Source organism: Pseudomonas sp. KnCO4, from assembly GCF_045344305.1.
In the GTDB taxonomy this organism is placed as follows: domain Bacteria; phylum Pseudomonadota; class Gammaproteobacteria; order Pseudomonadales; family Pseudomonadaceae; genus Aquipseudomonas; species Aquipseudomonas anuradhapurensis.
Genome location: NZ_CP174199.1, coordinates 1 through 112083, shown reverse-complemented (window position 1 = coordinate 112083; position 112083 = coordinate 1). Strand labels below are relative to the sequence as shown.

Here is a 112083-nt window from a genome sequence, read left to right as displayed (position 1 = left end):
AAAAAGGCGAATTGACCTATAAGCAGGCCCAGGTGCGGTATGGCATCCAGGGTCGGTCGACGGTTCTGGTATGGTTGCGTAAGCACGGTCGGCAGGATTGGAGCCAGGGGGCCTCGATCCGCGACGAGAGGAGCTGCGCGATGTCTGACCCCAAAACGCTTACTCCAGAGCAGCGGATCAAAGAGCTTGAGCAGCAGCTTGAGCTGATGAGCCAGAAGGCCCAGTTCTTTGAAACGGTCGTTGATGTTCTGAAAAATGACTATGGTGTCTCGGTCGTAAAAAAGCGATCCGGCAAGTCCTCTCGCAAGGTCAAGTCGCAGGACTGAGCATTGCCAGGGCTTGTCAGTTTCTAGGCATCAGTCGACAGGCTTACTACAAGCGCAACCGAGCTGCTGATGGCAAAGAGCGCCAGGCAGATCGGGTGGTTGAGTTTGTTCAGCAAGTCCGGATGCGCCAGCCTCGTCTGGGTACACGCAAGCTGCACTATCTGCTGCATTGCCAGCCTGACAAACGATTCCAGGTCGGCCGAGATAGGCTGTTCCAGGTCTTGGGAGAGCGCCGTTTGCTGGTGCTGCCCAAGCGGGCATACCACAAGACAACACAGAGCTTTCATCGCTTCTACCGCCACCCCAACTTACTCAAGCCCGGCCCAAGCCAAGTCGTTCCGACAAGGCCGGAGCACGTCTGGGTTGCCGACATTACTTACCTGCCCGCACGTAACGGCCCGCTGTACCTGAGCCTGGTAACGGATGCGTACTCCAGGAAAATTGTTGGCCACCACGTTCATGAAAGCCTGCATGCCGAGTCAGTGGCGCAAGCTTTCAAGCAGGCACTACGAAAGCGACGTCGTCGCCAGCCATTAGTCCACCATTCGGATCGAGGCATCCAATATTGCTCGGCGCTATACCAGTCACTGCACCAACGGCACGATGTTCAGTGCTCCATGACTGATGGGTATGACTGCTACCAGAACGCGCTGGCCGAGCGAATCAACGGAATTCTCAAGATGGAACTGCTGTTGAGCAGCCCTGAAGATCTTGAGCAAGCGAGGCAGATGGTTGACGAGGCAGTGCAGATCTACAACACAGAACGGCCCCATATGGCCCTGAAAAACAAAACGCCCGATGCGGTGCATCGAGCGTTTTGAGGCCTGTCGGCCTACCTGAGCAGGTGTAAACCTATTTCAGGACTAGACACGGCAATCATTCATTTCCAGCGTGTTTCAAATAAATGGCAGCCATGCGAAGCTGGCGACAGCTACGCAAAACGACTAAAGCTTTGAGTGAGCACTGAAAATTCTTCAAACGCTCGCGCTTCATCTCTTGGCCCGCTGGGCCAATGTATCAGGGGGCCGTCGCCATGCTGACCCTGCTCAACCTGCTCTCGGCCGTGACACTTCTGGTCTGGGGCACCCACATCGTACGTACCGGCATCCTTCGGGTATTCGGCTCGAGCCTGCGGCGCATCATCGGCCATAACATGAACAAGCGGCCGTTGGCGTTCGTCGCCGGTATTCTGGTCACCGCCATGGTGCAAAGCAGTAACGCCACCGCCATGCTGGTCACCTCGTTCGTCGGCCAGGGCCTGATGGCCATGACCCCGGCCCTGGCGATCATGCTCGGAGCCGACGTGGGGACCGCGCTGATGGCCAGGGTGCTGACCCTGGACCTGTCGTGGCTATCGCCGCTGCTGATCTTCCTCGGCGTGATCTTCTTCCTCTCGCGCAAGCAGACGCGGGCCGGCCAGCTAGGCAGGGTAGGCATCGGGCTCGGCCTGATCATCCTGGCACTTGAGCTGATCGTACAGGCCGCTACGCCGATTACCCACGCCCAGGGTGTGAAAGTGCTATTCGCCTCGCTGACCGGCGACATCATGCTGGATGCCTTGGTCGGTGCGCTGTTCGCCATGATTTCCTATTCCAGCCTGGCCGCCGTGCTGCTCACGGCAACGCTGGCAGGCGCCGAAGTGATCAGCCTGCCGGTGGCCATCGGCCTGGTGGTCGGCGCCAACATCGGCAGCGGCCTGCTGGCCTTCATCAGCACCAGCATGCAGAACGCCGCCGGCCGTCGGGTGGCCCTGGGCAGCCTGTTGTACAAGCTGATTGGCCTGTTGCTGATCATCCCTGTGCTGCACCCGCTGGTGGCCTGGATGGACTCACTGAGCTTCAGCGCGCAGGAGCTGGTCATCGGCTTTCACCTGCTCTACAACACCCTGCGCTGCCTGATCATGCTGCCCACGGTGAGACCGATGGGCCGGTTGTGCAACAACTTGCTACCCGACCGGGAAAACGGCAATGGCCAGGTACGCCCGCGCCACCTCGATCCTTCGGCACTGGAAACCCCCAGCCTGGCCCTGGCCAACGCTGCCCGCGAAACCCTGCGCCTCGGCGACATCGTCGACAGCCTGCTCGAAGCCATGCTCGGTGCCCTGCGCGGCACCCAGACAGCCTTGCCGCAGCAGGTTCGCGCCTTGGGCGAAGACGCCGACGCCTTGTACAACGCGATCAAGCTGTACCTGGCGCAAATGTCGCGTGAAGACCTCAGTGAGCAGGACAACCGCCGCTGGGCGGAAATCATCGAGCTGGCGATCAACCTCAAGCTGGCCTGTGACCTGATCGAACGCATGCTGCGCAAGGTCCAGCAACAGAAAACCAGCCAGCGCCGGGAATTTTCCCAGGTGGGCCTGGAAGAGCTGACCGGGCTGCAGGAACAACTGCTGGCCAACCTGCGCCTGGGCCTGTCGGTGTTCCTCAGTGCCGACCCGGAAAGCGCCCGCTTGCTGTTGCGCGAAAAGCGCCGATTCCGCGCCCAGGAACGGCGCCTGGCCCACGCCCACGTCAGCCGCTTGCAGCGCAAGGTAGTGCAAAGTATCGAGACCAGTTCGCTACACTTGGAGCTGATCGCCGACATGAAGCGGTTGAACTCTTTGTTCTGTAGCAGTGCCTATGTGGTACTAGGCGGCTCGGACACGGGCGGGCTGATGCTCGACAGCGTGCCGGACGAAGCCCGCCTGCCGTGATTTCCGCCTACCTGAGGACCCAAGCTCGCCCATGCGTTGCCTGATGTTCGTTTGCCTGCTGATCTGCAGCCTGCCCACATTCGCCCTCGACCGCTCGCGGGTTGAAGGCTACCTGTTGCCCAATGGCCTGCAGGTCATCCTGAAAAACGGCTACGAACGTGACCATGTGGCGATCCGCCTGGTAGTGGGCGTAGGCCTGGACGACTTCAATTGCGAGCAGAAGGAACTGCCACACCTGCTTGAACACTTGCTGTTCAGCGGCATCGATGAAACCGGCGAAGGTGGCCTGGAAGAGCGCCTGCAGGCGCTGGGCGGCGAATGGAACGCTTATACCAGCAGCGCCGACACCACGTTCGTCATCGAAGCGCCAGCGCGTAACCAGCGCAAGGTCCTCGACCTGCTGCTGGCGGTTATCCGCGACACCCAGATCGATGCCAAAACGCTGGCCACCGCCAAGCGCATCATCGAGCGCGAGGATGGCGGCCACTATGGCCACCTGCAGCGCTGGCTCGACCGCCAAGACATCGGCCACCCCGCCAGCGACCAGCTGGCCACCGAACTGGGCCTGAAGTGCCCGGAGCGCTCCAACCTCGACGACATGACCCTGGAGCAGGTGCAAACCTTGCGTGACCACTGGTACGCGGCCAACAACATGACCCTGATCATGGTCGGCGGCCTCGACCGCCTGCTGCCGGCCTACCTGGAACGTACCTTCGGCGAACTGCCTGCCACCGAGCCGGAAGAGCGTCGCACCCTGGAAAGCATCAGCCAGCAGGCCGAGCAGCGCCGCGACCTGACCCGTGGCTGGCTGGGGGACAACGTCAAGCTGCACTGGCTGTTCGTCGAGCCGGTGCTGGACAACGATCACCAGGCCACCCTTGACCTGCTGTCGCATTACCTGGAATGGGCGCTGTATGACCAGCTGCGCCTGCGCAACGGGCTGTCCTACGGCCCTTCGGCGCAACGTGAAAGCTTTGGTGATACCGGCCTGCTCAGCCTCAATGCCGACCTTGAACGCGAAGACATCGACCAGGCGGTCAAGGTGATGCAAGCGTTGTTCGACCACCTGCGCAAGGAAGGTCTCGACCCGGACACCTTTGCCCGCATCAAGGACGCCAGTGTTGCCAAGGAAAGCTGGAGCACCCAGGGTAACAGTGCCTTGGCCGATTATTACTGGGGTGCCCTGAACGACTACAACGACGGGCGCTTCACCGAGCCTGCGCGCAAGCTGCGCCAGGTAAGCCTGGAGCAGGCCAATGAAGCGCTCAAGGCATTGCTCAAGAAGGATGGTTACGTACGCGTCGAGAAGCCGTTGCTTGGCTATGATGACCTGTATGGCCTGGCGGCCTTGCTGTTGGGGCTGATCCTTGCGGCAGGGCTGTTGCGCTGGCGTCGGCATGGCCCGGAAAAACCGGGCGGCGCTACACGCTAGCGTGTAATCGGCGGTATCCTTTTGCCATTACCGGCCGCTTCGCGAGCACGCCCGCCCCACAAGAAGCGCTTTATCGCTGAACCTTGTGGGAGCGGGCATGCCCGCGAAGCGGCCGGCACAGTCACCTCATCTTCTCTGTTGTAGAGCCAATGCCCCACATACCCCGCATCGTCCAGCGCATCATTGATCTGCTCAAACGCTACCCCGGCATCATCGCGCTTGGCGGTTTCCTTTCAGGCATCGGCAGTTTCATCCTGGTTGACCGTCAGGCCAGCCTGGCCAGCTGGGTGGCCGTGCTGATGCTGGTCAGCTGGGTCTGGCTGATGCTGGAAAACACCCTCACCGGCCTGTTCGCGCGGATCTTCAACCGCGAAATTCCGCAACCGCTGTTGCGCTATGCGACGCAGATGATTCACCAGGAATCGCTGTTCTTCGTGCTGCCATTCTTCTTCGTCACCACCACCTGGAACAGCAGCCAATTGGTGTTCACCGGCCTGCTCGGCGCCGCCGGCTTGGTCTCGATCATCGACCCGCTCTACTACAAGTGGCTGGCACCCCGGCGTTGGCTGTTCCTGGCGCTGCATACGCTGACCCTGTTCGCCGCATTGCTCACTGCGCTGCCGATCATCCTGCACCTGACCACCGCGCAAAGCTTCAAGCTGGCCCTGATCATCGCCATGGCACTGTCTTTCCCCAGCCTGGCCAGCAGCTTCCCGATCAACAACTGGCGGCGAGCCGTCGCCCTGGTGCTGGTTACCCTATCGGTCGGCGGCGGCGGCTGGCTGCTGCGCTCATGGGTGCCACCGGCGACCCTGTGGATGGCCGACGTCGCGGTCAGCACCGAGGTGCAGAACCGCCAACCAGGCGCTTCGCTGAAAGAAATCGCGGCCAGCCGCATCAGCAGCGACGGGCTGTATGCCTATACCGCGATCAATGCGCCACGCGGCCTGAACGAGCGGATCTACCACGTTTGGCAAAAGGATGGCCAGGAGGTCGACCGCATCGCCCTGGACATCCATGGCGGCCGCAAGGAAGGCTACCGCGCCTGGACGCACAAACAGAACTTCCCGCCGAACCCGGTGGGCAAGTGGCAGGTAAGGGTGCTGACCGAAGATGGGCAGGTGATTGGTGTTCTGCGCTTCAAAGTGGTCGACGACACGCCAGCGCAATGATGAGAGGGCGACGTTGTGCGCCCGCTGTAGGGGTGGCCTTGCGTCGCGATGGGCCGCAAAGCGGCCCCCGTGCGCCACACAGCACATAATCACCAAACAGCCCATGCCCGCTGCGCTATGATCAGCCCCTGAGCCTCACTGCCGAGTCAGGAGCATGGAGCCCGATGACCCCACCCAGCGCCACCCTGGACACCAGTAGCCAACCGGCTTGCCTGCGCATTACCGGCGACTGGACGCTGGCGCATTACGCCAGCCTCAAGCGTGACAGCGAGCGCCTGCGTGCACAGTACGCCACCGATACCGTTGCCGATCTCAGCCAACTGGGGCGCCTGGATACCGCCGGGGCCTCGCTGCTGGCCGAGCTGCTCGGTGCCGAGCGCCTGTCGCACTGCACCGAGCAACTGCCCGAAGCCAGCCGCGCACTGCTGAAGAACGTGTATTGCTCTGTGCAGGACTACTGCATTCCGGTCAAGGAGCCCGAGCGCAACGTGCTGCTGTTGCTGCTGGAACGCATTGGTTGCGCAGTCGGCACCTTGTGGCAAGACAGCCTGCAGTTGCTCGGCTTCGTTGGCGTGATTCTCGAAACCCTCATGCGCCGCGCCCTGCAACCGCATCGCTGGCGCTTTACCCCGGTCGTCGCGCACATCGAACAGACCGGCCTGGATGCCGCGCCCATCGTCGCCTTGCTGACCTTCCTGGTGGGCGCGGTGGTAGCCTTCCTCGGCGCCACGGTGCTGGCTGATTTCGGCGCGACCATCTTCACCGTCGACCTGGTGGCCTTCTCGTTCCTGCGCGAGTTCGCCGTACTGCTGACCGCCATCCTCATGGCCGGCCGCACCGCCAGTGCGTTCACCGCACAGATCGGCTCGATGAAGGCCAACGAGGAGATCGACGCCATCCGCACCCTGGGCCTGAACCCCATGGAACTGCTGGTGGTGCCGCGGGTACTGGCCCTGCTGATTTCGCTGCCCTTGCTCACCTTTGTCGCGATGATCTGCGGCATCGTCGGCGGCGCGGTGGTATGTGCGCTGTCGCTGGACATTTCGCCAGCCATGTTCCTGTCGCTGCTGCAAAGCGACATCGGCGTACAACATTTCCTGGTGGGCCTGGCCAAGGCGCCGTTCTTCGCCTTCCTGATTGCCGCCATTGGCTGCCTGGAAGGCTTCAAGGTCAGCGGCAGCGCCGAATCGGTAGGGGCGCATACCACCTCGGCAGTGGTGCAGTCGATATTCGTGGTCATCGTGCTGGACGCGGTGGCCGCCCTGTTCTTCATGGAGATGGGCTGGTGAGTAGCCGGGAACGCGTGATCGAGGCGCGGGGCATCTGCAACCGCTTTGGCCGCCAGAGCGTGCATGAAAACCTCGACCTTGACCTGTACCGCGGCGAGATCCTCGCCGTGGTCGGCGGCTCAGGCAGCGGCAAATCGGTGTTGCTGCGCAGTATCATCGGCCTGCGACGGCCCAATGAGGGGCAGATCAAGGTGTTCGGCCAGGATCTGGCCGGCCTGCGCGAAGAGCAGCGCTCACTGGTCGAGCGGCGCTTCGGCGTGCTGTTCCAGAAGGGCGCGTTGTTTTCCTCGCTGACGGTGACCGAGAACGTGGCCTTGCCGCTGATCGAGCATGCCGGGCTGTCCCGCGCCGATGCCGAGCATCTGGCCGGGGTGAAGCTGGCCCTGGCCGGCTTGCCGATCTCAGCCGCTGACAAGTACCCGGCCTCGCTGTCCGGCGGCATGATCAAGCGCGCGGCACTGGCCCGTGCCCTGGCGCTGGACCCTGACATCCTGTTCCTCGACGAGCCCACCGCCGGCCTGGACCCGATTGGCGCCGCCGCCTTCGACCAACTGATCCTGACCCTGCGTGACGCGCTGGGCCTGTCGGTATTCCTTATCACCCACGACCTCGACACCTTGTACACCATCACCGACCGCATCGCCGTGCTGTCGCAGAAGAAGGTCCTGGTCGCCGGCCCACTGGCCGAGGTCGAACAGGCCAGCGACGCCTGGATTCAAGAATATTTTCATGGCCCACGCGGGCGCGCAGCCGAACAGGCCGCCGTCCGTGCCGGGCAGGAGCGCTGAACAATGGAAACCCGAGCCCATCACGTCCTTATCGGCCTGGTCACCGTCCTGGTGGTGGCCGGCGCCATGCTGTTCGGCCTGTGGCTGACCAAATCCAGTGTCGACGACGCCTTCAAGGATTACGAGGTGGTGTTCAACGAAGCCGTCTCCGGCCTGTCGCGCGGCAGCCCGGTGCAGTACAACGGGATCAAGGTGGGTGACGTGTCGACCCTGCGCCTGGACCCGAAAGACCCCCGCCGGGTACTGGCACGGGTGCGCCTGAGCGCGGACACCCCGGTGAAGGAAGACACCCAGGCCAAGCTGACCCTCGCCGGCGTGACCGGCAACTCGTTCATCCAGCTCAGCGGCGGCACTCCGCAAAGCCCTGAACTGAAAGGCAAGGACGGCAAGCTACCGGTGATCATCGCTTCGCCCTCGCCGATCTCGCGGCTGCTCAATGACAGCAGCGACCTGGTGACCAACATCAACCTGCTGCTGCACAACGCCAACGAGATGTTCTCCGACGACAACATTGGCCACCTCAGCAACACCCTGGCCAACCTCGACAAGACCACTGGCGCCTTCGCCGGCCAGCACGGCAGCATCACCCAGGCCATCGAGCAACTGGTGGAGGTGGGCAAGCAAGCCAGCGCCACCCTGGCTGAAACCCAGGCGCTGATGCGTAATGCCAATGGCCTGCTGGGCAGCGAGGGCAAACAGGCGATCGGCAGCGCCGAGCAGGCCATGCAGTCGTTGGCCGAAAGCACCGCAACCATCAACCGCCTGCTCGAGGACAACCGCGAAGCGATTGGCGACGGCGCCCAGGGCCTGAACCAACTCAGCCCGGCGATTCGCGAACTGCGCGAAACGCTCAACGCACTCAAGGGTATTTCCCGGCAGCTGGAGGCCGACCCCAGCGGCTACCTGCTAGGCCGCGACAACAACAAGGAGTTCCAGCCATGAAACCGTCGCTGCGCCTGCTGGCCCTGGCGGCTACGCTGAGCCTGGCCAATGCCTGCTCGATCCTGCCGCAGAGCGAGCCCGTCGACCTCTACCGCCTGCCGGTCAACCAACCCAGCCGCACGGTGCCAGCGCTGGACTGGTCACTGCGCCTGAACAAGCCGCTGGCCAGCGAGGTGCTGGCCGGTCCGCGGATTGCCGTGATTCCCCAGGGCAATGTGATCAGCAGCTACAAGGGTGCGCGCTGGAGCGACGCGGTGCCGGTGCTGCTGCGCAATCGCCTGCTGGATGGCTTTCAGCGTTACGGCCAGGTCCAGCGGCTGAGCGCCGACGACAGCAATCTGCAGGCCGACTTCGAACTGGCCGGCGAGCTGCAGGCGTTCCAGAGCGAATACCGCGCGGACGGGGTGGTGGAAGTGGTGATTCGCTATGACGCACGGCTGGTACAGGGGCGCACACAGCGAATCCTGGCCAGTAAACGCTTCGAAATCCGCAAACCATTGGCCGAACGGCAGGTGTCAGCGGTAGTCGCAGGCTTTGGCCAGGCTTGTGACCAGCTGACAGCGCAAGTGGTGGGCTGGACCATTGCCCAGGCAGGTAGCGTTCCCGCGCCCTGAAAGCCTGGCCGCGTTGTGTAGGAGCGGCCTTGCGTCGCGATGACGCGCGCAGCGACCCAGGCCAGCGTCAACGCAGAAATCGCCGGGGCCGCTCCGCGCCCCATCGCGACGCAAGGCCGCTCCTACAACAGCCCGTCGCGCAGCTAACTCAGGCGAAGAACCAGTAGCAGACGAAGATCGCCGCAATCACACCGCTCAACTCCGCCAGCAATGCGCAACCAACCGCATGGCGCACCCGCTGGATACCCACGGCACCGAAGTACACCGCCAGCACATAGAAGGTGGTTTCGGTGCTGCCCTGGATGGTCGCTGCCACCAGGGCGGGGAAGCTGTCGACGCCCTGGGTCTGCATGGTCTCGATCAGCATCGCCCGCGCGGCACTGCCGGAGAACGGCTTGACCAGCGCCGTGGGCAGGCCCTCGACGAAGCGGGTGTCCAGGCCCATCCAGGTCACCAGGTGGCGAATACCGTCGAGAGCCATCTCCAGGGCGCCAGACGCGCGCAGCACGCCCACCGCCACCAACATCGCCACCAGATAAGGCAGCAGGCCCTTGGCTACATCGAAACCTTCCTTGGCGCCTTCGATAAAGGCTTCATACACCTGCACCCGCCTCAGGGCACCAATCACCAGGAACAGGATGATCACGCCAAACAGGGTGAGATTGCCCAGGATCGACGACAGGCTGGCCAGCGCAGCCGCCGACAGGGTGCCGAGGAACGCCATGAAGCCGCCCAGCAGCAAGGCACCGGGGATCAGGTAGGCGAGCACCACCGGATCCCACAGGCGCAAGCGCTGCATCACCGCCACCGACAGCAGGCCGACCACGGTCGAGACACTGGTAGCCAGCAGGATGGGCAGGAACACCATGGTCGGGTCCGCTGCGCCCTGCTGCGCCCGGTACATGAAGATGGTCACCGGCAACAAGGTCAGCGACGAGGCGTTGAGCACCAGGAACAGAATTTGCGCATTGCTCGCCGTGGTGCTGCTGGGGTTCAGCTCCTGCAGTGCGCGCATGGCCTTCAGGCCGATCGGCGTGGCGGCATTGTCCAGGCCCAGGCCGTTGGCGGCAAAGTTCATGGTAATCAGGCCCAGGGCAGGGTGGCCGGGCGGGACCTCGGGCATCAGGCGGGCGAATAGCGGGCCAAGCACCTTGGCCAGCCACTCGACAATGCCAGCCTTCTCGGCAATCTTGAGAAAGCCCAGCCAAAGGGTCAGCGTGCCGAACAACAGCACCATGACCTCGACCGACAGCTTGGCCATGGCAAAGATGCTCTCCACCATGGCGGCGAAGATACCGGCGTTGCCGCCAACCAGCCATTGCGCCAGGGCGGAGACGGCCGCCACCAGGAAAAAACCAAGCCAAAGGCCGTTGAGCATCCGTGTATTCCCCCTGAAAAATGCCCGAATGATAGCGTATCGGGCCCCTCGCGACCGCTCCTACCGGAAGCCGTGAACACCCCGTAAAACAAAAAGCCCCGACAAGTCGGGGCTTCTGGTCAAAGGTGAGTGAGGCTTAGCGCTTGGCAGCTTCGCCAACCACCGCGGCTTCCTGTTTGTCGGCCATCAGCGAGGCGTAGTACTTCTCGCCCTTGGCAGCGTCGTACATGCCTTCCCAACGGGCGATGACCAGGGCTGCCAGGGCGTTGCCCACCACGTTCAAGGCGGTACGGGCCATGTCCATGATGCGGTCGACACCGGCGATGAAGGCCAGGCCTTCCAGCGGGATGCCCACACTGCCCAAGGTAGCCAGCAGGACCACGAAGGACACGCCTGGTACGCCAGCGATACCTTTGGAAGTGACCATCAGGGTCAGGACCAGCAGCAACTGCTGGCTCCACGACAGGTCGATACCGTACAGCTGGGCGATGAAGATGGCCGCGATGCTCTGGTACAGGGTCGAACCGTCAAGGTTGAAAGAGTAGCCGGTCGGTACCACGAACGAGCAGATCGACTTCGGCGCACCGTACTTCTCCATTTTCTCGATCACGCGCGGCAGCACGGTCTCCGAGCTGGAGGTGGAGTAGGCGAGGATCAGCTCATCTTTCATGATGCGCATGATCTTGATCACCGAGAAGCCGAACAGGCGAGCGACCAGGCCCAGCACCATGAAGGCGAAGAAGGCGATGGCGAAGTACACCAGCAGCACCAGCTTGGCCAGCGGCAGCAGCGAGCTGAAGCCGAAGTTGGCAACGGTCACGGCGATCAGGGCGAACACGCCGATCGGGGCGTAGTTCATGATCATGTGGGTGACCTTGAACATGGTCTCGGAAACCGCCTGGAAGGTACGTACCAGCGGGTCACGCAGCTCTGCCTGCAGGCTCGACAGGCCCAGGCCGAACATCACCGAGAAGAAGATGATCGGCAGCATTTCGCCACGCATCAGCGCTGCGAAGATGTTCGACGGGATCAGGTTGAGCAGGGTCTCGATGAAGGCATGCTCATGCTGCACTTCGGCTGCAGTAGCCTGGTACTTGGAGATGTCCACGGTACCCAGGGTACTCATGTCGATACCGGCGCCCGGGTGGAACAGGTTTGCCAGCACCAGACCCACGACAATGGCGACGGTGGTCACCACTTCGAAGTAGATGATGGTCTTCAGGCCGATGCTGCCGAGTTTTTTCGCGTCGCCAACCCCGGCGATACCCACGATCAGCGACGAAATCACGATCGGGACGACGATCATCTTGATCAGGCGAATGAAGATGTCACCAGCTGGCTGGAGGACGTTGCTGATCCACCATGCCTTTTCTGCACTGAAATGATTCAGTAGCGCGCCGATTGCAACACCCAGGATCAGACCGATGACGATCTGCCAGGCGAGGCTCAGTTTTGCCTTCTTCATGTCTTTACCCTTTGTTCTAGTGGTCATGGGCACCCGGCGGAACGCTTGTAACAGAGCCATTGCCCTGTTGATGGGCAACGGATGGTGCGTCCGACGAGTTCATGTAAGGACACCGCAGGCGAACGACAGAACGCTCGGCCGGCGAAAAAGGCCGCAACTATTGCGATGGCAAAGGGGGAAATCTAATGCCGGAAGCGCATACCCCATGCCGTTCCGGCATAGGTTTTTTGGCCCCCAGGATGAGTTCGCAAGTGCTTGATTTATAACGTTCGGAATCCCGAACAAGACCAAAGCGCCAATTTTCGGCAGATTTGGCGGAGTGGAAAGGGCTCTGAGGATGGCTTGTTCGACTATCCGAATGGCGCAAATGCCGCTTGATTGACGAGTCGGCTGTGGGAAAAAAAAATGATGTACGGTCGAAACAAAATGTGTCTCGGGAGGGAATTCGCGCAGGGGGGTAGAAGCTTGCTGTATGGCTCCTCGGAAGCCAGGTCTGGCCAGGTGCCCTTGTGGCACCGCCGACCTGATGCTTCCGATTCCGCCTTTCCTGACCCGGCCCAATACTGGAGGCACTCCCTGTACCCCTAGGCCACTCCGATCCTGTAGCAATCAGAACGGCCCGGCCCCTTGGTCATGTGCTGCCCCTCCTCGGGGCGGCGCATCATAGAAGGCCGAACTATAGAAAGGTTCGGCTTCTATTACGTGACAGTGCGTGACTCTTCACCCGTACCGCGCAGGCGCTCAGTACCAGTTCGGGTCACGCTTGAGCTGCTCTTGCAGCATCGCCTTCATGCCGTCGTCCGGCTTACCCAACCAGCGATACTGCGCGTGGCGGGTCGGCGATTTGTCCTTGGGCAAGCCTTCGGGTACCTCCACGAGCATCCCGTAGGCATCGTCCTTGTCCCAGCTGAACGCCACGATCAGGCGTTTGTAGGTGCAGTTGTCCTGTCGTTCACACAACGGCCCAACCAGATACTTGTCGCCATCTTCGGTAACGGCCGACATCTGCTGCTGGGAACTGCCGGTCAGATTGACCACCCAATCGGGCAGGCGTTCCTCGCCTTTGATTGCGTCCTGCCAGGTTTCCCGATATTCAGGGTCCGAGCCGAGCAGTTGGTCGACCCGGACCTGGCCGTCATTGGCCGCCATCGCCACCGCACTGCCGCCCATCAACAGGGCGCCAGCCAGGGCTGTCCAATGCTTCCTGCCCATCTTCAACCTCGTCCACGTCCAAAGAAGAAGGAGGCTACGAACAGCACCAGGAAGACAATGAACAGAATCTTCGCGATACCTGTTGCAGCGCCTGCGATACCACCGAAGCCCAATACCGCGGCGACAATGGCGATGATGAGGAAAGTGATAGCCCAGCTCAGCATGATGGTTCTCCTTTCTTTATCGAAATCGATCTGGCCGTCGGGTCAGAAGACCCAGCGATCCTGCGGCACGACAGTTTCCACAGTGGCCGGCGAAGGCTTGGCCTGGCCGTCTGAAATCGGCCCGGTGGCCTTGACCAGGGTGTTGGCACGAGTCGCCTGGATCTGGGTCAACAGGGCGGTCTGCGCCGCCACTTGCTCGGCCAGGCGCGCAGTCTGCCAGCTGTAGTAGAACAGGCCAGCGGCCAAGGTCAGCAGCAGCGCCATGGCGAGTGAAAGCATCTGGCGCAGAGGCAGTGCGGCGTCTTGCGAGCGGTTGACGGGTTGACGGTTCATGCCGGCTCCTCCTGCTGTAATTTTTGTTCAATCCTGAACAGGTTATTGCAGCCTGCATGCCAGTCTGGGAAGCTCGATTAAATCGTTATATTTCAATGAGTTATATATACAGGCCAACCCAGCGTAGCTCGTATCCTGCACGATGCCCGCCTGGCCGTCGTGCGAATTGCACGATCGTTCAGCCCTCGACCTTGGTCGCCACCTTGAGCAGGTCGGCATCCACGCCCCGCACACCGACGATTTGCCGGGCGATCTCGACGGCAATGGTTTTCTGTTCACTGCTGACCACCTCGCCTGACAACCGTACCAGGCCTTCTTCACTGGCCACTTTCAGGTTCAGGCCGTCAAGGTTGCGACTGAAGCGGTAGCTGTTCTGGATTTTATCGATGATCCAGCTGTCGCTCGGTTGCGGCCCGGTCGGCACGCCCGCCGGGGTTTCCCTGCCCTTGGCCATGGCAGCGGAATCAAGGCTGACCAGGTTGTTCACCAGTTGCACGCCATCGGTGGTACGCGCCACCACGCCTGCAAGTTCCTTGGCTTCGGCACTGTCGACCTTGCCGCGCAGGGTCACCACGCCCTCGCTGCTTTGTACATCTATAGGGGCGTTCTCGGTGGTGCGGCTCCACAGCAGCCGGGCGCGGATAACTGCCGCCAGGGTGGCGTCTTCCAGACGCTGGGCGTAGGCGCGTAATTCCAGCGGGCGCTCCACCAGCTGGGCGTTGACCCGCAGCTGGTTGTCCACCCTGTCGATGCCGCGGGTGGCCAGGGCTACCTGCTCGGCCAACTGGCGCTCGACGTCGTTCTCCACTTCACCGGAAAGCCGCGCCTGCTTGCCGTTTACTTCGACGTCGATCCGGAACAGGTCGAGCATGCGGTTGAGCGACAGGGCTGTTTGCAGCGCACCTTCAAGGCGCGCGTCCTGTACCGGGTCGGCGAATGCCGGGGTGAACACCGGCAGCAAGGCGGCCGCCAACAAGGCAGTACGCAGGTGAAAGGTCATGGCGGTGCCTCCTTCTGTAGGCAAATACTGAAAATCGTCGCAACCAATGTGCCATTGGGCATCTCTAAGCAAATCATCGGAATAGCGCGGCCTCTGGGCTTTGATTGGCTATTGGCTAGCATGCAAAGGACAGATTCCTTCAGAATTGACCATGCAACTTGCCCGATTTTTCCCACACTAATTTGAACACCTACCCCTAAGGAGCGCAGGAACATGGAATCAGCTCAGGACACTCAAGGCCGCATTCTGCTGGTGGATGACGAGTCCGCGATCCTGCGCACTTTCCGCTACTGCCTGGAGGACGAGGGCTATAGCGTGGCCACGGCCAACAGCGCGGCGCAGGCCGAAACCCTGTTGCAGCGCCAGGTATTCGACCTGTGTTTCCTCGATTTGCGCCTGGGCGAAGACAACGGGCTCGACGTGCTGGCACAAATGCGTATCCAGGCCCCCTGGATGCGAGTGGTGATCGTGACTGCGCACTCGGCGATCGACACGGCAGTGGATGCGATCCAGGCCGGCGCGGCCGATTACCTGGTCAAGCCGTGCAGCCCCGACCAGCTGCGCCTGGCCACTGCCAAGCAGCTGGAAGTGCGCCAATTGTCTGCACGCCTGGAAGCCCTCGAAGGCGAAGTGCGCAAGCCCAAGGACGGCCTGGACTCGCACAGCCCGGCGATGATGGCGGTGCTGGAAACCGCCCGCCAGGTTGCCACCACCGACGCCAATATCCTCATCCTTGGTGAGTCCGGTACCGGTAAAGGCGAACTGGCCCGGGCCATCCATGGCTGGAGCAAGCGGGCGCGCAAAGCCTGCGTGACCATCAACTGCCCGTCGCTGAACGCCGAACTGATGGAAAGCGAGCTGTTCGGCCACACCCGCGGCGCCTTTACCGGCGCCAGCGAAAGCACCTTGGGGCGGGTCAACCAGGCCGACGGCGGCACGCTGTTCCTCGACGAAATCGGTGATTTCCCACTGACCTTGCAGCCAAAGCTGCTGCGCTTCATTCAGGACAAGGAGTACGAGCGCGTCGGCGACCCAGTCACCCGCCGTGCCGATGTGCGTATCCTCGCCGCCACCAACCTCAACCTCGAAGAAATGGTGCGCGAAAGCCGCTTCCGTGAAGACTTGCTGTACCGCCTGAACGTCATCACCCTGCACCTGCCGCCGCTGCGCGAGCGCAGTGAAGATATCCTGACCCTGGCCGACCGCTTCCTCGCCCGCTTCGTCAAGGAATACTCCCGACCCGCGCGCGGGTTCAGTGACGAAGCCCGAACAGCGCTGCTCAACTACCGCTGGCCCGGCAACATCCGTGAATTGCGTAACGTGGTGGAACGGGCCAGCATCATCTGCCCGCAGGAGCGCGTGGAAGTCAGCCACCTGGGCATGGGCGAGCAGCCCGCAGGCAACACCCCGCGCGTTGGCGCGGCCCTGAGCCTGGATGAGCTGGAGCGCGCCCATATCGGCGCAGTGCTGGCTGCCAGCGACACCCTGGACCAAGCCGCCAAGACCCTGGGCATCGATGCCTCCACCCTGTACCGCAAGCGCAAGCAGTACAACCTATGAAGTGGCCACCCATGAAGCTGCGCACGCGGCTGTTCCTCAGCATTTCGGCGCTGGTTACCGTGGCGCTGCTTGGCCTGTTGCTGGGGTTGGTCAGTGTTCTGCAGATGGCCGCAGTGCAACAGCGATTGGTGCGCGATACCACCCATGTCCTGGAGGTTGGGCTGAAACTGCGGCAGAACCTCGGCGAACAGATGACCCTGATTCTTGACGAGGACACCACCCCGGAAAGCCTGCGGCTGCTGCAGGAAGATTTCCAGACCCTGCTCAATCAGGCTCTGGAACAGGGCGGCGAGCGTCCCAGCTTCAGCAAGGCCAGCAGCAATTACCAGGCATTTCTCCAGGCCTACCGGGAGAGCGCCGCGCCCGCCCGCAGCATGGGTGCAGAGCAGCCGCTGGGCGCCGCCTTCAATCAGGTTCGCAGCGACCTGATCGATTCCCACAAACAGGCTTTGGAGCATATTACCCGCAGCGAGGAACGCACCCGCGACCACGCCTTGCTGATCAGCGGCGCGCTTGGCCTGATGGGCCTGGTAGTGCTGGTGCTGGGCTTCGTCACTGCACACAACATCGCGCGGCGCTTTGGCCAGCCGATCGAAGCACTGGCCAAAGCGGCCGACCAGCTTGGCGAAGGCAATTTCGATGTCACCCTGCCGGTGACCCAGGCCGCCGAGCTCAACCAGCTGACCCGCCGCTTCGGCCTGATGGCCGAAGCCCTGCGCAAGCACCAGGCCACCAATGTCGATGAACTGCTGGCCGGCCAGCAACGCCTGCAGGCCGTACTCGACAGCATCGACGACGGCTTGCTGATCATTGACCGCCAAGGCCGCCTGGAACACCTCAACCCTGTGGCCCAGCGCCAGCTGGGCTGGTCCGACAGCCGCGTGGGAAGCAGCCTGGCCGACGCCTTGCAGCGCCCGGAACTGGAACAACAGATTCGCCAGGTGCTGCGCGGCGGCAACCTCGACCGCCCACCGGACGACCTGAACATCGAGGTCGATGAAGAAACCCGCCTGCTCACCTACAGCCTGACCCCGGTCAGCCACCCACAAGGGCCGATCCTCGGTGCGGTGATGGTGTTGCATGATGTGACCGAGCAACGCGCTTTCGAGCGCGTGCGCAGCGAGTTCGTGCTGCGCGCTTCTCACGAGCTGCGCACCCCGGTAACCGGCATGCACATGGCCTTCGGGCTGCTGCGCGAGCGCCTCAAGTTCCCACCAGAGGCTCGCGAGCAGGACCTGCTGGAAACCATCGGCGAAGAAATGCAGCGCCTTACCCAGTTGATCAATGACTTGCTCAACTTCAGTCGCTACCAGAGCGGGCTGCAGAAGCTCGAGCTGGCCCCGTGCGCCATCGACGAGCTGCTGGAGCGCGCGCAAATGCGCTTTGCCGAACAGGCAGCGCATAAGCAGATCGAGCTGATCCGAGAGCTGGAATCGCCGTTGCCACGCATCCAGGCCGACGTCGCCCAACTCGACCGGGTCCTGGACAACCTGTTGCACAACGCCATCCGCCATACCGCCAGCGGCGGGCGGATTCGCCTGCATGCACGGCGCCATGCGGAACGGGTGATCATCAGCGTCGAGGATAACGGCGAGGGCATCGCCTATGGGCAGCAGGGGCGCATCTTCGAACCGTTCGTGCAGGTAGGGCGCAAGAAGGGCGGGGCTGGCTTGGGGCTGGCGCTGTGCAAGGAGATCGTACAGCTGCATGGCGGGCGCATGGGGGTTTTCTCCCGGCCAGGGCAGGGCACCCAGTTCTACATGGCGCTGCCGGCCTGACGCCCGCGGGTCACCAACTCGGCAAACTGGCGGGCATTCAACGGCCGGGCAAATAACCAGCCCTGGCCATAATGAACCCCTTCGCTACTAAGCAGTAGCGCCTGGTCCTCGCTCTCGATGCCTTCGGCAATCACCCGCAGATGCAGGTCATGGGCCATGCGGATGATATGCGGGGCGACCCCACTGCTGGCGGCGTCATGCCCCAAGGCATCGATGAACGCCTTGTCGATCTTCAGGCAATCCACCGGCAGGGTCTGCAGATAAGCCAGGCTGCAATAACCCGTGCCGAAATCATCGATCAACACCTGATGGCCCACCGCCCGCAGCGCCTGCAGGTTATCGCGCGCCACCACCACATCGATCAGGCCACGCTCGGTCACTTCGAAGGCAATCTGCCTGGCCGCCACTTTGTGCAAGGCCAGCAGGCGTGCCGCCACCCGGCCAATCCGCGGCACCATCACATCGCAAGCCGCGAGGTTCACCGAAATGTACAAGTCGGGGTGCGAGCGCAGCAGCTGGCCCAATTGCTCCAGCACTCGCTGCAGGACAAAGTCGGTGATCTGGCGAATCTGCCCGGTGTTTTCCGCCAGCGGAATGAACAGCTCCGGGCTGGTCAGCGTCCCGTCCGGGCGGCGCCAGCGCACCAGGGCCTCGGCCCCTACGCAGCGCCGGCTGTCGAGTTCGAAGATCGGCTGATAGAGCACCTGCAGCTCACCGCGACGCAAGGCGTTCTGCAATTCCGAACTCATCGAGCGCTTTTGCAGGATCAATTGCAGCACCACCCAGCCGATGAAGCAGGCGGCCAGCACGCTGCCGGGGAACAGTAGCCACAGCATGCCGTTCATCCTCAGCGGCAGTTTCGCCCGCGGGGCGATCAGCACCAGCTGGTAATCCGGTGACTTGGTCGGCATGCGGTAGATCAAGCGGTCGCTGAGTTCAAGCAACGACTTCTGGCCGGTCGACCAGGCCGAGGGTGGCGGCCAGACCTGCGGAGGGCCCAGGACCGGAATGGCCCGGGCGCCATTGTCCAATACCACCACCAGGCTACCGCCTGGGGGCAGGTCGACCACATCGGTCAGGTGGCCACGGGAGGTGGACACCACGAACTTGCCTCGCCCCAGCATCAGCGCGGCCAGGTTCTCATTCGGCTCGGTCGTGGTGTTCAGCCAATAACTGTAGGTCGGTCCCTGAATGTCAGGGGCACGCAAGCGTTCAAAGGCCCGCTCGTCACCACGGCTGGAGCAGGCGACGCTCCCATCCACGTACGCCGCCTCATAAATGAACCGCGAACTCAGGCTTACCTGCTGCAATGTCGTGAGCATTGCCGGGCTGCAACCACGCAAGGGCTGGGCCTGCAACAGGTCGACCCCTTCACGCAACTGGCCGAACACCTGCTCCAGGCGCTCCAGAAAGCGTTCACCCTGGGCATTCATCTGTTCGCTCTCGCTTTGCTTCATCTGCTGCAAGGCAATGCCGAGGCTGGCGGATAGCAACAGTGCGGCACTGGCCAATGCTGCCATGGTGGCCAGCAACCAGGGATGGAAAAAAATTTGGCGCAGCAACACGATGAGCGCTGACATCGACGGCATCCAGTTGATTACTAAGGTATAGCAACTGGATCGTGAATCACCTTTGCCGTCTGGCGCCTGGATTGAACCTCTGCCGACCGCTGCGACAGGCTTAGCGCATGCGGTTGAGTACCTGCAGCATCGCCGCCGTCTGGGCATCCGGCATGCCGTCGAAACGCTGTGGGCGGAAGCGCATCTGGAAGGCGGCGATCACATGGCGGGTGGCGACATCCAGCACTCCGGTTTGCTCGATCGCATAGCCAAACCGCGCCAACTCCTGCTGATACCAGCCGACACTGGGTGGGTTGACGCTGAAATAGGCCTGCTGGCGCGCCACTGCATTGGCATCCGGCCAGATCCCCAGCCCGGCATCGGCCAGCCGCTTCCAGGGGAACAGTGGCCCCGGATCCAGCTTGCGCAGCGGCGCGATGTCGCTGTGGCCGATGATATGGCGAGGCTCGATGTGGTTACGTTTCACGATGTCCTTGAGCAGCGCGATCAGCGACTGGATCTGCGCTTCGCTGTAAGGGTGCCAGACCCGGCCGTTCGGCGTATCGGTAAAGCCGGGGTTGACGATTTCGATACCAATGGAAGAAGAATTCAGCCAGGTTCGCCCCTGCCACTGGCTGTCACCGGCATGCCAGGCGCGACGGCTCTCATCCACCAGCTGGTACACCGTGCCCGGGCCATCGCCAATCAGGTAGTGGCTGCTGACCTCGCCATGGGTCAGCAACGCCAGGGACCGATCCAGCGAAGCATTGGTGTAATGGAGGACAACGAACTGGATACGGTTGTCCTGGTTGGCCGAAGGATGACTACGGTCGATGCGCAGGCCCGTCGAGCAACCGGCGACAGACAACAGCAAGAAGGAAATCAGCGTTCTTTTAAGCGTGGAAAGCACGTCAGTGGCCTCAGCGTGTGAGCGCTACAGTATAACGTGCTCCCCGGTACCGTGCGTGCCGCGATTCAGCAGCAACCCATTAGGCCTGCTCGACGCGATTGCGGCCCAGGTCCTTGGCCCGGTACAGCGCCGCATCGGCGCGCTTGAGCACCTGGTCGCCACGCTCGCCGGAACGGAACGCACTCAAGCCGATGGACGTGGTGATCACCACCCGCTCGCCCTTGAAGTGGAACGGGCACGCCTCGACCGCGGCGCGCAGTGCCTCGGCCACCTCGGCAGCCGCTGCCAGCGAGGTCTGCGGCAGCAACAGGACAAACTCTTCGCCACCAAACCGGGCGATGAACCCGCGACCGTTCAAGCGTTTACGCAACTGGTCGGCGACGATTTTCAATACCTTGTCCCCTGCCAGGTGCCCGTAGCTGTCGTTGATGCGTTTGAAATGGTCAAGGTCGAGGATCGCCATCGTCAGGTGGCCACCCTTATCCTGCCACTCGATCATTTCGCGCTCGACCCGCTCGCTCCATGCCGCACGGTTGGGCAGGCCGGTAAGCGGGTCGAGCAAGGCTTTCTGCCGCTGTTCTTCCAGGTGCTCGCGATAGCCGAGCGCCTCTTGCTCCATGTTCGCCACCCGCTCCGACAACCCTTGCAGGCGGCCTGCCAGCTCCTGCTCGCGGCGATCGCGCTCATGCTTGTGCTGGTCCATGGTTACCAGCAAGCCTTCCAGGCGGTTGTCCAGGATGTGCTTGAGGCTGTCCACATCGGCAGCACCTTGCACGCTGCTTTGCAGCCCGTCGACGTGCTCGCGCAGCTGGTTATCCAGCTCGCGGGCAGCAGAACTGTTATCGGCATGGCCAACACTGGCCTCGTGCAGGTGGCTCTGGAAACCTTCCAGGCGCTCATTGAGCTGCTGCAGGTAGGTTTCGAATTCATGCTGGCCGCTGTCGGTGATCGCCAGCATCAGCACGGCCAGGTCATCCAGCACCGGGATCAGCTCATACCAGTTCAAGCCGCGGGCAACCCGTTCACGCATCTCCAGCGCCTGGGCCTTGTGCCGCTCGGGCAGGCTGAGATCATCGAGCAGGCCGAGCAGGGTCTGCTCGATATGCGCAGCCACCTGGCTGTAGGGCGGCTCGACCGCATCCGGCAGGGCATAGGTGCCGTCTTCGCCCGGGGTTTCCTCAGGTATTTGTGGCGGCTCTGCTTCAGCCAGCGGCTCGCCACCGGAGGCTGGCGGTAGGGGTTCGTCGTGCGCAGCTGGCGGCGGCAACGGGGCTGGCGATAGTTCGGCCGTTTCGATCAACGCCGGGCCAGGCACTTCCAGCTCGGCCTCCGCGGCCACGGGTACTTCGTCAACAATGGCTTGAGGAGCTGGTAGCGGCTGCAACGCATCCACATCGTCGGCCTGCACGGCATCAAACGCCTGGGGCTGCGTCGTTTCAGCAGGCAGCGCCACCGCTACAGGCGTCGGCACGCCTGGGGTGTCTTCTTCACGGCTGCCGAACAGGCGCTGCAACAAACCCGGCCGGGCCTCTTCCCCACGCTTGCCCAAGGCTGACAGCGCGCGGCCCTGCAAGCCGCTCAGTTCACCCAGCAGCGGCGGCAGATCGCGTGACTGGGCGACGCCGCCTTCGAGCTTCTTCGCCAGTTTTTTCAACGGCCGCGAGACTTCGTTCGGCAGCGGCAGGCCTTGCAGTTGGCCAACCAGGGCGGTCAACGCGTCGCCGACCTGGTTCATGCGGGTTTCCCGGCGCTGCTCGGAATCCAGCACCGCTTTCTCCAGGCGCGGAATCAGGCCGGCGAGGCCAGCGTCCATGTTGTCGCTGCGGATGACCTCGCGCATTTCCTTCATGCACTGGTCCACCACCTTGTCACTGCCTTCGGCAGCCAGCGTGCTGCGGACCAGGCCGCGGCGCAGCAAGTCGAGACGGGCCTCCCAACGGCGCTCGAGCCGTTCCTGCTGCTCGATGCTCTTAAGGTATTTTTCTTTCCAGCGCTCAGCGTCTTCAGTCATGCCCGGGTCCGCAAACGGTGATGGCAATTAGCTTGGGACCGGCAGCGTATCCACAGTCAATGCATCAGGCAATCGAATCTCGACGGCAACAGGAAGGTGATCAGAAATTGGCTGAGCCAGCACCTCGACACGCTCCAGCGTGAGGCTTGGGCTGAGCAGGATGTGGTCCAGGCAACGCTGTGGCCGCCAGCTCGGGAAGGTGGCCTCGACTTGCGGGGCAATCAGGCCCAGGTCGCGCAGCGGCGAGTGCTCCAGCAGGTCGGTAGCATGGGTGTTCATGTCGCCCATCAACACCTGGTGACGGTAGCCGCCAATCAGCTCGCGAATGTAGCCCAGCTGCAGCGCACGGGTCTTGGCGCCAAGGGCCAGGTGCATCATGACCACGATCAGGGCATCGTCACCCTCGCCGAAACGCACCAGGATCGCTCCGCGCCCAGCCGGGCCGGGTAACGGATGATCTTCCAGCACGTGTGGCTTGATGCGGCTGAGCACCCCATTGCTGTGCTGGGCAAAACGCCCGAGGTTGCGGTTGAGCTGCTGGTACCAGTAGGGGAAAGCACCCAGGTGGGCAAGGTGTTCGACCTGGTTGACGTAGCCCGAACGCAGGCTGCCACCATCGGCCTCCTGCAAGGCCACCAAGTCGAAGTCACCCAGCAGTTTGCCGATCTTCTGCAGGTTGCCGGCACGCCCGTTGTGCGGCAGCAGGTGCTGCCAGCTGCGGGTGAGGTAATGCCGATAACGCTCGGTGCTGATACCCACCTGAATGTTGAAACTGAGCAGCCGCAGGCGACCATCCTCAGGCAGGCCAGGGGCCTGCAGGTGATGCTCGTTGACCTGCGGCTGGTGCAGGCCAATGCCACGCGTGGACCTGAAGCGGGGCATGGGGCTGCGCCGCCTACTTAGCGGCGCGCTCCTTGTCGATCAGCTGGTCGGCAACATTCAGCACACCTTCCGGCCCGCCAGCGGTACCCAGGTCGAAGCGGTACTTGCCGTTGACCACCATGCTTGGTACGCCGGTGATTTCGTACTTCTTCGCCAGTTCCTTGGCCTGGTTGACCTGGCCCTTGATGGCGAACGAGTCGTAGGTGGCAAGGAACTTGTCCTTGTCCACGCCTTGGGTGGCGAGGAATTCGGCCATGTCATTCTTGTCGGTCAGGCGCTTGTGCTGGTTCTGAATGGCATCGAACACCGCCGCGTGTACCTTGTGCTCGACGCCCATGGCCTCGAGGGTCAGGAACATCTGGCCGTGTGCATCCCATGGGCCACCGAACATGGCCGGTACGCGCTTGAAGTTGACGTCCTTGGGCAGCTTTTCAACCCAAGGGTTGATGGTAGGCTCGAAGTGGTAGCAGTGTGGGCAGCCGTACCAGAACAGCTCGACGACTTCGATCTTGCCAGGCACGGAAACCGGAACAGGGTTGCTCAGCTCGATGTATTCCTTGCCAGCCACTGGCTCCGCGGCCTGGACGGCAGTCATACCGAATACGCTGGCGGCGACCAGCGCAGCGCTGAGAATCAGTTTACGCATGCTTTACTCCTGAGCAGTCTTGGGTCGCCCCGACGCGACCTGCACTGTGACAGGCCGGGAAGGGCTCGAGTTCTGTAGTGTAACGGCTGCGGACTGAAAAAAGGGCGGTCCGGCCGCCCTTTCATCATTGGCATACAACATTAACTGAAAGTTAATGCGTCGCCTGTAATGGCCCTATCGCCGGCAAGCCAGCTCCCAGCTCGACCGCATCGACCTCAGGCGATGGAGTACCTGTGGCAGCAGGCTTGCCAGCGACAGGGCCATTGCCGGCTGTTGAAGGCCTCAGTGCAGCCCCTGGATGTAGCTGGCCAACGCCTCGATATCGTGGTTGCTCAGCTTGCCGGCAATGGTGCGCATGGTCATGGCATCGCCATCATTGGTGCGGTTGCCTTCGCGGAAATCGGTGAGCTGCTTGGTCACATACTGTGCGTGCTGGCCGCCCAGGTGCGGGAAACCGGCCAAGGCGATGCCGGCGCCATTGGGTGAGTGGCAACCGGTGCAGGCTGGCATGCCTTTCTCCAGGTCGCCGCCGTTGAACAGCGCACGGCCACGCTCGACGAGCTTGGGATCGGCAGCGCCGACGCTGCCTTTCTGGCTGGAGAAGTAGGCGGCGATATCAGCCAGGTCCTGGTCATTGAAATTGGCCAGCATACCGGTCATTTCCAGCACGGTGCGCTTGCCCGACTTGATATCGTGCAACTGCTTTTCGAGGTAGCGCTGGCCTTGGCCGGCCAGTTTCGGGAAGTTCGGTGCCAGGCTGTTGCCGTCGGGGTTGTGGCAGGCGCCACAGACGGCGGTCTTGGCCTGGCCGGCGGCGGCATCGCCTTTGATAGGTTGCGCAGCAGTGGCCGCACCTGCGACACCCAGGGTCAACAGCAGACTCACGACTAGTTTGTTCATCAGCTAATCCAACACGGCTAAGGGTGAAATGTTATGTATCGGGACTGCCACTCATCCAAAGGATGACCAAACGGTAGTCCTCGGCACTGCAGTCCATGCACAATCCACGCGGCGGCATAGCCTTGAAACCCTGGGTCACGTGCTTCACCAGTACCTCCATGCCTTGCGCCAGCCTTGGCTCCCATGCTGCCCGATCACCCTGCCTGGGTGCCTGTGGCAACTGCCCGGTGTGACAGGCCGCACACGTGCGGTTGTACAACACCTCGGGATCCTGTGTAGCCTGTGCGCTGAAAAACGGCAGGAACATACCGACAGCAAGCAGCCATTTCGCCATGCGGAACGACCTTCAGGGTTGGGGGCCGCGCTGCGTTCTGTTGCGCGAGCTATTGTTCGACACCCCATGCTCGTTCCCCTTTGCCGGGAGAATGAGCACACAAAAACTGGGGCATTATATACTTCCGCCATCCAAACGGAAACGACACCGCTTGCCAGGCTCGGGCCTACAGAGTCAGGCAACACCCACATCGGATATCCCATGCAAGTCAAGAACCCCATCCTCGGCCTCTGCCAGAAAGCCACATTCGCCCTCAGCGCTGCCAAGGTCGAACAATGCCCGGACGACCTGGGTTACGAGGTGGCTTTCGCCGGCCGCTCCAACGCCGGCAAATCCAGCGCCCTCAACACCCTGACTCATGCCAGCCTGGCGCGTACCTCGAAAACCCCCGGGCGCACCCAGCTGTTGAATTTCTTCAGTCTGGACGATGAACGGCGTTTGGTCGACCTGCCGGGCTACGGTTATGCAAAAGTGCCGATTCCGCTGAAGCAACATTGGCAGAAACACCTGGAAGCCTACCTCGGCAGCCGGGAATGCCTGCGTGGCGTCATCCTGATGATGGACGTACGCCACCCGATGACCGACTTCGACAAGATGATGCTCGACTGGGCCAAGGCCAGCAGCATGCCAATGCACATCCTGCTGACCAAGGCCGACAAGCTGACCCACGGCGCAGGCAAGAACACCCTGCTCAAGGTGCAATCGGAAATCCGCAAGGGCTGGGGCGATGGCGTGACCATCCAGCTGTTCTCGGCACCCAAGCGCCTGGGCGTGGAAGAGGCCTACCGGGTGCTGGCGGGCTGGATGGAGCTGGAAGACAAGCCAGTGGCCTGAAGGCCTGCGCGTCTTTGTGTAGGCGCGACACAAGGCCGCGCCTACACAAAGACCGCATCGCCAAGGAATTCCGGGCAAAAAAAACCCCGGACTTCGTATGGGGAGGGGGAAGTTCGGGGTCCAAGTCCGGACCGCTAGGGCGGGGTCCAGATATCTGCCAACACTTAACACAACATAGGAGCATCGAAAGGCTTCACCAGCCATTCAGATACTCTGAGTTCCGCTTCACCGGTTTAGTTCCGAAGCCCTGGAAACTATTTGCGATAGTTTCATGAAGCGTCAGTACCCATGGCACTGGGCGGTGCCAGGATCCGCGTCCCTACGTCGCAGATCCTACACAGCTTTACCTGCTCGATCAGTGAGCTTCGTCCCAATTCGCGCCAATTCCTGCTTCAACCAGCAACGGCACATCCAGCTGCGCCGCCTGGCTCATGTGCTGGCGAATTTCATCTTTGACCTGGTCTACCAGGTCTTCGCGTACCTCCAGCACCAGTTCGTCGTGGACCTGGAGGATGACCCGGGCATCCAGCCCGCTTTCGCTCAGCCAGTTATCCACATTGACCATGGCACGCTTGATGATGTCGGCGGCGGTGCCCTGCATCGGCGCGTTGATCGCGGTGCGCTCGGCGCCTTTGCGCAAGGCCGGGTTCTTGGCATTGATGTCCGGCAGGTACAGGCGCCGGCCAAACAGGGTTTCGACAAAGCCTTGCGCGGCAGCCTGGGCACGGGTGCGCTCCATGTAGGCCAATACGCCAGGGTAGCGAGTGAAATAGCGGTCGATATAGTCCTGCGACTGCTTGCGATCGACACCGATCTGCTTGGCCAGGCCAAACGCGCTCATGCCATAGATCAGGCCGAAGTTGATGGCCTTGGCGCTGCGGCGCTGGTCGTTGGTGACGTCTTCCAGGGCCACGCCGAACACTTCCGCCGCTGTGGCACGGTGCACGTCCAGGTTGTTGCGGAAGGCATGCAGCAAGCCTTCGTCCTTGGCCAGGTGGGCCATGATGCGCAGCTCGATCTGCGAGTAGTCGGCCGCCAGCAACTTGTAGCCCGGGCTGGCGACGAAGGCCTGGCGGATGCGCCGCCCTTCGGCCGTACGAATCGGGATGTTCTGCAGGTTCGGGTCGCTCGAGGACAACCGGCCAGTAGCCGCCACCGCCTGCTGATAGGAGGTGTGGATACGCCCGGTGCGTGGGTTGATCTGCCCTGGCAGCTTGTCCGTGTAGGTGCTCTTGAGCTTGCTCAGGCTGCGGTACTGCATCAATACCTCGGGCAGCGGATAGCCTTGCTCGGCCAGTTCGTCGAGCACCGCTTCTGCAGTGGATGGCTGGCCCTTGGTGGTCTTGCTCAGCACTGGCATGCCCAGCTTGTCATAGAGGATCGCGCCCAACTGCTTGGGCGAGCCGAGGTTGAATTCCTCACCCGCCAGCTCATAGGCGCGCTGCTCCAGCTCGGCCATCTTCACCCCCAGCTCGCCGCTCTGCACCCGCAGCAACGCAGCGTCGACCAGCGCCCCCTGGCGCTCGATCTTGGCCAGCACCGGCACCAGCGGCATCTCGATGTCCATCAGTACCGGCTGCACGCTCGGTGTCTGCGCCAGGCGCGCCTGCAACGCGTGGTGCAGGCGCAGGGTGATGTCGGCATCTTCGGCGGCGTAGGGGCCGGCCTTGTCCAGGTGGATCTGGTTGAAGGTCAGCTGCTTGGCGCCCTTGCCGGCGATGTCCTCGAAGGCAATGGTGGTGTGGTCGAGGTACTTCTGCGCCAGGCTATCCATGTCATGCCGGGTGGCCGTGGAGTTCAACACATACGACTCGAGCATGGTGTCATAGGCTACGCCGCGCATTTCGATGGCCGGCGTGCCATTGGCGAGGATGTTGATATCGTATTTGGCGTTCTGCCCGACCTTGGCCTTGGCCGGGTCTTCGAGCAACGGCTTGAGTGCCTGCAGCACGCTGTCACGGTCCAACTGCGCTGGCGCACCCTCATAATCATGGGCCAGCGGCACGTAGGCCGCTTCATGCGGCTCGACGGCGAACGACAGGCCAACCAGCTGCGCCTGCTGGGCATCCAGGCTGGTGGTCTCGGTGTCGAACGCGAACAGCGGTGCCTGGCGCAGCTTCTCCAGCCAGACTTGGAAACGGGCCGGGTCAAGAATGGTTTCGTACCGGGGCTCGACCTTGGCCACAGGTTCGGCGATCGGCGCGATGTCATCACCGGCCTTCGCCGCGTCGCGCTGCACTTCGGCGACCCAGCTCTTGAACTCCATTTCAGTGTACAACGCCAGCAGCGCTTCGCGATCCGGCTCCCCGCATACCAGGGCGTCGACCTCGATTTCCAGCGGCACATCAACCTTGATGGTGGCCAGCTCATACGACAGGAACGCCGCGTCGCGGTGCTCTTCGAGCTTGGCCGGCAGGGTCTTGGCGCCGCGAATGGGCAGCGTCGGGACCTTGTCCAGGTTGGCATAGAGGTCGCTGAGGCCGCCGCCGATGCCGGTCAGCAGGCCCACTGCAGTTTTTTCGCCGACACCCGGCACGCCAGGGATGTTGTCGACCTTGTCGCCCATCAGGGCCAGGAAGTCGATGATATGTTCCGGGCCGACGCCAAATTTCTCGTGCACGCCAGCAACGTCCAGCACGCTTCCGGTCATGGTGTTGACCAAGGTAATGTGCCCGTCCACCAGCTGCGCCATGTCCTTGTCACCGGTCGAGATGATCACCGGCCGGCCAAGGGCGGCACTGCTGCGCGCCAGGGTGCCGATCACGTCGTCGGCCTCGACACCCTCGACGCACAGCAGCGGGTAGCCCAGCGCCTTGACGCTGGCGTGCAGCGGCTCGATCTGCAGGCGCAGGTCGTCCGGCATGCTCGGGCGGTTGGCCTTGTACTCGGCAAACATGGCATCGCGGAAGGTGCCGCCCTTGGCGTCGAACACCACCGCAAAGAGGCTGTCGGGGTATTGCTTGCGCAGGCTCTTGAGCATGTTCAGCACCCCCTTCACCGCGCCGGTCGGCATGCCCTTGGAGGTGGTCAACGGCGGCAGCGCATGGAAGGCGCGGTACAGGTAGGAGGAACCGTCCACCAGGACGAGGGGCGCTTGGCTCATGAGCAGAATCAACCTTTTCGACGGGTCCGGCGCTAGAATAGCCAGAATCATTGACGACAAAGGGACAAGGTTATCATGCGTACACTCAATCGCCTGTTACTGCTCGGTCTGTTGGCAACCATGCCTGTCGTCACCCTGGCGGCGGACGACGCCCCCTCGGCCGATCCCGAGGTGACCATTCGCACGGAAGGCGACAAAACCATCCAGGAATACCGGCAGAACGGATTCCTGTATGCGATCAAGATCACGCCGAAACACGGCAAGCCTTATTTCCTGGTACGCGCCGATGGCTCTGATGGCAATTTCATTCGATCCGACCAGCCGGACATGCTGATTCCGTCCTGGAAGATCTTCGAGTGGTAATCTGACGCGCACCGTTCACATCAACCTGGCACTTCCCGGCGGAAGTGCCCGTATGGGCAACTTTTCATCATGTCAGTCTTCACCCCCGTGACCCGGCCTGAGCTGGAAACCTTTCTGGCACCGTACGAGCTGGGCCGTCTGCTCGACTTCCAGGGCATTGCCGCCGGCACCGAGAACAGCAATTTCTTCGTCAGCCTCGAACAGGGGGAGTTCGTCCTGACGCTGATCGAGCGCGGGCCCAGCGAGGACATGCCGTTCTTCATCGAGCTGCTCGACACCCTGCACGCCGCCGACATGCCAGTGCCCTATGCAATACGGGACCGCGACGGCAACGGCCTGCGTGAACTGTGTGGCAAGCCGGCATTGCTGCAGCCACGGCTGTCGGGCAAGCACATCAAGGCGCCGAACGCCCAGCACTGTGCCCAAGTTGGCGAATTGCTGGCGCACATTCACTTGGCCACCCGCGAGCACATCATCGAGCGCCGTACCGACCGCGGCCTGGACTGGATGCTGGCTTCCGGTGCCGAGCTGCTGCCGCGCCTGACCACCGAGCAAGCCGCGCTGCTGCAACCAGCGCTGGATGAAATCCGCGCGCACAAGGCGCAGATCCTGGCCCTGCCACGGGCCAATCTGCACGCCGACCTGTTCCGCGACAACGTGATGTTCGAAGGTACCCACCTGACCGGTGTAATCGACTTCTACAATGCGTGTTCCGGGCCGATGCTGTATGACATCGCCATTACCGTGAATGACTGGTGCCTGGATGAGCACGGCGCTGTGGATGTACCGCGTGCCCAGGCGTTGCTGGCCGCTTACGCGGCGTTGCGACCATTTACCGCTGCCGAGGCCGAGCTGTGGCCGGAAATGTTGCGGGTAGGGTGCGTCCGCTTCTGGCTATCGCGCCTGATCGCCGCAGAGTCGTTTGCCGGAATGGACGTGATGATCCACGACCCGAGCGAGTTCGAAGTGCGCCTGGCGCAGCGCCAGCAGGTGGCCTTGCACCTGCCGTTCGCCCTCTAGACCGCGTCTGCTTCTTCGCGGGCAAGCCCGCGAAGAAGCCGGAACAGGCTTACAGCTGTTCCAGGCACCCGGCCAGGTCGCCACCCAGCTTTTCCAGCAAGCGCTCATAGCCCCGGCCATCCACCGGGTCGCTACCGCCCAGGGCGTCCAGCTCGGCCAGCCGCACCGGCAGGCCGGCAGTCAGCGTCTCGGCCAGGCGCGGCCGCAACGGCGGCTCGCTGAATACACAGGTCTTGCCCACTTCCTGCAGGCGCTTGCGCATGGCGGCCACATGCTGCGCGCCGGGCTGCACCTCGGCTGCCACGGTGAACACGCCGGTATGTTTCAGGCCGTACTCGGCTTCGAAATAATCGAACGCTTCGTGGAACACGAAGTACGGCTTGCCGGCAATACCGGCCACCCGCGCCTTGATCCGCCCGTCCAATGCGTCCAGGCGTTCCTCGAAGGCCTTCAGGTTGCTCTGGTAGCGCGCCGCATTGGCCGGGTCGACCTGGGCCAGGTCGGCGGCCATCTTCGCGGCGATTACCCGTGCATTGACCGATGATAGCCACAGGTGCGCGTCCAGGCTGCCTGGACGGTGATCGTGGTCATGGTCGTCATGGTCTTCCTCTTCATGGGACTGGCTGTCCTCGCCAAAGTGGCGCAATTTCAGGCCTGGCAGCGACTGCACGGCGACCGTCGGCTTGCTGCGATTGCCCAGTACCCGCGGCAGAAAGTTTTCCATGTCCGGGCCGATCCAGTACAGCAGATCGGCGTCCGCCACCCGCCGTACATCGGACGGTCGCAACGCATAATGGTGCGGTGATGCGCCCGGCGGCAGCAAGACCTCGGGGCTGCCGACACCATCCTGCACGGCAGCGGCAATCTGCTGCAGGGGTTTGATAGTGGTCAGCACGCGTACGTCGGCTTGGGCGGAAAATGCGATAAAAGCGACAAACAGAGCTAGGAATCGGGACACGGTGAGTACTCGAGTCGTCAGAAACAGGTAACATAATAACGTCTCCACAAAGAACCGTCGCTGCCCATGTCCATCACCCCGCTGGCCAACCGTCCTCACGACCATTCCCACTGCGTACATAGCGCACTGGCTGAAGCCGACGCCTTGTGCACGCGCCAGGGCCTGCGCCTGACCGCGCTGCGCCGCCGGGTACTGGAACTGGTGTGGCAAAGCCACAAACCGCTGGGTGCCTACGACATCCTCGCCGTGCTCAGCGAGCAGGATGGCCGCCGCGCTGCGCCACCCACGGTGTATCGCGCGCTGGATTTCCTGCTGGAGAACGGCCTGGTACACCGCATCGCCTCGCTCAACGCCTTCATTGGCTGCAGCCACCCAGAGCATGTGCATCAGGGCCAGTTCCTGATCTGCAAGGCCTGCCATGTAGCCATCGAACTGGAACAGGACAGCATCAGCCAAGCCATCATCAACAGCGCCAAGGGCGTAGGCTTCACGGTCGAGAGCCAGACCGTGGAGGTGGTCGGCCTGTGCAGCAACTGCCGGAGCGCGGCATGAGCGATGCACTGATCCGCCTGGAGCAGGTCGGTGTCACCTTCGGCGGCGAGGCGGTGCTCGACAGCATTGACCTGGCGGTTGCACCCGGCCAGATCGTTACCCTGATCGGCCCGAACGGCGCGGGCAAGACCACCCTGGTGCGCGCCGTGCTCGGCCTGCTCAAGCCGCACCACGGCAAGGTATGGCGCAAGCCGAAGCTGCGCATTGGCTACATGCCGCAAAAGATCCAGGTAGATGCCACGCTGCCGCTGTCGGTGCTGCGCTTCCTGCGCCTGGTGCCCGGAGTAGACCGCGCGGCAGCCTTGTCGGCACTGCAGGAAGTGGGCGCCGAGCAGGTTATCGACAGCCCGATCCAGACCATTTCCGGTGGCGAGATGCAACGCGTGCTGCTGGCCCGTGCCCTGCTGCGCGAACCCCAGCTACTGGTGCTCGACGAACCGGTGCAGGGCGTCGACGTGGTCGGCCAGGCCGAGCTGTACAACCTCATTACCCGCCTGCGCGACCGCCACGGCTGTGGCGTGCTGATGGTTTCCCACGACCTGCACCTGGTCATGAGCGCCACCGACCAGGTGGTGTGCCTGAACCGCCACGTATGCTGCTCAGGCCACCCCGAGCAAGTCAGCGGCGACCCGGCATTTGTCGAGCTGTTCGGCCAGGCCGCCGCACCCAGCCTGGCCATCTATCATCACCATCACGACCACAGCCACGACCTGCACGGCTCGGTGGTCGCCCCTGGTACCCATGTTCACGGAGCGCACTGCAAGCATGGCTGATTTTCTTCTTTACGCCCTGCTTGCCGGTTTATCCCTGGCGCTGGTGGCCGGCCCGCTGGGCTCCTTCGTGGTGTGGCGGCGCATGGCCTATTTTGGCGACACCCTGTCCCACGCCGCCCTGCTCGGTGTAGCCCTCGGCTTTGCCCTGGACGTCAGCCCGGCGCTGGCAGTAACCGTAGGCTGCCTGCTGCTGGCGATCCTGCTGGTCACCTTGCAGCAGCGCCAACCGCTGGCCTCCGACACCCTGCTCGGCATCCTCGCCCCCAGCACCTTGTCGCTGGGCCTTGTGGTGCTGAGTTTCATGCATGACGTGCGTATCGACCTGATGGCCTACCTGTTCGGCGACCTGCTGGCCATCAGCACCACCGACCTGGCCTGGATCCTCGGCGGCAGCGTGCTGGTCCTGCTGCTGCTCGGCATGCTGTGGCGGCCGCTGTTGGCCATTACCGTGCACGAAGAACTGGCCATGGTCGAAGGCCTGCCCGTAGCCGGCCTGCGCATGGCACTGATGCTGCTGATCGCGGTGGTGATTGCCGTGGCCATGAAGATCGTCGGCGTGCTGCTGATCACCTCGCTGCTGATCATCCCCGCCGCTGCGGCACAGCGCCACGCCCGCTCTCCCGAGCAGATGGCCCTGGGCGCCAGCCTGCTAGGCGTGACTGCGGTATGCGGCGGCCTGGCCATGTCCTGGTTCAAGGACACCCCCGCCGGCCCGTCGATCGTGGTGTGCGCGGCGGTGCTATTCTTGCTGAGCCTGGCCCTGCCCAAACGCTGAAAAAACAGGGCGCGTGAAGGCGCGCCCTGCAACCTTTTCGCACGTAAAGGGTCTGTAAGACTTGTTTTCGAGCGTGCGCACCTGGGTGTAGACTTGCTCGCTTTTTGCGCAAATAGAGAGTCGCAGGAATGAAGCCGTTCGCCTCCCGTTATCTGCTTGTTGCCGCGTTTTCCCTGTTCCTGGCTGCCTGTTCCAGCGCGCCGGTCGAACAGGCCGCCGTACCTGCCCAAGCCGATGCCTGGCAGCAGTTGCAACAGAACATCGCCAGCAACGAGCTGGCAACCGCCGAAGACCAGCTGGCCGCTCTGCAGGCCCAGTCGCCGGCTGACGCGCGCCTGGAGCAATACCAGCGCCAGTTGGCCGAGGCCTACCTGCAGCGCAGCCAGGTGTTCCTGCAACAAGGCGATGTAAATGCTGCGGCTACCGCCCTGGCTCGCGCCCGTGCGTTGATGCCGCAGGCCCCGGCAGTGACCGGTGGCGATGCCGTGACCCAGGCCCGCAAAGCCGAGCTGGAGAAAGCCGAGGCAGCGTTGAAAGCCGCCGAAGCCAAGCCCAAGGCGCGCATCATCGACCCGACGGCGCCCAGCACCGTGGTGGCCTTGAAAACTACCGACAGCCGCGCCATGCGCCGCCAACTGGATGACATTGCCGCCGACGTGGTCAGCTATCAGTGCGAGGTGGTGTTCCAGGTGCCGCGTACCGAGGATGGGCCTTGGCTGAAAACCCTGCTGGAGAAGCGCGTACGCAAGATCGACAGCGGGTTCGAGCTGAAGCAGAAGCATGAGATCCAGCGCGCGCTGCCGGCGCAGGTCGTGCTGGTGCCACGCCAGCGCTGAAAAGCGGGGGGGCGCTTCGCCCCCTTTCGCGACACGAGGCCGCTCCTACAGGGCAATGCGATCCTCTGTAGAAGCGGCCTTGTGTCGCAATGGGCTGCACAGCAGCCCCTCAGGCCGGTACCGCCTCCGCAGCCGCCTCTCGCTCCCACACCCGATGCCCTTCAACCGCTTTGACGAAGGCATCCACCGCGCTCTGGTCATCCCCCAGCAGCAAGCCCTTGTCTTCCTTGAGGCCCAGGCTGCCAGACAACTCTCTGGTGAGCACCATGGCCTTCAGATGCTTGTAACCCTCGAGCAGGAAATGCTTGGCCAGCCCGCTGGCCGCCAGCGCGTCGGTCGAGGCCTTGCCACTCGGCACGACAATCCCGTCGAACATGATCGATGGCATGCCCTCCATGGAAGCAGCAACCGGCAACTGCGTGCCATCCGCCGCTTTCACCGGCGCTGAAGTCGGCCCCAACAGCAGCGGCCGGGCACTGTGCGCCTCCAGCGCCTTCACCAGCCGGTCGACACTGCCGGCGTCCACGCCATCCGCCACCAGCACTGCGACCTTGCGCCCCTTGATACCGACCACACCCGGGTGATTCAGCTGGCTCAGGGCAGGCGACTGGGCCAACTGGCTGCCCTTCACCTGCACGGTACCCGCCGTTGGTGCGGGCAGGCCGAGGTTTGCCGCCACCGCCGCCGCCAGCTTGAGGTCGATGTTGGCCAGGATTTCGTTCACTTCCCGCGCCCGGATCGCCTCACGCTCGACCTTGCCCAGTTCGAAGCTGTAGGCCTTGATGATGTGCTGCTGCTCGGTCGGGCTCATGCTCTGGAAGAACAGCCGCGCCTGGGAAAAATGGTCGCCGAACGATTCGCTGCGCTGGCGGATCTTGTATGCATCGATGCGCTCCTGGTAGCTCTCGAAACCGCCATCCTGCGCCGCCGGCGGGGTTTCTTTCGGCCAGCCGCCATCGATGGAGTTCGGCTCGTAGGAGGCGCGCCCTTTGTGTACCACATGCTGATGCAGGGCATCGCGTTGGTTGTTGTGGTTGGGGGCGACCGGGCGGTTGATCGGGATCTGGTGGAAGTTCGGTCCGCCCAGGCGGCTAAGCTGGGTGTCGGTGTAGGAGAACAGCCGGCCCTGAAGCAGCGGGTCATTGCTGAAGTCGATGCCAGGCACGATATGGCCTGGGCAGAACGCCACCTGTTCCACTTCGGCAAAGAAGTTGTCCGGGTTGCGGTTCAGCACCATCTTGCCCAGCGGCGTAACCGGGACCAGCTCTTCCGGGATGATCTTGGTCGGGTCCAGCAAGTCGAAGTCGAACTTGTGCTCGTCGGCTTCCGGCACGATCTGCACACCCAGCTCCCACTCCGGGTAATCACCCGTCTCGATGGCTTCCCACAGGTCACGGCGCTGGAAGTCGGGGTCTTTCCCGGCCAGCTTCTGCGCTTCGTCCCACAGTAACGAATGCACGCCCTGACGCGGTTTCCAGTGGAACTTGACGAAGCTGGCCACGCCCTGGTCGTTGACCAGGCGGAAGGTGTGCACGCCGAACCCTTCCATCATCCGCAGGCTGCGCGGGATCGCGCGGTCCGACATTGCCCACATCACCATATGGGCCGACTCCGGTACCAGCGAGACAAAATCCCAGAAAGTGTCGTGGGCAGAGGCACCGGTAGGGATCTCGTTGTGCGGCTCCGGCTTCACAGCGTGGACGAAATCCGGGAACTTGATCGCATCCTGGATGAAGAACACCGGCATGTTGTTGCCTACCAAGTCAAAATTGCCTTCATCGGTGTAGAACTTGACTGCAAAACCGCGCACGTCACGCACCGTGTCGGCCGACCCGCGCGGGCCTTGTACCGTGGAAAAGCGCACGAAAACGGGGGTGATTTTTGCCGGATCGCGCAAAAAACCTGCCTTGGTCAGCGCTGCGTGGTCGCCATAGCTCTGGAAATAGCCATGCGCCCCAGTGCCCCGGGCATGCACGATGCGCTCCGGAATACGCTCGTGGTCGAAGTGGGTGATCTTCTCGCGCATGATGAAGTCTTCAAGCAGCGAGGGGCCACGGTCGCCGGCCTTGAGGGTGTTCTGGTTGTCGGCGATGCGCACGCCCTGGTTGGTACGCAGCGCCTGGCCGGTGGCGTCGCTGCGCACGTCTTCCAGGCTTTGCAGCTTGGCATTGGTATTGGCACGGTCAGGCGTGTCGGTGCCGGCGAGCTGGCTGTGTCTTGGCGAATCCGTCTTCTTGCTGGGCATCGTGGCTCTCCTCATCCGTCTTCAGGCCGCCCTTCAGGGCATGTTCAAGTAGTGACTGAAGGCCGCTTGGTTGCGTTCAATTGACTTTACCGGTTGTCGCGATATGCCCGAAGGATTGGTGCAATGCGAAATAAATGCTAAGAACAGCTATTGGAAAAGGCTAAAATGCGCGACCCCAGCCAACCGCTGACCCCAATTTCCATGCGCCCCACAAGGTTCGCTACGTGATCGAGTTCCAACAGGTACACAAGACCTACCGCGTTGCCGGTAGGGAAATTCCCGCACTGAATCCGACCACCCTGACCATCGAGAATGGCCAGGTGTTCGGCCTGATCGGCCATTCCGGCGCCGGCAAGAGCACCATGCTGCGCCTGATCAACCGCCTGGAAGAACCTTCCGGCGGCAAGATCATCGTCGACGGCGAAGATGTCACCGCGTTCAACGCCAGCCAGTTGCGCGGCTTCCGCCAGCAGGTCGGGATGATTTTCCAGCACTTCAACCTGCTGGCTTCCAAGACCGTCGCCGACAACGTCGGCCTGCCGCTGACCCTGGCCGGCGAACTGTCGCGCAGCGAGATCGACAAGCGTGTCACCGAGCTGCTGGCCCGGGTCGGCCTTTCCGACCACGCCAGGAAATATCCGGCGCAGTTGTCCGGCGGCCAGAAGCAGCGCGTCGGCATCGCCCGCGCCTTGTCCACCAACCCGAAGATCCTGCTGTGCGACGAGGCCACCAGCGCCCTTGATCCACAAACCACGGCCTCGGTCCTGCAATTGCTGGCCGAGATCAACCGTGAGCTGAAGCTGACCATCGTGCTGATCACCCACGAGATGGACGTGATCCGCCGGGTCTGCGACCGCGTGGCGGTGATGGATGCCGGCCAGATCGTCGAGCAGGGCCCGGTGGCCGAGGTGTTCCTGCACCCGCAGCACCCCACCACCAAGCGCTTTGTCCAGGAAGACGAGCAGGTCGATGAGAACGAGCAACGCGACGACTTCGCCCACGTGCCGGGGCGCATCGTGCGCCTGACCTTCCAGGGCGACGCCACCTATGCGCCGCTGCTGGGCACCGTGGCCCGCGAGACGGGTGTGGACTACAGCATCCTTGCCGGCCGTATCGACCGCATCAAGGACATTCCCTATGGCCAGCTGACCCTCGCCCTGATGGGTGGCGACATGGAGGCGGCGTTCGCCCGCTTCACCGCAGCTGACGTACATATGGAGGTACTGCGTTGATGGATATCCTGAACTACTTCGCCAACGTCGACTGGGTCGAGATCTGGCAGGCGACCAATGACACTCTGGTCATGATGTTCACCTCGCTGGTGTTCATCGTGCTGCTGGGGCTGCCCTTGGGCGTGGTGCTGTTCCTGTTCAGCCCGCGGCAGATGTTCGAGCACACCAAGTTCTATGCGGTGCTGGCGACTCTCGTGAACATCGTGCGCTCGGTGCCGTTCATCATCCTGCTGATCGTGATGATCCCGCTCACGGTGCTGATCACCGGCACCTCGCTGGGTGTCGCAGGCGCCATACCGCCGTTGGTGGTGGGCACCACGCCGTTCTTCGCGCGCCTGGTGGAAACCGCTCTGCGCGAGGTCGACCGCGGTATCATCGAGGCCACCCAGTCGATGGGCGCCACCACCCGCCAGATCATCTTCAAGGCCATGCTGCCAGAGGCCATGCCGGGCATCATTGCCGCCATCACCGTGACTGCCATCACCCTGGTGTCCTACACCGCCATGGCTGGCGTGGTCGGTGCCGGTGGCTTGGGCGACCTGTCGATCCGCTTCGGCTACCAACGCTTCCAGACCGACGTGATGATCGTCACGGTGGTGCTGCTGGTGATCCTGGTCCAGGTGCTGCAAATGATCGGCGACAAACTGGTCGTGCATTTTTCCCGTAAATAACCCCAATGGGGTCGGCGCGGTCGACCCGTTCGGGGGCCGTCGCGGCCCTCACAAGGAGTGCTCAATGAAGAAGCTGCTTGCTGTTGTCGCCGCTGTCGCGGCCTTCTCGGCCCACGCCGAGTCCCTGACCGTCGCCGCCACCCCGGTGCCACACGCCGAAATCCTCAACTTCGTCAAACCTGCGCTGGCGAAGGAGGGCGTGGAGCTGAAGGTCAAGGAATTCACCGACTACATCCAACCGAACGTGCAAGTGGCGGAAAAGCGCCTGGATGCCAACTTCTTCCAGCACCAGCCGTACCTGGATGAGTTCAACAAGGCCAAGGGCACCCAGCTGGTAAGCGTGACTGGCGTGCACATCGAGCCACTGGGCGTGTACTCGGCCAAGATCAAGAAGCTGGACCAGCTGTCCTCCGGCGCCACCGTGGTCATCCCCAACGACGCTACCAACGGTGGCCGCGCCCTGCTGTTGCTGGACAAGGCCGGCGTGATCAAGCTCAAGGACAACAACAACATCCTGTCCACCGTGAAGGATGTTGCCGAGAACCCGAAAGGCCTGAAATTCCGTGAGCTGGAAGCAGCCACCATCCCCCGCGTGCTGACCCAGGTCGATGCTGCCCTGATCAACACCAACTATGCGCTGGAAGCCAAGCTGAACCCGGAAAAAGACGCGCTGGTGATCGAAGGCAGCGATTCGCCATACGTGAACATCCTGGTCGCCCGCCCGGACAACAAGGACTCGGAAGCGATGAAGAAGCTGGCCGCGGCGCTGCACTCGCCTGAGGTCAAGCAGTTCATCAACGAGAAGTACAAGGGCGCTGTGGTTCCGGCGTTCTGATCCGAACTATCGCGCTGGATTCTTCGCGGGCACGCCCGCTCCCACAGGTACATCGCTAGCCCCAGGCCTTGTGATATCTCTGTGGGAGCGGGCGTGCCCGCGAAGCTTTTCAGGGGACCCACTCAGTCCCGCTTCACCAGCCCCGGCAACTGCGCTACCAGCTTCTGGTTGTTGAACGGCGCCCGAATGAACCCGCGCTGGCGCCCGTCCGGCCCCACAACCGCCAGGTTGCCGCTGTGGTCCACGGTATAGCCCGGCTTGCTGGTATCCGCCGGAATGAACGGAATGCTCAAGGCATTGGCCAGCTTCTGGGTATCCTCGATCGACCCCGCCACGCCGACGAAGTCCTTGTCGAAATAACCCAGGTACTGTTTCAGCTGGGTCGGTGTGTCACGGTTCGGGTCCACGCTCACCAGCACCACCTGCAGCCGATCGACCGCCTCCTTGGGCAGCTCGCTCTTGACCTGGCGCAGCTGTGCCAGGGTGGTCGGGCAGATATCCGGGCAATACGTGTAGCCAAAGAACAGCAGCGACCATTTGCCTTTCAGGTCATCCAGGCGCACCGGCTGGCCATCCTGGTTGGTCATGGTGACGTCGGCCACGGCACGGCTCTGCGGTAGCAGGATGATGCCAGCATCGATCAGCTCGGCCGGATTGGGTTGGCTGCGGCCATTGAGCACCTTGTTGACGGTCAGGCCCATGATCAGCGCGACCAGGGCAACGAGGATGAAGACGGTTTTCTGGGTTCGGGTCATAGGTTCAACGACAGGTAATGGTCAACGAGCAACGCGATGAACAGCGCGAACAGGTAGCCGATAGAGTACTTGAAGGTGCCGATCGCCGCGTGCGGCCGGCTGCCACGGTACAACACCCAGGCCCATTGCAGGAAGCGCGCACCCAGCAGGACGGCACAGGCCAGGTACAGCGGGCCACTCATGTGGATGACATAGGGCAGCAGGGTGATCGCCAGCAGCACCAGGGTGTACAACAGGATATGCAGCTTGGTGTAGCGCTCGCCGTGGGTCACCGGCAGCATCGGGATGTCGGCCTTGGCGTATTCCGCTTTGCGGTGAATGGCCAGGGCCCAGAAATGCGGTGGCGTCCAGGCAAAGATGATCAGCACCAGCAACAGCGGTTCGGCACTGACGTGCCCGGTTACCGCGACCCAGCCAAGCAGCGGCGGGGCGGCCCCGGCCAGGCCGCCGATGACGATGTTCTGTGGCGTGGCACGCTTGAGAAAGCCGGTGTAGATCACTGCATAACCTACCAGCGAAGCCAGGGTCAGCCAGGCCGTGAGGGGATTGGTGAACACCAGCAACAAGGCCATCCCCGCCAGCGCCAGGCCCAAGGCAAACAGCAGCGCCGGCAGCGGCTCGACGCGCCCTTGGGCCAGAGGGCGCTTGTGGGTGCGCGCCATCAGCGCATCGATACGCCGGTCCACGACGTGATTGACCACCGCCGCCCCGCCCGCGCACAAGCCGATGCCCAGGTTGCCGAACACCAGCACCTGCCAGGCCACCCCGGCACGGGTGGCGAGCAACATGCCCACCAGCGAGGTGATCAGCATCAGCACCACCACCTTGGGCTTGGTCAGTTCCAGGTAGTCGCGCCAGCCGGCACGTTGTCCCTGTGCTTTCAGAAGCGTCGCCACAGTGCATTCCTCGGGTGTGGGGCGACGCCCGCGCCGGCCATCGGCGTCAGGCGCCAGCCATGGCTGATATGAATTTGGTCAGCCACCCGGATGCGGTAGTTCAGGAAAACCATGGTCAGCAGCAGCAGCGCCCCGCCTGCGTTGTGAGCCACGGCGACGGCCAGTGGCAGGTGCAGCACCACATTGGCCAGGCCCAGGCTCACCTGTAGCGCCAACGCCAGCAACACCAGGCGCGCCAGGCCATTGAGCTGGTTGCGGTGGAGCTTCCAGCTGAGCAGCAACAGCACAAGCGTCACTGCCAGCGCTCCCAGGCGGTGGCTGATGTGGATAGCGGTACGAGCATCGCTGTCGAGCTGGCCGCCCAGATAATTCGGGCCGACCTGCTGAGTCAGGTGGAAACCATTGCTGAAGTCGGCTGCCGGCCACCACTCACCGTGACAGGTCGGCAGGTCGATGCAGGCCACGGCGGCGTAATTGGAGCTGACCCAACCGCCAAGGGCGACCTGGCCAATCACTACCAGCAACGCCAGCGCAGCGACCCGGCGAAGACTCAGCGGCAATTTTGGCAAAGGCGCAAACGCCCGGGATAGACGCAGGGATAACAGGAACAGCAAGCTCAGCGTGGTGAAGCCGCCCAACAGGTGGGCAGTTACCACTTGCGGCCAGAGTTGCAGGGTAACGGTCCACATGCCGAAAGCGGCCTGGGCCAGCACCACGCCCAGCAACAGCAAGGGCAGACGATAAGGCTGGCCATCGCGGGCATGACGGCGCACCGCCTGGAACGCGAGCAGGGCGATTACCAGCGCCAGCGTACCGGCGAAGTAGCGATGTACCATCTCGGCCCAACCCTTGGCAGCTTCCACCGGGTGATCGGGGAAATGCAGCTCGGCATGGGCCAGCTGCGCTTCGCTCTTGGGCACGCTGATGAAGCCATAGCAGCCTGGCCAGTCGGGGCAACCGAGGCCGGCGTGAGTCAGGCGGGTATAGGCACCGAGCAGGACGACCAGCAGCGCCAGCAAGGTGGCGAACACAGCAAGGCGGAATCCGGGTCTGGCCATGGCAGGCTCCTAGCCAATATTGGACAGCTTGAGCAGGTGGCGCAGGTCGTCCAGCACATGCTTGCCGTTGACCTTGGCGTCGTAGCGCAGCACCAGGTTGCCGTGCGGGTCGATGATCCACAGTTGCGGGCCGGCCTCGCCGACCTTCTGCAGGTAGCGTTGCGCATCCAGTGGGTAACGCTGCAACTGCGGGTACTCGCGGCCAAGCAGCGCCTGGTAGTCGGCGCTCAGCGGCTGCGCGCTGGCCAGCGCATGGCTGGCACGGCTGGCATCGCGGCCCAGGCCCACCTGGATCTGCCGGGCCAGGTACACCAGGCGCTGGCAATCGTCGGCACAGGCTGCGGGGGCACTCACCAACAGCTGCCAGCGCTCGTCCTGGCCCGCCACGCCAAGATCGGCACGGCTCTCACCGTTGCCAATCATCACGCCGTGGTAGCTGCGACCCTCCGGTACCCAGAACTTGAGCTTGTACATGCTGGTGGCGAGGATCATCGGCCCGAGCACCACCAGAAGGATCAGGATCAGCTGCAAACGCCCACGGGCTCTGGGTTTGCTGCGTTCAGGCACGTCCAGTGGAGTGGCGGTGGCCATGGCGTTTCTCCTTGTTGTGGTGCCAGCCGAAGTAGAGGTAGAGCAGCACCAGCGCAGCCGCGAGGGCGAACCACTGCACGGCGTACCCCAGGTGTTTTTCCGGGCCCATGGCGACAACTGGCCAGTCCAGGCGATAGGCTGCCGGGCCGGGTTCCAGGCGCAGTTCATGGGCGAAGCCCTCGCGGTCGAGTTGCTGCCATAGCTGTGCGGCATCGACAGCGGTCAGCAAGTGCGGCCATTGGCCCTCTGCCGGGTCGGGGTGCAACTGGAACGTGCTGCCGGGCGCGACATACACCGCAGCATCCAGCGCCAGCGCCTGGGCTGGCGTATCGAAGAGCACCGGCACGCGGCGATCCGGCCATGGCAACCAGCCGCGGTTGACCAGCAGCCACAGGCCGCTGGCCTGGTCATGGAAGGGTTGCAACAACTCGACACCAGCGCGGCCATCGCGCAGGCGGTTGTCGAGCAAAAGGCTGTGTTCGCCATCGAAGCGGCCATACAGGTGCACGCGGCGGAAGGCGTTGTCCTGGTTCGCGTTCAGCTGGGCCATGGCCAGGGGCGCCTCGGCCCGGCGCTCGGCATAAGTTGCCAGCAGCAGGCGCTTTTCCGTGGCGCGACCGAGCTGCCAGCAACCCAGCGCGATCAGCCCCGGCAGTAGCGCAAGCACTACCAGGGTGGGTACCCAGCCCGGGCGAAACGGCCTCATCGGTGCCTCGCCAGGTCGCTCACTATACTTGTCCACATCACCGCATCCCCCCCGGAGTATCGCCATGCTCAAGGCCGCGATTGTCCTGATGCTGTTGGCCACGATTGCCAGCCTGTTCAGTGGGCTGGTGTTTCTGGTCAAGGACGACGAAAACTCGACCCGCTTGTTGAAGGCGCTGACCGTGCGGGTGACCCTGGCAGCCCTGACCATCGGCCTGGTCGCCTGGGGCTTCATCAGTGGCCAGCTGGTTTCTCACGCCCCCTTCTGATCCTACGAGACGCCTTGTTGGAGCGGCCTTGCGTCGCGATGGGCCGCGTAGCGGCCCCAAAGGCAGCCAATGCGGCCTGTCAGAGGTATCGGCGGTCGCAGGATTGGGGCCGCTACGCGGCCCATCGCGACGCAAGGCCGCTCCTACAGGGACCGCACCGTCTTTCAAAGCACGTACACAAAGATGAACAGCCCCACCCAGACCACGTCGACGAAGTGCCAGTACCAGCTGGCGGCCTCGAAACCAAAGTGTTTGTCCGGGTTGAAGTGCCCGCGCAGGATGCGCAGGAACATCACGATCAGGATGATCGTGCCAAGTGTCACGTGGGCCCCGTGGAAACCGGTCAGCATGAAGAACGTCGCGCCATAGATCCCCGAGCCCAGCGTCAGCCCCAGCTTGGTGTAGGCCTCGTGGTACTCGTAGGCCTGCAGCGCAATGAAGCTGGCCCCCAGGACGATGGTCAGCGCCATCCACAATTTCAGCGCACCGCGGTGGTCACGGCGCAGCGCATGGTGGGCAATGGTGATGGTCACGCTGGAGCTCACCAGCAGGATGGTGTTGATCAGCGGCAGGTGCCACGGGTCGATCACCTCCTTGGGCGGCGGGAACAGTTTCGGGTCCGGCGTGTGCAGCAGCGGCCAGGTGAACTCGAAGGACGGCCATAGCATGTGCGCCACCCCTTTGGCCCCTTCACCCCCCAACCACGGCCCGGCCAGCACGCGCACGTAGAACAGCGCACCGAAGAACGCCAGGAAGAACATCACCTCGGAAAAGATGAACCAGCTCATGCCCCAGCGGAACGAACGGTCCAGCTGTGGGCTGTACAGCCCCGCGCGGCTCTCCCGCACCACCGAGCCGAACCAGCCAAACAGCATGTAGGCCAGGAACAATGCACCAACGAAGAAGATCAGCGGCCCGTGCGACTCGGGGTGGCCGGCCTTCATGTCGTTGAACCAGGTACCCAGGCCGAACACCGTGATGAACATGCCGATGGTGGCGATGATCGGCCATTTGCTCTGCGCCGGGACGTAGTAGTGCTGGTGACTTGCCATTGCTGTTCTCCTTCCCTTAACGGGCGCCCTGGACGTCCTGGGCCGCAACGTGCGCGACCGGCGGGTGGCGAGCGGTGATGTCGAACAAGGTGTAGGCCAATGTCAGGTGCTTCACGCTGGCCGGCAGGTCGCGGTCGACGATGAAGCGCACTGGCATCTCGATGCGTTCGCCGGGTTGCAGCACCTGCTGGGTAAAGCAGAAGCACTCGGTCTTGTGGAAGTACGCTGCGGCCTCGGCCGGGGTGATGCTAGGGATGGCCTGGGCACTCATTGGCCGGTCGGTCGGGTTGTGGGCGACGAAAATCATCTGGTTCACCGCGCCCGGGTTGACCTCCAGCTGATCAGCCGTGGAGTAGAAGTCCCAGACCATGTCGCTGGCATTGGTCGACATGAACTGCACCCGCACCGAACGCGTCGGGTCGGCAAGCTGGCTGCCTTCATACTGCCCGCCGGTCTTGCCATTGATGCCGAAGGCCTTGCACATCACGTCGTAGATCGGCACCAGGGCGAAGCCGAAGGCGAACATCACCACCGTCAGCATCAGCAGGCGCAGCACCAGGCGTCTGAGCGAAAGGCCGTTCATGGCAGCGTTCCTATTTCACTTCCGGTGGTGTCTGGAAGGTGTGGTAGGGCGCAGGCGAGGGGATCGACCATTCCAGGCCCTCGGCGCCATCCCAAGGCTTGGCCGGCGCTGGCGCACCACCGCGGATGCACTTGATGACGATGAACAGGAAGAACACCTGCGTGGCACCGAACATGAAGGCACCGATCGAGGACACCATGTTGAAGTCGGCGAACTGCAGGTTGTAGTCGGGAATCCGCCGCGGCATGCCGGCCAAGCCGACGAAGTGCATGGGGAAGAACGCCATGTTCATGCCCACGAAAGACAGCCAGAAGTGCAGCTTGCCGAGGGTTTCGTCGTACATGTGGCCGGTCCATTTCGGCAGCCAGTAGTAGGCCGAGGCGAAGATCCCGAAGATGGCCCCGGGCACCAGCACGTAGTGGAAGTGCGCCACCACGAAGTAGGTGTCGTGGTATTGGAAGTCGGCCGGCGCGATGGCCAGCATCAAGCCACTGAAGCCGCCGATGGTGAACAGGATGACGAAGGCGATGGCGAACAGCATCGGGGTCTCGAAGGTGAGCGAGCCCTCCCACATGGTGCTGACCCAGTTGAACACCTTTACCCCGGTGGGTACGGCGATCAGCATGGTGGCGTACATGAAGAACAGCTCGCCGACCACCGGGATACCGACCACGAACATGTGGTGGGCCCAGACGATGAACGACAGGAAGGCGATCGCGCCGGTGGCGTACACCATGGAGGTGTAGCCGAACAGCGGCTTGCGCGAGAACGCCGGGATGATCGAACTGACCGCGCCGAAGGCCGGCAGGATCATGATGTACACCTCGGGGTGACCGAAGAACCAGAACACGTGCTGGAACAGCACCGGGTCACCGCCACCGGCGGCACTGAAGAAGCTGGTGCCGAAATGAATGTCCATCAGCATCATGGTCACTACGCCGGCCAGCACCGGCATCACTGCAATCAGCAGGAACGCGGTGATCAGCCAGGTCCAGACGAACAGTGGCATCTTCATCAGGGTCATGCCCGGGGCACGCAGGTTGAGGATGGTGGCGATCACGTTGATCGCGCCCATGATTGAGCTGATACCCATCAGGTGGATGGCGAAGATGAAGAAGGTGACGCTGGCCGGAGCGTAGGTGGTGGACAGCGGGGCATAGAAGGTCCAGCCGAAATTCGGCCCGCCGCCCGGGCTGAACAAGGTCGAGACCAGCAGCAGGAAGGCCGCCGGCAGCAGCCAGAAGCTGAAGTTGTTCATCCGCGGCAGGGCCATGTCGGGTGCGCCGATCATCAGCGGGATCATCCAGTTGGCCAGGCCGACGAAGGCCGGCATCACCGCGCCGAACACCATGATCAGGCCGTGCATGGTGGTCATCTGGTTGAAGAACGCCGGCTCCACGATCTGCAACCCGGGCTGGAACAGCTCGGCGCGGATCACCATGGCGAACGAGCCACCGAGCAGGAACATGATGAAGCTGAACCACAGGTACATCGTGCCGATGTCCTTGTGGTTGGTGGTCAGCACCCAGCGCATCAGGCCCTTGGCCGGGCCGTGTGCATGCTCATGGCCGTGGGCGTGGTCGTCGATCACTGCACTCATGTCCTGCCTCCTGCAATCCGCTGATTGCCGCGAGTAACCCGGTTCATTGCGCTTCTGCCTGCTTCAGCGCCAGCACATCCTTCGGCGTGACCATGTCGCCCTTGTTGTTGCCCCAGGCGTTGCGCTCGTAGGTGACCACGGCGGCGATATCGACTTCCGACAGCTGCTTGCCGAACGCCGCCATGGCAGTACCCGGCTTGCCATGGAAGACGATGCCCAGGTGGGCTTCCTTGGGCCCGGTAGCGACTTTCGAGCCCTTGAGCGCCGGGAACATCGGCGGCAGGCCCTGGCCTTCGGCCTGGTGACAGGCTACGCAGGTGGTGTGGTAGATCTTGTCGCCGCGCTCCACCAGCTCCTGCAGGGTCCATTCCTTGCTGGTCAGTTCCTTGAGCTTGGCCGCTTCGGCCTTGCGCTCGCCGAGCCAGGTGTCGTAATCGGCCTTGGACTTGACCTCGACCACCACCGGCATGAAGCCGTGGTCCTTGCCGCACAGTTCGGTGCACTGGCCACGGTAGATGCCGGGCTTGTCGATGCGAGTCCAGGCTTCGTTGACGAAACCTGGGATGGCATCACGCTTGACCGCGAACGCCGGCACCCACCAGGAGTGAATGACGTCGGCAGCGGTAACCAGGAAGCGCACCTTGGCACCGACCGGCAGCACCAGCGGCTGGTCGACTTCGAGCAGGTAGTGCTCGTCCTTGGGTGCCTGGTTATGGATCTGGTCGGCAGGGGTGGCCAGGTTGCTGAAGAACTCGACGTCCTGGCCAAGGTATTTGTAGTGCCACTTCCACTGGTAGCCGGTAACCTGGATGTCGATGTCCGGCTCACTGGCATCGTAGATGTTGATCAGAGTCTTGGTGGCCGGTATGGCCATCGCCACCAGAATCAGGAAAGGGACTACGGTCCAGAGGATTTCCACCCAGGTATGCTCGTGGAAATGCGCAGCCTGCTGGCCGGTGGAGCGGCGGTGGATGACCATCGACCAGAACATCGCGCCAAACACGACCACGCCGATGATCACGCAGATCCAGAAGATGGTCATGTGCAGGTCGAAGACGGCGTTGGAGACTTCCGTCGCCCCTGGGTGCATGTTCACGGTCCAGGCGGCGTTAGCCTGACCAAAAACCGACCACAACAGGAGGCCCATCCAGACATGTGGATGTCGCATCATTGCGGGTTCCCCTTCTCGTTCTTGTTGTCCCGGAGGCGTGGCCTGCGGCAAGAGGGAACGGCGGTCAAGACTGCCTGGCTTCGACGACCGAGCCCCTGCTAAAAGCAGTTGGGCCTCATCAACGAATCACGTTCACCGGGAGTATAGACAGCGACCAATGGCACGCAACGACACCCGTGAAATGAACTTCATGAAATGCCCGATCACCTCGGAAAACCGCGCACTTGACGGGGCATGGCGCGATAATGGCATTTCGATATGCCGGAGCATGCACAGCGTCGCGCCACTTATAACAAATGCGTCTTAGGTATTCTGTATACCGAGCTAATTTAGTGTCTTCCGTTTGAAACGTAACGTCCCTGGAGTTGTCATGAACATCGCTGCTGTACGCGAGCAGATTAGCCAAGCCCACGATCACGAAAGCCGTACCGGCCAGCTGAAAAAGCGTCTCGAGATACAACTGCCCCACCTGCACCCCTCGATCCAACTGCCTGAGCAGGACGCCCAGGGTACTTTGGCGCGCTTCGTCAGAGCCTACATCGACCAGGTGCCGGAATTGCTGGAGGCCGCACACGAGGTCGCCCGTGAAGCCGGTATCGAATCGCAGATCACCCCTGTACTGAAGATTGCCGAGGCTTATTTCCTGCAACCGCCCAGCATGGTGCAAGGGCATGTGGGGCTGGATTGCCTGCTGGATGAAGCCTACCTGGCTCACCGCCTGGTGGAGGAGGTCAACGACCTGTACATCCGCCATTTCAAGCAACCGCTGATACCTGTGGATACCACCGTGGCCAACCTGGTCGCCCACCAGTTGATTGGTGAAACCTTCGCCAACCAGCTGGATGAGGTGGTACATCATTCGGTGGATCAGATGCTCGACGACGAGAGCTTCGCCAGCGAGTCAGTGGAAGCCTATCGCGCAGCCTTGAGCAGCCCGCAGACAGGCGCGGCCTGGAAGCGCTGGCCGTGCCTGTCCCGTCAGTTGAACGTGGCGTTCGGCCAGACAGACGCCTGACCCGCACGACCGTCCGGGGGAAAGCGGTCCTTCTGCTGCCCATCTGGGCTCATCGCTACTGTCATCCCGCCGTCTGAAGGCGGCGCTTTCCTATTTCAAGGTGATGACAATGACGATCAAAAGAAACCGAGTTTTCACGGACCTGCTGCGTGGTAGCTATGGCACGATATGGGGCAACTGGGGCCTCAACCCATCGATCAAGCCTGGCGCCGTCGGCATCGTCGATGCCGATACCGGCGACTTCAAGCTGGTCGCCGATGCCCTGCCCGGCGTCGAGGTCAGCAAGAACCTGCAGAGCCGCAAGTGGGACTTCAAGTCCAGTGGCGTGACCTGCAGAAGCGTCAGCGCCAAAGGCCAGGGGGTGATCCTCGATCCGAGCACAGGGGCCGAGGTCAAACCGGATGCCGCACTGGAGTGGACCTTCGACAAGGAAAATGCCATCACCTCCGAGTTTGCCATCGCCGGTGAGCACAGCATCTGCAACCTTTGCGTGCTGGATGATCAGTACGAATGGCTGCTTGCCCAGGCACGCAAGGTGAACATGGCAACCAGCGCCGGTATATCGGAAGGTTTTGGCGTCGTGACCTCGGTGGTCTACGCCAGCAGTGGCCTGAACGCGGTATCAAAGAAGAGCAAGGCAAGCTTCACTGTTGCTGGCAGCGCGACAGGCCTGAACCGGTTGCTCGGTGAAGAGGGGATTTCCGGCAACGGCAAGGCGAGTTACCTGTTCACCAGCAACTCAAGTGAAGTCGAGACACACACCCTGCCGGCCAAAAGCGGTGAAGTGGCAACAGACCCCCTACCTGTGGCCTATTACTTCGCATCGTTCGCAGGCAGCCGGGTGTTGATTCCGAGCTGGATCGGCAAGATCGGCGTATTGAACCTGCATGTCGACAGCAAGGCCTCGTCTCTGACTACCTACGTCACCAAAGTCACACTCACCTACAAGACGCCCTCTGGCCCTGTGGAACATTCCAGCACCGTAATCGGCGGTAGCTCCGCGAGCTTTGGCGATATCCCGCTGACAGCCACCGAGATGGTGCTGACAGCGGAATTCGTCAACATCGGCGCCAATACCCGCAAATCGCTGAAGTGGAACACCCCCGCCACCGAGTGGCTGGGTGGCACCCGTACGGTCAACCTGACCGGTACCTGGCCGGGTGCACCAGAGATGACCGAGGTGAAGAACTGACCTCAGGCACCCGCCACGCTTCGCAGACGCCCCTCCACCCTGCGCTTGAGCCCTCGTTGCTCAATGCGCAGGTTCGAGCCACTGGTTCTGCTCCAGTCCTCCAGCAGCTCCAGGCAGGAGTGGTCGATGTAGGTCAGGTTGGCCAGCGGCACATGCAACGTAGTCCCCGCAGGCACGCTATCAAGCACCTGGGTCAGGGCAGGGACCTTGAGGAAGGTTGCCGCACCACTCAGGCGTAACTCCATATGGCCGCTGGTCTCGAGCTGGACGAGGCTGATCTTCAAGCGTGCCGCCTTGAAGGCCAGCTTCAGCAGCGTCAGGGCAAAGCCCAGCAACACCCCGGTCAACAGGTCGGTAAAGATGATCGTCACGGCTGTTGCCACGTAGGTGAACATCGGCATCCTGCCGTAGCGGCTCAGGCCGCGCAGGGCCTTGAAGTCCACCAGCTTCACACCGGTGTACACCAGCACACCCGCCAGGCTCGCCACCGGAATCTGCTGCAGTACGCTGCCCAGCGCCACGACGAACGCCAACAACCAGGCGCCATGCAGGATGGCCGAAGCCCGTGTTTGTGCACCTGCCTGCACGTTGGCCGAGCTGCGTACGATGACGCCGGTCATTGGCAGCACGCCCAGCAACCCGCAAAGCATGTTGCCAATCCCTTGTGCCGAGAGCTCACGGTCGAAGTCTGAACGTTGCCCGCCATGCATGCGATCCACCGCGGCGGCGGACAACAAGGTTTCGGCGCTGGCGATGAAGGCCAATGCGAAAGCGGCCACCAGCAAGGACGGATCGGCCAGCTTCATGAGGTCATCGGGGCGGATCCAGTCGATGGCTTCGGTCAGGTCCGTCGGCACCTGTACCCGGTTCACCGGCAGTGCCAGCCACATGGCGATAACCGTCATCGCTGCCACGCCCAACAAGGCACCGGGAACGAAACGCAGCTTGCGCGGCCGCAAGCGCTCCCACCCCCACATGATGGCGATGGTACCCAGCCCGAGGGCACCGGCTTGCCACCCAGAACCCGCATTCTCCACCGGCAGGGCAGCCGCCACGGTCGAAGGAAATTCCACCAGGTTCTGCAGGCCCGAAGGCTGCGGTGTCGTGTCGAACATCACATGCACCTGGGACAGCACGATCAGCACACCGATACCTGCGAGCATGCCGTAAACAACCGCCGGGGCAGTGACACGGAACCAGCACCCCAGGCGCAGGCGCCCGGCCAGCAATTGCAGCAGGCCAGCCAGCAACAGGATTGGCCCAAGCATGGCCATGCCATGCTGGCGCACCAGTTCGAACACCAGCACGGCCAGGCCAGCGGCCGGGCCACTCACCTGCAGCGGCGAGCCGGCGAGGAAACCCACGACGATGCCGCCGATGATACCGGTGATCAGGCCTTTGGCCGGCGGCATCCCCGAAGCGATTGCTATACCCATGCATAACGGCAGGGCTACCAGGAAGACCACCACCGACGCCAGCAACTCACGCGGCAGGGCCGCTTTCAACTGTGTAATGTTCACCGTTGTTTCTCCTTTCTCTGTCACACAGCCATTCCCCTGGCCATGGGCACGTTTGCCCCTGACAAGCGCGCAGGCGCGGGCCGCCAGCAGGCATGCCGGCAGGGCAGTCAGGGAATTCAGGGCAGCCGAAAGCCGTGCCACACCCCAGCAGGGTGCAGCCGGCTATCAAGGTTCCAGCGGGTGGATGGGTCGCTTAGTAGCGGCCTCTCGGAGTAGCGCAGGGGACCGGCTCGCCAGCGGCAAGCGGCAGGAAGCTGTCGCTCGCAGCGTCATAGGCTTCGATCTTGCTGGTCTCGATGTCGTAGACCCAGCCATGGATGAACAGCTCACCAGCTGCCAGGCGCGAAGCCACCGAAGGGTGAGTGCGCAGGTGATGCAACTGAGCGATGACGTTTTCCTTGGTCAGCACTTGCATCGTTTCGTGTTCGCTACCGCACGAGCAGTTGTTCTCGACCACGGTGCGGGCCACTTCGGCGTGGCGCAGCCAGGCGGAAACGGTCGGCATCTTGGTCAGCGATTGCGGGTTGAGCACTGCACGCATTGCGCCGCAGTCGGAGTGGCCACAGACGATGATGTGGTGCACTTTCAACGCCAGCACCGCGTACTCGATAGCGCTGGAAACGCCGCCGTTCATCTGGCCATAAGGCGGTACCACGTTACCGACGTTACGGGTCACGAACAGGTCGCCTGGCGAACTCTGGGTGATCAGCTCGGGTACGATGCGCGAGTCGGCGCAGGTAATGAACATGGCACGCGGGGTTTGCGCGGTGGCGAGCTTCTTGAACAGCTCTTGCTGCTCAGGGAAAACGTCATGGTGAAAACGCAGGAAGCCGTCGACGATGTGCTTAAGGGCGGCATCGGCGCTCTCCGCGGGGACCTGCGGAACAACCTTGGATGGGTCCTTGATGGGCATGATTCATCCTCTTGACGGTGTGTAGGTAAATCCATTTTACCGATGAAAGATTTTGGCTATGCAGGGTTTTAGATGACGCGCATGGGCCATAGATCACAGTCGCTGCAAACTGATTTGCTACGCTAGCGGGGAAAACTTAACTGAAACTTAATTCGACAGCTCTAGAACGGGCGTTCCAGAACAAAGAGGCGGGAATTGAATAATAGCAAAAAACCATCAACTGCCAAGCGCCATTAGCACAATTATTTGCTTGCATGAGTCTCACTGAGGGGTTTGCAACGTGCCCTTTTCCCATTACTAGAACAGTGCCATCTGCCCACCCGGCGGGCAGAACGCCGAGCAATCCAGCGCCTGCGCTTCCCGTCCCTCGAAGTCCAGCCGTCTCATGGCCTTGGCGAACCGCTGCGCCAGCAAATCGGCGAACACCCCTTCACCGCGCATGCGCGCACCAAACCGGCTGTCATACAGTTCACCACCGCGGCTCTGACGGACCAGGCTCAGGACGTGTGCCGCCCGTTGCGGGTAATGGTCCTGCAGCCACTGCTCGAACAGCGGCGCCACCTCCAGCGGCAGCCGCAGCATCATGTAGGCCGCACTCTGTGCGCCGGCCTCCCGGGCCGCTTCGAGCAGGCGCTCCAGCTCGCTGTCGTTGATCATCGGAATCATCGGTGAACACAGCACACCTACCGGCACGCCGGCCTCGCGCAATACGCGAATGGCGCGCAGCCTTGCCTTGGGCGAGGCCGCACGCGGCTCGAGCACCCGCTTGAGGCCATCGTCCAGGGTTGTCAGGCTGATCATCACCCGTGCCAGGCGCTGGCTGGCCATTTCGGCCAGCAGGTCGAGGTCGCGCAAGACCAGCGCGCCTTTGGTGACGATGGTCACCGGGTGGCGAAAGCGCAGCAGCACTTCGAGCAGGCGACGGGTCAACATCTGTTCCCGCTCGATTGGCTGGTAGGGGTCGGTGTTGGCGCCCAGGTTGATCGGCGCGCAGACATAACCCGGCTTGCTCAGTTGTTGCGCCAGCACCTCGGCAGCGTTGGTCTTGGCGATCAGCTTGGTCTCGAAATCCAGGCCGGGGGAAAGGTCCCAGTAAGCATGCGAAGGACGGGCGTAGCAGTAGATGCAGCCATGCTCGCAACCTCGGTAAGGATTGATCGAACGGTCGAAGGGCAGGTCGGGCGAGGTATTGCGGCTGATGACCGACTTGGCCATCTCGACCCGCACCTCGGTGCCCTGGGTTTGCGGCACCTCCTGGTACCAGCCGTCATCCTCCGCCACCGAGTGGCTCGGGGCGAAGCGGTTATACGGATTGTGCGCCGTACCACGGCCCTTTGGCGGTGCTGGATGAATCATGGCTCTGTCTCGATACTGTATTTATATACAGTAAAGGGTATGCCACGATCTTTCCAGCACCTCTGGTCAGCACACCTTCACGCCAAACCATGCCAGCGCAGGTATGCCGCCGGGCTCGCCTGTCGACCAAGGAATGCCTCGATGCCTTCGCGCAACGGCCGCGATGCTCCGGGCGCGAACAGCGCCTCCTGCAGTTCACGGCCAGTCGCCCGGTCCAGCAGCCCTGCCGCTTCAAAGCGGGTGAACAGGTCGAAGGCGTGCACATCCGACCACAGGTACGCGTAATAGCCTGCGTCGTAGCCATTCACCAGGTGGTCGAAGGCATGCGCCGGGTGCTCGAAGCCTGCCAGGGGCCAATAACCGCAACGCTCGCGAGCCTGCTCCAGACGTTGCTCGAGCGTCCTGCCATCGTTTGGCGTGGCATGCAGGTCCAGATCGAACAGCGCGAGGCTCAAATCACGCGCAATCTCTTCCACGCCTTGCTGGCGCAGGCGATACAGACATTCGCCGACCCGCGCACGGTCAAGCGGGCTGCCATCCCGCTGGTGCGCCGAGATCGCCACCAGGTAATCCGCATCCCAGACCCAGCGTTCGAACAACTTGCCGACCAGTTCCACGCCATCGGTACCGAGTTCGGTAACGTTGGACATCACATGATTGGTCGTGCGCACCAGCAAGTGGTGCAGGGCGTGGCCGAACTCATGGAACAGCTTGCGAAGCGACAGGTGGTCGAGCAACGGCTGGTCACCCGGCAACGCTTGCGGCACGTCACTGAAGACTACCACCGAGGCCGCCTGGTAGATCCCTTCGGCATCGACTCGACGGTTGCGTATGTAGGTGGTGAACACCGCGTCGGGCTGCTTGCCAGCATGCTGTACGGCATCCAGGTAGAGGAACCCGATGAAGGCGTTGTCCTGCCACACTTCGAACGGCTGCACACTGTCATGCCAGGTGGGCAGCGGCCTGGGCTGCAACACTACGCCCAGCAGCTGCTCCGCCAACTGCTGCAACGCAGTGACGACGGCATTGAGCGGGAAGTATTCGCGCAGGGTTTCGGTGGTGAGAACAGCCGTGTGCGCTGCCTCGAGGTAGGCAATGTCCCAGGGCTGCACCGGCGCCAGCCCTTGGGCCGCCGCCCGACGTTCGATCTCCGCGCGCCATTGCAACATGCCAGGGCGGACTTGGCCCGCCAGGTGGTGAAGGAAGCCTCGTACCTCGTCCACCGCGCCCGCACTCTTCACCAGCAGGCTCTGCTCCAGGTGGCTGGCGAAGCCAAGCAAGCGCGCCTTTTCGTCAAGCCACGTCGCCAGTTGCTGCAAGTGCAAGCGATTGTCCTGCCCAGGTTCGTCACTGACCCCGCGAGCATGGTAAGCGCGATACACCTGCTCACGTAACGGGCGGTTACTGGCGTACCTGAGCGCGTCATCAGTGGCCACGCTTTCACAGGCGAGCAACCAGCCCGACAGCGCTGCTTCGCGTGCGCGTTCGGCCCATTCATCGCGTATCCGCTGTGGAATGCCGTTCAGCTCGGTTTCATCGATGATATGCAACCCCGGCCGGTTGATGTTGGCGCGGAACGCCTCGCGTGCAGTGCCGATTTGCACCTGCAGTTGGGCCAGGCGCGCCTTGCCGGCGGCATCGAGCTTCGCACCATTGGCGTTGAACTTATCCAGATGCCAGCGCAAGGTCTCGCGCTTGCGAGCATCCAGCTGCCTGCCGATGTCGCTGTTGGCCAGACGCTCATACAAGGCCTGCAGCGCTGAGTTGGCAAACTTCTGGTCGAAGCGTGCCGTTGCCTTGCCGTAGAAGTCGATAATGGCAGCGGCCCAGTCATCGTCCCGGCCAACCAGTGGTGAAGCGGCGTATAGCACCGATAGCAGCTGGGCATCCAGGCCATCCACCGCCAGCACCATGTCGTCCCAGGTTGGCATCGCCTGCTGGTCGCGGATGATGCGGTCGATGCCTTGCTCGTGCGCCAACAGCACATGCGCGAAGGCAGCAGCCATGTTTTCCAGGGTGATTGCCGAATAATCGACGGGGATATGGCTATTTTGCAGAAGCGGGTTGTCCATGACGCTACACCTTGCTCGTAGGGGGGAGCAGGGGAGCTTGCAGGCTTGCTGCGCGGCACGAGGCCTGACTATCTACCACCCGGGCGTGGCGCCCGGGCGGCACGGCGGCTTCAGTCAGCCGGTTTCTTCAGCTTCGGGTTGGGGAAGAACTGCACGGTCTGCACCTTGGCGGGCGCCGCTTTCGGTGCCAGCTGGTTGACCCGCGTACCGAGTTCCTTCGGCACCGACAGGCCCTGCTCGTTGAGGGTGTCGGTAAAGCCACAGGCCACGCACTCGCGGTGCGGTACGCCGTCTTCGTTCCACATCATCAGCTTGTCGGTCTCGCTGCATGCCGGGCACACCGCCCCGGCAATGAAGCGCTTCTTGGTCTTGTTCACGGCTACCTCGCTCATGCTGCAGCGTCCTCGCTCAGGCCACTGTGGCGCAGCAAGGCATCGATGGAAGGTTCACGGCCACGGAAGTCGACGAACAGCACCATCGGCTCGCGCGAACCGCCGCGAGCCAGAATCGCCTCGCGGAAGGCGCGACCGGTCTCGGCATTCAGCACGCCCTCTTCCTCGAAGCGCGAGAAGGCATCGGCCGACAGCACTTCGGCCCACTTGTAACTGTAGTAACCGGCCGCATAACCGCCCGCGAAGATGTGCGCAAAGCTGTTCGGGAAGCGGTTGTACGCGGGCGGGCGCATCACCGAAACCTCATCGCGTACGCCCTCGAGCACCTGCAGCACACTACGACCATCGCCATGGCTGGCGTGCAGTTCGAAGTCGAACAGCGAGAACTCCAGCTGGCGCACCATCATCATGCCCGACTGGAAGTTCTTCGCCGCCAGCATCTTGTCCAGCAGGTCTTGCGGCAGCGGCGCACCGGTTTCAAAGTGACCGGAAATCAGCGCCAGGCCTTCAGGCTCCCAGCACCAGTTTTCCATGAACTGGCTGGGCAGCTCGACAGCGTCCCAGGCCACGCCATTGATACCGGAAACACCGGCATGCTCGATGCGGGTGAGCAAGTGGTGCAGGCCGTGACCGAACTCGTGGAACAGCGTGGTCACTTCGTCGTGGGTCAACAACGCCGGCTTGCCAGGCGCAGCCGGGGTAAAGTTGCAGACCAGGTTGGCCACCGGGCTCTGCAGGCGGCCATCGGCCGTGCGGCGCCGGTCACGGGCGCCGTCCATCCAGGCACCGCCACGCTTGTTGGCGCGAGCGTACAGGTCGAAGAAGAAGCGGCCGACGTGCTGGCCGTTTTCCTTGATCTCGAACAGGCGCACGTCCGGGTGCCAGCTGTCGAAGTCCTTGAGTTCGGCAATTTCGATGCCGTACAGGCGCTGAACGATGCTGAACAGGCCACCCAGCACCTTGTCGATCGGGAAGTAGGCGCGCAGGGCTTCCTGCGACACGCTGTAGCGCTGTTCACGCAGCTTCTCGCCGAAGTAACCGGCATCCCAGCTGGCCAGCTCGGGGCAGCCCTGCTCGGCAGCATAGGCCTTGAGCTGCGCCAGGTCCTGTGCGGCAAACGGCTTGGAACGCTTGGCCAGGTCGCGCAGGAAGCTCAGCACCTGGTCGCTGGACTCGGCCATCTTGGTAGCCAGGCTCAGTTCGGCGTAGTTCTGGTAACCCAGCAGTTCGGCCAACTCCTGGCGCAGGGCGAGGATCTCCTGCATCACCGGGCCGTTGTCGAACTGACCGGCATTCGGGCCCTGATCCGAGGCCCGGGTGCAGTAGGCGGCATACAGTTCTTCGCGCAGGGCACGGTCGTCGGCGTAGGTCATCACCGCGTAGTAGCTGGGGAACTCCAGGGTGATCAGCCAGCCGTCAAGCCCCTTGGCCTGGGCGGCGGCAGCCATCTGCGCCTTGGCCGAATCGGTCAGGCCGGCCAGTGCGGCTTCGTCGGTAATGTGCTTGGTCCAGGCTTGGGTGGCGTCGAGCAACTGGTTGGAGAAGCGGCTACCCAGCTCGCTGAGCTTGCTCTGCACTTCGGCGTAGCGCTGCTGCTTGTCCGCCGGCAGGTCGATACCCGACAGGCGGAAGTCACGCAGGGCATGCTCGAGGATAGTCTTCTGCGCCACGTCGAAGCCGGCAGCCTCCGGGCTGTCGATCAGCGCCTGGTAGGCTTCGAACAGCGCTCGGTTCTGCCCAAGTTCGGTAGAGTAGGCGCTCAGCGCCGGCAGGCATGACTCATAGGCCTCGCGCAGCTCGGGGCTGTTGCACACCGCATTGAGGTGGCTGACCGGGCTCCAGGCGGCGCCCAGGCGGTCGTTCAGTTCGTCCATGGCCAGCACCAGGCCAGCCCAGGAAGGGTTCTTGCCCTGCTTTTCGAGGATCTCGGCAATGGCTTTACGGTTGTCGGCCAGGATCGCTTCGATCGCCGGCAACACGTGTTCGGCACGGATTTGCGAGAAGGGCGGCAGATCGTAGGACTGCAGAAGCGGGTTGTTCGCACTCACGGTTTGGATACCTTGGCAGAAGAAACACTGCCCCATCTTAATTACAATCGACGCCGACCGCAGCAGGCAGCCTGCCTATCGGCACAGATGAGAGACGCTATCATGGCCATCCGAAGCTTCCAGCAACACACTCCGAAAGTTGGACCACGGGCCTTCGTCGACCGTTCGGCGATCGTGCTGGGCGACGTGGAAATCGGCGAGGACAGCTCGGTGTGGCCGCTGACCGTGGTGCGCGGCGACATGCACCGTATCCGCATCGGCGCCCGCACCAGCGTGCAGGACGGCAGCGTGCTGCATATCACCCACGCCAGCACGTATAACCCTGACGGCTTCCCGCTGATCATCGGCGACGAAGTGACCATCGGCCACAAGGTCATGCTGCATGGCTGCACGCTGGGCAACCGCATCCTGGTCGGCATGGGCAGCACCATCATGGACGGCGCCATCGTCGAGGACGAAGTGATCATTGGTGCCGGCAGCCTGGTACCGCCGGGCAAGCGCCTGGTCAGTGGCTACCTGTACATGGGTAGCCCGGTGAAACAGGCCCGGTTGCTGAACGACCAGGAGCGCGCATTCTTTTCCTACAGCGCCGGCAACTATGTGAAGCTCAAGGACCAGCACCTGGCCGAAGGCTACGATCAACCTGAATGACCGCATTCGCGGGCTTACCCGCTCCCGCAGGTCTGGTGGAGTCTTCAAGGCCAGCGCTGTACCTGTGGGAGCGGGCGAGCCCCGAAGAAGGCCACGCAGCACTCAAGTGGAACCTATGTAAATGCACCAGCAGAACATCCTCTTCGATCTCGACGGCACCCTGACCGACCCGCGCCAGGGCATCACCCGCTCGATCCAGTACGCCCTGGCCAAGCTGGGCATCGACGAGCCGGACCTGGCCCGCCTCGAACACTTCATCGGCCCGCCCTTGCTGCAGGCGTTCATGCAGTTCTATGGCTTCGACGAGGCCAAGGCCTGGGAGGCGGTGAACTTCTACCGGGAACGCTTCCGCGTCACCGGCCTGTATGAAAACCTGGTGTTCGAAGGCGTGCCGGAACTGCTCGCAGCCCTGAATGGCCAAGGCCGCACCCTGTACATCGCCACCTCCAAGCCGTGGGAGTTCGCCCGTGAGATTGCTCGTCACTTCGCTTTCGACCAGCATTTCAAGGTGATCTACGGCAGTGAACTGGATGGCACACGCACCAACAAGGTCGAGCTGATCCGCCATCTGCTGGACGAAGAGGGGTTGGACCCGGCGCAGACGCTGATGATCGGTGACCGCAAGCATGACCTGATCGGTGCGCGCAGCAACGGCTTGCAGGCGGTGGCGGTGGGGTATGGGTTTGGCAGCCGGGAGGAGTTGATGGCGGAGCAGCCGGCCTATCACTTTGCAACCTTGGCCGAAATGCATCGAGCGTTTCTCGAGGCTTGAGGGCCATGGGGCTGCTTTGCAGCCCATCGCGACGCAAGGCCGCTCCTACCAGGACCGCGTAGGCTTTGTAGCGCGATGGGCTGCAACATCTGATGGGTTGACCATCAACCGCTGCAACGCCGCTTTGCGCTCCTCGATCGGCAGCCGTCCCAACTGCTCCACCCGCTGATAAAACCGCGCCCAGTCCCCACCCACCTCGCGGAACAGCGCTGCGAACGCTGGTACCCATTGGTCATACAGCCCGAACGGCAACAGCTTGGCATTGTTCATCGGCCCATACATCCAGGCGTCGTAACGCTTGTCGCCGCCCCACTGGCCGTCACGCAGCAGCCGGTACTCCCGCCTCAACCGCTCGAACTCGGCCTGCTTGGCCACGCGCTTTTGCGCATCGTCCAACGGCCCGGCATAGATGGCCTGCAACCGCTCGCGGCAGGCCAGTACGAGCCGGATGAACTGGTCACGCTGCGGCCCCTGGGCCTGGTCAACCGCTGCAAGCCCACGCGCCACGCGCCATTGCCGCGTGCCCTCCTGCTCGACGAAGGAGGCGAATGACTCGTTGAACTCGGTGTCGTCCTGCACGTAGAAGCGCTGGTGGGCCAGTTCATGGAAGATCAACGTGGCCAGGCGCTCATCGCCCCAGCCAACCATCGACGACAGGATCGGGTCATCGAACCAGCCCAGGGTCGAATAGGCTTCCACGCCGCTCACGTACACGTCCATGCCGTCCTGCCGCATCAACGCCGCAGCCCCGCGTGCCGCCCCCAGCTGGTAGTAGCCGCGATACGCCACGCAGCCGGCGATCGGGAAGCAGTGCGTGACCGGCTGCAGTGACAGCTCGGGAGTGGCGAACACATTCCACACCACAAAGGGCCGGCCAAGCTCCACGTACACCCGGTAGCTACGGTTGTCCGGCAGCTTCAGCTGCTGGCTGGCAAACGCGCGTGCCTGCTCGGCATGCGTCAGGCGCTCACGCAACTGCGGCGAGGTAGCAGGGTCGGCCACGACTCGCTCCACCGACTGACGGGCACGCAGCAGTTGCCACTGGCCTTCGGCCAACTGCCCGTAATAGGCCGTACTGGCACAACCGTTCAGCAGGAGCGCGGCAAGCGGGGGAACCAAACGGGTGAAAAAGCGGTCGAGTGCCCCAGGGCCCGAGCGCTGAACAAGAAAAAATCGAAGCATCCGGTAGGTCAGACTCGCTCTAGGCCGTTTCACTTCAAGACTATCTCGCCAAGGGGGAGTTTCGCCATGCGCGCACTGTTGGTCGCTGCCTCACTGTTGTTGATATCCGCCTGCTCGACCCTGCCGGACCCGGACCCGAACCAGGCCTGGATCGACCTCACCCCCTACGACAACACCTCGCTGCATGCGCTGCAGGTCGACGAACGAGACTGGGCCGACAGCCGTTATTTCGAAGTGCCGCCCGGCAGCCATGAGCTGACCGTGCGCTACCAGTTCCCGGTTACCCCCAGCAATATCGGCCCGGTCGACGAGCCGCTGTGGCGCGACTGCCAGGTCAAACTGACCTTCAAGGACTTCGGCGCCGGCCAGCGCTACCAGCTGCAGGCTGGCAGCATCGGTTTCCGGCCCTGGATCAAGCTCTACGACCACCAGCAAAAACTGCTTGGCCAGGGCCTGCCCGCTGGCTGCCAACACAGCTGACAGGCACGAATGGCGCTATGCTTGTAGCGTGTAATTCGCAAGCGGGAGTCTTGCCATGCGCCAGCCCATGATGCTGATCGCCCTCAGTACACTGGGGGCCTGCGCCAGCCCCTTGCCGCCCGTCGACCCCAAGCAGGCCTGGGTCGACCTGTACACCATCACCCCAGGCAGGGTAATCATGGCCGACCGCCTCGATGGAAAGCGACTGGATGACGGCCGTTACTTCCAGGTGACGCCGGGCAGGCACGAACTGGTCGTGCGTTTCGATTACGAAATCTACTCTGGCGGCATCACCACCGACCCCAGGGACCGAACCTGCTACCTGACTGTGCGCTTCGACAACTTCAAGGCCGGGGAACGCTATCGCCTGGAGGCACGGGCACCCGTAATGGAACCGCAAGTGCTGCTGTATGACGGCAACCGCAAGGTGGTGGTCAACGAACCTAGCGAAGTGTTCTGCATTCCGTGATCACCGGCTGCTGCACGGCCCCGGGGTTCGCCGCTACTGGTCGTTCTTCTGGTAGATGATCTTCTTGCTGCCGCCATCACAGCTCCCGACGACCATGCTCGGGTCCTTCACTTCGCTGTTGGGCACGATTTCCAGGGTGTAGGAGGGAACCCCCTTGGCCTGTATCTTGGTCTCGATCTCGGCCTTGAGCTCCTCGCACGGCTTCACCGCCGCCAGCGCAGAGGTGGCGACCAGGGAAGCCAACACGGTGATTGCTACGCGAATCATGAAACGGCTCCTGAAAGGGGCAGCATGCTGCCGACGCTGTCTAGACTATAGCAAACCGCCCTCATTGCACCGCTTCAGCCCACCAGCGCCGCATCCAGGCTGATCCTGGCGTTCAGTACCTTGGATACCGGGCAGCCCGCCTTGGCCTTGTTGGCGATATCCAGGAACTGCGCCTCGCTTGCTCCGGGGACCTTGGCCCGCAGTACCAGGTGCACGGCGGTAATGGCAAAGCCATCAGGCTGCTTGTCGAGGGTCACCTCGGCGGCAGTGTCGATCCGCTCGGCAGTCAGCCCCGCTTCGCCCAGCATCATCGACAGCGCCATCGAGAAGCAGCCGGCATGTGCCGCTCCGATCAGCTCTTCCGGGTTGGTGCCGGGCGAGCCTTCGAAACGGGTATTGAAGCCGTAGGGGTTCTGCTTGAGCGCGCCGCTTTCCGTGGAAAGCAGGCCTTTACCGTCCTTCAGGCCACCTTGCCAGATCGCCGATGCTGTCTTTTTCATGCTACCTCCTGGTCACTGGGTACATACCTACCGCTTCAGAGGCCTGCCACGCCTGGCAAGTTCAGCGCAATCTGACCGCAGGCATTGAAACCAACGAATGCGCCCATACAGAGTCAAAAAGGCCTCTGGCCAACCATTCTTGCGGAGGCACCATGACCCAGCTGCGTGACCTGAAAATATCCACCCTCGACTTGGTGCCCGTGCGCGCCGATGCTGGCCCGGCCCAATCGCTACGTAACTCGCTGGACCTGGCGCAGCACGTCGAACGCTTTGGCTACCACCGTTTCTGGGTAGCCGAGCACCACAACATGGATGGCATTGCCAGTTCCGCCACTGCGGTGCTGATCGGTTACCTGGCCGGTGGTACTTCGAGCATTCGCGTGGGCTCTGGCGGGGTCATGCTGCCCAACCATGCACCGCTGGTGATCGCCGAACAGTTCGGCACCCTGGCCAGCCTGTATCCAGGGCGCATCGACCTGGGCCTGGGCCGTGCACCGGGCTCCGACCAGATGACCGCCTACGCCCTGCGCCGCGACCGTGCTGGCGGCCCGGACGATTTCCCGGACGACGTCGAGGAGTTGTCGCGCTACCTCGGCCCGCGCACCGATGACCAGAAGGTGATTGCAGTGCCAGGGCACGACACCGAGGTGCCGATGTGGCTGCTTGGCTCCAGCCTGTTCAGTGCCCATCTGGCCGGTATGCGCGGCATGCCCTATGCCTTCGCCTCACACTTCGCGCCGCGCTACATGCACGAGGCGATCCGCGTGTACCGCAACCACTTCAAGCCGTCGACCACGCTGGACAAGCCGTACGTGATGCTGGGTATTCCAATGGTCGTGGCGGAAACCGACGAGAAGGCCGAATACCTGGCCACTTCGGTGTACCAGCGTATCCTGGCGCTGATCCGTGGGCAGAGCCTGATGCAGAAGCCGCCGGTGGCAAGCATGGAAGGCCTGTGGCTGCCGCATGAACGGGATGCGGTGGGCAGCTTCCTGGGCCTGGCGATGATTGGCAGCCCGGAGAAAGTACGGGCCAAGGTGGAAGTGCTGCTGGAGCAGACCGGGGCGGATGAGCTGATCTTTACCTGTGATCTGTATGAGCACGCCGACCGGGTGCGGTCGTACGAGCTGCTGGCGCAGGCCCTCAGGGCCGAGTGACCTTCTGCGCCGGCAAACCCGGCGCGGTCAGCTGCAGGAGCGGCCTTGTGTCGCGAAGGGCTGCGAGGCAGCCCCAGGATTTCAGCGCAGGCGCACAAATAGCCGGGGCTGCTTCGCAGCCCTTCGCGACACAAGGCCGCTCCTACAGGGACAGCGCCGCGTTCAAGCCTATCGGGCCGGCGAAAATGCCAAGCCATCAGCCACGGCGGTACACGATCTCCTTGGTGCCGGCCTCGCAGCTACCAATCACCTTGCCCGCCGGCTCGCCCTTCTTCACCACCTCCAAGGTGTAACCCTGGACACCTTTGGCATCCAGCTTGGCTGCAATCTCCGCCTTCAGTTCCTCGCAGGGCTTGCCTGCTGCCAACGCCCCACCGGCCAGGCTCATCAGGCCCAGCGCCAAAATCAGTTTGTTCATCGCTCGCTTTCCTTGTGCAGATGAAATCAGAAAAGGGCGCCTGCCGAGGCGCCCGCTTCTTGAATATCCCATCCAGCCGGACTCATCCAGCCCGGTAACATTTCAGCTGTTGGCGATACGGAAGCCAACCTTCAGCGTGACCTGGAAGTGTGCCGCCTTGTTGTCGCGGATATGGCCACGGGTGTCGACCACCTCGAACCACTCCAGGTGCTTGATGCTCTTGCCAGCTTCGGCCAGGGCGTTGTTGATCGCCTCCTCTATGCTGGTGGTCGAAGACCCTACCAGCTCGATCTTCTTGTACGTGTGATGATCGGTCATGAGCGCTCTCCTTGGATAACGGTGTGATTGAGCCTAGCAGCGCAGGCAGGGTTTACCTGCGAGCCGATACGAATGCGGAAAGTTCGATCGCACTTTCGCTTCGCTTGGCAGTCGCAACCTCTACAGCCCACAACGCGAAGGAGAGTCAACATGCCCCGCAATTCGCTGCGAAAAGCATCCCTGGAAAGCATGGAAGCCGAGATCGAAAGCCTGCTGAAGAGCCTGGAGAGTCTCAAACACGACGCCTCGGAAGAATCCCAGAAGTCGGTCAAGGCCATCCGCAGCAGCGCCGAGAGCGCCCTTCGCCATTCTCGTAGCCTGCTGAGCGACGCCTACGAGGAAATGAAGCAGCGCACCCGCCAGACCGGCATCGCTACCCGTGACTACGCACAGCAGCACCCTTACACCACGGCAGGTGTTGCCATCGGTGCACTGGGCCTTCTGGCGGCTTACCTGCTGTGCAAACGCAACTAAGCGCCTTGACCGGCCAGTTCGGCGCGTAGCCATCGCGCCAGCTGCTCGGCGCGCCCGTCTGCGGCGCGCCGGGGCACCCATAACGCCAGCACTGCCGAAGTAGGGGAAAAGCCCCAAGGCGCACGCAAACGCCCCGCCCGCAGGTCATCGGCGACCAGCGGCTGCGGCGCAATGGCTACGCCCAGGCCCGCTACAGCAGCTTCCAGCAGGTAGTACAAGTGCTCGAAGGCCTGCCCATACTGCAATGCCCTCGGGTCCAAGCCCTGTTCCGCCGCCCAGCTCGGCCAGGCCTGCGGGCGCGAGGTGGTGTGCAGCAAGGCCTCGTCGAGCAAGGCGTTGGCAGGTGCACCCTGCAAGCGCTCGAAACCGGCAAAATGCGGGCTGAGCACCGGCCCGATGCGTTCCTCGGCCAGCACATGTACCTGCATGTCCGCGGGCCATGGTGGCTCGGCATATACCAACAGCGCATCCAGCCCCGGCCGGCGCGGGTCGAGGTCGCCTTCGCCTGCCGACAGGTGCAGGCGCAGCTCGGGCAAATCGGCCTTCAGCCGCCCCAGCCGCGGTATGAACCAGCGCGCCAACAAGCTGCCCGAGCAGCCCAGGACGAACGGTGCCTCACTCACGTCTCGGCTGAGTTCGGCACATACGCTGCGCAGCCGGTCGAACGCTTCGCCGCTGGCATCACGCAGGCGCATACCGGCATCTGTGAGTTTGATGCCACGGCCGTCCTTGACGAACAGCGCCACCCCCAGGTGTTCTTCAAGCACCTTGAGCTGCCGGCTGACGGCGCCGTGGGTGACGTGCAGCGCTTCAGCCGCCTGGCTGACGCTGTTAAGCCGGGCGGTGGCCTCGAAGGCCCGCAGGGCATTGAGGGGAGGGAGGTCGTGGGCCATTTTACCTGTGAGTTTTCCTGACAAGTTTGCGCAATCTTATCGGTTTTCAGCCAGGCCTGTCGTGGTTAGAGTAAAGCCCATCACTCATCGACTACGCCCTGGAGCGCCCCATGACCCAGTCCCAATACCGCCCCGGCCCCGACGCCAACGGCCTGTTCGGCTCGTTCGGCGGCCGCTACGTGGCCGAAACCCTGATGCCACTGGTGCTGGACTTGGCCCGCGAATACGAAGCAGCCAAGGCAGACCCGAAATTCCTCGAAGAGCTGGCCTATTTCCAGCGCGACTACATCGGCCGCCCGAACCCGCTGTACTTCGCCGAGCGCCTGACCGAGCACTGCGGCGGGGCAAAGATCTTCTTCAAGCGTGAAGAGCTCAACCACACCGGCGCGCACAAGGTGAACAACTGCATCGGCCAGGTGCTGCTGGCCAAGCGCATGGGCAAGAAGCGCCTGATCGCCGAAACCGGTGCCGGCATGCACGGCGTTGCCACTGCTACCGTTGCCGCGCGCTTCGGCCTGCCTTGCGTGATCTACATGGGCGCCACAGACATCGAGCGCCAGCAGGCCAACGTATTCCGCATGAAGCTGCTGGGCGCCGAGATCGTCCCGGTCACTGCCGGCACCGGCACCCTCAAAGACGCCATGAACGAGGCCCTGCGCGACTGGGTCACCAACGTCGAAGACACCTTCTACCTGATCGGTACCGTGGCCGGCCCACACCCCTATCCGGCCATGGTTCGCGACTTCCAGTCGATCATCGGCAAGGAAACCCGCGCCCAGCTGCAAGAGAAGGAAGGCCGCCTGCCAGACAGCCTGGTCGCCTGCGTCGGTGGCGGTTCCAACGCCATGGGCCTGTTCCATGAATTCCTCGAAGAGCCGAGCGTGCAGATCATTGGCGTCGAAGCCGGTGGCCATGGCGTGCACACCGACAAACATGCCGCCAGCCTCAATGGCGGTGTCCCAGGCGTGCTGCACGGCAACCGTACCTACCTGCTGCAGGATGCAGACGGCCAGATTACCGACGCCCACTCGATTTCCGCCGGCCTGGACTACCCGGGCATCGGCCCGGAGCATGCCTACCTGCACGAAGTGAAACGGGTGGAGTACGTCAGCATCACCGACGACGAAGCGTTGGATGCGTTCCACGCCACCTGCCGCCTGGAAGGCATCATCCCGGCCCTGGAGAGCTCCCATGCCTTGGCCGAGGCAATCAAGCGCGCGCCGAAGCTGCCCAAGGACCACCTGATGGTCGTGTGCCTGTCGGGCCGCGGCGACAAAGACATGCAAACCGTCATGAACCACATGGCTGCCCAGGAGAAACAGGCATGAGCCGTCTTGAACAACGCTTCGCCGAGCTGAAGGCCGAAGGCCGCTCGGCACTGGTCACCTTCATTACTGCGGGCGACCCGGGCTATGACGCCTCGCTGCAGATTCTCAAGGGCCTGCCGGCAGCCGGTGCCGACGTGATCGAACTGGGCATGCCGTTCACCGACCCGATGGCCGATGGCGTGGCCATCCAGCTGGCCACCCTGCGTGCCCTGGAAGCCGGCCAGACCCTGGCCAAGACCCTGCAGATGGTTCGCGATTTCCGTGTGGATGACCAGGCCACGCCGATCGTGCTGATGGGCTACTACAACCCGATCCACCGTTTTGGCGTGGAACAGTTCGTGGCCGAGGCCAGGCAAGCGGGCGTCGATGGCCTGATCATCGTCGACCTGCCGCCGGAGCACGACGCCGAACTGGCCACCCCGGCCCAGGCCGCAGGCATCGACTTCATCCGCCTGACCACCCCGACCACCGACGATGTGCGCCTGCCGCGCGTGCTGGAGCGCAGCTCCGGGTTCGTCTACTACGTGTCGGTGGCCGGTGTGACCGGCGCCGGCTCGGCCACCACCGAACACGTGACCGAGGCCATTGCCCGCCTGCGTCGGCATACCGACCTGCCGATCAGCGTAGGCTTTGGCATTCGCACCCCAGAGCAGGCTGCAAACATTGCCCGCTTGGCGGATGGTGTGGTTGTGGGATCGGCACTGGTCGACAAGATCGCCCAGGCCAAGAGCGGCGAGCAGGCGGTAAACGATGTACTGAGCTTGTGCTCGGCACTGGCTGAAGGGGTGCGCTGCGCCCGCCGCTGATCCGCGTCGCCTGCATCGCTGGCAAGCCGGCTCCCATAGGCACAGCGCCGTACTCAGGCCCTGTGATATCCCTGTGGGAGCGGGCGTGCCCGCGAAGAGGCCCTCGTAAGCAACAGAGCCTCAGCCCCCAAAAATAGACAGATCCAAAGGCCTTACAGCCCCCATCCAGATCGCATGGTCGCGGTGGTCCGCCAGTTCATCTCCAGTCAACGGGTGCATGAACACCACCAGCCCCTTGCGATACAACGCCAACCAAGGCAACACCACCCCCACCACCTCGGGCCCGAACGCCAGCTGGCAGCTCCAGTCCGGGTGCGGCCCCACCGGCTGCTGGTGCATGCGCCCCATGGTCACCGGGAACAGTCGCGCAGCTTCCTCGCACAGCTCACGGGCCTGCGCCATGGTCGCTGCGTCGTAATACACGTGGGCGTGATACCCCTTGATCCTCTGCACGATAACTCCTGATTGCGGTCCAACCATCACCACCTGCAAGGGAGTGATGCCGTGAAAAACGCCGAAACGCCAGTGTTCAAGCTGGTCCTGTTCGGGCCTGAGAGCAGCTTGGGCAATGCCCTGATGGTCGAACTGCTGTCGCGCCAGCACGAAGTCACGGCCGTGGTGGATGACCTCAACCGCCATGCGCCACGCCCCGGCCTGCATTTCAAGATAGGCGGGCTGGGCGATGCCGACCAGGCGGAACAGGCTGCGGCAGGCGGTTCGGCGGTGATTGCCCTGCTGTCGACACTGGCGCCGGGCGACCTGCCAGGCCAGGCGCGCATGAGCGAGGCGCTTGTGGCGGGCCTCAAGCGCACGACTATACGCCGGCTGTTGCTGGTGGGCGATTTCGATGTGCTGGACAAGCCGGCCAAGTACAGTGAAGCGCAGCGGGACTGCGTGGACCAGATGGTCGATGGCTTGCAGCGCAGTGCCTTGCACTGGACGTTGATCAATACGCCGCCGGAGCTGCCCGGGTTGGGGATGGAGCATTTTCGCAATACCGAGGGCACGCTGGAGCCGGGGTTGGCAGAGCCGTTGCGGCACCTGGCCGGGGTCGCCGCAGGAATGGTGGATATGCTGGAACTGGACTTGCACCGGGGCGAGCATCTGAACTTCGTGGTCTAGATGGCCGGGGCTGCTGCGCAGCCCATCGCGACACAAGGCTGCTCCTACCTCGACCGCGCAGCCTCGGCTGGCGCGATTCCTGTAGGAGCGGCCTTGCGTCGCGATGGGCCGCAAAGCGGCCCCAAAATCTCAAAGGCTGCGCTCCCGCTCCAGCCAATCCACAAACCGCTCGATCAACGCCCCACGCCGCTTGCGCGGCGGCAACACTGCGTAATACCCGCGCGCCGAACGCAAACTCCCCTCCAGCGGCCGGCACAGCAACCCTTGCTCCACCAACCCGTCCACCAGATGCCTCCAGCCAATCGCCACGCCCTGGCCGGCGATCGCCGCCTGAATCAGCAAGGTATAGTTGTCGAACCGCAGCTGCCCCGGCGGCGGCGGGCTGGCCACGCCAAACCCGCGAAACACCCCCGCCCAGTCGAACCAGCGGCTGGCCTGCTCGCCCTTCAGGTGCAGCAACGGCAATCGTTGCAAAGCCTCGGCTGACAAGGGTTTGCCATGAACCAGCCGAGGGCTGCAGACCGGGAAAACTTCTTCATCGAACAGCCAACGGCTCTCGCCCTGGTGGAAGCGCCCGTCACCAAACAGCACCGCCACATCGATGTCCGGGCGCAACATGCCCTGGCTGCGTTCACCAGTCACCAGGCTCACATCCACCTGTGGATAAGCCTGATGAAAGCGCTGCAACCGTGGCATCAGCCAGAACGCCGCAAAAGCGAAGTCGGTCGCGACCTGCAGCACCTCGCGCTGGCCTCTCCCGCAGACCTCAGCGACGCCGTCATCCATGGCCTGCAGGCCCTGATGCACCTGTTCGAACAATACCTGGCCAGCCTCGGTCAGCTCGATGCCCCGATAAATGCGGTCGAACAAGCGCGTGCCCAACTGAGCCTCCAGCCGTTTGACCTGCTGGCTCACCGCCGGCTGCGTGGTGCCCAGCTCCAGCGCCGCCGCAGTGAAGCCACGCAGCCGCGCAGCGGCCTCGAACACGCGCAAGGTATCCAGCGACAAATCGGCGAGGTGGTCAAACATAAGCGTGGCTAATCCTGGTCATTGTTGGCCATGGGCTTTACCCATGTTATCCACAGTCGCATCTTGATAGGCAAGCGGTTCGCATAACTCTCAACGATGGAAGCCACCATGACGCGCCCGAATATCCTGTTCATCATGGCCGACCAGATGGCCGCGCCCTTGCTGCCGATCTACGCCCCCTCGCCAATCCAGATGCCACACCTGAGCCGCCTGGCCGCGCAGGCAGTGGTGTTCGACGCCGCCTACTGCAACAGCCCGCTTTGCGCCCCGTCTCGTTTCACCCTGGTCAGCGGCCAGTTGCCCAGCCGCATAGGCGCCTACGACAACGCCGCCGACTTCCCCGCCGATGTACCTACCTACGCCCACTACCTGCGCCGCCTGGGCTACCGCACTGCGCTGTCAGGCAAGATGCACTTCTGTGGCCCGGACCAGTTGCATGGCTACGAAGAACGTCTGACCAGCGATATCTACCCGGCAGACTACGGCTGGGCGGTGAACTGGGATGAACCGGATGTGCGCCCAAGCTGGTACCACAACATGTCGTCGGTGCTGCAGGCCGGCCCGTGCGTGCGTACCAACCAGCTGGATTTCGACGAAGAAGTGCTGTTCAAGGCGCGCCAATATTTGTACGACCACGTCCGCGAAAACGATGGCCGGCCGTTCTGTCTGACCGTGTCGATGACCCACCCGCACGACCCGTACACCATCCCCAGGCGCTACTGGGATCGATATGAGGGTGTGGATATCCCCATGCCGCGCGCCGAGCTCGCGCAGGCGGAACTCGACCCCCACTCGCAGCGCCTGCTGAAGGTCTACGACCTGTGGAACAAGCCGCTGCCTGTGGACAAGATTCGCGATGCCCGCCGCGCCTACTTCGGCGCCTGCAGCTACATCGACGATAACATCGGCCAGCTGCTGCAAACCCTGGAGGAATGCAACCTGGCCGACAACACCATAATCGTGTTCTCCGGCGACCACGGTGACATGCTCGGTGAGCGGGGCCTCTGGTACAAGATGCACTGGTTCGAGATGTCGGCGCGGGTACCACTGCTGGTGCATGCGCCAAAGCGCTTCGCGGCAGGCCGCGTGAGCGCCTCGGTATCGACCTGTGACTTGCTGCCGACGCTGGTCGAACTGGCTGGCGGGGCTTTGGATAAAGACCTGCCGCTGGATGGCCGCTCGCTGCTCGGCCACCTGCAAGGGCAGGGCGGCCACGACGAGGTGATCGGCGAGTACATGGCCGAAGGCACGGTCGGGCCGCTGATGATGATCCGCCGCGGGCCCTACAAGTTCGTGTACAGCGAAGACGACCCGTGCCTACTCTATGACCTGAGCCGCGACCCGCACGAGCGGGAGAACCTCACCAGCAGCCCGGACCACCAGGCGCTGCTGCAGGCATTTGTCGATGAAGCACAGCAACGCTGGGATATCCCCAGCCTGCGCCAGCAGGTGCTGGCCAGCCAGCGCCGCCGCCGGCTGGTGGCCGAGGCGCTGGCCATCGGCAAACTGAAAAGCTGGGACCACCAACCCTGGGTGGACGCCAGCCAACAGTACATGCGCAACCACATCGATCTCGACGACCTCGAGCGCAAGGCACGTTATCCACAGCCCGCACCCTTGGAATGAGTAAAGAGAGGCCGCCATGCATAAGTTCTCCGCCGCCGTGTTCGCCCTGGCCATCAGCCTGGGCACGGGCACCGTTTACGCCGCCGACAGCGACACACAATGCACCACCGTGAAATTGGCCGACCCCGGCTGGAGCGACATTGCCTCGACCAACGCCGTGGCCCGTCTGCTGCTGGAAAGCCTGGGTTACCAGGTAAAGATCGACAGCCTGGCTGTACCGATCATCTATGGCGGCCTCAAGGATGGCCGCGTAGATGCCTTCCTCGGCAACTGGATGCCCGCGCAACAGGGCTTTCATGACAAGTTCATCGCCAATGGCGACGTGAAGCAGCTGTCACGCAATCTGGAGGGAACCGAGTTCACCCTGGCAGTGCCCGATTATGTGTGGGATGCCGGAGTCAGGGACTTTGCCGACCTGCAGAAACACGCCGAGCAGTTCGACAAGAAGCTTTACGGGATTGGCTCCGGCGCCCCGGCCAACCTGTCGCTGAAGGAAATCATCGACAACAATGAGTTCAACCTTGGCCAATGGAAGCTGGTGGAATCCAGCGAACAGGCGATGCTGGCGCAGGTTGACCGGGCGGTGAAAAAACAGCAGTTCATCACCTTCCTCGGCTGGACCCCGCACCCGATGAACGTGAAGCTGAAAATGCATTACCTGACCGGCGGGGAAAAGTGGTTCGGCAGCAAGGGCGACGTCTATACCCTGACCCGCAAAGGTTATCCGCAAGCCTGCCCCAATGCGGCGAAGCTGCTGGAAAACCTGAAGTTCACGCTGGATATGGAAAACAGCATCATGGCCGAGGTAGTGGACAAGAAGATCAGCTTCGACAAAGCGGCCAAGGCCTGGGTGAAGGCGCACCCCGAGGTGCTGGACGGGTGGTTGGCCGGGGTGAGCACCAAAAGTGGCGAGGATGCTGGCAAAGCAGTAAAAACCAAGCTCTAAAGCGATCCTGTGGACGCAGGTTCACCCGCGAATGCATTCAGTGAGGCTACCTAACTGCATTTGCGGGTGAACCCGCTCCCCGCAGGGGATAGTGCCTTTTAGGAAATCTGGATCTCTCATGCATCGCCTCACTCACCTGCTGCCCTTCCTCACCTGGCTACCGCGCCAATCGGGCCGCAGCCTGCGCCAGGACCTGCTGGTGGGCCTGAGCGGTGCCATCCTCGCCCTGCCACAATCCATCGCCTACGCCCTGATCGCCGGCCTGCCTGCCGAATACGGCCTGTACGCCGCCATCGTGCCGGTGCTGATCGCCTGCCTGTGGGGCTCGTCCTGGCACCTGATCTGTGGCCCGACCGCCGCCATTTCCATCGTCCTCTATGCCAGCATCAGCCCGCTGGCCGTGGCCGGCAGCGCCGACTACGTAACCCTGGTGCTGTTACTGACCTTCCTCGGCGGCCTGTTCCAATTGCTGCTCGGGCTTTTGCGCTTCGGCGCGCTGGTCAACTTTGTCTCACATTCCGTGGTGCTTGGCTTCACCCTGGGCGCTGCCATCGTCATTGCCCTGGGCCAGTTACCCAACCTGCTGGGCATGGACCTGCCCAGCCACGCCACTGCGCTGAAGACAGCGCAGGACCTGGCCAGCCACGCCGGTGAGGTAGACCTGCCCTCCTTGCTGCTGGGCCTGGCCACCGTGGCCATCGGCGTAGCCTTCAAGCTCTGGCGCCCACGCTGGCCGAGCCTGTTGCTCAGCCTGATATTGGTCAGCCTGCTGGCCTGGTTGCTGCCCGGCTGGTTTGGCCATGTAGCGCGAGTGCCAGCCTTCACCGGCCAACTGCCACCGTTCAGCCCGCTGCCGTTGCTGGACGTGGAACTGGTGCTGCGGCTACTGCCCAGCGCCGTGGCGGTGGGTATGCTCGGGCTGGTCACCAGCCTGTCGATTGCCCGCTCGTTGTCGGCACGTTCGGAACAGTTGATCAACGCTGACCAGGAAATTCGTGCCCAGGGCCTGTCGAACATCACTGGGGCGTTCTTCTCCGGTTACCTGTCTTCCGGCTCCTTTACCCGCTCCGGGTTGAGCTGTGACGCTGGCGCCCGCTCGCCCCTGGCCGGGGTGTTCTCGGCACTGTGGGTAGCGCTGTTCGCCGTTGCCGGGGCCGGGCTGATTGCGCATTTGCCGATACCGGCCATGGCCGGCAGCATTCTGTTGATCTGCTGGGGGTTGGTGGACCACCGCGCGATTCGCGCGCTGTTCCGGGTCAGCCGTTCGGAATTCCTGGTCATGGCACTGACAGCGGCGGCGACGTTGTTGCTGGAGCTGCAAACCGCGATCTATGCCGGGGTGTTGGCATCGCTGTTCTTCTACCTCAAGCGCACGTCACGGCCGAGGGTGCAGCAAACCCGTGAAGGGGAGGCGGACGTGCTGCGGGTAGGCGGGTCGATTTTCTTTGGTGCGGCGCCTTACCTGCAGGTGCGCTTGCAGCGCTGCCAGGGGCCGCATGTGGTGATCGATGCGCGGCAGGTGAACTTTATCGACTATTCCGGTGTGGATATGTTGCACCGCGAGGCGCGGCGGTTGCGGCGGGCGGGGGGAAGCCTGACCTTGCACCGGGCCAGGCCCCAGGTGATCGAGGAATTGCAGAAGCTGGAAGGGGTGGAGCTATGCCCGATCCGGTTCGAGGAATGAGCTTGGGTTGCTATTTTGGGGCTGCTACGCAGCCCATCGCGACGCAAGGCCGCTGCTACAGGCGTTTCGCGTTCGTTGTAGGAGCGGCCTTGCGTCGCGATGGGCCGCAAAGCGGCCCCGACAAATTCAGCCCCGAGCGAGCTGTCGGCGCAGCTCAGCCAACACCGGCGCCGTATCTGGACGCACGCCACGCCAGACCAGGAATGCCTCAGCCGCCTGCTCGGCCAGCATCCCCAGCCCATCCAGCACCTGAGCCGCGCCGAGCCTGGTAGCCCACTGGCAAAACGGCGTCGGCTCCTTGCCATACATCATGTCGTAGCACACCGTACGCCCCGCCTCGACCAGGCTGTCGGCAATTGGCGGCAATTCACCGGCCAGGCTCGCCGAGGTGGCATTGATGATCACGTCCACCGGCTCCTGCAACCAGGCAAAACCACTGGCCACCACCGGCCCCAGCTCATCGAATTCACGCGCCAGCTGTTCGGCCTTTTCCACGGTGCGGTTGGCAATTACCAGCGACTGCGGCCTGTGCGCCAGGATTGGCTCCAGCACGCCACGCACGGCGCCGCCAGCGCCGAGGATGAGGATGCGTTTGCCTGCCAGCTCGACCCCGGCATTCACCGTCAGGTCGCGCACCAGGCCCGCGCCGTCGGTGTTGTCGCCCTGCAGCGTACCGTCGGCCAGCTTGCTCAGCGTATTCACCGCGCCGGCGCGCTGGGCGCGTGGGGTCAGGCTGTCGCACAGGCGGTAGGCTTCTTCCTTGAACGGCACGGTGACGTTGGCGCCGCTGCCTTGCTTGAAAAAGCCGCGTGCACAATCGCTGAACTCGTCCAACGGCGCCAGCAGGGTAGCGTATTCCAGGTCCTCGCCGGTCTGTTCGGCGAACAGACGGTGGATCAGCGGCGACTTGCTGTGGCCGATGGGGTTACCGAAAACGACGTACTGGTCCATGGCGATTCCTCTGTTGTACGCGGGCTTACTGGCCGAGCCAGTCGCGGTCCTGCAGGAAGTATTCGGTCAGGCGTGCTTCCTCGCTGCCGGGCGCGGCCTTCCAGTCGTAGCCCCAGCGCACCTGCGGCGGCAGCGACATGAGAATGGACTCGGTACGCCCACCCGATTGCAGGCCAAACAGGGTGCCACGGTCGTAGACCAGGTTGAACTCCACGTAACGGCCACGGCGGTATTCCTGGAACTCGCGCTGTTGCGGGGTGTACGGCGTGTTCTTGCGGCGCTGGACGATCGGCAGGTAGGCGTTGACGTAGGCATCGCCAATGGCGCGCATGAAGGCGAAGCAGGTGTCGAAGTCCCACTCGTTCAGGTCATCGAAGAACAGCCCGCCAATACCGCGTGGCTCGCCACGGTGCTTGAGGTGGAAGTAACGGTCGCACCAGGCCTTGTAGCGCGGGTACACGTCGGCGCCGAACGGCGCGCAGGCCTGCTCGGCCACGCGGTGCCAGTGAATACAATCTTCCTCGTTGCCGTAGTAGGGGGTCAGGTCGAAACCACCGCCGAACCACCACACGGCCTCTTCACCTTGCTTTTCGGCAATGAAGAAGCGCACGTTGGCGTGCGAGGTAGGCACATGCGGGTTGTGCGGGTGGATCACCAGCGACACGCCCAGAGCCTCGAAGCCACGGCCCGCGAGTTCGGGGCGATGGGCGCTGGCCGACGGCGGCAGGCCGGCACCGAATACGTGAGAAAAGTTGACCCCGCCTTTCTCTATCACCTTGCCGTCGCCGATCACCCGTGTGCGGCCCCCACCACCGGCCTCGCGCACCCAGGCGTCCTCGACGAAGCTGGCACCGCCGTCTTCTGTTTCGAGGGCAGAGCAGATGCGGTCTTGCAGGTCGAGCAGATAGGCTTTCACGGCCTCGGTGCGGCTAGTCATCGGGTCACCAGGAACGGGCAGGGAATAATTCGCCGCGTAGCATACCACCGCCAGCGCGCGCGCCGCAGTTGACGGCGATCAAGCAAAGGCGTCCGATAGAAGGCCTTTCCCGATCCCGACTACAGGAGTGCGAGATGGCCAAGCGTATCCAGTTCAGCCAGCATGGCGGCCCGGAAGTGCTGCAGTTTGTGGAATTCGAACCCGCTCCGCCCGGGCCGCAGCAGGTACGAGTGCGTAACCATGCGATCGGCCTGAACTTCATCGACACCTACTTCCGCAGCGGGCTGTATGCACCGCCATCGCTGCCCTCGGGGCTGGGTACCGAGGCGGCGGGTGTGGTCGAGGCGGTGGGCGAGGGCGTGACCCGCCTGAAGGTTGGCGACCGCGTGGCTCATGCCGGTGGCCCGCTGGGTGCGTACAGCGAAGTGCATACACTGCCGGAGGCCAACCTGGTCAAACTGCCCGACAACATCAGCTTCGAGCAGGCGGCGGCGGCGATGCTCAAGGGCCTGACCGTGCAGTACCTGTTGAAGCAGACCTATGCGGTGAAGCCAGGCGACGTGATCCTGTTCCACGCAGCGGCGGGCGGCGTGGGTTCGTTGGCGTGCCAGTGGGCCAAGGCACTGGGGGCCAAGCTGATCGGTACCGTCAGTTCTGCCGAGAAGGCCGCACGGGCCAAGGCGCTGGGCGCATGGGCGACCATCGACTACAGCCACGAGGACGTGGCCAAGCGGGTGCTGGAGCTGACCGACGGCAAGAAATGCCCGGTGGTGTATGACGGGGTGGGCGCCGACACTTGGCTGACTTCGCTGGACTGCCTGCAGCCGCGTGGGCTGATGGTGAGCTTCGGCAATGCCTCGGGCGCGGTGAGCGGGGTGAACCTGGGCATTCTGGCGCAGAAGGGTTCGCTGTACGTGACCCGGCCGACGCTGGCGAGCTATGCCAACAATGCCGAGAACACCCAGGCCATGGCCGATGACCTGTTTGCGATGATTGGCAGTGGCAAGCTGGTTGTGGATATCCAGCAGCGATATCCGCTGGGCGAGGCGGCCAAGGCGCAGGCGGAGCTGTCGGCACGCAGGACTGTGGGGTCTACGGTATTGTTGCCTTGAATGGTTGGAAACGCGTTAGGGCGACGATGTGTACGCCTTGAGGTTTTCAACGCCTGGGAGATCGAGCGCCGCGCGGGCGGCGCTCGATCTCCCAGGCGCTGCTTCTATCAGCCCGGACGCACAACCTCGCCAGTTGCCAGATTACGAATCACACTCGGGTTTTTCCTTCCACCCAACGCTCCACCCAGCACCAGGTCCAGCTGGCCATGGAAGTACTGTTCCACCCGCAACCGGGTCTTCGCCGCTGGGCGCCCGCCAGGATTGCACGAGGTGGAAATCAATGGCCCCACCAATGCACACAGCTCCCGCACCAACGGGTGGTCGCTGACCCGCAGCGCCACCGTGTCATGCTGCCCGGTCACCCACTCGGGCAACAGGTCCTGATGCGGCACCAGCCAGGTATTCGGCCCCGGCCAGGTGCTGCCCATGCGATCGATCCAGTCTTCGGGAAAATCCTCGAACAGGAAGTCGAACTGGCGGATGTTGTCGGCCACCAGGATCAGCCCTTTATCCACAGGCCGCGACTTCAGCGCCAGCAGGCGATACACCGCGTCCTCGTTCCACGGGTCGCAGCCCAGGCCCCAGACCGCTTCCGTCGGGTAGGCGATCACCGCGCCCGCCCGGATCTCACGTGCGGCTTGTTGCACTCGAAAACTGCTCACCATTTCTGTCACTCCACCTATGAAACTTGCTTGTGAGCAGTGTACTTAGCCCGCGCGGGCAAACCAACGCCCGGCTTCATTGCTGACCCGCCCTTGCAGCTCAAGTTCGGTAAGCTGCGCCAGCACATCGGCCAGCGGTTGCTCGCTGCAATGAGCCAGGCTTTCGCTGGTCTGTGGTGCAGCATGCAGCAGCGCGAGCAAAGGATGCTCGAACTTGTCCACAACCGCCGGCGGCAGGTTGTGCCAACCCTGCAGGCTTTCCAGGATCTGCTCCACGCTTTCCACCAACAGCGCGCCGTCACGAATCAACTGGTGGCAACCCTTGGCCCCTGGGTGGTGAATGGACCCTGGGATGGCATACACCTCGCGACCCTGCTCGGCCGCCAGACGTGCAGTGATCAACGAACCACTGGCCAGACTTGCCTCGACCACCAGCACACCCAGCGCCAAGCCACTGATGATGCGATTGCGCCGTGGGAAGTTGCCCGGCAGCGGTCCGGCGTCCAGCGGGTACTCGGAAACCAGAGCGCTGCCATTGTCGACCATCGCCTGCGCTAGAGCCTGGTGGCGCTGTGGATAAAGTTTTTGCAACCCCGTACCCAGCACCCCGATCGTGCGCCCTCCAGCCTGCAACGCGGCCCGATGAGCGGCGCCATCTATACCCACGGCCAGCCCGCTGGTGATGGTGAAACCGGCTTGTGCCAAATAACGGGAAAACGCACCGGCATTGTCGATCGCCGGCGGTGAAGCACGCCTGCTACCCACAATGGCAAGCTGTGGACGTTCGAGCAGAGCCGGGTCACCGGCGACGAAAAGCAGCGGCGGAGCATCGTCGATCTCGGCCAGTAGCGGTGGGTAGCCAGGGCCGTCCCACATCAATAAATGCTGGCCCGGGCGCTCTAGCCAGGCCATTGCGGCCAATGCGCCTTGACGGACTTCGGCACTGCGCCTGGCATCGATGGTGGCCTGCGGTATGCCCAATGCACGCCAGGCACCGGCCGGGGCACACAGGGCCGACGAGGCACTGCCAAACGCTTCGAGCAAGCTGCGAAAACGTCGCAATCCGGTCTCCGGCAGGCGGTGCAGGCGCAATCGCGCCTCCAGCTCTGCAGGTGGAAGAGGCGACGAATGGTAATTTTTCATGAGGATCATCCTTGATCGAAACGGGGCCATCAGCGTGGCACAAGCTGTGGATAACTTTGTTGATAACGCTTTGACAAGCTGTCCATCGAATAGGCTATAAGCTGGCCCTGAAAACCCTAGCCGAGCTTTGCCAGGTGCTGAAATCCCCGTTTCCCTTTATTATGTGTGCTCAGTTTTCAACCGAACGCACAGTGACTGCCTGACCTTATGGCCATCTTGAACATTCTCGAATTCCCGGACCCGCGCCTGCGCACCATCGCCAAACCGGTGACGGAGTTCGACGACGCCCTGCGCCAGCTGATCGACGACATGTTTGAAACCATGTACGAAGCCCCCGGCATCGGCCTGGCCGCCACCCAGGTCAATGTGCACAAGCAGGTCGTGGTCATGGACCTCAGCGAAGACCGCAGCGAGCCGCGCGTGTTCATCAACCCGACGGTCGAAGAGCTGACCCATGACATGGGCCAGTACCAGGAAGGCTGCCTGTCGGTACCGGGCTTCTACGAGAACGTCGACCGCCCGCTGCGTGTGCGGGTAAAGGCCCAGGACCGCGACGGCAAGCCGTACGAGCTGGAATGCGAAGGCCTGCTGGCGGTGTGCGTGCAGCACGAATTCGATCACCTCAATGGCAAGCTGTTCGTCGATTACCTGTCGCAGCTCAAGCGTGACCGGATCAAGAAGAAGCTGGAAAAGCAGCACCGCCAGCAAGCCTGATCCCTACCTTCCAGAAGGCTTGCTCCGGCAAGCCTTTTTCTTTTTTGAAGCGAGAACTCCATGCGCATCGTCTTTGCAGGCACACCAGAGTTTGCCGCCGAACACCTCAAGGCCCTGCTCGACAGCCCGTACGAGATCGTGGCCGTCTACACCCAGCCCGACCGCCCCGCCGGCCGTGGCCAGAAACTCATGCCGAGCGCGGTCAAGGCACTGGCGGTGGCCCATGACATTCCGGTGTTCCAGCCGCCGTCGCTGCGCAACGCCGAAGCCCAGGCCGAACTGGCTGCGCTGCAGCCAGACCTGATGGTGGTGGTGGCCTATGGCCTGATCCTGCCGCAGGCAGTGCTGGATATCCCGCGCCTGGGCTGTATCAACAGCCACGCCTCGCTGCTGCCACGCTGGCGCGGTGCTGCACCGATCCAGCGCGCCGTGGAAGCCGGCGACGCCGAGAGCGGTGTGACCGTGATGCGCATGGAAGCAGGCCTCGACACCGGCCCGATGCTGCTCAAGGTAGTCACCCCGATCAGTGCCGAAGACACCGGTGGCAGCCTGCATGACCGCCTCGCCGAAATGGGCCCGCCCGCCGTGGTACAGGCCATTGCCGGCCTGGCCGACGGCTCGCTGCAGGGCGAAGTGCAGGACGATGCCCTGGCCACCTACGCGCACAAGCTGAACAAGGACGAAGCCCGTATCGACTGGAGCCGACCGGCCGCCGAGTTGGAACGCCTGATCCGTGCCTTCAACCCGTGGCCGGTGTGCCACAGTACCCTCGATGGCGAAAGCGTGAAGGTGCTGGCCGCCAACTTGTCCGCAGGAAAAGGCGCCCCCGGCGAAATCCTGTCCGCTAGCAAGGACGGCCTGGTCGTCGCCTGCGGTGACCAGGCGCTGAGCCTCACCCGCCTGCAACTGCCCGGCGGCAAGGCGCTGAACTTCAGCGACCTGTTCAACAGCCGCCGCGAGAAATTCGCCAGCGGCAAGGTGCTGGGCCAATGAACCCACGCCTCGCCGCCGCCCGCGCCCTTGCCGCTGTGCTCAGCGGCAAGGCCTCGCTGAACAGCTCGCTGCCGGCGCAGCTGGACAAGGTCGACGAACGCGACCGTGGCTTGACCCAGGATCTCGCTTTCGGCACCGCACGCTGGCAGCCGCGCCTCGACCTGCTGGCCGCACAGTTGCTGCAAAAGCCGTTCAAAGCCGCCGACGCCGATGTCCAGGCGCTGTTGCTGGTCGGCCTGTACCAGCTGTTCTACACCCGTATTCCGGAGCACGCCGCCATCGGCGAAACCGTGGGCTGTGCCGACAAGCTGAAGAAGCCTTGGGCCAAGGGCCTGCTCAATGCCGTGCTACGTCGCGCCCAGCGCGAAGGCGAGGCATTGCTTGCGGGCATGGAGCGCGACCCGGTGGTGCGCACCGCCCATCCACGCTGGCTGCAAAAATCGTTGAAAGCCTTCTGGCCGGAGCAGTGGGAAGCCATCTGCGCCGCCAACAATGCCCACCCGCCCATGATCCTGCGGGTCAACCGCCGACACCACAGTCGCGACGCCTACCTGGCGCTACTGGCCGAGGCGGGCGTTGGCGCCAGCGCCTGCCAATACAGCCGTGACGGCATCGTGCTGGCCGAAGCCTGCGATGTGCGTGGCCTGCCCGGCTTTGCCGAAGGCTGGGTGAGCGTGCAGGACGAAGCCGCGCAGCTGTCCGCCGACCTGCTGGAGCTGGCCCCGGGCCAGCGCGTGCTGGATGCCTGCTGCGCACCCGGCGGCAAGACCTGCCACCTGCTGGAGGCCGAAGCCGGCCTGGCCCAGGTAGTGGCCATCGACCTCGAAGCCAAGCGCCTGAGCCGGGTGCGCGAGAACCTCGACCGCCTCCAGCTTGACGCCCAGCTGATCGCCTGCGATGCCCGCGACACCGCCAGCTGGTGGGATGGCAAGCCGTTCCAGCGCATCCTGCTCGACGCGCCGTGCTCGGCCACCGGCGTGATCCGCCGTCACCCGGATATCAAGCTGACCCGCCAGGCCGACGACATCCCGGCCTTGGCCGCGCTGCAAGGTGAACTGCTCGATGCCCTTTGGCCAACCCTGGAGGTTGGCGGCATGCTGCTGTACGCCACCTGTTCCAGCCTGCCGACGGAGAACACTGAAGTGATCGACGCCTTCCTCGCCCGCACCCCTGGCGCCCGCGAGCTGGACCTGGCCACCGCGGCCGGCCTGCGCCAGCCCCACGGCCGCCAGTTGCTGGCCCAGCAAGGCGGCCACGATGGCTTCTACTATGCCAAGCTGATCAAGATCGCCGCTTCGCGCGGATAAGAAAACAAGGTAGGGAGTAGCGGATGAAGATCATCATCCTCGGGGCAGGTCAGGTAGGCGGTACGCTGGCAGAGCACCTGGCGAGCGAAGCCAACGACATTACCGTGGTCGACACCGACGGCGACCGCCTGCGCGACCTGGGCGACCGCCTGGACATCCGCACGGTGCAGGGCCGCGGCTCGCTGCCCACGGTGCTGCGCCAGGCCGGTGCCGACGATGCCGACATGCTGGTGGCAGTGACCAACAGCGACGAGACCAACATGGTCGCCTGCCAAGTGGCCTATTCGCTGTTCCACACCCCGACCAAGATCGCCCGAGTTCGCGAATCGGCCTACCTCACCCGCGAAGAGCTGTTCGACAACGACCATATTCCGGTCGACGTGCTGATCAGCCCGGAACAGGTGGTGACCAACTACATCAAGCGCCTGATCGAACAACCCGGCTCGCTGCAGGTGATCGACTTTGCCGAAGGCAAGGCCCAGCTGGTGGCGGTGAAAGCCTACTACGGCGGCCCGCTGGTGGGCCAGCAACTGCGCCAGATCCGTGCCCACATGCCGAATGTCGACACCCGCGTGGCAGCCATCTTCCGCCGCGACCGCCCCATCACGCCACGCGGTGACACGGTGATCGAAGCCGATGACGAAGTGTTCTTCATCGCCGCGAAGAAGGACATCCGCGCGGTAATGGGCGAACTGCGCCGCATCGACGAGACCAACAAGCGCGTGGTCATCGCCGGTGGCGGGCAGATCGGCGAGCGCCTGGCCGAGGCCATCGAAAGCCGTTACCAGGTAAAGATCATCGAGATGAGCCCGGCCCGTTGCCGGTACCTTTCCGACACCCTGGAAAGCACCGTGGTGCTGCAGGGCAGTGCCTCGGACAAGGACCTGATGCTCGAGGAAAACATCGCCGATGCCGACATCTTCCTGGCCCTGACCAACGATGACGAAGCCAACATCATGTCATCGCTGCTGGCCAAGCGCCTGGGTGCGCGCAAGGTGATGACCATCATCAACAACCCGGCCTACGTCGACCTGGTGCAGGGCGGCGAGATCGACATCGCCATCAGCCCGCAGCTGGCCACCATCGGCACCCTGCTGGCGCATGTGCGCCGGGGCGACATCGTCAGTGTGCACTCGCTGCGCCGCGGTGCAGCCGAGGCCATCGAGGCGGTCGCGCACGGGGATGCGAAGTCGAGCAAGGTGGTCGGCAAGGCCATCGAAGACATCAGCCTGCCGCCGGGCACCACCATCGGCGCGATCATTCGCGACGAAGAGGTGATCATCGCCCACGATGACACGCGGATCGAATCGGGCGACCATGTGATCCTGTTCGTTGTGGATAAAAAGCACATCCGGGATGTGGAGAAACTGTTCCACGTTGGCTTGAGTTTCTTCTAGGAAAACAGGGCATGCGCGAATCACTGGAGAAGATGCTCGCCAAGGGTGTGGATAACCCGTTGCTGAGGTTTGGCCTGGGCAAGGCTTGGCTGGACGAAGGCAATGGCGCTGAAGCGGCCGTGCACCTGGCGCGGTGCGTGGAGCTGGACCCGAAATATTCGGCGGCGTGGAAGCTGCTGGGCAAGGCGTACCAGTTGCAGGGTGACCTGGCGGCGGCGCGCAAGGCCTGGGAGGAGGGAATCGTGGCGGCGCAGGCGCATGGCGACAAGCAGGCCGAGAAAGAGATGGCCGTGTTCCTCAAGAAGCTGAACAAGGCTTGAGATCGCCGGGGCTGCCTCGCAGCCCATCGCGACGCAGGGCCGCTCCCAAGAAATCCGCGCTCTGAGCTGCGCCGCTAATGTTGGACACCTGTCCAGCATCTGAGGCGCAGCTCACTCGCTTGTAGCAGCGGCCTTGCGTCGCGAAAGGGGCGCGAAGCGCCCCCAAGATCTCAATACCAGCGCGGTTCGCCCGCCGGGCGCTTCTTGAAGCGCTTCATGCTCCACATGTACTGGCTCGGGTACTCGCGCACGTAACGCTCGACCACCTTGCTCATCGCCGCCGCCGATACCGTCACATCGGTGCTGTACATTTCTTCTGGCGCCGCCTCGAGGAACACCTTGAAGCCCGAGCCGTCCGGCAACCGCAGTGCATGCAGGAACACCCCCACCGCCTTGCCACCGGCCAGCATGTTCGGCACGAACTTGCTGGTCAGCGCCTGGGTCCCGAGGAACGGCACGAATACACCAGCCGACTCTGCAGGCTCCGGGTCGGCAGGAATGCCCACCTGGCCACCACGGCGCACTTCCTTGATGACGCTGAGGATGCCTTCCTTGGTCGAAGGCGCCACGCGGTTGCCCATCTGCACCCGCTGCTCACGCAGCAGGTCATCCACGGCCTTGAGCTTCGGCGGGCGGTAGAAGATGATCGGTTTGCACTGGTTGCAATAGAAGTGGTTCAGCACCTCCCAGTTGCCCAGGTGGCTGGTGATACCGACCACGCCCTTGCCCGAGGCCAGGGCCTGCTCCAGCACTTCCAGGCCATGCACTTCCTTGACCAGCGCCAGCGAGCGTTGCGGCGGCCAGATCCAGGCACAGGCACTTTCGACGAAGGATTTGCCGATATCTTTCAGCGCACGGCCAACCAGCTGCTCACGCTCGGCCGGGTCCATCTCCGGGAAACACTTGGCCAGGTTGATGCGCACGACGTTGCGCGAGCCATTGGGGATTTTCCACATCAGCCAGCCGATACCCGCGCCGACGCGCTGCACAGCGCCCCAGGGCAGCTTGGCAAACAGGCGCAGCACCCCGACCATCAGGGCGCCCTTGAACTTTTCCACAGGCGAATTCCTTATTTCAGCAAGGCGCGCATTGTAACCCCTCAGCGCAACAAGGCGGCGTAGCGATCGCAATCGGTGGTGTGGTCCATGACCATGCCAGTGGCCTGCATGAAGGCATAGCAGATGGTCGGGCCGACGAAGGTGAAGCCGGCCTTCTGCAGGGCCTTGCTCATGGCCTTGGCCTCCTCGGTTACCGCTGGCACCTCGCTGCGGCTACTGAAATGGTTGATCTTCGGTTCCCCACCAACGAACGACCAGAGCCATTGCGCCGGGTTATCCACAGCCAGCCAGGCCTGGGCATTGCGCCGGGCGGCCTTGAGCTTGAGGCGGTTGCGGATGATGCCGGCGTCCTGCATCAGCGCTTCGATCCGCTCATCGCTCAGGGCCGCCAGTTGCACGGGATCGAAGCCATGCAGCACCTCGCGATAGCGCTCACGTTTGCGCAAAACGGTGATCCAGGAAAGCCCGGCCTGGAACCCTTCGAGCAAAAGCATCTCGAACAGCAACGCCGGGTCACGCTGGGGCGTACCCCATTCCTGGTCATGGTAGGCCTGGTACAACGGATCGTCGGTACACCAAAAGCAGCGTGGCATAAGGCTCCAATGAGTAGAGGGCGAGGCGAATCAGGTTATACTCCCGCTCTTTACATCCGCATCCCCAGATACAGGTGAATTTCGTGAGCCAGCCTACGCCAGCCGTGCGTACCTTCCAAGACCTGATCCTCGCCCTGCAGAACTACTGGGCCGAGCAAGGTTGTGTGGTGCTTCAGCCCTACGATATGGAAGTAGGCGCCGGCACATTCCACACCGCCACATTCCTGCGCGCCGTGGGTCCAGAAACCTGGAACGCCGCCTATGTGCAGCCTAGCCGTCGCCCTGCCGACGGGCGGTATGGCGAAAACCCCAACCGCCTGCAGCACTACTACCAGTTCCAGGTAGTACTGAAGCCGAACCCGGCCAACTTCCAGGAGCTGTACCTCGGCTCGCTGAAAGCCATCGGCCTGGACCCGCTGGTGCACGACATTCGCTTCGTCGAGGACAACTGGGAATCGCCGACCCTGGGCGCCTGGGGCCTGGGCTGGGAAATCTGGCTCAACGGCATGGAAGTCACCCAGTTCACCTACTTCCAGCAGGTGGGCGGCATCGAGTGCTACCCGGTCACCGGTGAAATCACCTATGGCCTGGAGCGCCTGGCCATGTACATCCAGGGCGTTGACTCGGTGTACGACCTGGTATGGGCCGACGGCCCGTTCGGCAAGGTCAGCTACGGCGACGTGTTCCACCAGAACGAAGTGGAGCAGTCGACCTATAACTTCGAACACGCCAACGTCGAGAAGCTGTTCGAACTGTTCGATTTCTACGAAAGCGAAGCCAACCGCCTGATCAAGCTGGAGCTGCCGCTGCCGACCTATGAAATGGTCCTGAAGGCCTCGCATACCTTCAACCTGCTGGACGCCCGCCGCGCCATCTCGGTAACCGAGCGCCAGCGCTACATCCTGCGTGTACGTACCCTGGCCCGGGACGTGGCGCAAAGCTATCTGCAAGCCCGTGCACGCCTGGGCTTCCCGATGGCCACCCCTGAACTGCGTGACGAAGTGTTGGCTAAGCTGGAGGCTGCACAATGAGTGCTCAAGATTTCCTGGTAGAACTGGGCACCGAAGAGCTGCCACCGAAAGCCCTGGCCAGCCTCGGCGAAGCCTTCCTGGCCGGCATCGAGAAGGGCCTGCAGGCCGCCGGCCTGAACTACACCGGCAAGCACGTCTATGCTGCGCCGCGTCGCCTGGCCGTGCTAATCCGCCAGTTGGACGTGCAGCAGCCAGACCGCAGCATCAACATTGACGGCCCGCCCCTGCAGGCGGCATTCAACGCCGAAGGCGAGCCGACCCAGGCGGCCCTGGGCTTTGCCAAGAAGTGCGGTGTGGAGCTGGCCGAAATCGACCAGAGCGGCCCCAAGCTGCGCTTCTCCCAGCACATTCCAGGCAAGGCCACCGCTGGCCTGCTGCCAACCATCGTCGAAGACTCGCTGAACGACCTGCCGATTCCCAAGCGCATGCGCTGGGCAGCCAGCCGTGAAGAGTTCGTGCGCCCGACCCAATGGCTGGTGATGCTGCTGGGCGACCAGGTGGTCGACTGCACCATCCTGTCGCAGAAGGCTGGCCGCGAATCCCGTGGCCACCGCTTCCACCACCCGGAGAACGTGCTCATCACCACCCCGGCCAACTACGTCGAAGACCTGCGCAAAGCCTACGTGCTGGCCGACTTCGCCGAGCGCCGCGAGCTGATCAGCAAGCGTACCGCCGAGCTGGCCATGCAGCAGGAAGGTACCGCCATCGTGCCACCGGCGCTGCTGGACGAAGTGACCGCCCTGGTCGAGTGGCCGGTACCGCTGGTGTGCTCGTTCGAGGAGCGTTTCCTCGAAGTGCCGCAAGAAGCCCTGATCACCACCATGCAGGACAACCAGAAGTACTTCTGCCTGCTGGACAGCGACGGCAAGCTGCTGCCGCGCTTCATCACCGTGGCCAACGTCGAGAGCCGTGACCCGAAGCAGATCGTGCAGGGTAACGAGAAGGTCGTGCGCCCACGCCTGACCGACGCCGAGTTCTTCTTCAAGCAGGACAAGAAGCAGCCGCTGGAAACCTTCAACGAGCGCCTGAAGAACGTGGTTTTCCAGGCTCAGCTGGGTACCGTGTACGACAAGGCCGAGCGCGTTTCCAAGCTGTCTGCCTTCATCGCCCCGCTGATCGGCGGCAACGCCCAGCGCGCCGGCCGCGCCGGCCTGTTGTCGAAATGCGACCTGGCCACCGAGATGGTTGGCGAATTCCCTGAAATGCAGGGTGTCGCCGGTTACTACTACGCGCTCAACGACGGCGAGCCGGAAGACGTCGCCCTGGCTCTGAACGAGCAGTACATGCCGCGCGGTGCTGGCGCCGAGCTGCCGCAGACCCTCACCGGTGCTGCCGTGGCCATCGCCGACAAGCTCGATACCCTGGTCGGCATCTTCGGTATCGGCATGCTGCCCACCGGTAGCAAGGACCCGTACGCCCTGCGCCGCGCCGCCCTGGGCGTGCTGCGCATCCTGATCGAGAAGCAGCTGGACCTGGACCTGACCGCTGCGGTCGACTTCGCGGTCAAGCAGTACGGCGCCAAGGTCAAGGCCGCCGGGCTGGCCGAACAGGTGCTGGAGTTCATCTTCGACCGCCTGCGTGCACGCTACGAAGACGAAGGCATCGACGTTGCCACCTACCTGTCGGTACGGGCCCTGCAGCCACGCTCGGCGCTGGACTTCGACCAGCGCGTGCAGGCCGTGCAGGCGTTCCGCAAGCTGCCGGAAGCCGAGGCCCTGGCTGCGGTGAACAAGCGCGTGTCCAACCTGCTGAGCAAGGCCGAAGGCGCCATCGCCGACCAGGTCGAGCCGAAGTACTTCGACAACGCCAACGAGTTCTCGCTGTACTCGGCGATCCAACAGGCCGACCAGGCCGTACAACCGATGGCCGCTGCACGCCAGTACAGCGAATCGCTGGCTCGCCTGGCAGCCCTGCGTGATCCGGTCGACGCCTTCTTCGAGGCGGTGATGGTCAACGCCGAGGACGCCAAGGTACGCGCCAACCGTTATGCCCTGCTCAGCCGCCTGCGCGGCCTGTTCCTGGGCGTGGCCGACATCTCGCTGCTGGGGTAAGCCTTGAAACTGCTGATTCTCGACCGTGACGGGGTGATCAACTACGACTCCGACGCCTACATCAAGACGCTGGAAGAATGGGTCCCGATCCCTGGCTCGGTCGCAGCGATCGCGCAGTTGAGCAAGGCGGGCTGGACGGTGGCTGTCGCCACCAACCAGTCCGGCATTGCGCGTGGCTACTACCCCCTGGCCACTCTCGAAGCCATGCATGCGCGCCTGCGCACGCTGGTGGCGGAGCAGGGCGGCGAAGTGGGCCATATCGTGTATTGCCCGCACGGGCCTGACGAGGGCTGCGATTGCCGCAAGCCCAAGCCTGGCATGCTGCGGGCTATCGCCGAGCATTACCAGGTGAGCCTTGAAGGCGTCTGGTTCGTCGGCGACAGCAAGGGTGACCTGGAAGCCGCCTTGGCCGTCGGTGCACAACCGGTGCTGGTGAAAACCGGCAAGGGCGAGCGGACCCTGGAAAAAGGCGTCCCGGAAACTACACTGATTTTCGACGATCTGGCAGCTATCGCCAGAGAACTAATTTAAACAGTGCGCCTTCGGGCGCATTTTTCTCAGGCGGGCATGCCCCGCAATGGTACAAGCCACTATGTCGATCCTGCAGGCGATCAGAATCTTTCTTTTTTACCTGCTGCTGGGCACCAGTTCGCTGCTGTGGTGCTCGCTGAGCTTCTTTGTCGCGCCGTTCCTGTCTTTCCCCAAGCGCTATACGTTCATCAATGTGTACTGGTGCCGTTGTGCCTTGTTCCTGGTGCGTACCATCCTGGGTATCGATTACAAGATCACCGGTGCCGAAAACGTGCCGAAGGAGCCCTGCGTGATCCTGTCCAACCACCAGAGCACCTGGGAAACGTTCTTCCTTTCCCAATACTTTTCGCCGCTGAGCCAGGTGCTCAAGCGCGAGCTGTTGTACGTGCCGTTCTTCGGTTGGGCCATGGCCATGCTGCGGCCGATCGCGATCAACCGCGACAACCCCAAGGAAGCCCTGCGCCAGGTAGCAAGCAAGGGTGATGAACTGCTCAAGCAGAAAATCTGGGTGCTGATCTTCCCGGAAGGCACCCGCGTACCGTTCGGCACCATCGGCAAGTTCTCCCGTGGCGGTACTGCCTTGGCGGTAAATGCCGGGCTGCCGGTGCTGCCGATCGCGCACAACGCTGGCAAGTTCTGGCCAAAGACCGGTTGGGGCAAACGCGCAGGCACGATCGAGGTGGTCATTGGCGAACCGATGTACGCCAACGGCACTGGGCCACGTGCAATCGCCGAACTCAATGACCGCGCCGCAGCATGGAATGAAGCGACCCAGCGGGCCATGGGTTCGCTGCCTCCGGCAGCGGAAAACCCTCAGGAACAAATGGCTTGACCATCTGTGGATAACTTGTGTGCAATTTTTGGATGAAATGGTCGAAGTAAGCGCTAAGGCATTGAATTAGCTGCTTATTTTTCTGTATGACCTTTTTCTGAAAATCGTGCATAAGTTTTTTCTGGGCATAAAAAAACCGGCTTTTACAGCCGGTTTTTTTATAGGTGGATCATGTGTGTCGAGAGCAGGTCCGCGTTAGCCGTCAGACCTTGTCGATATCCACATCCTTGGTTTCTTTCAAGCAAAAGAATCCCACCACCAGGCTGACCCCTGTCACCAGCACCGGGTACCACAGCCCATAGAAGATGTCCCCGGTATACACCACCAGCGCGAACGACACCGTCGGCAGGAAGCCACCGAACCAGCCATTACCGATGTGGTAGGGCAGCGACATCGAGGTGTAGCGGATACGGGTCGGGAACAGCTCGACCATCACCGCCGCCAGCGGGCCATAAGTCATGGTCGCGATCAGGATCATTGCCACGATCAACACCACCACCATCACCTGGTTGACCTGTGACGGGTCAGCCTTGGCCGGGTAGCCGGCCTGCTCCACCGCCGCGCGCATGGCGGCTTCGTCGAAGCCGTTGATGGTCTTGTCACCAATGTTCACCACCACTTCGCTGCCGGCTACATCCACCGAACTGTAGGGCAGGCCCTGCTTCACCAGGAAGGTCTTGACCTTGTCACATGGGCTGTCGAAACGCGCCTTGCCCACCGGGTCGAACTGGAAGGTGCAGCCTTGTGGATCGGCAGTGACCACGATCGGTGCCTGGCGGCTGGCGGCGTCGATCTGTGGGTTGGCGTAATGACTCAGCGCCTTGAACAGCGGGAAGTACAGTACGGTGGCCAGCAGCAGCCCGAGCATCAGGATCGGCTTGCGGCCAACACGGTCGGACAACCAGCCGAAGAACACGAAGAACGGCGCCCCGATCACCACGCTGATGATCAACAGGGTGTTGGCCTGGGCCGGGTCCATCTTCAGCATCTGGGTCATGAAGAACAGCACATAGAACTGCGCGGTGTAGAAGGTTACAGCCTGCCCGGCGTTGATGCTGAACAAGGCGGTAAGCACTACCTTGAGGTTCGGCCAGGAGGTGAACGACTCACGAATCGGCGATTTGCTGACCTTGCCCTGGGCCTTCATTTTCACGAAGGCCGGCGACTCATGCATGCTCATGCGGATCCAGGTGGAAATGGCCAGCAGCACGATCGACAACAGGAACGGCAGGCGCCAGCCCCACGTCTCGAACTGGTCGCCACTGATATAGCGGCTGCCCAGCACGACCAACAGCGACAGCAACAGGCCGAGCGTGGCGGTGGACTGGATGAAACCGGTATGGAAGCCGCGCTTGCCGGGCGGTGCATGTTCGGCCACGTAAGTGGCGGCACCGCCGTACTCACCGCCCAGCGCCAGCCCCTGCAGCATGCGCAGCACCACCAGGATGATCGGTGCGGCAATGCCAATGCTGGCGTAAGTGGGCAACAGCCCGACAGCGAAGGTCGACAGGCCCATCAGCACGATGGTGACCAGGAAGGTGTACTTGCGCCCGATCATGTCCCCCAGGCGGCCGAACACCAATGCACCGAATGGCCGCACCAGGAAGCCGGCAGCGAAGGCCATCAGGGCAAAGATGAACGCGGTGGTGTCGTTCACACCAGCAAAGAACTGCTTGCTGATGACCGCTGCCAGCGCGCCATAGAGAAAAAAGTCATACCACTCGAACACCGTCCCGAGGGATGACGCGAAAATGATCTTGCGCTCTTCACGACGGCTGGGGCTGCTGGCCGCCGCACTCTGCTCTTGGATGAAATCCGACATCGTTGCTGTCCTCGGCCCTAAGGCCACAGTGATTATTGTTGTTGTTCCACTGTCGACGGCTTCTGACCGCAAGCCGCCGTTCACTTGCACGCACCCGGGTCAGGGCGTCGGTATTGCGTCTTCGTTCAGACAGGTCTGGGTAGCCGCTCCTTTGAGGATCAGTTGCGCCGCCTTTTCAGCGATCATCAGGGTGGGTGAACAGGTATTGCCGGAAGTGATCTGCGGCATGATCGAGGCATCGGCGATGCGCAGGCCGGGGATGCCATGCACCCGCAGCTGGTTATCCACAACATCCATTGCGCCGTTGCCCATGCGGCAGGTGCCGACCGGGTGAAAGATGGTCGTGCCGATCTTGCCCGCGGCTTCGAACAGCTCTTGCTCACTTTGCAAGGCTGGGCCGGGCAGATATTCCCTGGGCTCGAAGGCGGCGAGGGCAGGCGCCTGGACGATACGCCGGGTAAGGCGAATGGCATCGGCGGCAACGCGCAGATCCTCGGCGGCGCTGAGGTAGTTGGGGTCGATCAGCGGCGTGCTGCTCATGTCGGCACTGCGGATATCGACACGCCCGCGGCTGGCCGGGCGCAGGTTGCACACCGATGCGGTAAAGGCCGGAAACGCGTGCAGTGGCTCGCCGAAGCGCTCGAGTGACAGCGGCTGCACGTGATACTGCAAGTTGGCGGTGGTCTGCTCCGGGCCAGAGCGTACGAACGCACCCAGCTGGCTCGGGGCCATCGCCAGCGGACCGCTGCGGTCGTAGAGATAGCGCAGGCCCATGCCCATCTTGCCCAACAGGCTGTTGGCCATCTGGTTCAGGGTGCGGGTATTGCGGACCTGATAGATCAACCGCAGTTGCAGGTGGTCCTGCAGGTTACCCCCCACACCTGGCATGTCGTGACGCACGCCGATACCGAGGCGTTCCAGCAGCGGGCGCGGGCCGATGCCGGAACGCTGCAGGATACCCGGCGATCCCACCGCCCCCGCGCACAGCACGATCTCGCGGCGTGCTGCAAACTCGTGCCAGGCACCTTGCCACAGCGCTTTCACAGCACGCGCACGGGTGTTGTTGAGAAGCACCTGGTCAACCTCGACACCGGTCAGCACTGTAAGGTTGGGGCGGTTACTGATAGGCCGCAGGAAAGCCTTGGAGGCGTTCCAACGCACACCGCTGCGCTGGTTGACCTGAAAATATCCACAGCCTTGGTTATCACCGGTATTGAAGTCATCGACCTTGCCGATGCCACTCTGCTCGGCAGCGTCGCGGAAGGCGTCGAGGATCGGCCAACTGTAGCGCTGGCGTTCAACCCGCCATTCGCCGTCACCGCCATGGTATTCGCTGGCACCGGCAAAGTGGCTCTCGCTGGCCTTGAACAGCGGCAGTACATCCTTCCAGGCCCAGCCGTCATTGCCTTGCTCGGCCCAACGGTCATAGTCCGCCGCCTGGCCGCGCATGTAGATCATGCCGTTGATCGAGGAACAGCCGCCCAGCACCTTGCCTCGCGGGTAACCCAACGCGCGGCCGCCCAGGCCGGGCTGTGCCTCGGTCCTGTAGCACCAGTCGGTGCGCGGGTTGCCAATGCAGTAGAGGTAACCGACAGGGATGTGAATCCACGGATAGTTGTCGCGTCCACCCGCTTCCAGCAGCAGGACGCGGCAGGACGGGTCGGCGGATAAACGATTGGCCAGCAGGCATCCGGCAGGGCCGGCACCTACAACCACGTAGTCGAAGACAGAATCGGCTGATGGCATGTGCAACCTCGCGCCTGTTTTTTATTCTTGTCCCGAACCATCTTAGTGAGTAATTTCGTGGAGGAAACACGAGATTTCGCGCAGCCGCTGTGCGTTTTGGCACAGCGACCATCACTGCAACGGTGCGTCACTGCAGGAGCGGCCTTGTGTCGCGATGGGGCGCGCAGTGGCCCTGGTAAAGCACATTCGGTCATTGAGATGGACCGGGTTTGCTGTACTCGGGGCCGCTGCGCGCCCCATCGCGACACAAGGCCGCTTCTACACAAGTACGCGCCTGGAGCACAGGGAATAGCATGTTCGACTGGAACGATCTGCGGTTTTTCCTCGAGTTGCAGCGCAGCGGCCGCCTGCTAACCGCCGCCAAGCGCCTCAACACCACCCACAGCACCGTCGCCCGGCATATCGAAAACATCGAGCAGAGCCTGGGCACCGCGCTCTTCGTGCAGCACGCCCAAGGTTACGAGCTGACCCCTTCGGGCCAGGCCCTGCTCAAACACGCCGAGGCCATGGAAAATGTCGCCCTGCTGGCGCAGGAAGAAATCACCCAGGCCATCACCCCGCTGGGCAAGATTCGCCTTGGGGTAACCGAAGGCATCGGCATCATGTTCTTCACTCCGCGCATGAATGCCCTGTTCGAACGCTACCCCGGCCTGGAAGTGGAATTGGTGGCAGTGCCGCGCTTCGTCAGCATTCTCAACCGCGAAGCGGAGATCAGCATCCACCTGGAGCGTCCGAGCGCCGATTTGCTGATCACCCGCAAGCTCACCGACTATCGCCTGGCCCTGTACGCCAGCCAGGCTTACCTGGACCGTGCGCCTGCGTTGCGCAACCGCGAGGACCTGGCCCGGCACAGCTGGATCGGCTACGTCGACGACCTGCTGTTCAGCCAGGAGCTGTTGTTTCTCAACAGCTTCTGCCGCACACCCAACGTGGTATTCCGCAGCACTAGCGTGATCGCTCAGCAGGCCGCCGCCCGCGCCGGGCTGGGCATCGCCGTACTGCCCAACTACATGGCCCGCCACGACCCGACACTGGTGCGCGTACTGCCTGGCGAGACCATCCAGCGCAGCTACTGGATCTGCACCCGTCGCGAGCTGCACAAGTCGGTGCGCCTGCGGGTCGTATGGGACTACCTGCTGGCGCTGTGTGCGGCTGAACAGAGCGAACTGCTAGCCCAGTAATGCCTTGCCGGCAAGCAGCGCCGCCGCCACCCACCCCGCCATAGCGAACATCTGCTGCAAACGCGGCCCGGCCAGCCTGGCCGCCAAAGGCCGCGCCAGCAGCAAGCCGAGCACCGCGCCAACGGCAAACGGCGCACCGACCTGCCAGTGCATGACCCCGGCCAGGCTGGCACTGACCACACTGCCGGTAGACACCAGGGCAATCACCGCCAATGAGGTGGAGACGATGCTGGCCATGCGCAAATTGGTATAGCGGTTCAGCGCCGGGATGATGACAAAGCCACCGCCCACACCCAGCAGCCCGGACAGCAGGCCGGACAATGCCCCGGTGAACGCCAGGGCGCGCGCGCAGGGCAGCGTCCAGCGCAAACGCCCCTGCAGCGGGTTGAGCACACAGGGTTCGATGTAGCGATGGGCGTCATTGGCTTCGCCACGCAATTCCTTGGCCGCCTTGCGCCAGATACGCAGGCACGCGTATACCAGTACCCCGGCGAATACCAATTGCAAGGGTGAATTGGGCACGCGGTGCGCCAGCATCAGCCCGAACGGCGCCGTGGCCACACCCACCAAGGCGATGAACAATGCCGCCCGGTAGCGCACCAAGCCCTGGCGCAAGCCCAGCACAGCCCCCACAGCCGCCGCCAGGCCGACGGCCAGCAGGCCAACCGGTGCCGCCTCGACCATCGACAGCCCGAGGCCGAACACCAGCAATGGCACTGCCAGGATGCCACCCCCTGCACCGGTCAACGCCAGCACGGCGCCAATGATTGCCCCCAGGCCTGCACCCAACAGTTGCTGTTCGATCACTGGCCACCCTCGGCTACCAGCGGCTGCGGCCGCGCCAGCCACTCGCGTCCCTTGAGCATGCCTTGCCAGTACAAGGGGGGCAGCACTTGCGCCTTGAGCAACCAGGCCAGGCGCGTCGGCTTGCGGCCATCCAGCAACCAGCTGGGGAAACTCGGCGCCAGCTTGCCGCCATAGCTGAACTCCGCGAGGACAATCTTGCCCCGCTCAACGGTAAGCGGGCAGGAGCCATACCCGTCGTAGCGGGCCAGGGTTGGCAGCCTGCCCAGTGCCACCAACACGTTGTTGGCCACTACCGGGGCCTGCTTGCGAGCAGCCGCAGCGGTCTTGGCATTGCTGGTGTTGGCAACGTCACCCAGGGCATGAACATTGGCGAACTGGCGATGGCGCAGGGTGTGCGGGTCGACATCAACCCAACCGGCAGCGTCGGCCAAGGGGCTTTCGCGGATGAAATCCGGCGCCACTTGTGGCGGCACCACATGCAGCATGTCGAAAGCCTCGGTGCGGGTTTCGCTGCTGCCATCAGCCAAGGTCCGCACAAAGGTGGCGCGCTTGTTGGCGCCGTCCACGGCGACCAGGCGGTGAGCAAAGTTGAGGTCCACCGCGTACTTTTCGATGTACTTCATCAGCGCGGGTACGTAGTCCGGCACGCCGAACAACACCGCACCGGCATTGAAGAAACTGGCTTTCACTGCACCCAGCCGGCCATGGCGCAGCCAGTGGTCGCAAGACAGGTAAAGCGCCTTCTGCGGAGCGCCCGCGCATTTGATCGGCATCGGCGGCTGGCAGAACAGGGCGCGGCCTTGCTTGAGCTTCTGCACCAGCTCCCAGGTATAGGGGGCCAGGTCATAGCGATAGTTGGAAGTGACGCCATTGCGCCCCAGGGTTTCGCTGAGCCCCTCGATGGCAGCCCAGTCCAGCTTGAGCCCAGGGCAAACCACCAGCTGTTGGTAACCGATGGCGCGCCCATCGTCGAGGATGACCTGTTGGCCGTGCGGGTCGAACCCTTGCACCCGTGCCTTTATCCAGCGCACACCGCGCGGAATGGTCGAGGCCATGGTGCGGGCCGTGCTCGGTGCGGTGAACACACCGGCACCGACCATGGTCCAGCCGGGTTGGTAGTAATGCACCTCGGCAGGGTCGATCAACGCCACGTCCAGCGACGGGTCACGGCTGATCAGGCTGGAGGCGGTGGCAATACCGGCGGCACCGGCACCGACGATGACCACGGTGTGATGGTCGCTATTGGCAGGGGACAACAAGGCAGGCATGGCGGTAAATCCTGGAAATCTGGTTATGGGGCAGGGTGGTCACAGCGTGTTCAGCGGAATCTTCAGGTAGCTGACACCATTCTCTTCCGGCGCGGGCAACTGGCCGCTGCGCATGTTCACCTGCACCGACGGTAGGATCAGCACAGGCATATCGAGGGTCTTGTCGCGGGCTTCGCGCATGGCGACAAAGCTGTCCTCGTCGATCCCTTGGTGGATATGGATATTGCTGGCGCGTTGCTCGGCCACCGTGGTGACGTACTGCATGTCGCGGCCACCGGGCAGGTAGTCATGGCACATGAACAGCAGCGTCTGGTCAGGGAAGGCCAGCAGGCGGCGGATCGAGCGGTACAGGGTGCGCGCATCGGCCCCAGGGAAGTCACAACGAGCGGTGCCGTAGTCGGGCATGAACAGCGTATCGCCGACAAACACGGCGGTCTCGCCTGCGTCCTCGATCATGAAGCTCATGCACGCGGGAGTGTGTCCCGGGGTGTGCAAGGCACGGGCATGCAGGTTGCCGATGCGAAAGCCTTCTTCGTCCTCGAACAACGCATCGAACTGGCTGCCATCGCGAGCGAAGCCAGGTTCGGCGTTGAACAACGCACCAAACACTTTCTGCACCTGGGTGATGTGTGCGCCAATGGCGGTGTGGCCACCCAGTTTCGCCTTCAGGTAAGCCGCTGCCGAAAGGTGGTCGGCGTGTACATGGGTTTCCAGTATCCATTGCACGCGGGCTTCAAGCTCGGCCACGCGCTGGACCAGGCGGTCTGCCGAAACGGTGCAGGTGCGTCCGGACTTCGGGTCGTAGTCCAGCACACTGTCGATCAATGCGCAGTGGCGTGTTTCACGGTCCATGACCAGGTAGCTGATGGTCGAGGTCGCCTGGTCATAGAAGGCGTCCACGTGCAGGTTGTTGCCGATGATCATCACGTTCTCCAAATTTTCCGCCCAGCCTTGTACAGGCGTAGGCAGTGAAAGGAGCTTTATCAAGATGCATGCCAGGCATTTTCCTGCGAGCAGACCAATGAAATCGGCTTGTTACTGACAGCGCTTACTGCTACTGGCAGCACGGGCTGGCAGTCGACTGTCAGCCAATGGCAGTATTTGGCAGTCCTTGTTACCCTGCGCCGGTAAACCTACCGGTGTCCCCATGCCTGAAACCCACCCGCTCATCCTCGCCCTGGTTTCCTATCTCGAGCACGATGCCCTGCCAACCATCGTGCTGGACACCGACTACAACATCCTCGCTGCCAATGCCGCCTATCGCCGCCAGTTCGGCCACCACGACCAGGCGCCGCTGGGTGAAAAATGCCATAAGGTCTCGCATCACTATGCCGTGCCTTGCGACCAGGCCGGCGAGCATTGCCCGATGCGCAAGGCATGGCACAGCAAGCAGCCAGAGCGGGTCTTGCACATTCATCACACGCCACGCGGGCCCGAGCATGTGGATGTCGAGTTACGTCCGATCCTGGATGAACAGGGCAGGGTAGTGGCCTTCGTCGAACGCCTGACCAGCATTACCCTGGCGTCGGCACAGCCACAGGAACAAGGGCTGGTGGGGCGCGCCCCTGCATTCAAGGCCGCCCTGGCCAGCCTGCAACGGGCAGCGCCGGCGCAGATTCCGGTGTTGCTGCAAGGTGAGTCGGGTACCGGCAAGGAACTGTTTGCCCGCGCGGTGCACATGGGCAGCCCCAGGGCGAATGGGCCATTGGTGGTGGTCGACTGTACCGGCCTGACTGAATCACTGTTCGAGAGCGAGTTGTTCGGCTACGAGAAGGGGGCGTTCACCGGCGCCAACCAGCGCAAGATCGGCCTTGCGGAAGCTGCCCATGGCGGAACCCTGTTCCTCGATGAAATTGGTGAAGTGCCGCTGGCGATGCAGGTGAAGCTGCTGCGCCTGATCGAGTCTGGCAGTTTCCGTCCGGTGGGTAGCCTGCGCACGGTGCATTCGGATTTCCGCCTGGTGTCGGCCACCCACAAACCGCTCAGGCAAATGGTTGCAGACGGCAGCTTCCGCGAAGACCTGTACTACCGCATCAGCGGCTTCCCGATCCGCCTGCCGGCCTTGCGCGAGCGAGTGGAGGACCTGCCTCTGCTCGCGCAGAGCCTGCTTCAGCGCATGGCTGGCAAACCGACACCCACGCTGAGCGACGATGCCTTGCAGCAGCTTCGGCTGCATCCGTTCCCGGGCAATATCCGCGAGCTGCGCAACATCCTTGAACGGGCGCGGTTGTTTGCCGATGACGGGCTGATCCAGCCGGAACATTTACCCGAGGACATCGGGCCAACTGCAGCAGTCTTGGGCGGCGGCCGGCGCAATCACCTGGGTGAGCTGGCGCAGGCGTTGGAACACTTCAAGGGGTCGCGCAGTGAACTGGCCCGTCACCTCGGCTTGAGCGAACGCACGCTGTACCGCCGCTTGAAGGAGCTCGGCCTGAATTGAAAAATGGCGAGTTCTACAGGGTACTCTCGCAGGCGATATATTGACTTCAATTCAGTGGTATATGTAAGCATCACACCGGAGGGGTTATGCCTAAAGCGAATCCTCCAGTTCGGCGTCTTCGCCAGCCGCTGATAGCTGGCAAGTTCAAGATGGAGTCATTCATGACGGAAGGAAACACCTGGAACACCAAGCGCCTTTTCGATGCACTCAGCACCTTGATGAATAATGAGCGCGACCCCGTGCTGGGTAGCGCCTCGTTGGCACTCATCGAGGGCGCTGAGCAAGCTATCAAGGTCGACCTGCATGAATTCGGAGGTTTGTCTGTATTCATCGTGGTTGCTGGTGAACAGATCATCGTCGACACGTTGCTGATCGAAGCCGAAGACGTCACTGATGTGAGCGCCTTCAATGACGCGGTACTGCGCAGTCGGGAGATGTTCCCGCTGTCCAGCATCGGCATCGAAACCATGCCAAACGGTGAGACGGCCTACAACATGTTCGGCGCCTTGACCGCTGATTCCTCGCTGGCGAACGTCGTCACTGAAATATTGACCCTGGCTGAGAACGTCCAGAGAGCGGTCATCGCTTTCGAATCCTTCTTCAGCCAATAACGGACAGGGACAACCATGGATAACAATCAATCGCTCTGGCGCAAGCTGCTGACCGCACTGCGTGGTAAGGGTACAGAAATCGGCGAGGCCATCGCCGACAGGCAAGCCATTACCATTCTGGATCAAGAGATCCGTGACGCAGACTCAGCTATCCGCAGTGCGCAGAACGAACTGGCGGCTCTGATGGGTAAGGAGAAGCTGGCATCCAAAGAGCTCGCCGAGCTGCAGTGCACGATCGGTGACCTGGAAGAAAAAGCTAAGAAGTCCCTGGCTGCGAATCGTGAGGACCTAGCCCTGGAAATCGCTGGCCGAATCGGCGAGATCGAGGGCAAGCTCCAGCTCAAGCGCGAAGCGCACCAGCAGCTGCAGGGTGGCATCGCCCGCATGCGTTCTGACATCGAGAAGGCGCAGTCCCGGATCAATGGTTTGCGTACGCAGGTGGACATGGCCAAGGCCCGCGAAACCGTGCAGAAGGCGCAGGTCAGCGCTACCCTGTCCAGCGGCCAGGCAAATGGCAAACTGGAAACCGCAGTCATGACCCTCAACCGTCTCAAGCAGCGTCAAGATGAGCGCGAGGCGACCCTCAATGCGCATGAAGAGCTCGCTGCTCATGCCGATGGGAGTGATCTGGACAAGCGTCTGCGGGAGGCCAACATCATCGCCGACGAGAACAGTGCCCAGTCTGTACTGGCCCGTTTGAAAGGCTCAGCTCAGCAGTAACCAGGTATCGGGCGCCGGCCGGGTTATCCCGGCCGGCGAATCTCGCTAGAAGGAAACGTCCTTGGCAAATGGAAAAGCCTTGCGCATCGTCGCTGCGCTACTCGTGGTTATGCTCGCGTTACAACTCGGTAACGCTCTCCTCGGATTCCCTCTGGGTGCGTTTGGCCTACAGCCGCGAAGCGCAGGAGGTGTAGCCGGAGTTTTCCTGTCTCCCTTCCTGCATGGCCCGTTTGGGCATCTGCTTTCTAGCGCCATCCCCTATGCAGTTCTGTCGATGTTGACACTCGGGTATGGCATCGGACGCTATGCAACTGTAGAAGCATTGGTCCTCAAAACCCGTACCGAAAGAGGCGCTGATAGAGCTCGCTGAATCTCATTGCATCTGCAAGGTTCCGTGCTGGCGTCTCGAAACCCAAATTCAAATTACGGATATTGGCCTATGTCGATCTTTCTGCTTCTTCGGCAGGTTGCAGCTACCGTGCTCGTCAGATTCACGTGGATGGCGCTCGTGCTGGCAGTTCTAGTCCACTTCGCCGTTGCGTACATTGGCCTGTGGTACGCAGGCGAGAAACACCTCGTCGGAGATCCGACGACCTTCTTCTACTTCTACATCACGACTGCCATGACGGTGGGCTATGGGGATCTTTCCCCTCAAGGTCCGGCTGGCAGGATCTTTGTTGCTATCTGGATGATGGTCGGCGGCATCGCCCTTCTGACGGCCGTCATTGGCAAAACAACCAACTCCATAATCGAACTCTGGAGGCGCCAAGTGAAGGGAAACGGCAGTTTCGAAAAACAGTCCGGCCACACCGTCCTGATCGGATGGCTTGGGCAGAGCAGTGAAGAAATCATCAACCTGCTGCATCAGGACGATGTATCCAACGATCATCTGATAGTCATCTGCGCAACCGGCCTGGACGAGAATCCAATGGGAGGGAGGGCGTCCTTTGTTCGTGGTGAGAATTTGAGTTCGCCCTGCTTGCTGGCCCGTGCCGGAGTGTCGACGGCGGAGCGCGTTCTGATCCGAACAGAAACTGATGACCAGACGCTGGCCGTAGTCTTGGCCGTGCATAAACTCCAACCTCGAGGCCACGTTGTGGCCCACTTCAGTGATTCTCAAAAAGCTGACTTGGCTCGAAGCTATGCGCCCGGTCTGGAGTGCACGTCCAGTATGTCCGTGGAAATGCTGGTGCGCTCCTCCCAAGACCCTGGCTCCTCCGAGCTCATCACCGAACTGCTCACTGTGGGAAGCGGCGCCACCCAATACCGTGCAATTCTCAAACCTGGCATCCAGTGGTCATTTGGCGAGCTTTTCGCTTCCATGAAAGATCGTCACAACGCAACCGTCATTGCCTACAAGGCTGAAGGCGAGGACCGGCTGCTGATCAATCCTCCCTCCGATACCCAGGTGTGTGCAGGAGAGATCTTCTATATCGCCAACAAACGCATCGCCGGTGACATCTGATGAGCTTCTTCAAGCGGCTTCTCGGCCTCGAATCGCCAACGCCTAGTACGAACACCGCGCCTTTGCCAAAGGGGCCACTTGGCCTTGGGCAGGGCGCAATGGTCTCAATTGATCCCGGTCTGAGCTTGCTGTTTGAGGGGGCCACCAAGGTGATGCTACCGACAGCGCAAAACGCCTTCGCAGAGGGGGTTATAGACCTTGGTCAATCCAGCTGGCTGACCCGCATCTACCTCGACGATGAGGACTTCTGGATCCAGGTACTGACATCCGGCGAGCGCGATGGACAAGTCGATGCGCTGGTGCTGTTCAACTACATCGATTGCAAGTTCATCCATAGCCAAAGTGAGTTAGCCGCCATTGCAGGGCCCGCAAGCAAAATCGGCATGCCGGTCTACATGCACGATGGTCATGCGTATTACCGGGAGTGGGGCAGCTCCGAAGGTCAGACCGAGCTGGTCGACCTTGTCGAGCGAGTGGCCAACCCAAATGAGTCCTACGAAGTCCAGCATCGCTCGATGCTGTACTCGCGTGACATCGGCCTCACTGATCGGAAGGAGCTGCTGCTCTTCTCGGTTGAGGAGTCCGAACAGGGGGCTGTCTGCGTTACAACTTCGCTGGGCGTAAACCTTTTCTCTTCTGACCTACAAAGCACGTAAGGAACACTCCATGCTTGAAGCACTGAAAATGTCTTTGAATGCGCCAGCCGTGATCGGCTTCGTCCTCTACATCATCGGGGCCTTGGTCCTGCTGGCGCTGTTCCAGTTCATCTACGTACGCCTTACCCCGCACAAAGAATTCCAGCTCATCCGAGAGGGGAACACTGCCGCCGCGATTGCGCTGGCCGGCGCTGTGATCGGCTTCGCCCTGCCGGTAAGCAGTGTGATCTCCTTCTCGGTCAGCATCCTCGACTTTCTGGTCTGGGCTGTTATCGCTGGCTTCGTTCAGCTATTGGCATTCTACGGTGTGCACTTGATTCTCAAAGGGCTCTCGGAGCGTATCCACAAGGGTGAAGTTGCGGCAGGCATCTATGTGGCAGCCATCGCGATCAGTGTGGGTCTGTTGAACGCAGCCTGCATGACTCCTTCTACCAACTGAGCTGGAGGGAATCCATGAAGCGAAGCAAGTGCGTACAGCTGTCGCTCTCTGCAGCTGTGGCGGTGGCCATCACTGGGTGCCAGCCAAAAGAACCCAACTATCAAGTCAGCAAGACCTTCAAATTTGACACGGTCCAACAGTGCGTCGACCAGAAAGTCCCGGTGGATATCTGCTCTGAGGCCTACATGGCGGCCATGGCCGAACATCGGCGCATTGCGCCGACATACAACAGCCAGGCTGAATGCGACGCCGATTTCATCGAGAACTACTGCAAGGCCAATTCAGACGGCAAGTTCACTCCTCCGCTTTCCGGCTTTGCGCTGACTGCCGATGGCACTGTGTCCGAGGCGCAACTGAACGCAGCGCATGCAAGTGCAGGTTCAGGTGGCGCTGGTACCAGCGGGCTGAACGATGTTGTCTTGGGTATGCTGATCGGCAACATGCTGTCGAGCAATAACGGGCGCTACTACTCGGAGCCGGTGTACCGGTACCGTTCTGACCGTGACAGCTATTCGACCTCGACCCTTGCAAGTCGGATCAAGTCTGGTACCAACTTCAGTAATTCGACCCAGGTCAAGCGCGGCGCCAGCTACGTATCCAGCAGCAAATCCGGGCTCAAACCATCCATCAACACCAAGCCGATCGCGGTAAGTAGTACCACCTCCCGCGGTGGTTTCGGCAAATCAGCTTCGGCCCGTAGTGGTTGGGGCGGCAGTTTCGGCGGCTAAGGAAGCAAGATGAAACGGATCGCGATCAATGAACGACCCAACTGGCAGTCGCGGGCAGAATCGTTCGGGTTCAAGTTCCACACGATTGATGGTGAGCGGTATTGGGACGAAAGCGCCTACTACCAGTTCACGCTCTCTCAGATCGAAAAGGACCTTGAGGACCCGACTGCCGAGCTTCACCAGATGTGTATGGACTTGGTATCTCGTGTCGTGGACAGTGAAGAATTGCTGTCTAGGCTGAGCATTCCTCCAGCGTATTTTGATGCGATCCGCGAATCTTGGAAGGAGGGTCATCCGCACCTGTATGGGCGCATGGACTTCTCGTACAACGGCAAGGGTCCGGCCAAGTTGCTGGAACTAAACTACGACACCCCGACCAGCTTGTATGAGGGCTCAGCCCAACAATGGGACTGGCTGGATCAGTGCATTCAGATGGGTATGCTCCCGAGTCATGCCGATCAGTTCAACAGTATCGAGGATCAGCTCACTCAAGTGTTCTGTGAGCTTCAGATCGATCGCCCGTTCTACTTCGCCTCGATCACAGGATCCGAAGAGGACAAGGGAACTACCGACTACCTGCGCATGATCGCTGAGAAGGCAGGCATCCAGACTCACCACATCTACCTCGAGGACATCGGGTACAACGGTCAGAGGTTCGTGGACCAGCAAGAGAATTGGATTCCTCACCTGTTCAAGCTTCATGCCTGGGAGTTCATCATGCACGAGGAATTCGGGCCGTTGGTTGCCAGCTCGGATACCCAATTCTTTGAGCCCATGTGGAAGGCCGTACTCTCTAACAAGGGGGCTCTGCCGCTGCTTTGGGAGTTCAACAAAGGGCATCCCAACCTGCTCCCCACCTTCTTTGATGGTGAACCTGGCCGACCGGTACCCAAGGGGTGGGTCAGAAAACCATTTTTCTCCAGGGAGGGAGCCAACATCGAGCTTCGCACTGCGGACGAGCAGCTTGTGAAAGTGGATGGCCCTTACACAGATGCTCCATACATTCTGCAGGAATGTGCCCCGCTTCCGAAATTTGGCGACAGCTACACCCTGATCGGATCCTGGGTCATTGGCGACAACGCTGCAGGAATCGGTATCCGCGAGGATGACTCACTCGTGACAAAAGACAGTAGCCGTTTCCTTCCCCACCTCATCCTCGACTGATCCGCAACTCACCCAGAGTTGCGATTTGCCAACGAGGGTTGGCAAAGGCGATGTACTGGGTAATCCGCGGGTGTTCCTTTCCGGCTCGCCCACAACCTGCCGCAACCCATTTCCGGTTCCATCCATGCTCGATCGAGCAGGGCGGGCAACTCCGGATAGAACTCCAAGGCAAAAAAAAGCCCGCGAAAGGCGGGCTTGATTGGGGCCGACGCGGACCAGGCTTGGAGCCCGGCCGGTCAACTATTCGAGAAACGTGCAACTATTCTGTGAACCGGCATCCTGATCAGAAATCCAGGTTCGATACCGACAGCGCATTGCTTTCGATGAAGTCACGACGCGGCTCGACCGCATCACCCATCAGGGTGTTGAAGATCTGGTCGGCAGCGATGGCGTCTTCGATGGTCACCTTGAGCATGCGACGAACAGCCGGATCCATGGTGGTTTCCCATAGTTGGTCCGGGTTCATCTCACCCAGCCCTTTGTATCGCTGGATGGTGTGGCGCTTGGTAGTCTCGTTCATCAGCCAGTCCAGGCCTTCCTTGAATTCGACGATCGCTTTGCGACGCTCACCACGCTGCACGTAGGCGCCTTCACCCAACAGGCTGGACAACTTGGCACCGATGTTGACCACGGTCCGGTAGTCATTGCTGCCGAAGAAGTCACGGTTGAAGGTGACGTAGCTGGCCAAGCCGTGAGAGGTGATTTCCACCTCTGGCAGCCATACATTGCGTTCCTTGTCCTCACGCAGGCTGGCTTTGTAGACCAGGCCAGACTTCTGGCTGTTGCTCAGACGCTCCTGGAACTTGGCCAGCCAGGCTTGCATCACCGCGTGGTCACCCAACTGCTCAAGGGTTACCTCCGGCAAGTAGATGAAGTGCTCGGTCAGCTCTTCCGGGTACAGGCGCGACAGACGCTTGAGGGTCTTCATGACACTACGGAATTCGTTGACCAGCGCTTCCAGTTGCACACCGGAAACCGCCGGCGCCGACTCGTCGAGGTGCAGGCTGGCATCTTCCAAGGCCGACTGGGTCATGTATTCTTCCATGGCCTCGTCGTCCTTGATGTACTGCTCCTGCTTGCCCTTCTTCACTTTGTACAGCGGCGGCTGGGCAATGTAGATGTAGCCACGCTCGACCAGCTCCGGCAACTGACGGAAGAAGAAGGTCAGCAACAGGGTACGGATGTGCGAACCGTCAACGTCAGCATCGGTCATGATGATGATGTTGTGATAGCGCAGCTTGTCGATGTTGTACTCTTCGCGGCCGATACCACAGCCCAGCGCAGTGATCAGCGTGCCAACTTCCTGGGACGAGATCATCTTGTCGAAGCGTGCTTTCTCGACGTTGAGGATCTTGCCCTTCAAAGGCAGGATCGCCTGGGTACGACGGTTGCGGCCCTGCTTGGCCGAACCACCCGCAGAGTCACCCTCCACCAGGTACAGTTCGGAAAGGGCAGGGTCCTTCTCCTGGCAGTCCGCCAGTTTGCCCGGCAGGCCGGCGATATCCAGCGCCCCTTTGCGGCGAGTCATTTCGCGGGCTTTACGGGCAGCTTCGCGCGCACGCGCCGCGTCGATCATCTTGCCAACGACGGCCTTGGCCTCGTTCGGGTTTTCCAGGAGGAAGTCGGCGAAGTACTTGTTCATCTCCTGTTCCACGGCGGTTTTAACCTCCGAGGAGACCAGCTTGTCCTTGGTCTGCGAGCTGAACTTCGGGTCCGGTACCTTCACCGAGATGATCGCGGTCAAGCCCTCACGAGCGTCATCGCCAGTGGTTGCCACCTTGTTCTTCTTGGCCAGGCCTTCCTGCTCGATGTAGCTGTTAAGGCTACGAGTCAGAGAGGAACGGAAGCCCACCAGGTGCGTACCACCGTCACGCTGAGGAATGTTGTTGGTGAAGCACAGCAGGTTTTCGTTGAAGCTGTCATTCCACTGCAGGGCAACTTCCACGCCTACGCCATCATCGCGCTGGACATTGAAGTGGAACACCTGCGAGTTCACCGGGGTCTTGTTGGTGTTCAGGTATTCGACGAACGCACGCAGGCCGCCCTCGTATTTGAAGAACTCCTCCTTGCCGCTGCGCTCATCCTTCAGCAGGATGCCCACGCCCGAGTTGAGGAACGACAACTCACGGATACGCTTGGCCAGGATGTCCCAGCTGAAGTGAATGTTCTTGAAGGTTTCGGCCGACGGCTTGAAGTGGATGTGGGTACCCGTGGTTTCGCTGTCGCCAACCACCGCCATCGGAGCCTGGGGAACGCCATGGACGTAGGTCTGCTCCCAGATCTTGCCGCTACGGCGAACAGTCAGTACCAGTTTCTCGGACAGGGCGTTCACCACGGAAACACCTACGCCGTGCAAGCCACCGGATACCTTGTAGGAGTTATCGTCGAACTTACCGCCGGCGTGCAGTACGGTCATGATGACTTCAGCTGCGGAAACGCCTTCTTCTTTATGCACGTCGACCGGAATGCCGCGACCGTTGTCGCGCACACTGATGGATTCGTCCGGGTGGATAATGACGGTGATGTCGTCGCAGTGACCGGCGAGGGCTTCGTCGATGGAGTTGTCGACCACCTCGAAGACCATGTGGTGCAGGCCGCTACCATCATCGGTGTCGCCAATGTACATGCCGGGACGCTTGCGTACGGCATCCAAACCTTTCAGCACCTTGATGCTGGAGGAGTCGTACGTTTGATTTTCGCTCATGCCTTCACTCCCGATGGTCGTGGGTCTGGGTGATACGGCCTTGTTCCACGTGGAACAAAGCAACTGGCGTTTCCGTCTGCCAGCCTTCCCTCAGTAATTCGTGATCTACACAGGTGATGAACACCTGGCAGCGTAATTCTTCAAGCAAGCGGCACAGCGCGCGGCGATGCTGGTCATCCAATTCGGACGGCAAGTCATCCACGAGATAAATACAGTGACCGCGGCGAGCCTGACTAACGAGGTGGCCTTGGGCAATGCGCAAGGCACACACCACCAGCTTTTGCTGACCACGCGACAGAATGTCGGCTGCGTTGTTGGCAGCCAGACGAAGACGCAGATCAGCGCGCTGCGGACCGGCCTGGGTGTGGCCCATCTGCTGATCGCGAAGGAGAGAGGAGGCGAGTACTTCTTGCAGTTCCCGGTCCTTATCCCAGCCTCGGTAGTAGCTCAGGGTCAACCCGTCCAGTTCGACCAGTTCGCTCAGGGTTCGCTCGAAGACGGGCTTCAAGGCCTTGATGTAGTTGCGACGGTATTCATCTATTTCCGCGCTGGCCAGGCACAATTCCCGGTCCCAGGCGGCTTGCGAAGCTGGGTCAAGTGTACCATGACGCAACCATGAGTTCCGCTGCCGCAGCGCCTTCTGCAGCCGCTGCCAAGCTGGCAGGAAACGAGGTTCCACGTGGAACACTCCCCAATCCAGAAACTGCCGGCGAATCTTCGGGGCACCTTCCAGCAAGCGGAAGCTGTCCGGATTAATGAGCTGAAGCGGCAGCAGTTCAGCCAACTGTGCTGCGCTGCGTGCGTTCTGCCCATCGATACGAATAGTGAACTCTCCTTGCCGCTCCCGGGATACGCCCAGGTTGCTGCTGCCGCCCTCGGCCAATTGCACTTCACCAAATACGGTACAGGCAGGCTGTTCGTACTGAATGACCGGGTTCAAGCGGGTACTGCGGAAAGAGCGCGCCAGCCCGAGCAGGTGCACCGCTTCGAGCACACTGGTCTTGCCGCTGCCGTTGGCGCCGTAAAGGATGTTGATGCGGGGAGAGGGTAAGAGTGTCACCGGGTGCAAGTTGCGCACCGCGGTGACCATGATACGTCGAAGGGACATTTCGCCTGCTACGGGTTACAGGCGCATCGGCATGACAACGTAGGAAGAATCGTCGTTACCCGCTTCCTGCAGCAGCGCACTGCTGTTGGAGTCGGACAGGATCAGACGAACTTGCTCGGTAGTCATTACGCCCAGCACGTCCAGCAGATAGCTGACGTTAAAGCCGATTTCCAGCGAGCTACCGTCGTAGTCCACGCTGATTTCTTCTTCAGCTTCTTCCTGCTCAGGGTTGTTGGCCTGGATTTTCAATTGACCAGCTGCCAGCTGCAGGCGAATACCGCGGTACTTTTCGTTGGAAAGAATCGCAGTACGGCTAAACGCTTCGCGCAACGCCTGGCGGTCACCGACCACAAGCTTGTCACCGCCTTTTGGCAAAACCCGCTCGTAGTCCGGGAACTTGCCGTCCACCAGTTTGGAGGTGAAGGTGAATTCACCGGTGGTGGCACGGATGTGGTGTTGGCCGAGGACGATGCTGACCATACCTTCCGGATCGGTGAGCAGGCGTGCCAGCTCGAGGATACCTTTACGCGGCACGATCACCTGATGGCGCTCATCCTGCTCGATCGGCGCGCTCATGGAGCACAGCGCCAGGCGGTGGCCGTCGGTCGATACCGCCCGCAGAGTATTGCGGGACACTTCCAGCAGCATGCCGTTGAGGTAGTAGCGCACATCCTGCTGGGCCATGGCGAAGCTGGTGCGCTCGATCAGGCGGCGCAGTTTGCTTTGTTCCAGGTTGCAGGTCAGCGAGCCCGGGCCTTCTTCGACGGTCGGGAAGTCGTTGGCAGGCAGAGTCGACAGGGTAAAGCGGCTGCGGCCGGCCTTGACCAACAGTTTCTGCTCGTCAACCTTGATATCGATCAGGGCGTCGTTCGGCAGGCTTTTGCAGATGTCCATCAGCTTGCGAGCTGGAACAGTGATTTCGCCAGGCTCGGCTGGCTCTTCCAGTTGCACGCGGCCTACCAGCTCGACTTCCAGGTCGGTACCGGTCAACGACAGTTGCTGGCCTTGAACGACCAGCAATACGTTGGACAGCACCGGCAAGGTCTGACGGCGCTCGACGACACCGGCGACCAGTTGCAGGGGTTTCAACAGGGCTTCGCGTTGAATGGTGAAATGCATGGTCTAGTCCCTTGCCTTCAATTAGCTGCGCAGACGGCCATCAGGTCGTCAGCGTCCGCAGCAGGTTCTTGTAGTCCTCGCGGATGTCCGCGTCGGATTCCTTCAGTTCATTGATCTTGCGGCAGGCGTGCAGCACGGTCGTATGGTCGCGACCACCGAACATGTCGCCGATTTCGGGCAGACTGTGGTTGGTCAGCTCCTTGGACAGCGCCATGGCCACCTGGCGCGGACGCGCGACAGAACGCGAACGCCGCTTGGACAACAGATCGGAGATCTTGATCTTGTAGTACTCGGCGACGGTACGCTGAATGTTATCCACACTGACCAGCTTGTCTTGCAGCGCCAGCAGGTCCTTGAGCGACTCACGAATCAACTCGATGGTGATGTCGCGACCCATGAAGTGCGAGTGAGCGATCACCCGTTTCAATGCGCCTTCCAGCTCACGGACGTTGGAGCGAATACGCTGGGCAATGAAGAATGCGGCGTCATGCGGCAGCTCGACCTTGGCCTGGTCGGCTTTCTTCATCAGGATCGCCACGCGGGTTTCCAGCTCGGGTGGCTCGACTGCCACCGTCAGGCCCCAACCGAAGCGCGACTTCAGGCGTTCTTCCAGGCCTTCGATCTCCTTGGGGTAGCGGTCAGAGGTAAGAATGACCTGCTGGCCACCCTCAAGCAGGGCGTTGAAGGTGTGGAAAAACTCTTCCTGCGAGCGCTCCTTGCGGGCAAAGAACTGGATATCGTCGATCAGCAACGCATCCACCGAGCGGTAGAAGCGCTTGAATTCGTTGATGGCGTTGAGCTGCAGTGCCTTGACCATATCCGCGACGAAACGCTCCGAATGCAGGTACACGACCTTGGCGTTCGGGTTCTTTTTCAACAGGTGGTTACCCACAGCATGCATGAGGTGGGTCTTGCCCAGGCCCACGCCCCCATAAAGGAAGAGCGGGTTGTAGCCATGCTTGGGGTTGTCGGCCACCTGCCAGGCAGCAGCTCGCGCCAGCTGGTTCGACTTACCTTCGACGAACGTGTCGAAGGTAAAGGTGCGATTCAGGTAGCTGGTGTGCTTGAGCGCGCCTTCGACCTGCACGGTACGTTGTTCGGTCCGAGCGCTGGCGGCTGACTGCGAAGCCGGTTCGGCCATGGAATCGAAGCTGTCACGCAAGGACGGTTCGGCCAGCTCATCGACCAGCACAGGCTCAGCCGCTGCCACTGCAACCGGTTCGACCGCTGCCGGCACTGCCTTCTGGGTCTGGCTCTGTGCCTGAGTATTGGCCAGCGATGCCGCCACCGCAGCACTCACTGGCGCGTTAGGTGCAGCACGTGGTGCCGAGCTGCGGCGGCTGCCGATCAACAAGGAAAGGGCAGGCGCGATGCCGCTGCCGTTTTCGCCCAACAGTTCGAGCAAGCGCCCCAGGTACTTTTCATTGACCCAATCGAGAACGAAACGGTTAGGCGCATAGACGCGCAACTCGTCGCCTTCGGCTTCGACCTGTAGCGGACGGATCCAGGTGTTGAATTGCTGGGCAGGCAGTTCATCGCGCAGAAGCTCCACGCACTGCTGCCAAAGTTCCACTGACAC

General features: G+C 62.4%; 108 protein-coding genes (1 of these 108 only partly in view). 54 read left to right on the top strand and 54 right to left on the bottom strand.

Annotation, left to right across the window (positions count from 1 at the left end; genetic code table 11):
* From ACJA3S_RS00540 to ACJA3S_RS00505, 8 genes are all read left to right on the top strand, one after another.
* Window positions 1-1147 (top strand): IS3 family transposase gene (locus ACJA3S_RS00540; protein ID WP_264311055.1). Its coding sequence is split into 2 segments (ribosomal slippage): window positions 1-276 and window positions 276-1147, totalling 1221 coding nucleotides (it extends 73 nt beyond the left edge of the window); the frame shifts between segments, so codons are not numbered across the junction.
* 212 nt (window positions 1148-1359) lie between these two features.
* Window positions 1360-3018 carry a Na/Pi cotransporter family protein gene (locus ACJA3S_RS00535; RefSeq protein ID WP_406820529.1) on the top strand — a complete coding sequence of 553 codons (1659 nt, stop codon included), beginning with the start codon at window positions 1360-1362 and terminating at the stop codon, window positions 3016-3018.
* 31 nt (window positions 3019-3049) lie between these two features.
* Complete coding sequence (locus ACJA3S_RS00530) at window positions 3050-4450, top strand: M16 family metallopeptidase (RefSeq protein ID WP_406820528.1); 1401 nt, start codon at window positions 3050-3052, stop codon at window positions 4448-4450.
* A 149-nt stretch (window positions 4451-4599) separates the two neighbouring features.
* Window positions 4600-5622, top strand: coding sequence for a DUF5924 family protein (locus ACJA3S_RS00525; protein WP_406820527.1), 1023 nt, complete (start codon window positions 4600-4602; stop codon window positions 5620-5622).
* 164 nt (window positions 5623-5786) lie between these two features.
* Window positions 5787-6911: an ABC transporter permease gene (locus tag ACJA3S_RS00520; protein ID WP_406820526.1), complete on the top strand. Its 1125-nt coding sequence runs from the start codon at window positions 5787-5789 to the stop codon at window positions 6909-6911.
* A complete protein-coding gene (locus ACJA3S_RS00515) occupies window positions 6908-7699 on the top strand; it encodes an ABC transporter ATP-binding protein (protein ID WP_406820525.1) in 792 nt (263 codons plus the stop codon). Before ACJA3S_RS00520 ends, ACJA3S_RS00515 begins: the two co-directional genes overlap by 4 nt.
* Before the next feature lie 3 nt (window positions 7700-7702).
* The gene (locus ACJA3S_RS00510) at window positions 7703-8641 is read left to right on the top strand and encodes an MlaD family protein (protein ID WP_406820524.1); all 939 of its coding nucleotides are present in this window, start codon (window positions 7703-7705) and stop codon (window positions 8639-8641) included.
* Window positions 8638-9255 (top strand): ABC-type transport auxiliary lipoprotein family protein, encoded by a 618-nt coding sequence (locus ACJA3S_RS00505; RefSeq protein ID WP_406820523.1) that lies wholly within the window; start codon window positions 8638-8640, stop codon window positions 9253-9255. The genes ACJA3S_RS00510 and ACJA3S_RS00505 overlap by 4 nt, the downstream gene beginning before the upstream one ends.
* Before the next feature lie 148 nt (window positions 9256-9403).
* On the opposite strand, the gene ACJA3S_RS00500 is transcribed toward ACJA3S_RS00505, so the two are convergent.
* From ACJA3S_RS00500 to ACJA3S_RS00475, 6 genes are all read right to left on the bottom strand, one after another.
* Window positions 9404-10633: a nucleoside recognition domain-containing protein gene (locus ACJA3S_RS00500; protein ID WP_406820522.1), complete on the bottom strand. Its 1230-nt coding sequence runs from the start codon at window positions 10631-10633 to the stop codon at window positions 9404-9406.
* A gap of 136 nt (window positions 10634-10769) precedes the next feature.
* Complete coding sequence (gene gltP, locus ACJA3S_RS00495; protein ID WP_406820521.1) at window positions 10770-12098, bottom strand: glutamate/aspartate:proton symporter GltP; 1329 nt, start codon at window positions 12096-12098, stop codon at window positions 10770-10772.
* Between the two features lie 741 nt (window positions 12099-12839).
* A complete protein-coding gene (locus ACJA3S_RS00490) occupies window positions 12840-13310 on the bottom strand; it encodes an inhibitor of vertebrate lysozyme family protein (RefSeq protein ID WP_406820520.1) in 471 nt (156 codons plus the stop codon).
* A 2-nt stretch (window positions 13311-13312) separates the two neighbouring features.
* Window positions 13313-13474, bottom strand: a complete 162-nt coding sequence (locus tag ACJA3S_RS00485) for a DUF1328 domain-containing protein (RefSeq protein WP_003252966.1) — start codon at window positions 13472-13474, stop codon at window positions 13313-13315.
* A gap of 42 nt (window positions 13475-13516) precedes the next feature.
* Window positions 13517-13807 (bottom strand): hypothetical protein, encoded by a 291-nt coding sequence (locus tag ACJA3S_RS00480; protein WP_406820519.1) that lies wholly within the window; start codon window positions 13805-13807, stop codon window positions 13517-13519.
* Between the two features lie 178 nt (window positions 13808-13985).
* A complete protein-coding gene (locus ACJA3S_RS00475; RefSeq protein WP_406820518.1) occupies window positions 13986-14807 on the bottom strand; it encodes a BON domain-containing protein in 822 nt (273 codons plus the stop codon).
* Between the two features lie 213 nt (window positions 14808-15020).
* On the opposite strand from ACJA3S_RS00475, the gene algB reads away from it, so the two are divergent.
* Together algB and ACJA3S_RS00465 are read left to right on the top strand one after the other, a co-directional pair.
* On the top strand, window positions 15021-16367 hold the full coding sequence (gene algB / locus ACJA3S_RS00470) for a sigma-54-dependent response regulator transcription factor AlgB (protein ID WP_170027695.1): 1347 nt from the start codon (window positions 15021-15023) through the stop codon (window positions 16365-16367).
* Window positions 16364-18145: a KinB sensor domain-containing domain gene (locus ACJA3S_RS00465; RefSeq protein WP_406820517.1), complete on the top strand. Its 1782-nt coding sequence runs from the start codon at window positions 16364-16366 to the stop codon at window positions 18143-18145. Before algB ends, ACJA3S_RS00465 begins: the two co-directional genes overlap by 4 nt.
* Here ACJA3S_RS00465 and ACJA3S_RS00460 read toward each other — a convergent pair.
* The 7 genes from ACJA3S_RS00460 to ACJA3S_RS00430 form a co-directional block, all read right to left on the bottom strand.
* Window positions 18124-19725, bottom strand: coding sequence for an EAL domain-containing protein (locus ACJA3S_RS00460; protein WP_406820516.1), 1602 nt, complete (start codon window positions 19723-19725; stop codon window positions 18124-18126). The genes ACJA3S_RS00465 and ACJA3S_RS00460 overlap by 22 nt on opposite strands.
* Window positions 19726-19825: 100 nt before the next feature.
* Entirely contained in the window at window positions 19826-20614 is a 789-nt protein-coding gene (locus ACJA3S_RS00455; RefSeq protein ID WP_170027692.1) for an N-acetylmuramoyl-L-alanine amidase, read from the bottom strand.
* Window positions 20615-20693: 79 nt separating this feature from the next.
* Window positions 20694-22625 carry a GGDEF domain-containing protein gene (locus tag ACJA3S_RS00450; RefSeq protein ID WP_406820515.1) on the bottom strand — a complete coding sequence of 644 codons (1932 nt, stop codon included), beginning with the start codon at window positions 22623-22625 and terminating at the stop codon, window positions 20694-20696.
* 27 nt (window positions 22626-22652) lie between these two features.
* Window positions 22653-23507: an endonuclease/exonuclease/phosphatase family protein gene (locus ACJA3S_RS00445; protein WP_170027689.1), complete on the bottom strand. Its 855-nt coding sequence runs from the start codon at window positions 23505-23507 to the stop codon at window positions 22653-22655.
* Window positions 23508-23520: 13 nt separating this feature from the next.
* Window positions 23521-24153, bottom strand: coding sequence for a thiol:disulfide interchange protein DsbA (gene dsbA / locus ACJA3S_RS00440; protein ID WP_170027687.1), 633 nt, complete (start codon window positions 24151-24153; stop codon window positions 23521-23523).
* Window positions 24154-24435: 282 nt separating this feature from the next.
* Window positions 24436-25053: a cytochrome c gene (locus tag ACJA3S_RS00435; protein ID WP_170027685.1), complete on the bottom strand. Its 618-nt coding sequence runs from the start codon at window positions 25051-25053 to the stop codon at window positions 24436-24438.
* A gap of 31 nt (window positions 25054-25084) precedes the next feature.
* Window positions 25085-25387 carry a cytochrome c5 family protein gene (locus ACJA3S_RS00430; protein ID WP_114167648.1) on the bottom strand — a complete coding sequence of 101 codons (303 nt, stop codon included), beginning with the start codon at window positions 25385-25387 and terminating at the stop codon, window positions 25085-25087.
* Between the two features lie 201 nt (window positions 25388-25588).
* Here ACJA3S_RS00430 and yihA point away from each other — a divergent pair, with 201 nt between their 5' ends.
* A complete protein-coding gene (gene yihA, locus ACJA3S_RS00425) occupies window positions 25589-26221 on the top strand; it encodes a ribosome biogenesis GTP-binding protein YihA/YsxC (protein ID WP_406820514.1) in 633 nt (210 codons plus the stop codon).
* Between the two features lie 355 nt (window positions 26222-26576).
* On the opposite strand, the gene polA is transcribed toward yihA, so the two are convergent.
* A complete protein-coding gene (gene polA / locus ACJA3S_RS00420) occupies window positions 26577-29324 on the bottom strand; it encodes a DNA polymerase I (RefSeq protein ID WP_406820513.1) in 2748 nt (915 codons plus the stop codon).
* A gap of 75 nt (window positions 29325-29399) precedes the next feature.
* On the opposite strand from polA, the gene ACJA3S_RS00415 reads away from it, so the two are divergent.
* On the top strand, window positions 29400-29687 hold the full coding sequence (locus ACJA3S_RS00415; RefSeq protein ID WP_170027677.1) for a DUF2782 domain-containing protein: 288 nt from the start codon (window positions 29400-29402) through the stop codon (window positions 29685-29687).
* A gap of 69 nt (window positions 29688-29756) precedes the next feature.
* Window positions 29757-30707, top strand: a complete 951-nt coding sequence (locus ACJA3S_RS00410; RefSeq protein ID WP_406820512.1) for a homoserine kinase — start codon at window positions 29757-29759, stop codon at window positions 30705-30707.
* A 49-nt stretch (window positions 30708-30756) separates the two neighbouring features.
* Here the strand turns inward: ACJA3S_RS00410 and ACJA3S_RS00405 are convergent, their stop codons facing one another.
* Complete coding sequence (locus ACJA3S_RS00405) at window positions 30757-31665, bottom strand: zinc ABC transporter substrate-binding protein (RefSeq protein WP_406820511.1); 909 nt, start codon at window positions 31663-31665, stop codon at window positions 30757-30759.
* A gap of 66 nt (window positions 31666-31731) precedes the next feature.
* On the opposite strand from ACJA3S_RS00405, the gene zur reads away from it, so the two are divergent.
* The 4 genes from zur to ACJA3S_RS00385 all read left to right on the top strand — a co-directional run bounded on the left by zur (window position 31732) and on the right by ACJA3S_RS00385 (window position 34601).
* Window positions 31732-32217 carry a zinc uptake transcriptional repressor Zur gene (zur, locus tag ACJA3S_RS00400; protein WP_170027671.1) on the top strand — a complete coding sequence of 162 codons (486 nt, stop codon included), beginning with the start codon at window positions 31732-31734 and terminating at the stop codon, window positions 32215-32217.
* On the top strand, window positions 32214-32990 hold the full coding sequence (znuC, locus tag ACJA3S_RS00395) for a zinc ABC transporter ATP-binding protein ZnuC (RefSeq protein ID WP_406820510.1): 777 nt from the start codon (window positions 32214-32216) through the stop codon (window positions 32988-32990). Before zur ends, znuC begins: the two co-directional genes overlap by 4 nt.
* Window positions 32983-33765 carry a zinc ABC transporter permease subunit ZnuB gene (gene znuB, locus ACJA3S_RS00390; RefSeq protein ID WP_406820509.1) on the top strand — a complete coding sequence of 261 codons (783 nt, stop codon included), beginning with the start codon at window positions 32983-32985 and terminating at the stop codon, window positions 33763-33765. Before znuC ends, znuB begins: the two co-directional genes overlap by 8 nt.
* 128 nt (window positions 33766-33893) lie before the next feature.
* Complete coding sequence (locus ACJA3S_RS00385) at window positions 33894-34601, top strand: PA5502 family lipoprotein (protein ID WP_406820508.1); 708 nt, start codon at window positions 33894-33896, stop codon at window positions 34599-34601.
* A 109-nt stretch (window positions 34602-34710) separates the two neighbouring features.
* Here ACJA3S_RS00385 and katE read toward each other — a convergent pair whose 3' ends face one another.
* Window positions 34711-36846: a catalase HPII gene (gene katE / locus ACJA3S_RS00380; RefSeq protein WP_406820507.1), complete on the bottom strand. Its 2136-nt coding sequence runs from the start codon at window positions 36844-36846 to the stop codon at window positions 34711-34713.
* A gap of 224 nt (window positions 36847-37070) precedes the next feature.
* Here katE and ACJA3S_RS00375 point away from each other — a divergent pair, with 224 nt between their 5' ends.
* From ACJA3S_RS00375 to ACJA3S_RS00365, 3 genes are all read left to right on the top strand, one after another.
* Window positions 37071-38078 carry a methionine ABC transporter ATP-binding protein gene (locus ACJA3S_RS00375; RefSeq protein WP_406820506.1) on the top strand — a complete coding sequence of 336 codons (1008 nt, stop codon included), beginning with the start codon at window positions 37071-37073 and terminating at the stop codon, window positions 38076-38078.
* Window positions 38078-38749: a methionine ABC transporter permease gene (locus ACJA3S_RS00370; RefSeq protein ID WP_406820505.1), complete on the top strand. Its 672-nt coding sequence runs from the start codon at window positions 38078-38080 to the stop codon at window positions 38747-38749. Before ACJA3S_RS00375 ends, ACJA3S_RS00370 begins: the two co-directional genes overlap by 1 nt.
* A gap of 64 nt (window positions 38750-38813) precedes the next feature.
* Window positions 38814-39584, top strand: a complete 771-nt coding sequence (locus tag ACJA3S_RS00365) for a MetQ/NlpA family ABC transporter substrate-binding protein (RefSeq protein ID WP_406820504.1) — start codon at window positions 38814-38816, stop codon at window positions 39582-39584.
* 122 nt (window positions 39585-39706) lie between these two features.
* Here ACJA3S_RS00365 and ACJA3S_RS00360 read toward each other — a convergent pair whose 3' ends face one another.
* Genes ACJA3S_RS00360 through ACJA3S_RS00340 form a run of 5 tightly spaced genes read right to left on the bottom strand, consistent with a single transcriptional unit; the run spans window position 39707 to window position 43590 of the window.
* Entirely contained in the window at window positions 39707-40339 is a 633-nt protein-coding gene (locus tag ACJA3S_RS00360; protein ID WP_406820503.1) for an SCO family protein, read from the bottom strand.
* Window positions 40336-41235 (bottom strand): heme o synthase, encoded by a 900-nt coding sequence (cyoE, locus tag ACJA3S_RS00355; protein ID WP_406820502.1) that lies wholly within the window; start codon window positions 41233-41235, stop codon window positions 40336-40338. The genes ACJA3S_RS00360 and cyoE overlap by 4 nt, the downstream gene beginning before the upstream one ends.
* Window positions 41220-42293 carry a COX15/CtaA family protein gene (locus ACJA3S_RS00350; protein ID WP_406820501.1) on the bottom strand — a complete coding sequence of 358 codons (1074 nt, stop codon included), beginning with the start codon at window positions 42291-42293 and terminating at the stop codon, window positions 41220-41222. The genes cyoE and ACJA3S_RS00350 overlap by 16 nt, the downstream gene beginning before the upstream one ends.
* 9 nt (window positions 42294-42302) lie before the next feature.
* Entirely contained in the window at window positions 42303-42884 is a 582-nt protein-coding gene (locus ACJA3S_RS00345) for a hypothetical protein (protein ID WP_406820500.1), read from the bottom strand.
* Window positions 42853-43590: an SURF1 family protein gene (locus tag ACJA3S_RS00340; protein WP_406820499.1), complete on the bottom strand. Its 738-nt coding sequence runs from the start codon at window positions 43588-43590 to the stop codon at window positions 42853-42855. The genes ACJA3S_RS00345 and ACJA3S_RS00340 overlap by 32 nt, the downstream gene beginning before the upstream one ends.
* Before the next feature lie 64 nt (window positions 43591-43654).
* Between ACJA3S_RS00340 and ACJA3S_RS00335 the strand changes: the two genes are divergently transcribed.
* Entirely contained in the window at window positions 43655-43858 is a 204-nt protein-coding gene (locus ACJA3S_RS00335) for a twin transmembrane helix small protein (RefSeq protein ID WP_003258925.1), read from the top strand.
* Window positions 43859-44022: 164 nt separating this feature from the next.
* Here ACJA3S_RS00335 and ACJA3S_RS00330 read toward each other — a convergent pair whose 3' ends face one another.
* The 4 genes from ACJA3S_RS00330 to coxB are packed head-to-tail and all read right to left on the bottom strand — an operon-like array spanning window position 44023 to window position 48264.
* A complete protein-coding gene (locus ACJA3S_RS00330) occupies window positions 44023-44910 on the bottom strand; it encodes a cytochrome c oxidase subunit 3 (RefSeq protein WP_170027644.1) in 888 nt (295 codons plus the stop codon).
* A gap of 16 nt (window positions 44911-44926) precedes the next feature.
* Window positions 44927-45493 (bottom strand): cytochrome c oxidase assembly protein, encoded by a 567-nt coding sequence (locus ACJA3S_RS00325; protein WP_406820498.1) that lies wholly within the window; start codon window positions 45491-45493, stop codon window positions 44927-44929.
* Between the two features lie 10 nt (window positions 45494-45503).
* Window positions 45504-47093, bottom strand: coding sequence for a cytochrome c oxidase subunit I (gene ctaD / locus ACJA3S_RS00320; protein ID WP_170027640.1), 1590 nt, complete (start codon window positions 47091-47093; stop codon window positions 45504-45506).
* 43 nt (window positions 47094-47136) lie between these two features.
* Entirely contained in the window at window positions 47137-48264 is a 1128-nt protein-coding gene (gene coxB / locus ACJA3S_RS00315) for a cytochrome c oxidase subunit II (protein ID WP_406820497.1), read from the bottom strand.
* A gap of 370 nt (window positions 48265-48634) precedes the next feature.
* On the opposite strand from coxB, the gene ACJA3S_RS00310 reads away from it, so the two are divergent.
* On the top strand, window positions 48635-49279 hold the full coding sequence (locus ACJA3S_RS00310; RefSeq protein WP_406820496.1) for a hypothetical protein: 645 nt from the start codon (window positions 48635-48637) through the stop codon (window positions 49277-49279).
* A gap of 109 nt (window positions 49280-49388) precedes the next feature.
* Window positions 49389-50471, top strand: a complete 1083-nt coding sequence (locus ACJA3S_RS00305; protein ID WP_406820495.1) for a hypothetical protein — start codon at window positions 49389-49391, stop codon at window positions 50469-50471.
* A gap of 2 nt (window positions 50472-50473) precedes the next feature.
* Here ACJA3S_RS00305 and ACJA3S_RS00300 read toward each other — a convergent pair whose 3' ends face one another.
* From ACJA3S_RS00300 to prlC, 6 genes are all read right to left on the bottom strand, one after another.
* Window positions 50474-51991, bottom strand: a complete 1518-nt coding sequence (locus tag ACJA3S_RS00300) for a SulP family inorganic anion transporter (RefSeq protein ID WP_406820494.1) — start codon at window positions 51989-51991, stop codon at window positions 50474-50476.
* A gap of 193 nt (window positions 51992-52184) precedes the next feature.
* Complete coding sequence (locus ACJA3S_RS00295; protein WP_063912352.1) at window positions 52185-52904, bottom strand: carbonic anhydrase; 720 nt, start codon at window positions 52902-52904, stop codon at window positions 52185-52187.
* 297 nt (window positions 52905-53201) lie between these two features.
* Window positions 53202-54260 (bottom strand): PA0069 family radical SAM protein, encoded by a 1059-nt coding sequence (locus ACJA3S_RS00290; RefSeq protein ID WP_406820493.1) that lies wholly within the window; start codon window positions 54258-54260, stop codon window positions 53202-53204.
* A gap of 77 nt (window positions 54261-54337) precedes the next feature.
* Window positions 54338-56332: a M3 family metallopeptidase gene (locus ACJA3S_RS00285; protein WP_406820492.1), complete on the bottom strand. Its 1995-nt coding sequence runs from the start codon at window positions 56330-56332 to the stop codon at window positions 54338-54340.
* A 110-nt stretch (window positions 56333-56442) separates the two neighbouring features.
* On the bottom strand, window positions 56443-56724 hold the full coding sequence (locus ACJA3S_RS00280; RefSeq protein ID WP_170027626.1) for a YheV family putative zinc ribbon protein: 282 nt from the start codon (window positions 56722-56724) through the stop codon (window positions 56443-56445).
* Window positions 56721-58808: an oligopeptidase A gene (prlC, locus tag ACJA3S_RS00275; protein WP_406820491.1), complete on the bottom strand. Its 2088-nt coding sequence runs from the start codon at window positions 58806-58808 to the stop codon at window positions 56721-56723. The genes ACJA3S_RS00280 and prlC overlap by 4 nt, the downstream gene beginning before the upstream one ends.
* Window positions 58809-58874: 66 nt before the next feature.
* On the opposite strand from prlC, the gene ACJA3S_RS00270 reads away from it, so the two are divergent.
* Both ACJA3S_RS00270 and ACJA3S_RS00265 read left to right on the top strand, forming a co-directional pair.
* Window positions 58875-59423 (top strand): gamma carbonic anhydrase family protein, encoded by a 549-nt coding sequence (locus ACJA3S_RS00270; protein WP_406820490.1) that lies wholly within the window; start codon window positions 58875-58877, stop codon window positions 59421-59423.
* A gap of 121 nt (window positions 59424-59544) precedes the next feature.
* Window positions 59545-60195: an HAD family hydrolase gene (locus tag ACJA3S_RS00265; protein ID WP_406820489.1), complete on the top strand. Its 651-nt coding sequence runs from the start codon at window positions 59545-59547 to the stop codon at window positions 60193-60195.
* A gap of 45 nt (window positions 60196-60240) precedes the next feature.
* On the opposite strand, the gene ACJA3S_RS00260 is transcribed toward ACJA3S_RS00265, so the two are convergent.
* Window positions 60241-61377, bottom strand: coding sequence for an aminopeptidase (locus ACJA3S_RS00260; RefSeq protein WP_406820488.1), 1137 nt, complete (start codon window positions 61375-61377; stop codon window positions 60241-60243).
* A 66-nt stretch (window positions 61378-61443) separates the two neighbouring features.
* Here ACJA3S_RS00260 and ACJA3S_RS00255 point away from each other — a divergent pair, with 66 nt between their 5' ends.
* Both ACJA3S_RS00255 and ACJA3S_RS00250 read left to right on the top strand, forming a co-directional pair.
* A complete protein-coding gene (locus ACJA3S_RS00255; protein ID WP_406820487.1) occupies window positions 61444-61857 on the top strand; it encodes a hypothetical protein in 414 nt (137 codons plus the stop codon).
* Window positions 61858-61912: 55 nt separating this feature from the next.
* On the top strand, window positions 61913-62326 hold the full coding sequence (locus ACJA3S_RS00250) for a hypothetical protein (RefSeq protein WP_406820486.1): 414 nt from the start codon (window positions 61913-61915) through the stop codon (window positions 62324-62326).
* A 33-nt stretch (window positions 62327-62359) separates the two neighbouring features.
* Here ACJA3S_RS00250 and ACJA3S_RS00245 read toward each other — a convergent pair whose 3' ends face one another.
* Window positions 62360-62593, bottom strand: coding sequence for a DUF1161 domain-containing protein (locus tag ACJA3S_RS00245; RefSeq protein ID WP_406820485.1), 234 nt, complete (start codon window positions 62591-62593; stop codon window positions 62360-62362).
* 74 nt (window positions 62594-62667) lie between these two features.
* Window positions 62668-63093: an OsmC family protein gene (locus tag ACJA3S_RS00240; protein ID WP_170027610.1), complete on the bottom strand. Its 426-nt coding sequence runs from the start codon at window positions 63091-63093 to the stop codon at window positions 62668-62670.
* A gap of 152 nt (window positions 63094-63245) precedes the next feature.
* Here ACJA3S_RS00240 and ACJA3S_RS00235 point away from each other — a divergent pair, with 152 nt between their 5' ends.
* Window positions 63246-64250 (top strand): LLM class flavin-dependent oxidoreductase, encoded by a 1005-nt coding sequence (locus ACJA3S_RS00235; protein WP_406820484.1) that lies wholly within the window; start codon window positions 63246-63248, stop codon window positions 64248-64250.
* A 196-nt stretch (window positions 64251-64446) separates the two neighbouring features.
* Here the strand turns inward: ACJA3S_RS00235 and ACJA3S_RS00230 are convergent, their stop codons facing one another.
* Complete coding sequence (locus ACJA3S_RS00230; protein WP_225779861.1) at window positions 64447-64668, bottom strand: DUF1161 domain-containing protein; 222 nt, start codon at window positions 64666-64668, stop codon at window positions 64447-64449.
* Window positions 64669-64770: 102 nt separating this feature from the next.
* Window positions 64771-64986: a dodecin gene (locus tag ACJA3S_RS00225; RefSeq protein ID WP_170027603.1), complete on the bottom strand. Its 216-nt coding sequence runs from the start codon at window positions 64984-64986 to the stop codon at window positions 64771-64773.
* A gap of 150 nt (window positions 64987-65136) precedes the next feature.
* Here ACJA3S_RS00225 and ACJA3S_RS00220 point away from each other — a divergent pair, with 150 nt between their 5' ends.
* Complete coding sequence (locus ACJA3S_RS00220) at window positions 65137-65460, top strand: YqjD family protein (RefSeq protein ID WP_170027601.1); 324 nt, start codon at window positions 65137-65139, stop codon at window positions 65458-65460.
* On the opposite strand, the gene ACJA3S_RS00215 is transcribed toward ACJA3S_RS00220, so the two are convergent.
* Window positions 65457-66353, bottom strand: coding sequence for a LysR family transcriptional regulator (locus ACJA3S_RS00215; RefSeq protein ID WP_406820483.1), 897 nt, complete (start codon window positions 66351-66353; stop codon window positions 65457-65459). The genes ACJA3S_RS00220 and ACJA3S_RS00215 overlap by 4 nt on opposite strands.
* 110 nt (window positions 66354-66463) lie before the next feature.
* On the opposite strand from ACJA3S_RS00215, the gene trpB reads away from it, so the two are divergent.
* Both trpB and trpA read left to right on the top strand, forming a co-directional pair.
* Entirely contained in the window at window positions 66464-67681 is a 1218-nt protein-coding gene (gene trpB, locus ACJA3S_RS00210; RefSeq protein ID WP_012269890.1) for a tryptophan synthase subunit beta, read from the top strand.
* Window positions 67678-68487 carry a tryptophan synthase subunit alpha gene (trpA, locus tag ACJA3S_RS00205; protein WP_406820482.1) on the top strand — a complete coding sequence of 270 codons (810 nt, stop codon included), beginning with the start codon at window positions 67678-67680 and terminating at the stop codon, window positions 68485-68487. The genes trpB and trpA overlap by 4 nt, the downstream gene beginning before the upstream one ends.
* A gap of 120 nt (window positions 68488-68607) precedes the next feature.
* Here the strand turns inward: trpA and ACJA3S_RS00200 are convergent, their stop codons facing one another.
* On the bottom strand, window positions 68608-68940 hold the full coding sequence (locus ACJA3S_RS00200; RefSeq protein ID WP_406820481.1) for a DOPA 4,5-dioxygenase family protein: 333 nt from the start codon (window positions 68938-68940) through the stop codon (window positions 68608-68610).
* A gap of 51 nt (window positions 68941-68991) precedes the next feature.
* Here ACJA3S_RS00200 and ACJA3S_RS00195 point away from each other — a divergent pair, with 51 nt between their 5' ends.
* The gene (locus ACJA3S_RS00195; protein ID WP_406820480.1) at window positions 68992-69609 is read left to right on the top strand and encodes an NAD(P)H-binding protein; all 618 of its coding nucleotides are present in this window, start codon (window positions 68992-68994) and stop codon (window positions 69607-69609) included.
* A 129-nt stretch (window positions 69610-69738) separates the two neighbouring features.
* On the opposite strand, the gene ACJA3S_RS00190 is transcribed toward ACJA3S_RS00195, so the two are convergent.
* Window positions 69739-70638: a choline sulfate utilization transcriptional regulator gene (locus tag ACJA3S_RS00190; RefSeq protein ID WP_406820479.1), complete on the bottom strand. Its 900-nt coding sequence runs from the start codon at window positions 70636-70638 to the stop codon at window positions 69739-69741.
* A 108-nt stretch (window positions 70639-70746) separates the two neighbouring features.
* Here ACJA3S_RS00190 and betC point away from each other — a divergent pair, with 108 nt between their 5' ends.
* From betC to ACJA3S_RS00175, 3 genes are all read left to right on the top strand, one after another.
* Window positions 70747-72264: a choline-sulfatase gene (gene betC / locus ACJA3S_RS00185; RefSeq protein WP_406820478.1), complete on the top strand. Its 1518-nt coding sequence runs from the start codon at window positions 70747-70749 to the stop codon at window positions 72262-72264.
* Window positions 72265-72280: 16 nt separating this feature from the next.
* A complete protein-coding gene (choX, locus tag ACJA3S_RS00180) occupies window positions 72281-73210 on the top strand; it encodes a choline ABC transporter substrate-binding protein (RefSeq protein WP_406820477.1) in 930 nt (309 codons plus the stop codon).
* 118 nt (window positions 73211-73328) lie between these two features.
* Window positions 73329-74894 (top strand): SulP family inorganic anion transporter, encoded by a 1566-nt coding sequence (locus tag ACJA3S_RS00175; RefSeq protein WP_406820476.1) that lies wholly within the window; start codon window positions 73329-73331, stop codon window positions 74892-74894.
* 126 nt (window positions 74895-75020) lie between these two features.
* Here the strand turns inward: ACJA3S_RS00175 and aroE are convergent, their stop codons facing one another.
* Both aroE and hemF read right to left on the bottom strand, forming a co-directional pair.
* Entirely contained in the window at window positions 75021-75845 is an 825-nt protein-coding gene (aroE, locus tag ACJA3S_RS00170; RefSeq protein ID WP_170027583.1) for a shikimate dehydrogenase, read from the bottom strand.
* A 25-nt stretch (window positions 75846-75870) separates the two neighbouring features.
* Complete coding sequence (hemF, locus tag ACJA3S_RS00165) at window positions 75871-76782, bottom strand: oxygen-dependent coproporphyrinogen oxidase (protein ID WP_406820475.1); 912 nt, start codon at window positions 76780-76782, stop codon at window positions 75871-75873.
* Window positions 76783-76916: 134 nt separating this feature from the next.
* Between hemF and ACJA3S_RS00160 the strand changes: the two genes are divergently transcribed.
* A complete protein-coding gene (locus ACJA3S_RS00160) occupies window positions 76917-77894 on the top strand; it encodes an NADPH:quinone reductase (RefSeq protein ID WP_406820474.1) in 978 nt (325 codons plus the stop codon).
* A gap of 107 nt (window positions 77895-78001) precedes the next feature.
* On the opposite strand, the gene ACJA3S_RS00155 is transcribed toward ACJA3S_RS00160, so the two are convergent.
* Together ACJA3S_RS00155 and dprA are read right to left on the bottom strand one after the other, a co-directional pair.
* Complete coding sequence (locus tag ACJA3S_RS00155) at window positions 78002-78559, bottom strand: L-threonylcarbamoyladenylate synthase (protein ID WP_225779847.1); 558 nt, start codon at window positions 78557-78559, stop codon at window positions 78002-78004.
* A 42-nt stretch (window positions 78560-78601) separates the two neighbouring features.
* Window positions 78602-79699: a DNA-processing protein DprA gene (gene dprA, locus ACJA3S_RS00150; RefSeq protein WP_406820473.1), complete on the bottom strand. Its 1098-nt coding sequence runs from the start codon at window positions 79697-79699 to the stop codon at window positions 78602-78604.
* A 207-nt stretch (window positions 79700-79906) separates the two neighbouring features.
* Between dprA and def the strand changes: the two genes are divergently transcribed.
* Genes def through ACJA3S_RS00125 form a run of 5 tightly spaced genes read left to right on the top strand, consistent with a single transcriptional unit; the run spans window position 79907 to window position 84430 of the window.
* Entirely contained in the window at window positions 79907-80413 is a 507-nt protein-coding gene (gene def, locus ACJA3S_RS00145) for a peptide deformylase (RefSeq protein WP_051097836.1), read from the top strand.
* A 60-nt stretch (window positions 80414-80473) separates the two neighbouring features.
* Complete coding sequence (gene fmt / locus ACJA3S_RS00140; RefSeq protein ID WP_406820472.1) at window positions 80474-81406, top strand: methionyl-tRNA formyltransferase; 933 nt, start codon at window positions 80474-80476, stop codon at window positions 81404-81406.
* Window positions 81403-82713 carry a 16S rRNA (cytosine(967)-C(5))-methyltransferase RsmB gene (gene rsmB, locus ACJA3S_RS00135; protein ID WP_406820471.1) on the top strand — a complete coding sequence of 437 codons (1311 nt, stop codon included), beginning with the start codon at window positions 81403-81405 and terminating at the stop codon, window positions 82711-82713. The genes fmt and rsmB overlap by 4 nt, the downstream gene beginning before the upstream one ends.
* 23 nt (window positions 82714-82736) lie before the next feature.
* Complete coding sequence (gene trkA, locus ACJA3S_RS00130) at window positions 82737-84110, top strand: Trk system potassium transporter TrkA (protein WP_406820470.1); 1374 nt, start codon at window positions 82737-82739, stop codon at window positions 84108-84110.
* 11 nt (window positions 84111-84121) lie between these two features.
* On the top strand, window positions 84122-84430 hold the full coding sequence (locus ACJA3S_RS00125) for a tetratricopeptide repeat protein (protein ID WP_170027567.1): 309 nt from the start codon (window positions 84122-84124) through the stop codon (window positions 84428-84430).
* 170 nt (window positions 84431-84600) lie between these two features.
* On the opposite strand, the gene ACJA3S_RS00120 is transcribed toward ACJA3S_RS00125, so the two are convergent.
* Complete coding sequence (locus ACJA3S_RS00120; RefSeq protein WP_170027565.1) at window positions 84601-85488, bottom strand: lysophospholipid acyltransferase; 888 nt, start codon at window positions 85486-85488, stop codon at window positions 84601-84603.
* Window positions 85489-85529: 41 nt separating this feature from the next.
* Window positions 85530-86081: a DNA-3-methyladenine glycosylase I gene (locus ACJA3S_RS00115; RefSeq protein WP_406820469.1), complete on the bottom strand. Its 552-nt coding sequence runs from the start codon at window positions 86079-86081 to the stop codon at window positions 85530-85532.
* An 83-nt stretch (window positions 86082-86164) separates the two neighbouring features.
* On the opposite strand from ACJA3S_RS00115, the gene glyQ reads away from it, so the two are divergent.
* The 4 genes from glyQ to ACJA3S_RS00095 are packed head-to-tail and all read left to right on the top strand — an operon-like array spanning window position 86165 to window position 90526.
* Complete coding sequence (gene glyQ, locus ACJA3S_RS00110; RefSeq protein ID WP_029615043.1) at window positions 86165-87112, top strand: glycine--tRNA ligase subunit alpha; 948 nt, start codon at window positions 86165-86167, stop codon at window positions 87110-87112.
* Complete coding sequence (glyS, locus tag ACJA3S_RS00105; RefSeq protein ID WP_406820468.1) at window positions 87109-89163, top strand: glycine--tRNA ligase subunit beta; 2055 nt, start codon at window positions 87109-87111, stop codon at window positions 89161-89163. The genes glyQ and glyS overlap by 4 nt, the downstream gene beginning before the upstream one ends.
* A 3-nt stretch (window positions 89164-89166) precedes the next feature.
* Complete coding sequence (gene gmhB / locus ACJA3S_RS00100; RefSeq protein WP_170027560.1) at window positions 89167-89694, top strand: D-glycero-beta-D-manno-heptose 1,7-bisphosphate 7-phosphatase; 528 nt, start codon at window positions 89167-89169, stop codon at window positions 89692-89694.
* Window positions 89695-89740: 46 nt separating this feature from the next.
* Complete coding sequence (locus ACJA3S_RS00095; RefSeq protein WP_406820467.1) at window positions 89741-90526, top strand: lysophospholipid acyltransferase family protein; 786 nt, start codon at window positions 89741-89743, stop codon at window positions 90524-90526.
* Between the two features lie 202 nt (window positions 90527-90728).
* On the opposite strand, the gene ACJA3S_RS00090 is transcribed toward ACJA3S_RS00095, so the two are convergent.
* Both ACJA3S_RS00090 and ACJA3S_RS00085 read right to left on the bottom strand, forming a co-directional pair.
* Window positions 90729-92348 carry an MFS transporter gene (locus ACJA3S_RS00090; protein WP_406820466.1) on the bottom strand — a complete coding sequence of 540 codons (1620 nt, stop codon included), beginning with the start codon at window positions 92346-92348 and terminating at the stop codon, window positions 90729-90731.
* Window positions 92349-92447: 99 nt separating this feature from the next.
* On the bottom strand, window positions 92448-94094 hold the full coding sequence (locus tag ACJA3S_RS00085) for a GMC family oxidoreductase (protein WP_406820465.1): 1647 nt from the start codon (window positions 94092-94094) through the stop codon (window positions 92448-92450).
* Between the two features lie 293 nt (window positions 94095-94387).
* Here ACJA3S_RS00085 and ACJA3S_RS00080 point away from each other — a divergent pair, with 293 nt between their 5' ends.
* Window positions 94388-95275: a LysR family transcriptional regulator gene (locus ACJA3S_RS00080; protein WP_406820464.1), complete on the top strand. Its 888-nt coding sequence runs from the start codon at window positions 94388-94390 to the stop codon at window positions 95273-95275.
* Here ACJA3S_RS00080 and ACJA3S_RS00075 read toward each other — a convergent pair.
* Genes ACJA3S_RS00075 through ACJA3S_RS00065 form a run of 3 tightly spaced genes read right to left on the bottom strand, consistent with a single transcriptional unit; the run spans window position 95264 to window position 98274 of the window.
* Entirely contained in the window at window positions 95264-96082 is an 819-nt protein-coding gene (locus tag ACJA3S_RS00075; RefSeq protein WP_406820463.1) for a sulfite exporter TauE/SafE family protein, read from the bottom strand. The two genes, ACJA3S_RS00080 and ACJA3S_RS00075, sit on opposite strands and share 12 nt — an antisense overlap.
* Window positions 96079-97350 (bottom strand): FAD/NAD(P)-binding oxidoreductase, encoded by a 1272-nt coding sequence (locus ACJA3S_RS00070; RefSeq protein WP_406820462.1) that lies wholly within the window; start codon window positions 97348-97350, stop codon window positions 96079-96081. Before ACJA3S_RS00070 ends, ACJA3S_RS00075 begins: the two co-directional genes overlap by 4 nt.
* A 39-nt stretch (window positions 97351-97389) precedes the next feature.
* Window positions 97390-98274, bottom strand: coding sequence for an MBL fold metallo-hydrolase (locus ACJA3S_RS00065; protein ID WP_406820461.1), 885 nt, complete (start codon window positions 98272-98274; stop codon window positions 97390-97392).
* A 223-nt stretch (window positions 98275-98497) separates the two neighbouring features.
* On the opposite strand from ACJA3S_RS00065, the gene ACJA3S_RS00060 reads away from it, so the two are divergent.
* The 8 genes from ACJA3S_RS00060 to ACJA3S_RS00025 all read left to right on the top strand — a co-directional run bounded on the left by ACJA3S_RS00060 (window position 98498) and on the right by ACJA3S_RS00025 (window position 105573).
* Complete coding sequence (locus ACJA3S_RS00060) at window positions 98498-99790, top strand: sigma-54 interaction domain-containing protein (protein ID WP_406820460.1); 1293 nt, start codon at window positions 98498-98500, stop codon at window positions 99788-99790.
* Between the two features lie 161 nt (window positions 99791-99951).
* Complete coding sequence (locus ACJA3S_RS00055; protein WP_406820459.1) at window positions 99952-100401, top strand: YjfI family protein; 450 nt, start codon at window positions 99952-99954, stop codon at window positions 100399-100401.
* Between the two features lie 15 nt (window positions 100402-100416).
* Entirely contained in the window at window positions 100417-101121 is a 705-nt protein-coding gene (locus ACJA3S_RS00050) for a PspA/IM30 family protein (protein ID WP_406820458.1), read from the top strand.
* 439 nt (window positions 101122-101560) lie between these two features.
* On the top strand, window positions 101561-102586 hold the full coding sequence (locus ACJA3S_RS00045) for an ion channel (RefSeq protein WP_406820457.1): 1026 nt from the start codon (window positions 101561-101563) through the stop codon (window positions 102584-102586).
* Window positions 102586-103242: a DUF2491 family protein gene (locus ACJA3S_RS00040; protein ID WP_406820456.1), complete on the top strand. Its 657-nt coding sequence runs from the start codon at window positions 102586-102588 to the stop codon at window positions 103240-103242. Before ACJA3S_RS00045 ends, ACJA3S_RS00040 begins: the two co-directional genes overlap by 1 nt.
* 10 nt (window positions 103243-103252) lie before the next feature.
* Complete coding sequence (locus ACJA3S_RS00035) at window positions 103253-103681, top strand: DUF350 domain-containing protein (RefSeq protein WP_406820455.1); 429 nt, start codon at window positions 103253-103255, stop codon at window positions 103679-103681.
* A 14-nt stretch (window positions 103682-103695) separates the two neighbouring features.
* Window positions 103696-104409, top strand: a complete 714-nt coding sequence (locus ACJA3S_RS00030; protein ID WP_170027533.1) for a DUF1190 domain-containing protein — start codon at window positions 103696-103698, stop codon at window positions 104407-104409.
* A gap of 9 nt (window positions 104410-104418) precedes the next feature.
* Window positions 104419-105573, top strand: a complete 1155-nt coding sequence (locus ACJA3S_RS00025) for a glutathionylspermidine synthase family protein (RefSeq protein WP_406820454.1) — start codon at window positions 104419-104421, stop codon at window positions 105571-105573.
* 283 nt (window positions 105574-105856) lie between these two features.
* Here the strand turns inward: ACJA3S_RS00025 and gyrB are convergent, their stop codons facing one another.
* The 4 genes from gyrB to dnaA are packed head-to-tail and all read right to left on the bottom strand — an operon-like array spanning window position 105857 to window position 112083.
* On the bottom strand, window positions 105857-108277 hold the full coding sequence (gene gyrB / locus ACJA3S_RS00020) for a DNA topoisomerase (ATP-hydrolyzing) subunit B (RefSeq protein ID WP_170027529.1): 2421 nt from the start codon (window positions 108275-108277) through the stop codon (window positions 105857-105859).
* A gap of 4 nt (window positions 108278-108281) precedes the next feature.
* Entirely contained in the window at window positions 108282-109385 is a 1104-nt protein-coding gene (recF, locus tag ACJA3S_RS00015; protein WP_170027527.1) for a DNA replication/repair protein RecF, read from the bottom strand.
* 15 nt (window positions 109386-109400) lie between these two features.
* Window positions 109401-110504, bottom strand: coding sequence for a DNA polymerase III subunit beta (gene dnaN / locus ACJA3S_RS00010; protein ID WP_170027525.1), 1104 nt, complete (start codon window positions 110502-110504; stop codon window positions 109401-109403).
* Between the two features lie 40 nt (window positions 110505-110544).
* Window positions 110545-112083 (bottom strand): chromosomal replication initiator protein DnaA, encoded by a 1539-nt coding sequence (gene dnaA, locus ACJA3S_RS00005; RefSeq protein WP_170027523.1) that lies wholly within the window; start codon window positions 112081-112083, stop codon window positions 110545-110547.

What these genes read in the sequence shown, in the direction of transcription:
- ACJA3S_RS00290 (WP_406820493.1), bottom strand. Translation starts at nt 54,260, where the DNA reads ATGATTCATCCAGCACCGCCAAAGGGCCGTGGTACGGCGCACAATCCG.
- ACJA3S_RS00295 (WP_063912352.1), bottom strand. Translation starts at nt 52,904, where the DNA reads ATGCCCATCAAGGACCCATCCAAGGTTGTTCCGCAGGTCCCCGCGGAG.
- ACJA3S_RS00505 (WP_406820523.1), top strand. Translation starts at nt 8,638, where the DNA reads ATGAAACCGTCGCTGCGCCTGCTGGCCCTGGCGGCTACGCTGAGCCTG.
- ACJA3S_RS00085 (WP_406820465.1), bottom strand. Translation starts at nt 94,094, where the DNA reads ATGCCATCAGCCGATTCTGTCTTCGACTACGTGGTTGTAGGTGCCGGC.
- ACJA3S_RS00220 (WP_170027601.1), top strand. Translation starts at nt 65,137, where the DNA reads ATGCCCCGCAATTCGCTGCGAAAAGCATCCCTGGAAAGCATGGAAGCC.
- ACJA3S_RS00530 (WP_406820528.1), top strand. Translation starts at nt 3,050, where the DNA reads ATGCGTTGCCTGATGTTCGTTTGCCTGCTGATCTGCAGCCTGCCCACA.
- ACJA3S_RS00040 (WP_406820456.1), top strand. Translation starts at nt 102,586, where the DNA reads ATGAGCTTCTTCAAGCGGCTTCTCGGCCTCGAATCGCCAACGCCTAGT.
- ACJA3S_RS00310 (WP_406820496.1), top strand. Translation starts at nt 48,635, where the DNA reads ATGAACATCGCTGCTGTACGCGAGCAGATTAGCCAAGCCCACGATCAC.
- ACJA3S_RS00385 (WP_406820508.1), top strand. Translation starts at nt 33,894, where the DNA reads ATGAAGCCGTTCGCCTCCCGTTATCTGCTTGTTGCCGCGTTTTCCCTG.
- ACJA3S_RS00535 (WP_406820529.1), top strand. Translation starts at nt 1,360, where the DNA reads ATGCTGACCCTGCTCAACCTGCTCTCGGCCGTGACACTTCTGGTCTGG.
- ACJA3S_RS00240 (WP_170027610.1), bottom strand. Translation starts at nt 63,093, where the DNA reads ATGAAAAAGACAGCATCGGCGATCTGGCAAGGTGGCCTGAAGGACGGT.
- ACJA3S_RS00080 (WP_406820464.1), top strand. Translation starts at nt 94,388, where the DNA reads ATGTTCGACTGGAACGATCTGCGGTTTTTCCTCGAGTTGCAGCGCAGC.
- ACJA3S_RS00445 (WP_170027689.1), bottom strand. Translation starts at nt 23,507, where the DNA reads ATGCCCCGCTTCAGGTCCACGCGTGGCATTGGCCTGCACCAGCCGCAG.
- ACJA3S_RS00265 (WP_406820489.1), top strand. Translation starts at nt 59,545, where the DNA reads ATGCACCAGCAGAACATCCTCTTCGATCTCGACGGCACCCTGACCGAC.
- trkA (WP_406820470.1), top strand. Translation starts at nt 82,737, where the DNA reads ATGAAGATCATCATCCTCGGGGCAGGTCAGGTAGGCGGTACGCTGGCA.
- ACJA3S_RS00465 (WP_406820517.1), top strand. Translation starts at nt 16,364, where the DNA reads ATGAAGTGGCCACCCATGAAGCTGCGCACGCGGCTGTTCCTCAGCATT.
- fmt (WP_406820472.1), top strand. Translation starts at nt 80,474, where the DNA reads ATGCGCATCGTCTTTGCAGGCACACCAGAGTTTGCCGCCGAACACCTC.
- znuB (WP_406820509.1), top strand. Translation starts at nt 32,983, where the DNA reads ATGGCTGATTTTCTTCTTTACGCCCTGCTTGCCGGTTTATCCCTGGCG.
- ACJA3S_RS00280 (WP_170027626.1), bottom strand. Translation starts at nt 56,724, where the DNA reads ATGAGCGAGGTAGCCGTGAACAAGACCAAGAAGCGCTTCATTGCCGGG.
- trpA (WP_406820482.1), top strand. Translation starts at nt 67,678, where the DNA reads ATGAGCCGTCTTGAACAACGCTTCGCCGAGCTGAAGGCCGAAGGCCGC.
- ACJA3S_RS00190 (WP_406820479.1), bottom strand. Translation starts at nt 70,638, where the DNA reads ATGTTTGACCACCTCGCCGATTTGTCGCTGGATACCTTGCGCGTGTTC.
- ACJA3S_RS00475 (WP_406820518.1), bottom strand. Translation starts at nt 14,807, where the DNA reads ATGACCTTTCACCTGCGTACTGCCTTGTTGGCGGCCGCCTTGCTGCCG.
- ACJA3S_RS00525 (WP_406820527.1), top strand. Translation starts at nt 4,600, where the DNA reads ATGCCCCACATACCCCGCATCGTCCAGCGCATCATTGATCTGCTCAAA.
- ACJA3S_RS00480 (WP_406820519.1), bottom strand. Translation starts at nt 13,807, where the DNA reads ATGAACCGTCAACCCGTCAACCGCTCGCAAGACGCCGCACTGCCTCTG.
- ACJA3S_RS00215 (WP_406820483.1), bottom strand. Translation starts at nt 66,353, where the DNA reads ATGGCCCACGACCTCCCTCCCCTCAATGCCCTGCGGGCCTTCGAGGCC.
- ACJA3S_RS00245 (WP_406820485.1), bottom strand. Translation starts at nt 62,593, where the DNA reads ATGATTCGCGTAGCAATCACCGTGTTGGCTTCCCTGGTCGCCACCTCT.
- ACJA3S_RS00365 (WP_406820504.1), top strand. Translation starts at nt 38,814, where the DNA reads ATGAAGAAGCTGCTTGCTGTTGTCGCCGCTGTCGCGGCCTTCTCGGCC.
- ACJA3S_RS00460 (WP_406820516.1), bottom strand. Translation starts at nt 19,725, where the DNA reads ATGTCAGCGCTCATCGTGTTGCTGCGCCAAATTTTTTTCCATCCCTGG.
- def (WP_051097836.1), top strand. Translation starts at nt 79,907, where the DNA reads ATGGCCATCTTGAACATTCTCGAATTCCCGGACCCGCGCCTGCGCACC.
- dnaN (WP_170027525.1), bottom strand. Translation starts at nt 110,504, where the DNA reads ATGCATTTCACCATTCAACGCGAAGCCCTGTTGAAACCCCTGCAACTG.
- prlC (WP_406820491.1), bottom strand. Translation starts at nt 58,808, where the DNA reads ATGGGGCAGTGTTTCTTCTGCCAAGGTATCCAAACCGTGAGTGCGAAC.
- ACJA3S_RS00325 (WP_406820498.1), bottom strand. Translation starts at nt 45,493, where the DNA reads ATGAACGGCCTTTCGCTCAGACGCCTGGTGCTGCGCCTGCTGATGCTG.
- ACJA3S_RS00485 (WP_003252966.1), bottom strand. Translation starts at nt 13,474, where the DNA reads ATGCTGAGCTGGGCTATCACTTTCCTCATCATCGCCATTGTCGCCGCG.
- ACJA3S_RS00035 (WP_406820455.1), top strand. Translation starts at nt 103,253, where the DNA reads ATGCTTGAAGCACTGAAAATGTCTTTGAATGCGCCAGCCGTGATCGGC.
- ACJA3S_RS00335 (WP_003258925.1), top strand. Translation starts at nt 43,655, where the DNA reads ATGCTCAAGGCCGCGATTGTCCTGATGCTGTTGGCCACGATTGCCAGC.
- ACJA3S_RS00510 (WP_406820524.1), top strand. Translation starts at nt 7,703, where the DNA reads ATGGAAACCCGAGCCCATCACGTCCTTATCGGCCTGGTCACCGTCCTG.
- yihA (WP_406820514.1), top strand. Translation starts at nt 25,589, where the DNA reads ATGCAAGTCAAGAACCCCATCCTCGGCCTCTGCCAGAAAGCCACATTC.
- coxB (WP_406820497.1), bottom strand. Translation starts at nt 48,264, where the DNA reads ATGATGCGACATCCACATGTCTGGATGGGCCTCCTGTTGTGGTCGGTT.
- ACJA3S_RS00155 (WP_225779847.1), bottom strand. Translation starts at nt 78,559, where the DNA reads ATGGTGAGCAGTTTTCGAGTGCAACAAGCCGCACGTGAGATCCGGGCG.
- ACJA3S_RS00415 (WP_170027677.1), top strand. Translation starts at nt 29,400, where the DNA reads ATGCGTACACTCAATCGCCTGTTACTGCTCGGTCTGTTGGCAACCATG.
- ACJA3S_RS00025 (WP_406820454.1), top strand. Translation starts at nt 104,419, where the DNA reads ATGAAACGGATCGCGATCAATGAACGACCCAACTGGCAGTCGCGGGCA.
- ACJA3S_RS00115 (WP_406820469.1), bottom strand. Translation starts at nt 86,081, where the DNA reads ATGCCACGCTGCTTTTGGTGTACCGACGATCCGTTGTACCAGGCCTAC.
- ACJA3S_RS00450 (WP_406820515.1), bottom strand. Translation starts at nt 22,625, where the DNA reads ATGACTGAAGACGCTGAGCGCTGGAAAGAAAAATACCTTAAGAGCATC.
- ACJA3S_RS00260 (WP_406820488.1), bottom strand. Translation starts at nt 61,377, where the DNA reads ATGCTTCGATTTTTTCTTGTTCAGCGCTCGGGCCCTGGGGCACTCGAC.
- ACJA3S_RS00065 (WP_406820461.1), bottom strand. Translation starts at nt 98,274, where the DNA reads ATGATCATCGGCAACAACCTGCACGTGGACGCCTTCTATGACCAGGCG.
- trpB (WP_012269890.1), top strand. Translation starts at nt 66,464, where the DNA reads ATGACCCAGTCCCAATACCGCCCCGGCCCCGACGCCAACGGCCTGTTC.
- ACJA3S_RS00235 (WP_406820484.1), top strand. Translation starts at nt 63,246, where the DNA reads ATGACCCAGCTGCGTGACCTGAAAATATCCACCCTCGACTTGGTGCCC.
- aroE (WP_170027583.1), bottom strand. Translation starts at nt 75,845, where the DNA reads ATGGACCAGTACGTCGTTTTCGGTAACCCCATCGGCCACAGCAAGTCG.
- ACJA3S_RS00175 (WP_406820476.1), top strand. Translation starts at nt 73,329, where the DNA reads ATGCATCGCCTCACTCACCTGCTGCCCTTCCTCACCTGGCTACCGCGC.
- dprA (WP_406820473.1), bottom strand. Translation starts at nt 79,699, where the DNA reads ATGAAAAATTACCATTCGTCGCCTCTTCCACCTGCAGAGCTGGAGGCG.
- katE (WP_406820507.1), bottom strand. Translation starts at nt 36,846, where the DNA reads ATGCCCAGCAAGAAGACGGATTCGCCAAGACACAGCCAGCTCGCCGGC.
- ACJA3S_RS00490 (WP_406820520.1), bottom strand. Translation starts at nt 13,310, where the DNA reads ATGGGCAGGAAGCATTGGACAGCCCTGGCTGGCGCCCTGTTGATGGGC.
- ACJA3S_RS00270 (WP_406820490.1), top strand. Translation starts at nt 58,875, where the DNA reads ATGGCCATCCGAAGCTTCCAGCAACACACTCCGAAAGTTGGACCACGG.
- ACJA3S_RS00050 (WP_406820458.1), top strand. Translation starts at nt 100,417, where the DNA reads ATGGATAACAATCAATCGCTCTGGCGCAAGCTGCTGACCGCACTGCGT.
- dsbA (WP_170027687.1), bottom strand. Translation starts at nt 24,153, where the DNA reads ATGCGTAAACTGATTCTCAGCGCTGCGCTGGTCGCCGCCAGCGTATTC.
- polA (WP_406820513.1), bottom strand. Translation starts at nt 29,324, where the DNA reads ATGAGCCAAGCGCCCCTCGTCCTGGTGGACGGTTCCTCCTACCTGTAC.
- znuC (WP_406820510.1), top strand. Translation starts at nt 32,214, where the DNA reads ATGAGCGATGCACTGATCCGCCTGGAGCAGGTCGGTGTCACCTTCGGC.
- recF (WP_170027527.1), bottom strand. Translation starts at nt 109,385, where the DNA reads ATGTCCCTTCGACGTATCATGGTCACCGCGGTGCGCAACTTGCACCCG.
- betC (WP_406820478.1), top strand. Translation starts at nt 70,747, where the DNA reads ATGACGCGCCCGAATATCCTGTTCATCATGGCCGACCAGATGGCCGCG.
- choX (WP_406820477.1), top strand. Translation starts at nt 72,281, where the DNA reads ATGCATAAGTTCTCCGCCGCCGTGTTCGCCCTGGCCATCAGCCTGGGC.
- ACJA3S_RS00350 (WP_406820501.1), bottom strand. Translation starts at nt 42,293, where the DNA reads ATGGCCAGACCCGGATTCCGCCTTGCTGTGTTCGCCACCTTGCTGGCG.
- ctaD (WP_170027640.1), bottom strand. Translation starts at nt 47,093, where the DNA reads ATGAGTGCAGTGATCGACGACCACGCCCACGGCCATGAGCATGCACAC.
- ACJA3S_RS00255 (WP_406820487.1), top strand. Translation starts at nt 61,444, where the DNA reads ATGCGCGCACTGTTGGTCGCTGCCTCACTGTTGTTGATATCCGCCTGC.
- ACJA3S_RS00340 (WP_406820499.1), bottom strand. Translation starts at nt 43,590, where the DNA reads ATGAGGCCGTTTCGCCCGGGCTGGGTACCCACCCTGGTAGTGCTTGCG.
- ACJA3S_RS00030 (WP_170027533.1), top strand. Translation starts at nt 103,696, where the DNA reads ATGAAGCGAAGCAAGTGCGTACAGCTGTCGCTCTCTGCAGCTGTGGCG.
- ACJA3S_RS00090 (WP_406820466.1), bottom strand. Translation starts at nt 92,348, where the DNA reads ATGTCGGATTTCATCCAAGAGCAGAGTGCGGCGGCCAGCAGCCCCAGC.
- ACJA3S_RS00225 (WP_170027603.1), bottom strand. Translation starts at nt 64,986, where the DNA reads ATGACCGATCATCACACGTACAAGAAGATCGAGCTGGTAGGGTCTTCG.
- ACJA3S_RS00055 (WP_406820459.1), top strand. Translation starts at nt 99,952, where the DNA reads ATGACGGAAGGAAACACCTGGAACACCAAGCGCCTTTTCGATGCACTC.
- ACJA3S_RS00305 (WP_406820495.1), top strand. Translation starts at nt 49,389, where the DNA reads ATGACGATCAAAAGAAACCGAGTTTTCACGGACCTGCTGCGTGGTAGC.
- ACJA3S_RS00520 (WP_406820526.1), top strand. Translation starts at nt 5,787, where the DNA reads ATGACCCCACCCAGCGCCACCCTGGACACCAGTAGCCAACCGGCTTGC.
- rsmB (WP_406820471.1), top strand. Translation starts at nt 81,403, where the DNA reads ATGAACCCACGCCTCGCCGCCGCCCGCGCCCTTGCCGCTGTGCTCAGC.
- ACJA3S_RS00435 (WP_170027685.1), bottom strand. Translation starts at nt 25,053, where the DNA reads ATGAACAAACTAGTCGTGAGTCTGCTGTTGACCCTGGGTGTCGCAGGT.
- ACJA3S_RS00070 (WP_406820462.1), bottom strand. Translation starts at nt 97,350, where the DNA reads ATGCCTGCCTTGTTGTCCCCTGCCAATAGCGACCATCACACCGTGGTC.
- ACJA3S_RS00345 (WP_406820500.1), bottom strand. Translation starts at nt 42,884, where the DNA reads ATGGCCACCGCCACTCCACTGGACGTGCCTGAACGCAGCAAACCCAGA.
- ACJA3S_RS00060 (WP_406820460.1), top strand. Translation starts at nt 98,498, where the DNA reads ATGCCTGAAACCCACCCGCTCATCCTCGCCCTGGTTTCCTATCTCGAG.
- ACJA3S_RS00045 (WP_406820457.1), top strand. Translation starts at nt 101,561, where the DNA reads ATGTCGATCTTTCTGCTTCTTCGGCAGGTTGCAGCTACCGTGCTCGTC.
- ACJA3S_RS00125 (WP_170027567.1), top strand. Translation starts at nt 84,122, where the DNA reads ATGCGCGAATCACTGGAGAAGATGCTCGCCAAGGGTGTGGATAACCCG.
- ACJA3S_RS00160 (WP_406820474.1), top strand. Translation starts at nt 76,917, where the DNA reads ATGGCCAAGCGTATCCAGTTCAGCCAGCATGGCGGCCCGGAAGTGCTG.
- zur (WP_170027671.1), top strand. Translation starts at nt 31,732, where the DNA reads ATGTCCATCACCCCGCTGGCCAACCGTCCTCACGACCATTCCCACTGC.
- algB (WP_170027695.1), top strand. Translation starts at nt 15,021, where the DNA reads ATGGAATCAGCTCAGGACACTCAAGGCCGCATTCTGCTGGTGGATGAC.
- gyrB (WP_170027529.1), bottom strand. Translation starts at nt 108,277, where the DNA reads ATGAGCGAAAATCAAACGTACGACTCCTCCAGCATCAAGGTGCTGAAA.
- ACJA3S_RS00330 (WP_170027644.1), bottom strand. Translation starts at nt 44,910, where the DNA reads ATGGCAAGTCACCAGCACTACTACGTCCCGGCGCAGAGCAAATGGCCG.
- ACJA3S_RS00410 (WP_406820512.1), top strand. Translation starts at nt 29,757, where the DNA reads ATGTCAGTCTTCACCCCCGTGACCCGGCCTGAGCTGGAAACCTTTCTG.
- ACJA3S_RS00250 (WP_406820486.1), top strand. Translation starts at nt 61,913, where the DNA reads ATGCGCCAGCCCATGATGCTGATCGCCCTCAGTACACTGGGGGCCTGC.
- ACJA3S_RS00230 (WP_225779861.1), bottom strand. Translation starts at nt 64,668, where the DNA reads ATGAACAAACTGATTTTGGCGCTGGGCCTGATGAGCCTGGCCGGTGGG.
- ACJA3S_RS00095 (WP_406820467.1), top strand. Translation starts at nt 89,741, where the DNA reads ATGGTACAAGCCACTATGTCGATCCTGCAGGCGATCAGAATCTTTCTT.
- ACJA3S_RS00500 (WP_406820522.1), bottom strand. Translation starts at nt 10,633, where the DNA reads ATGCTCAACGGCCTTTGGCTTGGTTTTTTCCTGGTGGCGGCCGTCTCC.
- ACJA3S_RS00430 (WP_114167648.1), bottom strand. Translation starts at nt 25,387, where the DNA reads ATGGCGAAATGGCTGCTTGCTGTCGGTATGTTCCTGCCGTTTTTCAGC.
- ACJA3S_RS00370 (WP_406820505.1), top strand. Translation starts at nt 38,078, where the DNA reads ATGGATATCCTGAACTACTTCGCCAACGTCGACTGGGTCGAGATCTGG.
- glyS (WP_406820468.1), top strand. Translation starts at nt 87,109, where the DNA reads ATGAGTGCTCAAGATTTCCTGGTAGAACTGGGCACCGAAGAGCTGCCA.
- hemF (WP_406820475.1), bottom strand. Translation starts at nt 76,782, where the DNA reads ATGACTAGCCGCACCGAGGCCGTGAAAGCCTATCTGCTCGACCTGCAA.
- ACJA3S_RS00285 (WP_406820492.1), bottom strand. Translation starts at nt 56,332, where the DNA reads ATGGACAACCCGCTTCTGCAAAATAGCCATATCCCCGTCGATTATTCG.
- gltP (WP_406820521.1), bottom strand. Translation starts at nt 12,098, where the DNA reads ATGAAGAAGGCAAAACTGAGCCTCGCCTGGCAGATCGTCATCGGTCTG.
- ACJA3S_RS00360 (WP_406820503.1), bottom strand. Translation starts at nt 40,339, where the DNA reads ATGACCCGAACCCAGAAAACCGTCTTCATCCTCGTTGCCCTGGTCGCG.